The sequence below is a fragment of the Zoogloea sp. LCSB751 genome, from assembly GCF_002028455.1.
GTDB lineage: Bacteria > Pseudomonadota > Gammaproteobacteria > Burkholderiales > Rhodocyclaceae > Zoogloea.
In genome coordinates, this window is record NZ_MWUM01000008.1 from 1 (window position 1) to 113508 (window position 113508).

At 65.5% G+C, this 113508-nt stretch carries 102 protein-coding genes (1 of these 102 only partly in view); 51 read left to right on the forward strand and 51 right to left on the reverse strand.

The genetic code is table 11. The features are described from left to right. Positions 1 to 77 (reverse strand): transposase DNA-binding-containing protein (locus B4920_RS30950; protein WP_139379456.1); only part of this gene is annotated, 77 nt, incomplete at its 3' end. Positions 78 to 183: 106 nt separating this feature from the next. On the opposite strand from B4920_RS30950, the gene B4920_RS10955 reads away from it, so the two are divergent. Continuing rightward, a complete protein-coding gene (locus B4920_RS10955) occupies positions 184 to 531 on the forward strand; it encodes a T6SS immunity protein Tli4 family protein (protein ID WP_368664719.1) in 348 nt (115 codons plus the stop codon). Between the two features lie 124 nt (positions 532 to 655). On the opposite strand, the gene lipA is transcribed toward B4920_RS10955, so the two are convergent. The 4 genes from lipA to B4920_RS10975 are packed head-to-tail and all read right to left on the reverse strand — an operon-like array spanning position 656 to position 3641. Beyond that, entirely contained in the window at positions 656 to 1603 is a 948-nt protein-coding gene (lipA, locus tag B4920_RS10960; RefSeq protein ID WP_079434726.1) for a lipoyl synthase, read from the reverse strand. 5 nt (positions 1604 to 1608) lie between these two features. Continuing rightward, on the reverse strand, positions 1609 to 2238 hold the full coding sequence (gene lipB, locus B4920_RS10965; RefSeq protein ID WP_079434727.1) for a lipoyl(octanoyl) transferase LipB: 630 nt from the start codon (positions 2236 to 2238) through the stop codon (positions 1609 to 1611). Next, positions 2235 to 2504 carry a YbeD family protein gene (locus B4920_RS10970; RefSeq protein ID WP_079434728.1) on the reverse strand — a complete coding sequence of 90 codons (270 nt, stop codon included), beginning with the start codon at positions 2502 to 2504 and terminating at the stop codon, positions 2235 to 2237. The genes lipB and B4920_RS10970 overlap by 4 nt, the downstream gene beginning before the upstream one ends. Positions 2505 to 2516: 12 nt before the next feature. Beyond that, on the reverse strand, positions 2517 to 3641 hold the full coding sequence (locus B4920_RS10975) for a D-alanyl-D-alanine carboxypeptidase family protein (protein ID WP_079434729.1): 1125 nt from the start codon (positions 3639 to 3641) through the stop codon (positions 2517 to 2519). Positions 3642 to 3769: 128 nt separating this feature from the next. On the opposite strand from B4920_RS10975, the gene B4920_RS10980 reads away from it, so the two are divergent. From B4920_RS10980 to B4920_RS11000, 5 genes are all read left to right on the forward strand, one after another. Then, positions 3770 to 4087 (forward strand): hypothetical protein, encoded by a 318-nt coding sequence (locus B4920_RS10980; RefSeq protein ID WP_079434730.1) that lies wholly within the window; start codon positions 3770 to 3772, stop codon positions 4085 to 4087. A 120-nt stretch (positions 4088 to 4207) separates the two neighbouring features. Next, positions 4208 to 5434 carry a TolC family protein gene (locus B4920_RS10985; protein WP_079434731.1) on the forward strand — a complete coding sequence of 409 codons (1227 nt, stop codon included), beginning with the start codon at positions 4208 to 4210 and terminating at the stop codon, positions 5432 to 5434. A 14-nt stretch (positions 5435 to 5448) separates the two neighbouring features. Beyond that, the gene (locus B4920_RS10990) at positions 5449 to 6651 is read left to right on the forward strand and encodes an efflux RND transporter periplasmic adaptor subunit (protein ID WP_079434732.1); all 1203 of its coding nucleotides are present in this window, start codon (positions 5449 to 5451) and stop codon (positions 6649 to 6651) included. A gap of 9 nt (positions 6652 to 6660) precedes the next feature. Beyond that, positions 6661 to 9762 (forward strand): efflux RND transporter permease subunit, encoded by a 3102-nt coding sequence (locus tag B4920_RS10995; protein ID WP_079434733.1) that lies wholly within the window; start codon positions 6661 to 6663, stop codon positions 9760 to 9762. Positions 9763 to 9819: 57 nt separating this feature from the next. After that, the gene (locus B4920_RS11000) at positions 9820 to 10158 is read left to right on the forward strand and encodes a P-II family nitrogen regulator (RefSeq protein WP_079434734.1); all 339 of its coding nucleotides are present in this window, start codon (positions 9820 to 9822) and stop codon (positions 10156 to 10158) included. 12 nt (positions 10159 to 10170) lie between these two features. Here the strand turns inward: B4920_RS11000 and B4920_RS11005 are convergent, their stop codons facing one another. Both B4920_RS11005 and B4920_RS11010 read right to left on the reverse strand, forming a co-directional pair. Continuing rightward, entirely contained in the window at positions 10171 to 12198 is a 2028-nt protein-coding gene (locus B4920_RS11005; protein WP_079434735.1) for a TonB-dependent siderophore receptor, read from the reverse strand. 198 nt (positions 12199 to 12396) lie between these two features. Continuing rightward, positions 12397 to 13905: a DegQ family serine endoprotease gene (locus B4920_RS11010; RefSeq protein WP_079434736.1), complete on the reverse strand. Its 1509-nt coding sequence runs from the start codon at positions 13903 to 13905 to the stop codon at positions 12397 to 12399. A 200-nt stretch (positions 13906 to 14105) separates the two neighbouring features. Here B4920_RS11010 and B4920_RS11015 point away from each other — a divergent pair, with 200 nt between their 5' ends. After that, a complete protein-coding gene (locus B4920_RS11015) occupies positions 14106 to 15023 on the forward strand; it encodes a hydrogen peroxide-inducible genes activator (protein WP_079434737.1) in 918 nt (305 codons plus the stop codon). Here B4920_RS11015 and B4920_RS11020 read toward each other — a convergent pair. Continuing rightward, the gene (locus B4920_RS11020; RefSeq protein ID WP_254050907.1) at positions 15013 to 15630 is read right to left on the reverse strand and encodes a 5-formyltetrahydrofolate cyclo-ligase; all 618 of its coding nucleotides are present in this window, start codon (positions 15628 to 15630) and stop codon (positions 15013 to 15015) included. The two genes, B4920_RS11015 and B4920_RS11020, sit on opposite strands and share 11 nt — an antisense overlap. A gap of 41 nt (positions 15631 to 15671) precedes the next feature. Here B4920_RS11020 and B4920_RS11025 point away from each other — a divergent pair, with 41 nt between their 5' ends. The 4 genes from B4920_RS11025 to B4920_RS11040 all read left to right on the forward strand — a co-directional run bounded on the left by B4920_RS11025 (position 15672) and on the right by B4920_RS11040 (position 21999). Then, positions 15672 to 17636: a lytic transglycosylase domain-containing protein gene (locus tag B4920_RS11025; RefSeq protein ID WP_079434739.1), complete on the forward strand. Its 1965-nt coding sequence runs from the start codon at positions 15672 to 15674 to the stop codon at positions 17634 to 17636. A 70-nt stretch (positions 17637 to 17706) separates the two neighbouring features. Further along, positions 17707 to 18660, forward strand: coding sequence for a complex I NDUFA9 subunit family protein (locus B4920_RS11030; RefSeq protein WP_079434740.1), 954 nt, complete (start codon positions 17707 to 17709; stop codon positions 18658 to 18660). Further along, on the forward strand, positions 18657 to 19931 hold the full coding sequence (locus tag B4920_RS11035) for a multifunctional CCA addition/repair protein (protein WP_079434741.1): 1275 nt from the start codon (positions 18657 to 18659) through the stop codon (positions 19929 to 19931). The genes B4920_RS11030 and B4920_RS11035 overlap by 4 nt, the downstream gene beginning before the upstream one ends. A gap of 76 nt (positions 19932 to 20007) precedes the next feature. Further along, positions 20008 to 21999 carry a transglycosylase domain-containing protein gene (locus B4920_RS11040; RefSeq protein ID WP_161493286.1) on the forward strand — a complete coding sequence of 664 codons (1992 nt, stop codon included), beginning with the start codon at positions 20008 to 20010 and terminating at the stop codon, positions 21997 to 21999. Here B4920_RS11040 and B4920_RS11045 read toward each other — a convergent pair. After that, on the reverse strand, positions 21979 to 22176 hold the full coding sequence (locus tag B4920_RS11045; protein WP_079434743.1) for a DUF2905 domain-containing protein: 198 nt from the start codon (positions 22174 to 22176) through the stop codon (positions 21979 to 21981). The genes B4920_RS11040 and B4920_RS11045 overlap by 21 nt on opposite strands. Before the next feature lie 190 nt (positions 22177 to 22366). Here B4920_RS11045 and B4920_RS11050 point away from each other — a divergent pair, with 190 nt between their 5' ends. Both B4920_RS11050 and B4920_RS11055 read left to right on the forward strand, forming a co-directional pair. After that, positions 22367 to 23170 carry an alpha/beta hydrolase gene (locus tag B4920_RS11050; RefSeq protein ID WP_079434744.1) on the forward strand — a complete coding sequence of 268 codons (804 nt, stop codon included), beginning with the start codon at positions 22367 to 22369 and terminating at the stop codon, positions 23168 to 23170. A 207-nt stretch (positions 23171 to 23377) separates the two neighbouring features. Next, positions 23378 to 23596, forward strand: coding sequence for a hypothetical protein (locus tag B4920_RS11055; RefSeq protein WP_079434745.1), 219 nt, complete (start codon positions 23378 to 23380; stop codon positions 23594 to 23596). A 60-nt stretch (positions 23597 to 23656) separates the two neighbouring features. Here B4920_RS11055 and B4920_RS11060 read toward each other — a convergent pair whose 3' ends face one another. Then, positions 23657 to 24817, reverse strand: coding sequence for a class I SAM-dependent methyltransferase (locus B4920_RS11060; protein WP_079434746.1), 1161 nt, complete (start codon positions 24815 to 24817; stop codon positions 23657 to 23659). Positions 24818 to 24931: 114 nt separating this feature from the next. Here B4920_RS11060 and B4920_RS11065 point away from each other — a divergent pair, with 114 nt between their 5' ends. The 3 genes from B4920_RS11065 (at position 24932) to B4920_RS11075 (ending at position 27638) form a co-directional block, all read left to right on the forward strand. Next, on the forward strand, positions 24932 to 25681 hold the full coding sequence (locus tag B4920_RS11065; protein WP_079434747.1) for a pteridine reductase: 750 nt from the start codon (positions 24932 to 24934) through the stop codon (positions 25679 to 25681). A gap of 68 nt (positions 25682 to 25749) precedes the next feature. Continuing rightward, positions 25750 to 26685, forward strand: coding sequence for a tRNA 2-thiocytidine(32) synthetase TtcA (gene ttcA, locus B4920_RS11070; RefSeq protein ID WP_079434748.1), 936 nt, complete (start codon positions 25750 to 25752; stop codon positions 26683 to 26685). Between the two features lie 89 nt (positions 26686 to 26774). Then, positions 26775 to 27638, forward strand: a complete 864-nt coding sequence (locus B4920_RS11075) for an FHA domain-containing protein (RefSeq protein WP_139379494.1) — start codon at positions 26775 to 26777, stop codon at positions 27636 to 27638. Positions 27639 to 27718: 80 nt separating this feature from the next. Here the strand turns inward: B4920_RS11075 and B4920_RS11080 are convergent, their stop codons facing one another. The 17 genes from B4920_RS11080 to B4920_RS30740 all read right to left on the reverse strand — a co-directional run bounded on the left by B4920_RS11080 (position 27719) and on the right by B4920_RS30740 (position 39475). Further along, positions 27719 to 28021, reverse strand: a complete 303-nt coding sequence (locus B4920_RS11080) for a PsiF family protein (RefSeq protein WP_079434750.1) — start codon at positions 28019 to 28021, stop codon at positions 27719 to 27721. A gap of 126 nt (positions 28022 to 28147) precedes the next feature. Further along, a complete protein-coding gene (gene hprK, locus B4920_RS11085) occupies positions 28148 to 29083 on the reverse strand; it encodes an HPr(Ser) kinase/phosphatase (RefSeq protein WP_079434751.1) in 936 nt (311 codons plus the stop codon). Continuing rightward, entirely contained in the window at positions 29064 to 29537 is a 474-nt protein-coding gene (gene ptsN, locus B4920_RS11090; protein WP_079434752.1) for a PTS IIA-like nitrogen regulatory protein PtsN, read from the reverse strand. Before ptsN ends, hprK begins: the two co-directional genes overlap by 20 nt. 159 nt (positions 29538 to 29696) lie before the next feature. Further along, on the reverse strand, positions 29697 to 30020 hold the full coding sequence (gene raiA, locus B4920_RS11095; RefSeq protein WP_079434753.1) for a ribosome-associated translation inhibitor RaiA: 324 nt from the start codon (positions 30018 to 30020) through the stop codon (positions 29697 to 29699). Positions 30021 to 30036: 16 nt separating this feature from the next. After that, a complete protein-coding gene (locus tag B4920_RS11100) occupies positions 30037 to 31497 on the reverse strand; it encodes an RNA polymerase factor sigma-54 (protein ID WP_079434754.1) in 1461 nt (486 codons plus the stop codon). A gap of 15 nt (positions 31498 to 31512) precedes the next feature. Next, positions 31513 to 32235 (reverse strand): LPS export ABC transporter ATP-binding protein, encoded by a 723-nt coding sequence (gene lptB, locus B4920_RS11105; RefSeq protein WP_079434755.1) that lies wholly within the window; start codon positions 32233 to 32235, stop codon positions 31513 to 31515. Further along, positions 32222 to 32671 carry a recombination regulator RecX gene (gene recX / locus B4920_RS11110; RefSeq protein WP_079434756.1) on the reverse strand — a complete coding sequence of 150 codons (450 nt, stop codon included), beginning with the start codon at positions 32669 to 32671 and terminating at the stop codon, positions 32222 to 32224. The genes lptB and recX overlap by 14 nt, the downstream gene beginning before the upstream one ends. 24 nt (positions 32672 to 32695) lie before the next feature. Beyond that, complete coding sequence (recA, locus tag B4920_RS11115; protein ID WP_079434757.1) at positions 32696 to 33727, reverse strand: recombinase RecA; 1032 nt, start codon at positions 33725 to 33727, stop codon at positions 32696 to 32698. 215 nt (positions 33728 to 33942) lie between these two features. Continuing rightward, positions 33943 to 34428: a nicotinamide-nucleotide amidase gene (pncC, locus tag B4920_RS11120; RefSeq protein WP_079434758.1), complete on the reverse strand. Its 486-nt coding sequence runs from the start codon at positions 34426 to 34428 to the stop codon at positions 33943 to 33945. Further along, entirely contained in the window at positions 34428 to 34907 is a 480-nt protein-coding gene (locus B4920_RS11125; RefSeq protein WP_079434759.1) for a phosphatidylglycerophosphatase A, read from the reverse strand. Before B4920_RS11125 ends, pncC begins: the two co-directional genes overlap by 1 nt. Then, positions 34904 to 35872, reverse strand: coding sequence for a thiamine-phosphate kinase (gene thiL / locus B4920_RS11130; protein ID WP_079434760.1), 969 nt, complete (start codon positions 35870 to 35872; stop codon positions 34904 to 34906). Before thiL ends, B4920_RS11125 begins: the two co-directional genes overlap by 4 nt. Positions 35873 to 35903: 31 nt before the next feature. Then, complete coding sequence (nusB, locus tag B4920_RS11135) at positions 35904 to 36383, reverse strand: transcription antitermination factor NusB (protein ID WP_079434761.1); 480 nt, start codon at positions 36381 to 36383, stop codon at positions 35904 to 35906. Further along, entirely contained in the window at positions 36380 to 36850 is a 471-nt protein-coding gene (ribH, locus tag B4920_RS11140) for a 6,7-dimethyl-8-ribityllumazine synthase (protein ID WP_079434762.1), read from the reverse strand. Before ribH ends, nusB begins: the two co-directional genes overlap by 4 nt. 37 nt (positions 36851 to 36887) lie before the next feature. Further along, a complete protein-coding gene (ribBA, locus tag B4920_RS11145; protein ID WP_079434763.1) occupies positions 36888 to 37988 on the reverse strand; it encodes a bifunctional 3,4-dihydroxy-2-butanone-4-phosphate synthase/GTP cyclohydrolase II in 1101 nt (366 codons plus the stop codon). Next, on the reverse strand, positions 37985 to 38596 hold the full coding sequence (locus B4920_RS11150; RefSeq protein WP_079434764.1) for a riboflavin synthase: 612 nt from the start codon (positions 38594 to 38596) through the stop codon (positions 37985 to 37987). Before B4920_RS11150 ends, ribBA begins: the two co-directional genes overlap by 4 nt. 219 nt (positions 38597 to 38815) lie before the next feature. Further along, positions 38816 to 39250, reverse strand: coding sequence for a cyclic nucleotide-binding/CBS domain-containing protein (locus B4920_RS11155; RefSeq protein ID WP_079434765.1), 435 nt, complete (start codon positions 39248 to 39250; stop codon positions 38816 to 38818). Between the two features lie 90 nt (positions 39251 to 39340). After that, on the reverse strand, positions 39341 to 39475 hold the full coding sequence (locus B4920_RS30740; protein WP_256376086.1) for a hypothetical protein: 135 nt from the start codon (positions 39473 to 39475) through the stop codon (positions 39341 to 39343). A gap of 196 nt (positions 39476 to 39671) precedes the next feature. On the opposite strand from B4920_RS30740, the gene B4920_RS11160 reads away from it, so the two are divergent. Next, positions 39672 to 43964, forward strand: coding sequence for a PAS domain S-box protein (locus B4920_RS11160; protein ID WP_161493287.1), 4293 nt, complete (start codon positions 39672 to 39674; stop codon positions 43962 to 43964). A 45-nt stretch (positions 43965 to 44009) separates the two neighbouring features. On the opposite strand, the gene B4920_RS11165 is transcribed toward B4920_RS11160, so the two are convergent. Beyond that, on the reverse strand, positions 44010 to 45158 hold the full coding sequence (locus B4920_RS11165) for an alkene reductase (protein WP_079434906.1): 1149 nt from the start codon (positions 45156 to 45158) through the stop codon (positions 44010 to 44012). 101 nt (positions 45159 to 45259) lie between these two features. Between B4920_RS11165 and B4920_RS11170 the strand changes: the two genes are divergently transcribed. Next, positions 45260 to 46165, forward strand: a complete 906-nt coding sequence (locus B4920_RS11170) for a LysR substrate-binding domain-containing protein (protein ID WP_079434767.1) — start codon at positions 45260 to 45262, stop codon at positions 46163 to 46165. 39 nt (positions 46166 to 46204) lie between these two features. On the opposite strand, the gene B4920_RS11175 is transcribed toward B4920_RS11170, so the two are convergent. From B4920_RS11175 to B4920_RS11185, 3 genes are all read right to left on the reverse strand, one after another. After that, a complete protein-coding gene (locus B4920_RS11175; RefSeq protein WP_079434768.1) occupies positions 46205 to 47782 on the reverse strand; it encodes a methyl-accepting chemotaxis protein in 1578 nt (525 codons plus the stop codon). Between the two features lie 142 nt (positions 47783 to 47924). Then, a complete protein-coding gene (locus tag B4920_RS11180) occupies positions 47925 to 48620 on the reverse strand; it encodes a hypothetical protein (RefSeq protein WP_079434769.1) in 696 nt (231 codons plus the stop codon). Between the two features lie 267 nt (positions 48621 to 48887). Beyond that, entirely contained in the window at positions 48888 to 49802 is a 915-nt protein-coding gene (locus B4920_RS11185) for a LysR family transcriptional regulator (protein WP_079434770.1), read from the reverse strand. Between the two features lie 107 nt (positions 49803 to 49909). Between B4920_RS11185 and B4920_RS11190 the strand changes: the two genes are divergently transcribed. Further along, positions 49910 to 50584, forward strand: a complete 675-nt coding sequence (locus tag B4920_RS11190; RefSeq protein ID WP_079434771.1) for a carbonic anhydrase family protein — start codon at positions 49910 to 49912, stop codon at positions 50582 to 50584. 174 nt (positions 50585 to 50758) lie between these two features. On the opposite strand, the gene B4920_RS11195 is transcribed toward B4920_RS11190, so the two are convergent. From B4920_RS11195 to B4920_RS11205, 4 genes are all read right to left on the reverse strand, one after another. Beyond that, positions 50759 to 51124 (reverse strand): GNAT family N-acetyltransferase, encoded by a 366-nt coding sequence (locus B4920_RS11195; RefSeq protein WP_079434772.1) that lies wholly within the window; start codon positions 51122 to 51124, stop codon positions 50759 to 50761. Between the two features lie 21 nt (positions 51125 to 51145). Continuing rightward, positions 51146 to 51310: a hypothetical protein gene (locus B4920_RS29490; protein ID WP_161493288.1), complete on the reverse strand. Its 165-nt coding sequence runs from the start codon at positions 51308 to 51310 to the stop codon at positions 51146 to 51148. Positions 51311 to 51340: 30 nt separating this feature from the next. After that, the gene (locus B4920_RS11200) at positions 51341 to 53413 is read right to left on the reverse strand and encodes a TonB-dependent receptor (protein ID WP_079434773.1); all 2073 of its coding nucleotides are present in this window, start codon (positions 53411 to 53413) and stop codon (positions 51341 to 51343) included. 158 nt (positions 53414 to 53571) lie between these two features. Further along, positions 53572 to 54747: a sigma-54-dependent Fis family transcriptional regulator gene (locus B4920_RS11205; RefSeq protein ID WP_139379495.1), complete on the reverse strand. Its 1176-nt coding sequence runs from the start codon at positions 54745 to 54747 to the stop codon at positions 53572 to 53574. 337 nt (positions 54748 to 55084) lie between these two features. Here B4920_RS11205 and B4920_RS11210 point away from each other — a divergent pair, with 337 nt between their 5' ends. The 6 genes from B4920_RS11210 (at position 55085) to B4920_RS11235 (ending at position 62514) form a co-directional block, all read left to right on the forward strand. Continuing rightward, the gene (locus B4920_RS11210) at positions 55085 to 57529 is read left to right on the forward strand and encodes a TonB-dependent siderophore receptor (RefSeq protein WP_079434775.1); all 2445 of its coding nucleotides are present in this window, start codon (positions 55085 to 55087) and stop codon (positions 57527 to 57529) included. Between the two features lie 12 nt (positions 57530 to 57541). Beyond that, positions 57542 to 58645, forward strand: coding sequence for an ABC transporter substrate-binding protein (locus B4920_RS11215; RefSeq protein ID WP_079434776.1), 1104 nt, complete (start codon positions 57542 to 57544; stop codon positions 58643 to 58645). Continuing rightward, positions 58642 to 59928, forward strand: coding sequence for an MFS transporter (locus tag B4920_RS11220; RefSeq protein WP_079434777.1), 1287 nt, complete (start codon positions 58642 to 58644; stop codon positions 59926 to 59928). The genes B4920_RS11215 and B4920_RS11220 overlap by 4 nt, the downstream gene beginning before the upstream one ends. Before the next feature lie 35 nt (positions 59929 to 59963). Next, on the forward strand, positions 59964 to 60647 hold the full coding sequence (locus tag B4920_RS11225) for a class II aldolase/adducin family protein (RefSeq protein ID WP_079434778.1): 684 nt from the start codon (positions 59964 to 59966) through the stop codon (positions 60645 to 60647). Between the two features lie 69 nt (positions 60648 to 60716). Beyond that, the gene (locus tag B4920_RS11230; protein WP_079434779.1) at positions 60717 to 61886 is read left to right on the forward strand and encodes an LLM class flavin-dependent oxidoreductase; all 1170 of its coding nucleotides are present in this window, start codon (positions 60717 to 60719) and stop codon (positions 61884 to 61886) included. A 37-nt stretch (positions 61887 to 61923) separates the two neighbouring features. After that, positions 61924 to 62514 carry a malonic semialdehyde reductase gene (locus B4920_RS11235; RefSeq protein WP_079434780.1) on the forward strand — a complete coding sequence of 197 codons (591 nt, stop codon included), beginning with the start codon at positions 61924 to 61926 and terminating at the stop codon, positions 62512 to 62514. On the opposite strand, the gene B4920_RS11240 is transcribed toward B4920_RS11235, so the two are convergent. Continuing rightward, positions 62515 to 63312: a TIGR01458 family HAD-type hydrolase gene (locus B4920_RS11240; RefSeq protein ID WP_079434781.1), complete on the reverse strand. Its 798-nt coding sequence runs from the start codon at positions 63310 to 63312 to the stop codon at positions 62515 to 62517. A gap of 185 nt (positions 63313 to 63497) precedes the next feature. On the opposite strand from B4920_RS11240, the gene B4920_RS11245 reads away from it, so the two are divergent. Together B4920_RS11245 and B4920_RS11250 are read left to right on the forward strand one after the other, a co-directional pair. Continuing rightward, complete coding sequence (locus tag B4920_RS11245; RefSeq protein WP_079434782.1) at positions 63498 to 64127, forward strand: TetR/AcrR family transcriptional regulator; 630 nt, start codon at positions 63498 to 63500, stop codon at positions 64125 to 64127. Next, on the forward strand, positions 64124 to 65242 hold the full coding sequence (locus B4920_RS11250) for a methyltransferase (protein WP_079434783.1): 1119 nt from the start codon (positions 64124 to 64126) through the stop codon (positions 65240 to 65242). Before B4920_RS11245 ends, B4920_RS11250 begins: the two co-directional genes overlap by 4 nt. Positions 65243 to 65249: 7 nt before the next feature. Here the strand turns inward: B4920_RS11250 and B4920_RS11255 are convergent, their stop codons facing one another. Then, positions 65250 to 68684, reverse strand: a complete 3435-nt coding sequence (locus B4920_RS11255; RefSeq protein WP_079434784.1) for a bacteriohemerythrin — start codon at positions 68682 to 68684, stop codon at positions 65250 to 65252. A gap of 203 nt (positions 68685 to 68887) precedes the next feature. Between B4920_RS11255 and B4920_RS11260 the strand changes: the two genes are divergently transcribed. Beyond that, complete coding sequence (locus B4920_RS11260) at positions 68888 to 69664, forward strand: hypothetical protein (protein ID WP_079434785.1); 777 nt, start codon at positions 68888 to 68890, stop codon at positions 69662 to 69664. A gap of 87 nt (positions 69665 to 69751) precedes the next feature. Here the strand turns inward: B4920_RS11260 and gatB are convergent, their stop codons facing one another. From gatB to gatC, 4 genes are all read right to left on the reverse strand, one after another. Further along, complete coding sequence (gene gatB / locus B4920_RS11265) at positions 69752 to 71224, reverse strand: Asp-tRNA(Asn)/Glu-tRNA(Gln) amidotransferase subunit GatB (protein ID WP_079434786.1); 1473 nt, start codon at positions 71222 to 71224, stop codon at positions 69752 to 69754. Between the two features lie 23 nt (positions 71225 to 71247). After that, the gene (locus B4920_RS11270) at positions 71248 to 71766 is read right to left on the reverse strand and encodes a hypothetical protein (protein WP_079434787.1); all 519 of its coding nucleotides are present in this window, start codon (positions 71764 to 71766) and stop codon (positions 71248 to 71250) included. An 8-nt stretch (positions 71767 to 71774) separates the two neighbouring features. Next, positions 71775 to 73229: an Asp-tRNA(Asn)/Glu-tRNA(Gln) amidotransferase subunit GatA gene (gene gatA / locus B4920_RS11275; RefSeq protein ID WP_079434788.1), complete on the reverse strand. Its 1455-nt coding sequence runs from the start codon at positions 73227 to 73229 to the stop codon at positions 71775 to 71777. Positions 73230 to 73301: 72 nt separating this feature from the next. Then, positions 73302 to 73589: an Asp-tRNA(Asn)/Glu-tRNA(Gln) amidotransferase subunit GatC gene (gatC, locus tag B4920_RS11280; protein ID WP_079434789.1), complete on the reverse strand. Its 288-nt coding sequence runs from the start codon at positions 73587 to 73589 to the stop codon at positions 73302 to 73304. 105 nt (positions 73590 to 73694) lie between these two features. Between gatC and B4920_RS11285 the strand changes: the two genes are divergently transcribed. The 6 genes from B4920_RS11285 (at position 73695) to B4920_RS30840 (ending at position 80422) form a co-directional block, all read left to right on the forward strand. Continuing rightward, positions 73695 to 74738 (forward strand): rod shape-determining protein, encoded by a 1044-nt coding sequence (locus B4920_RS11285; protein ID WP_079434790.1) that lies wholly within the window; start codon positions 73695 to 73697, stop codon positions 74736 to 74738. A gap of 111 nt (positions 74739 to 74849) precedes the next feature. Next, the gene (gene mreC, locus B4920_RS11290) at positions 74850 to 75755 is read left to right on the forward strand and encodes a rod shape-determining protein MreC (RefSeq protein WP_368664718.1); all 906 of its coding nucleotides are present in this window, start codon (positions 74850 to 74852) and stop codon (positions 75753 to 75755) included. 3 nt (positions 75756 to 75758) lie between these two features. Then, positions 75759 to 76280, forward strand: a complete 522-nt coding sequence (mreD, locus tag B4920_RS11295) for a rod shape-determining protein MreD (RefSeq protein WP_079434792.1) — start codon at positions 75759 to 75761, stop codon at positions 76278 to 76280. 13 nt (positions 76281 to 76293) lie between these two features. Further along, positions 76294 to 78198 (forward strand): penicillin-binding protein 2, encoded by a 1905-nt coding sequence (gene mrdA / locus B4920_RS11300; RefSeq protein WP_079434793.1) that lies wholly within the window; start codon positions 76294 to 76296, stop codon positions 78196 to 78198. Then, the gene (gene rodA / locus B4920_RS11305; RefSeq protein ID WP_079434907.1) at positions 78191 to 79333 is read left to right on the forward strand and encodes a rod shape-determining protein RodA; all 1143 of its coding nucleotides are present in this window, start codon (positions 78191 to 78193) and stop codon (positions 79331 to 79333) included. The genes mrdA and rodA overlap by 8 nt, the downstream gene beginning before the upstream one ends. Before the next feature lie 42 nt (positions 79334 to 79375). After that, entirely contained in the window at positions 79376 to 80422 is a 1047-nt protein-coding gene (locus tag B4920_RS30840; RefSeq protein WP_079434794.1) for a septal ring lytic transglycosylase RlpA family protein, read from the forward strand. Positions 80423 to 80861: 439 nt separating this feature from the next. On the opposite strand, the gene B4920_RS11315 is transcribed toward B4920_RS30840, so the two are convergent. From B4920_RS11315 to B4920_RS11325, 3 genes are all read right to left on the reverse strand, one after another. Then, entirely contained in the window at positions 80862 to 81278 is a 417-nt protein-coding gene (locus tag B4920_RS11315) for a hypothetical protein (protein ID WP_079434795.1), read from the reverse strand. 50 nt (positions 81279 to 81328) lie between these two features. After that, positions 81329 to 84721, reverse strand: a complete 3393-nt coding sequence (locus B4920_RS11320) for a FecR domain-containing protein (RefSeq protein WP_079434796.1) — start codon at positions 84719 to 84721, stop codon at positions 81329 to 81331. 165 nt (positions 84722 to 84886) lie between these two features. Then, positions 84887 to 86881: a CHASE2 domain-containing protein gene (locus B4920_RS11325; protein WP_079434797.1), complete on the reverse strand. Its 1995-nt coding sequence runs from the start codon at positions 86879 to 86881 to the stop codon at positions 84887 to 84889. Between the two features lie 43 nt (positions 86882 to 86924). On the opposite strand from B4920_RS11325, the gene B4920_RS11330 reads away from it, so the two are divergent. From B4920_RS11330 to B4920_RS11340, 3 genes are all read left to right on the forward strand, one after another. Next, positions 86925 to 87572 (forward strand): Crp/Fnr family transcriptional regulator, encoded by a 648-nt coding sequence (locus B4920_RS11330; protein ID WP_161493289.1) that lies wholly within the window; start codon positions 86925 to 86927, stop codon positions 87570 to 87572. A gap of 102 nt (positions 87573 to 87674) precedes the next feature. After that, positions 87675 to 87890 (forward strand): hypothetical protein, encoded by a 216-nt coding sequence (locus tag B4920_RS11335; protein WP_079434908.1) that lies wholly within the window; start codon positions 87675 to 87677, stop codon positions 87888 to 87890. A gap of 7 nt (positions 87891 to 87897) precedes the next feature. After that, positions 87898 to 88098: a hypothetical protein gene (locus B4920_RS11340; protein ID WP_079434799.1), complete on the forward strand. Its 201-nt coding sequence runs from the start codon at positions 87898 to 87900 to the stop codon at positions 88096 to 88098. A 91-nt stretch (positions 88099 to 88189) separates the two neighbouring features. Here the strand turns inward: B4920_RS11340 and B4920_RS11345 are convergent, their stop codons facing one another. Genes B4920_RS11345 through mnmG form a run of 4 tightly spaced genes read right to left on the reverse strand, consistent with a single transcriptional unit; the run spans position 88190 to position 92371 of the window. Beyond that, entirely contained in the window at positions 88190 to 89059 is an 870-nt protein-coding gene (locus tag B4920_RS11345; protein ID WP_079434800.1) for a ParB/RepB/Spo0J family partition protein, read from the reverse strand. 8 nt (positions 89060 to 89067) lie between these two features. Then, on the reverse strand, positions 89068 to 89838 hold the full coding sequence (locus B4920_RS11350) for a ParA family protein (RefSeq protein WP_079434801.1): 771 nt from the start codon (positions 89836 to 89838) through the stop codon (positions 89068 to 89070). Between the two features lie 2 nt (positions 89839 to 89840). Continuing rightward, positions 89841 to 90473 (reverse strand): 16S rRNA (guanine(527)-N(7))-methyltransferase RsmG, encoded by a 633-nt coding sequence (rsmG, locus tag B4920_RS11355; RefSeq protein WP_079434802.1) that lies wholly within the window; start codon positions 90471 to 90473, stop codon positions 89841 to 89843. Then, on the reverse strand, positions 90470 to 92371 hold the full coding sequence (gene mnmG, locus B4920_RS11360) for a tRNA uridine-5-carboxymethylaminomethyl(34) synthesis enzyme MnmG (protein ID WP_079434909.1): 1902 nt from the start codon (positions 92369 to 92371) through the stop codon (positions 90470 to 90472). Before mnmG ends, rsmG begins: the two co-directional genes overlap by 4 nt. A gap of 363 nt (positions 92372 to 92734) precedes the next feature. On the opposite strand from mnmG, the gene B4920_RS11365 reads away from it, so the two are divergent. From B4920_RS11365 to B4920_RS11420, 12 genes are all read left to right on the forward strand, one after another. Continuing rightward, positions 92735 to 93100 carry a response regulator gene (locus tag B4920_RS11365; RefSeq protein ID WP_079434803.1) on the forward strand — a complete coding sequence of 122 codons (366 nt, stop codon included), beginning with the start codon at positions 92735 to 92737 and terminating at the stop codon, positions 93098 to 93100. 41 nt (positions 93101 to 93141) lie between these two features. Further along, positions 93142 to 94392, forward strand: a complete 1251-nt coding sequence (locus tag B4920_RS11370; protein WP_079434804.1) for a methyl-accepting chemotaxis protein — start codon at positions 93142 to 93144, stop codon at positions 94390 to 94392. 15 nt (positions 94393 to 94407) lie between these two features. Continuing rightward, complete coding sequence (locus tag B4920_RS11375) at positions 94408 to 94701, forward strand: lipid asymmetry maintenance protein MlaB (RefSeq protein WP_079434805.1); 294 nt, start codon at positions 94408 to 94410, stop codon at positions 94699 to 94701. 14 nt (positions 94702 to 94715) lie between these two features. Next, positions 94716 to 96905 carry a chemotaxis protein CheA gene (locus B4920_RS11380; protein WP_079434806.1) on the forward strand — a complete coding sequence of 730 codons (2190 nt, stop codon included), beginning with the start codon at positions 94716 to 94718 and terminating at the stop codon, positions 96903 to 96905. 27 nt (positions 96906 to 96932) lie between these two features. After that, positions 96933 to 99668, forward strand: a complete 2736-nt coding sequence (locus B4920_RS11385) for a methyl-accepting chemotaxis protein (RefSeq protein WP_079434807.1) — start codon at positions 96933 to 96935, stop codon at positions 99666 to 99668. 20 nt (positions 99669 to 99688) lie between these two features. Continuing rightward, the gene (locus B4920_RS11390) at positions 99689 to 100270 is read left to right on the forward strand and encodes a chemotaxis protein CheW (protein WP_079434808.1); all 582 of its coding nucleotides are present in this window, start codon (positions 99689 to 99691) and stop codon (positions 100268 to 100270) included. A 19-nt stretch (positions 100271 to 100289) separates the two neighbouring features. After that, complete coding sequence (locus tag B4920_RS11395) at positions 100290 to 100880, forward strand: chemotaxis protein CheD (protein WP_079434809.1); 591 nt, start codon at positions 100290 to 100292, stop codon at positions 100878 to 100880. Between the two features lie 41 nt (positions 100881 to 100921). Further along, positions 100922 to 101728: a protein-glutamate O-methyltransferase CheR gene (locus tag B4920_RS11400; RefSeq protein WP_079434810.1), complete on the forward strand. Its 807-nt coding sequence runs from the start codon at positions 100922 to 100924 to the stop codon at positions 101726 to 101728. Next, positions 101725 to 102228, forward strand: a complete 504-nt coding sequence (locus B4920_RS11405) for a chemotaxis protein CheD (protein WP_079434811.1) — start codon at positions 101725 to 101727, stop codon at positions 102226 to 102228. The genes B4920_RS11400 and B4920_RS11405 overlap by 4 nt, the downstream gene beginning before the upstream one ends. Beyond that, the gene (locus B4920_RS11410; protein WP_079434812.1) at positions 102225 to 103313 is read left to right on the forward strand and encodes a chemotaxis response regulator protein-glutamate methylesterase; all 1089 of its coding nucleotides are present in this window, start codon (positions 102225 to 102227) and stop codon (positions 103311 to 103313) included. The genes B4920_RS11405 and B4920_RS11410 overlap by 4 nt, the downstream gene beginning before the upstream one ends. Positions 103314 to 103458: 145 nt before the next feature. Further along, positions 103459 to 107376 carry a PAS domain S-box protein gene (locus B4920_RS11415; RefSeq protein WP_139379496.1) on the forward strand — a complete coding sequence of 1306 codons (3918 nt, stop codon included), beginning with the start codon at positions 103459 to 103461 and terminating at the stop codon, positions 107374 to 107376. Continuing rightward, the gene (locus tag B4920_RS11420; protein WP_079434814.1) at positions 107373 to 108827 is read left to right on the forward strand and encodes a bacteriohemerythrin; all 1455 of its coding nucleotides are present in this window, start codon (positions 107373 to 107375) and stop codon (positions 108825 to 108827) included. The genes B4920_RS11415 and B4920_RS11420 overlap by 4 nt, the downstream gene beginning before the upstream one ends. 50 nt (positions 108828 to 108877) lie before the next feature. Here B4920_RS11420 and htpX read toward each other — a convergent pair whose 3' ends face one another. From htpX to def, 3 genes are all read right to left on the reverse strand, one after another. Then, positions 108878 to 109729, reverse strand: coding sequence for a zinc metalloprotease HtpX (gene htpX, locus B4920_RS11425; RefSeq protein ID WP_079434815.1), 852 nt, complete (start codon positions 109727 to 109729; stop codon positions 108878 to 108880). 174 nt (positions 109730 to 109903) lie between these two features. Next, positions 109904 to 110824: a methionyl-tRNA formyltransferase gene (gene fmt / locus B4920_RS11430; RefSeq protein ID WP_079434816.1), complete on the reverse strand. Its 921-nt coding sequence runs from the start codon at positions 110822 to 110824 to the stop codon at positions 109904 to 109906. Continuing rightward, positions 110824 to 111327, reverse strand: coding sequence for a peptide deformylase (def, locus tag B4920_RS11435; protein WP_079434817.1), 504 nt, complete (start codon positions 111325 to 111327; stop codon positions 110824 to 110826). Before def ends, fmt begins: the two co-directional genes overlap by 1 nt. A gap of 143 nt (positions 111328 to 111470) precedes the next feature. On the opposite strand from def, the gene B4920_RS11440 reads away from it, so the two are divergent. Together B4920_RS11440 and dprA are read left to right on the forward strand one after the other, a co-directional pair. After that, entirely contained in the window at positions 111471 to 112568 is a 1098-nt protein-coding gene (locus B4920_RS11440) for a LysM peptidoglycan-binding domain-containing protein (RefSeq protein WP_079434818.1), read from the forward strand. Positions 112569 to 112581: 13 nt separating this feature from the next. Next, positions 112582 to 113508: the 5' portion of a DNA-processing protein DprA gene (dprA, locus tag B4920_RS11445; RefSeq protein ID WP_079434819.1), read on the forward strand. The gene runs 162 nt beyond the window's last position; 927 of the gene's 1089 nt are visible here — the first part of the coding sequence; the start codon lies at positions 112582 to 112584; the stop codon falls past the right edge of the window.

Below are 113508 nucleotides of genomic sequence, written 5' to 3' on the forward strand. Positions count from 1 at the left end.
GCCAGCAGAACCGCTCGCTTGTTCAACCGCCGATCGCCCAGCTGTATCGTCCCGAACTCGTCTCTCGCCCAACTCATTAGCCAGCCTCGTCAATTATTTGGCATGAAGCATACAGGCTGGAGAGTTGTGTGTAAGGGGATGCGTCTAGGGAGCGCAAAAGTCCCTGAAATCTTCATGTCCTTGATGGGGCAAATCAAGACTCTGCGCCGTGGAGTTCATGATGTCGGGCCGATAAAGGGAGAGGAGTCCCTGAACATGCTGCCGACGGATGCGGGGTATAAGGTTCATAAGTTCCGGTGGGAATCCCGTTATGAATTGAATGATCCTTTCAAACCCGTCATCGTCGTGCAGTTAAGTACCGGACGGGGGAAAGACAAGGATGTGCGCCCGACGATCTCCGAGCAGGAGGCTGTCGAATTGTTCGACGCCGTGGTGAACTCCATCCGCCTGCGCCCCACCGACCGGGCTGTGCACGGTGCAGGTCTGATCGCGCCGGCGCCTGGTGCCGTGTCGGGAGACCGGTTGGAGTGATTCAGCGCCGGCGGAGGGAACACCGCAGCAGCCAAATGAAGAAGCCCGAAATGAAACAAGGGCCGGCTGCGCTATGCAGGCCGGCCCTTGCCGTATGAGTGCTACAAACCCGTAAGCGGCTTGGTTACACCACGCCGGCTCCATGCGCCTGCTGATCCGCCCAGTAACTCGACCGGACCATCGGGCCGCAGGCGGCGTTCTTGAAGCCCATCTTCAGCGCTTCGGTCTCGAACATCTTGAAGGTGTCGGGATGGACGTAGCGCAGCACGGGCAGGTGGCCGCCGGAGGGCTGGAGGTATTGGCCGATGGTGAGCATGTCCACGTTGTGGGCGCGCATGTCGCGCATCACTTCGAGGATTTCCTCGTCGGTTTCGCCGAGGCCGACCATCAGGCCGGATTTGGTGTTGACCTCCGGGTGGCGGGCCTTGAACTGCTTGAGCAATTCCAGGGAGTAGGCGTAGTCGGCACCCGGGCGGGCCTGCTTGTAGAGGCGCGGCACGGTTTCCAGGTTGTGGTTCATGACGTCCGGCGTGGACTGGTCGAAGATGTCCAGGGCCACGTCCATGCGGCCGCGGAAGTCGGGCACCAGCACTTCGATGGTGGTCTTGGGGCTGGCTTCGCGGGTGGCGCGGATGCATTCGACGAAGTGCTGGGCTCCGCCGTCGCGCAGGTCGTCCCGGTCTACGCTGGTGATCACCACGTAGTTGAGGCGCATTGCGGCGATGGTCTTGGCCAGGTTGGCCGGCTCGTTGGCGTCCAGCGGCTCGGGGCGGCCGTGGCCGACGTCGCAGAAAGGGCAGCGGCGGGTGCAGATGTCACCCATGATCATGAAGGTGGCCGTGCCCTTGCCGAAGCATTCGTGGATGTTGGGGCAGGAGGCTTCTTCGCAGACGGTGTGCAGCTTGTGCTCGCGCAGGGTGTCCTTGATCTCGTTGAAGCGTTCGGCTTCGACGCCTGCGCCGAGCTTGATGCGGATCCAGTCGGGCTTCTTGAGGCGTTCGGCGGGAACGATCTTGATGGGGATACGGGCGGTTTTTTCGGCGCCGCGTTGCTTGCGGCTCTCGGAATCCATTGAATCTAATCCTTTGGTAAGGCGGTGGGCGGTACTTCGGGAAAATGCCGCTGGAGGTGGCCGAGAAGCCGTTCGGCGACTTCGTCGGGGCCTTCAGTCACGCCGAAGTCCTTGAGTTGTATTGTCTTGAGCCCACTATAGCCGCAAGGGTTGATCCACGTAAACGGGGTTAAATCCATGTCGACGTTAAGGGAAAGGCCGTGATAACTGCAGCCGTTGCGCACGCGCAGGCCGAGGGCGGCGACCTTCTCGCCGGCGATATACACGCCGGGGGCGCCGTCCTTGCGTTCGGCGACGAGGCCGTAGTCGGCGATGCAGTCGATGATGGCCTGTTCGAGCAGGTTCACCATTTCGCGCACCTTGAGGTGGCGGCGGTGCAGGTCGAGCAGCAGGTAGGCGACCACCTGGCCGGGGCCGTGGTAGGTGATCTGGCCGCCGCGGTCGATCTTGACCAGCGGGATTTCGGTGGCGTGCAGCAGGTGTTCGGGCTTGCCGGCCTGGCCGAGGGTATACACCGGTGGGTGCTGGACCAGCCACAACTCGTCCGGGGTGGTCTCGTTGCGGCTGGCGGTGAATTCCTGCATGGCCCGCCAGGTGGGCTCGTAGGGCACCAGGCCCAGGTGGCGGACGATCACAGCACGACCTTGACCAGCGGGTGGGCGGTCAGCGCCCGGTAGAGATCGTCGAGCTGGGCCTGGGAGGTGGCGTTGACGGTACAGGTGATGGACAGGTAGTTGCCCTTGGCCGACGGGCGCATCTCCATCGAGGCGCCGTCGAAATCCGGTGCGTGCACCGTTACCACTTCCAGCACCGCCTGGGCGAAGCCGTCCACCCGTGCGCCCATGATCTTGATCGGGAATTCGCAGGGGAATTCGAGCAGGGTGGTGCGTTCTTCAGTCATCCGGTTTCTCGCTTACAAATTCTTGAACCACAGGCGGAGGGCGTCCCACAGGCGGCCGAACCAGCCGGCCTCCGGTACCTCGCTGAGGGCGACCAGCGGGTATTCGCCGATGGTCTTGCCATCCACCGACAGCTGCACGCTGGCGATCTTCTGGCCCTTGGTGAGCGGAGCGATCAGGTCCGGCGGGGTGACGATATCGGTCTTCAGCTTCTGCGCATCACCCTTGGGGAGGGACAGTACCAGATCGCTCAGCACGCCGACCTTGACGGTGTTCTCGGCGCCCTTCCAGACGCGGAACTCGCTGACGGCCTGGTTGGCGGAATAGACCTTGGCGGAGTCGAAGGCCAGATAGCCCCAGTTGAGCAGCTTCTGGGATTCCTGGGCACGCACGCTGTCGCTGGTGGCGCCGACCACCACCGAGATCAGGCGACGGTCGTTGCGCTTGGCGGAGGAGATCAGGCAGTAGCCGGCGCTTTCGGTGTGGCCGGTCTTGACGCCGTCGACGGTGGGGTCGAGGTAGAGCAGGCGGTTGCGGTTGGGCTGGCGGATCTTGTTGTAGGTGTATTCCTTGATGGAATAGATCGGGTAGAAGTCCGGGAAGTCGCGGATGATCGCGGTGGCCAGGGCGGCCAGGTCGCGCACCGAGGCCAGGTGGGTCGGGGCGGGCAGGCCGGTGGAGTTCTCGAAGTGGGTGTTCTTCAGGCCGAGGCGGGTGGCTTCCTTGTTCATCAGCTGCACGAAGTTCTCTTCGGAGCCGGCGATGGCTTCGGCCAGCGCGATGCAGGCGTCGTTTCCGGACTGGATGATCATGCCGTGGATCAGCTCCTTGACGGTGACCGGCATGTTGGGCTCGATGAACATCTTGGAGCCGCTGATCTTCCAGGCCTTTTCGGAGACGGGCACGACCTGGTCGAGGGTGATGGTCTTGTTCTTGATCGCCGCGAAGGTGAGGTAGGCGGTCATCAGCTTGGTCAGCGATGCCGGCTCGATGCGCTCGTCGGGTTTCTCGGCGGTAAGTACCTGACCGGAGCCTACGTCGAGGAGCAGCCAGGCCCGTGCGGCGACAGTCGGCGGCACCATCTGGGCGAAGGCGAGGGTGGGAATCAGCAGCAGGATGAGGATGAAACGACGCAACATGGTGGGGGTGGGAGAAGCAAAAGCGCAATTATAGACACCCCGTCCGATGCCCGACGCCGGAGTTTGTAATGGTTTTTTTTGCACTGCAGCGGGAACTCCAGTAGTGTGACCCTGTCTGGATTCATGCAATGCATCTCATTCGTCGCGGTCTCTCCCTCGTGCTGGCCTGTCTCGTGCTCATCTGGGCAGGGGCAGCCTTTGCCGACGATTGCATCGATGCGGCGGAGGACCTGGCCGATTGCATGCAGAGCGCAGAGCAGTTCCAGGTGCAGGCCGATCCCGAGGTCCTCGATTTGCACGGCGCCGATCCGCAGGATTGCCCTGCGCTCTCCAATGGTGTCCCGCTCCCCAATCTTCATCTGATGGAAGTCCGCCCGGAAGCCGTTCCGCCGGTGTGGCACTCCGTCCTGCCGCAGCCCGCGGCACCGCCTCCCAGGCACTCCTGAACGGCCAGCCCGCAAGGGCCGGCTGCGCCTTCACGTCTTGTTCCCGACGGGCCTTGTGTCGCCTGTCCGTTTTCGCATAACAAAACGAGAGCAGCGCCCCTTGGGTGCTGAAGAATTCGCATGTTCAGGAAGTCTTTTCTGGCGGCCGCCCTTTTGCTGGTTGCCGCCCATGCCGTCGCCGACGGTGCCTCTACCTATTCCCTGCAAGCCCTGCGCGACGCCGCGCGGGCCGCGCATCCTTCCCTCGCCGCGGCCCGGGCGTCCGTCGAGGCCGGACGGGCGCAGGTGATCAGTGCCGGGGCTTATCCCAACCCGGAGGTAGAGTTTCTCGCCGGCCGTACCCGCGCCAGGGTGCCCGGTGCCACGACCGGGACGGTGCAGAGCCTCGAAGTTACCCAGCGCGTCGACAACCCCTGGCAGCGGGAAGCCCGCATCGATGCCGCCGGTTTTGCGCTGAGCGCCCGCGAGGCCGAGCGCCGCAGTTTCGAGAATGATCTGCTGGCCCGTCTCGACCAACGTTTCTACGAACTCCTGCGTCGCGAGGCGGAATTGCGCGCGGCCAGGGAGGACCTGGGCCTCGCCGAGCAGATCCGCTCCCGCGTGGCGGTGCGCGTGCAGACCGGCGAGGCGCCGCGCTATGAACTGATCAAGGCGGACACCGAACTGCTCAATGCGCAGAAGTCGGCCGAAGGTGCCGCGCTGAGGGTGTCCCAGGCGCGGGCGGGCCTGCGGGCGCTGGTCAGTCCGGCATTGCCGGCCGAGTTCGCGGTGGAGGGCTCGCTGGCGACCAGCCCGGTGGTGCCGCCGCTCGACAGCCTGCGGGCCGAGGTGCTGGCCCGCAACCCGGAACTGGCGCGCAGCCAGGCCGAGGTCAAGCGCGCCGAGCGCCAGCTCGAACTGGAGCGTCTGCGCAGGCATCCGGAGCTGGCCGTCAAGGTGACGGAAGAGCGAGACAGCGAGCTTCGCGACAGCCGCCTGGGCGTGATCCTCAGCGTGCCGCTGTGGGATCGCCGTCAGGGCCCGGTGGCCGAGGCGGGTGCTTTGCTGACCCGCAGCCGCAGCGAGCAGGCCGGCCAGGAGCTGGCCCTGACCCAGGCGCTGGAAGGCGCCTATCGCCAGTACGAGATTGCCCGTACCCAGGTGAATGCCCTCGAGAACGGGATCATCCGCGAGGCCGAGGCCGCGCTGAAGGTGGCCGAGGCCGCCTACCGCTTCGGCGAACGCGGCATCCTCGACTACCTGGATGCCCAGCGGGTCTTCCGTGCCGCCCGCAATGAACTTATCGCCGCCCGCTACGAACTGCAGCTGGCTGTCATCGAAATCGAGCGCCTGCGCGCTGCCCAATGAACCGGATTGTCCCCATGAAGCTTCGACCGATTACCCTGGCCATGCTGATGGCTACCCTCGTCCTGTCCGCCTGCAGCAAGGATGCGGCGCAAACCACCGACAAACCGGCGGCTGATGCCAATGGCACGGCGGCCCTCGCGGAAGGCAGTGGGACCGAAATCAAGGTGGCGACGCCCGACGCCGCCCTCGTCAAGGTGCCGGCTGGTTTCGGTGCCGAGCTGAAGGTGACGCCGGCGGGGCAGAGCCCCATCGCCGATACCCTGCGGGTGGCCGGCAAGGTGGATTTCGACTCTCAGCGCGTGACCCGCATCGGCGCAACGGTGACCGGCCGCGTCATCGACATTCAGGCCCAGCTGGGTCAGCAGGTGAAGGTCGGCGACACGCTGGCGACGATCAACAGTACCGAGCTGAGCGCCGCCCAGCTGACCTATCTGAAAGCCCGTGCCCAGGCCGACCTGCAGGCGCGTAGCGTGGAGCGGGCGCGCCAGCTGTTCGCCGCCGACGTGATCGGCAAGGCCGAGCTGCAGCGTCGCGAGAGCGAACTGGCGATCGCCTCCGCCGAGCAGCGCGGCGCTGCCGACCAGCTGCGCGTGCTCGGCATGTCGTCCGCCGCCATCAACAAGCTGGGCAGTTCGGGCAGCATCAACTCGGTAACCTCGGTGGCGTCGACGATGGCCGGCGTGGTGGTCGAGCGGCCGGTGGCCCAGGGCCAGGTGGTGCAGCCCGCCGACGCACTCTTCGTGGTGGCCGACCTGTCCCGCGTGTGGGTGACCGCCGAGGTGCCGGAGCAGCAGGCCGCGCTGGTCAAGGCCGGCCAGGCGGTGGACATCGAGGTGCCGGCCCTCGGCACGCGGCTGACCGGCAAGCTGATCTACGTGGCCGACACGGTCAATCCGGAAACCCGCACGATCGCCGTGCGCAGCGTGGTGGATAACGCCTCCCGCCAGCTCAAGCCGGCGATGCTGGCGACGATGCTGATCCAGGCTGCGCCGGTGGAGCGGGTAGTGGTGCCGGCCCAGGCGGTGGTGCGTGACGGTGACGCGGATAATGTCTTCGTCGAGGTCGGGCCGCAGCAGTTCCGCCTGACCCCGGTGCGCCTCGGCCCCGACATGGACGGCCGCCGCGCAGTGCTGTCGGGCCTCAAGGCCGAGCAGCGGATTCTCGTGTCGGGGGCTTTCCACCTGAACAACGAGCGTAAGCGCAAAGAGCTGGAGTAAGGACGGACCATGATCGAATCCCTTGTCCGTGCTGCGCTCCGCCAGCGTCTGGTGGTGGTGGTGGTGGCCGTGGTGCTGCTCGCCTTCGGCCTCAACGCGGCGCGCAAATTATCGGTGGATGCCTTCCCCGACGTGACCAATGTGCAGGTGCAGATCGCCACCGAAGCCAAGGGGCGTTCCCCCGAGGAAGTGGAGCGTTTCGTCACCGTGCCGCTGGAGATCGCCATGACCGGCCTGCCCGGTCTGGAAGAAATGCGCTCTCTCAACAAACCCGGCCTGTCGCTGATCACCCTGGTGTTCACCGACGCGACCGATGTGTATTTCGCCCGCCAGCTGGTGATGGAGCGCCTGCTTGAAGTGGGCAGCCGGATGCCGGAGGGCGTGGTGCCGGTGCTCGGCCCGGTGTCCACCGGCCTCGGCGAGGTGTACCAGTACACCCTCGATCATCCGGACGATGGCAACCGTGAGCTGACCGAGAAGGAGCTGACCGAGAGGCGCATCGCCCAGGACTGGGTCGTGCGTCCGCTGCTGCGCTCGATTCCGGGCGTGGCCGAGATCAACTCCCAGGGCGGCTATGCGCGCCAGTACCAGGTGCTGGTCAATCCCGACCGCCTGCGCCATTACCAGATCACCGTGCGCGACGTGTACGAAGCGGTGGCCCGCAACAATGCCAACTCTGGTGGCGGCGTGCTGCCCCAGTACGCCGAGCAGTACCTGATCCGCGGCGTCGGCTTGGTGAAGAGCTTGTCCGACATCGGCGCCATCGTGCTGAAGGAGGTCGGCGGCACGCCGGTGTATGTGCGCGACGTGGCGGAAGTGACCTTCGGCCACGAGGTGCGCCAGGGCGCGGTGGTGAAGAACGGCGTCACCGAGTCGGTGGGCGGCGTGGTGATGATGCTGCGTGGTGGTAACGCCAAGGAGGTGGTCAGCCGCATCAAGGCGCGCGTGGCCGAGATCAACGAGAAGGGCATGCTGCCCGACGGCCTGCAGATCGTGCCCTACTACGATCGTTCCGAGCTGGTGGATGCGGCGCTCTACACCGTCATCAAGGTGTTGCTGGAGGGCATTGCGCTGGTGGTGGTGGTGCTGTTCCTGTTCCTCGGCGACGTGCGTTCGAGCCTGATCGTGGTGGCGACGCTGGTGCTGACGCCGCTGCTCACCTTCCTGGCGATGAACCATTACGGCATCTCGGCCAACCTGATGTCCCTCGGCGGCCTGGCGATTGCCATCGGCCTGATGGTGGATGGTTCGGTGGTGGTGGTGGAAAACGCCTTCGCGCGCCTCGGCCACGCGACCGACAGGGGCGAAAGCAAGGTGCGCATCATCTTCGACGCGGTGCGCGAGGTGTCCACGCCGGTGATCTTCGGGGTCAGCATCATCATCCTGGTGTTCCTGCCGCTGATGACCCTGCAGGGTATGGAGGGCAAGATGTTCGCGCCGCTGGCCTATACCATCGCGATTGCGCTGGCAGTGTCCCTGTTCCTGTCCCTGACCCTCACACCGGTGCTGTCGTCCTACCTGCTGAAGGGCGGTGCCGAGCACGACACCTGGCTGATCGCCAAGATCAAGGCGCCCTATCTGAAAATGCTCCACTGGGCGGTGGCCAACAGCCGCAAGACCGTCACCGGCGGGGTGGTCCTGCTGGTGGTCACGCTAGGCATGTTCCCTTTCCTCGGTACCGCTTTCATCCCCGAGATGAAGGAGGGGTCGGTGGTGCCGGGCATCAACCGGGTGCCGAACATCTCGCTGGATGAGTCCATCAAGATGGAGATGGAGGGCATGCGTCTGGTGATGCAGGTGCCGGGCGTCAAGTCGGCCATCTCCGGCGTCGGCCGCGGTGAATCGCCGGCGGACCCGCAGGGCCAGAACGAGTCGACCCCGATCGTCAGCCTCAAGCCCCGCGATGAGTGGCCGGCCGGGTGGACCCAGGACGACATCGCCGCGGCAATGCGCGAAAAGCTGAAGGCCCTGCCCGGCGTGCAGGTGGTGATGGCCCAGCCGATCTCCGACCGGGTGGACGAGATGGTCACCGGCGTGCGTTCCGACGTGGCGATCAAGGTCTTCGGCGACGACCTGGACGAGCTGAAGCAGAAGGCCGAGGAGATCGCCCGCGTGGCCGGCGGCATCACCGGTTCCGAGGACATCCGTGTCGAGCGGGTCACCGGCCAGCAGTATCTGTCCATCGAGATCGACCGCCAGGCCATCGCCCGCCATGGCCTCAACGTGTCGGACGTGAACGACACCATCGAGGCGGCCATCGGTGGCAAGCAGGCGACCGAGGTGTATGAGGGCGAGCGGCGCTTTGCGTCGGTGGTGCGCCTACCGGAGAGCTTCCGCGACAACGTCGAGAAGATCGGCGACATCCTGCTCAGCACGCCGGGCGGCGCCCAGGTGGCGCTGGAGAACCTGGCGACGATCCGTGTCGCCGACGGTCCGGCGCAGATCTCCCGCGAGCTCGCCAAGCGCCGCATTGTGGTTGGTGTGAACGTGAAGGACCGGGATCTGGGTGGCTTCGTCGCCGAGCTGCAGAAGGCGGTGGATGCCAAGGTCAAGCTTAAGGAAGGCTATTACCTGGAGTGGGGCGGCCAGTTCCAGAACCTGGAGCGGGCCATGGGCCACCTGACGATCATCATTCCGGTGACCGTCGGGGCGATCTTTTTCCTGCTGTTCCTGCTGTTCGGCTCCCTCAAGCTGGCTAGCCTGATCATTCTGGTGCTGCCCTTTGCCAGCGTCGGCGGGGTGATCGGCCTCCTGGTGACCGGTGAATACCTGTCGGTGCCGGCCTCGGTGGGCTTCATCGCCCTGTGGGGGATCGCGGTGCTCAACGGGGTGGTGCTGGTGAGCTACATCCGTAGCCTGCGCACCGAGGGCGTGCCGCTGGCCGAGGCGGTGGTGAAGGGGGCGACGCTGCGTTTCCGGCCGGTGATGATGACCGCGACGGTGGCCCTGCTGGCGCTGGTGCCCTTCCTGTTCGCTACTGGCCCGGGCTCGGAGGTGCAGCGTCCGCTGGCCATCGTGGTGATTGGTGGCCTGATCACCTCGACGCTGCTGACCCTGGTGGTGCTGCCGACCCTCTACAAGTGGTTCGACGACACGCCCTACGAAGCCTGATCACGATTTGAAAGGGCCGCCCTGGGCGGCGGCCCGCTGCAGAACGAAGGAGACATCATGAAGGAAATACGAGCCGTCATCCGCCCGCAAAAGCTGCCGCGTCTGCGCGAAGCGTTGCGGGCCATGCCGCAATTCCCGGGAATGACCATCAGCAAGGCGGTGGGTTGCGGGGCCACCGTGCGTCACGTGCCGCACAGCATCAAGGACGAACTGACGGATTTCAGCGATAAGGTGAGGGTCGAGATCATCGCGCCGGATGAACTGGTGGATGCCCTCGTCGATCAGATCGTGCAGGTTGCCAGTACGGGCCAGACCGGCGACGGGCTGGTGTGGGTGGTGGACGTGGGCCGCGCCGTGTTCATCCGCAAAACGGTCGACGGTGCTCCGCAGCCCTGAGGCACCGGGCGTTCAAAGATCGACGGCGACGGACAGCCATACCATGCTGGACGTGGGGTTTACCGGCCGGTCGGGATGCAGGAACTGTTCCGACCGGTCGCTTATCTCCTGGTGGGAAGAGCCCAGGTTGACGCCGTTCAATGCCACTTCCACCAGCCGGCCATCCATGCGGAAACTGCGTGCCACGCGCAGGTCGAGGGTGGTGTAGGGTCGCGAGACGTAGTCATAGCCCGGTACGTAGCCATAGCCGCCCGCCAGCGGGCCCATGCGCAGCAGGCTGGCCGTGCTTTTCCAGCCATTGCCGTAGTCCTGTAGCCAGGTCAGGGTGGCGGAATAGGGTGATGTACGTTCGGCGGTGGCCCGGTCCTTCACCCGCCGGTCGATCAGCGTGTGGCTGAACAGCACTTCACCGCCGGTCCAGGGTTTGGTTCGCAGCTGGTATTCGATACCGCGTAGTTCCACCGGGAAGTCCACGTTAACGAACTGGGAACTCGGCAGCGGCAGGGGCAGCGGCCCCGTCGGCGACGGCACCGTCTGGCGGACCACGAAATCGCTGATGCGCTCGTTGAAGATGCGTACGTCGAGCGTCGCGTCGAGGGATGGGAAGCGGCCCAGGTAGCCGATCTCGAGGGTATCCACGCGCGGCGTGCGCAGGTTCGGGTTCGATACATAGGGCCACGACAGCAACACGCCGGACTTGGGATCGTAGGCGCGCACGTCGCCGTACAGATCGAACAGGTTGCGCTGCTGCCAGGCGCGGGCGTAGCCGGCCCGGAAGGTGTCGCGGGGACTGGCCTGCCAATTGACGAAGGCCCGCGGGATGAACTGTGCTGCCAGGCTACCGTTCTTTTCGAGGAGCCCCCCCAGGTTGAGCTGCCAGTCCGGTGTGAGATGCCAGTCCAGATTGGAGAAGGCCCGGTACAGATCGAACACCGGTGGCTTCTGCCCGCCGAACAGGAAGGAGGCCTCGGTTTCGTCCCGGCGTGCCTCCACGCCCCACACCATGCGGGCCTGGGGCGACAGGGCGAAGCGGTGCTGGATCTCTCCGTTGGTGCGATCGCTGCTGCGATTGCGGTTGAGGGGAACGGCTGGGTAGAGCGGTGGGGCCGAGGCGAACCATGCATCGGTACTGGCTTCGTGGTTGCGATAGAAGCTGACCAGCCACTCTTCGTCGGCGTTGAGCGTGCGGCGCCAGGTGAAGTGGGCCGTGGCGCTCTCCGTGTCGGTGGGGCGCAGGGCGTTGTTGCCGAACAGTGTGTCGGGGTAGCCGAGCGCGCGGGTGGCGTGGGTGTAGCCGGCACGCAGGGTGATTTCATCCTGTGCGTTGATGCGGTAGTCGCTGCGCAGGCTGATTACCTGGCTGCGGCGGGAATCGTTCAGTCCGCTGAAGCCGTTGTCGAGGAGCTGTGCCGCCGACAGGCGTACGCCGAGGCCGTCACCGCCGCCCGTCCAGCTGGCTTGCGCATCGGCAATGCCCTGGGTACCCGCATTGATCTGGCCCGAGGCGCCGTGGTCCTGGTGGCTATGGCGCGTGATGATGTTGATCACGCCCAGGAAGGCATTGGCGCCGTAGGCATTGGAGTTGGTGCCGCGGACGACCTCGATGCGTTCGATTTCCTGCACGGTGAGGGGCAGGGCCGACCAGTCGACGCCACCGAAGGAGCTCGGCGCGTATACGGAGCGGCCGTCGATGAGGACCTGGATTTCAGTCGGGTAGTCGCTGCCCAGGCCGTGATAGGTGACCCATTGGGAGTGGCCACGCTCCTGGCCGACCTGCATGCCGGGGACGAGGCGCAGGATGCGCGCCACGTCCCGGTAGCCGGTCGCGCGGATGAATTCGCGGTCGAGGATGGTCACCGCGCCGGGCGCTTCGTTGAGTACCTGGGGCAGACGGGATGCCGACAGGACCGTAGGGAGCTCTTCGAAAAAAGGAGATTCTGCGCTGCTGTCCCGGTGTGGTTCCTGGGCATGGAGCGCGGGGGCACAGAGTACACCGGCAAGCGCGGCAGGCAGGGCCCGCCGAATTGTCAGCAAGGACATCGAGCGATTTTTATTTTGGTGGAAACGGGGGCTTCCCTCAGATCAAGCTGACCCCCAATCTCCCGATTATATCGGCCTCGTCCCTGCTTCGATGCGAATCATTGCGCAGCGATCGAATGAATTAGCTCATTGTGAGCACTGGGTACGTGCACTGCGCCCGGCCCGGGTACCCGGGTGCCGCGGGCCGGATGGCGCAGTTCAGGACAGGCGCACCGCCACGAAGATCCGGCTGTTGCCGCGCTGGACCAGCAGTGCGAAGCGGTTGCCGGCGGCGTCGAGAAGCTTGCGGAACTGCTCGACACTGGTGATCGGCTGGTTGTTGATGCCGAGGATCACGTCGCCGGCCTGCAGCCCGGCCTTGGCCGCCGGGCCATTGGCACCTTCGACCAGCACACCGCCGGGCACGCCGAGACGAGAGGCTTCCTGGCCGGTCAGCGCACGGCCGGTGAGCCCCAGCTTGCTGCTGGAGCCTTCGGCCTTGCGGTCGGGCGTGGCTGCGAGGTTGCGTTCGGCGACCTGCTCTCCAAGGGTGACATTCACTTCACGGGCCTTGCGGTCGCGCCAGATCGACAGGCGCACCACCGAGCCCGGTTTCTGTTCACCGATGATGCGCGGCAGGTCGGCGGAGCTGTCCACCTTCTGGCCATTGACGCTCAATACCACGTCGCCCGGCTGCAGGCCGGCCTTCTCGGCCGGCGAGCCGGTTTCGACGTTGGCGACCAGCGCGCCGGCCGGCTTGTCGAGGCCGAAGTTCTGGGCCAGATCGGCGTCGAGGCCCTGGATGGCCACGCCGAGGCGGCCGCGGGACACCTTGCCGTACTTCTGCAACTGGTCCTTGACCTTCAGCGCCACGTCGATCGGAATCGCGAAGGAGATTCCCATGAAGCCGCCTGAGCGGGAGTAGATCTGCGAGTTGATGCCGATCACCTCGCCGGCCAGGTTGAACAGTGGGCCGCCCGAGTTGCCAGGATTGATCGCCACATCGGTCTGGATGAAAGGCACGTAGTTTTCGTCCGGCAGGCGGCGTGCCTTGGCGCTGATGATGCCGGCGGTCACGGTGTTTTCGAAGCCGAAGGGCGAGCCCATCGCGATGACCCACTCGCCGACCTTGCTGTGCTCGGCGTCGCCGGTCTTCACGAAGGGCAGGCCGCTGGCATCGATCTTCAGCAGCGCCACGTCGGTGCGTTTGTCGGAGCCGACCACCTTGGCCTTGAAGTCGCGCTTGTCGGTGAGTTTGACGGTGACTTCGGTGGCGCCATCCACCACGTGGGCGTTGGTCAGCACATAGCCGTCGGCGCTGACGATGAAGCCGGAGCCGACGCCCTGCTGGATCTGCTCGGGTGCCCGGCCGCCGCGTCCGCCACCATTGCCCGGCATGCCGGGGACCGGTACGCCGAAGCGGCGCAGGAAGTCATAGAAGGGGTCATCGGCGAAGGGGTCGTCGCCGGAGGTAGCGCCGCCGCCACGGGCCACTTTCTGGGTGACGCTGATATTGACGACTGCCGGCCCGACCTGTTCGACCAGTCCCGAGAAGTCTGGCAGGCCATAACGGTTGGCGCTGACCGCGGAAGGCGTGGCCGGCGCAACCGCCGGTGGCGTGCTGACTGCATGGGAAGGGGAAATCGCGCCGCCCTCCTGCAGGCAGCCCGTCAGGGCCAGGACGATGGCGGAAAAGACGAGACTGGAACGAACCACGGCAGTTTTCATGCGTAACTCCTGTAATTTTTATCCGGACCTATGGACGTCGGGGCGCGACGTCGTGTTCCCTGCGACAACAAACGCTTACAAAAGTGGGGTTGATTGGGCAGACTGCAAGAGGGGGTGCCTGCGTCGGAACGGATACGCGGGGGCTGCTTTTTGGCCAGGGCGTTGTATAGTTAATCTCTATCGCATTGCGGGTATGCCCTATGACGTTAACCGATCTCCGTTATCTCGTTGCGCTGGCCCGCGAGCGTCATTTCGGGCATGCCGCCGAACGCTGCAATGTCAGCCAGCCGACCCTGTCGGTGGCCATCAAGAAGCTCGAGGATGAGCTGGCCGTCACGCTCTTCGAGCGTAGTGCGGCTGACGTGAAGATCACCGACATCGGTGCCCGCATCGTCGCCCAGGCCGAGAAGGTGCTGCTCGAGGCCGGCCAGATCAAGGAGCTCGCCACCGCCGGCCGCGACCCGCTGTCCGGTCCGCTTAAGGTCGGCGTGATCTACACCATCGGGCCCTATCTGCTGCCCCATCTGATTCCGCGTGTGCATGCGGCGGCGCCGTCGATGCCGCTGCTGATCCAGGAGAACTACACGGCCCGCCTGGCGGAGTCCCTCAAGCGCGGTGACCTGGACGTGATCGTCGTGGCCCTCCCGTTCGAGGAACCCGGCATCGTCACCCAGGCGGTCTATGACGAACCCTTCCGGGTGCTGATGCCGGCCGGCCATGCCTGGGAGAAGGAAGAGGCCATTGCCGCGTCCAGCCTGGCCGAGGCGCCGCTGCTGCTGCTGGGCGCCGGCAACTGCTTCCGTGACCAGGTGCTGGAGGTGTGCCCGATGTGCCGTAGCGGCGAAGGTCTGCAGCGCACGCTGGAAGGCAGTTCTCTGGAGACCATCCGCCATATGGTGGCCACCGGTGCCGGCATCACGGTGTTGCCGAGCAGCGCCGCCGATCCGCTGCCGGACGGCAATGCCCTGCTCAACGTGCGTCCCTTTGTGGCGCCGGAGCCCTTCCGTCGGGTTGCCCTAGCCTGGCGGGTCACCTACCCGCGTAGCGGCGCCATCGATGTGATCCGCTCGGCGATCCTCGCCAGCCCCTTGCCGGGCGTGCGGCCGGTCAGCCGCTGACGGCCGGTGCTGCACCGGCCTCGGTGACGATCCAGTCCATCGGCTGGTCGTGGGGCTGGGGAAAGGTACTGTCCACCCGTGCCAGTTCGAAGGCGATGCCGACGCACAGGGGGGCCGGCTGCAGGGCCGCCAGGGTGCGGTCGAAGTAGCCGCCGCCGTAGCCGAGCCGGTATCCCGCCGCATCGAAGGCGTTGAGAGGAACCAGGATCAGCTCCGGCTGCAGGATTTCAGTGCCGGAGGGTACCGGGATGCCGTGGTGATCCGTTTCCATGGGGACTTCCGGATGCCAGTGCAGGAAGATCATCGGTGCACAGGGAGTCCGGACCACCGGCAACGCGATTTGCCGGTTTGCGTCGGCAGCCAGCCAGCGGTGCGCCCATGGCACCAGGTCCACCTCGCCGCGCCATGGCCAGCAAAAGGCGACCGTCGTTGGCGCGAGCTGGTCAAGCAAGGCGTCCAGGTGATCCTCAATGCGTGCCGTGAGGCGCGCGCGGTCGGTCGCCGGCAGTGCTTCCCGCGCGGCGATGCGGGTTTTTCTTAAATTTTGTCGCGCTGCGGCAATTGCCGTGTCCGAATCCGCGCCGGGGCGGGGGAGGGTGTGATTCACTGTGCTATTCTCCGACGGCATCGATGCAGGACGTAAAAGTAATGAAGAATAGCGTGTGGGCCGTGCTGGCGGCAGTGTTGTGGATGGCCTTGCCGGCAGGTGGCGATCCCGGCGACGAGCGAATCCTGCTGGCCAGGGATGCCGCGCGCAGCGGCGACCGCAATCGTCTGGTCCAGCTTGCGCCTCCCACGGGGCACGTCCTCGATCCCTATCCCGAATACTGGGCGTTATCCAATCAGCTGGCTCGTTCCGTTGAGCCGGATGCACCGCGTATCCAGGATTTCCTGCAGCGCCATGCCGGCAGCTGGGTGGCCGAGAAACTGCGCGGCGAATGGCTGCGCAACCTCGGCAAGCGAGGCGATTGGGCCCAGTTGGCGGCTGAGTTCCCGAACATGGAGCAGCCGGAGCAGGACCTGAAGTGCTACCAGTTCCAGGCCCGCCTGCAGAATGGCGACCGGGCGGCGCTGGACGAGGCCCGTCCGCTGTGGTTCTCGTTGGTGGATACGCCCGAGAGCTGCGTCCCGGTGCTGCAGACACTGGTCCGCGAGGCCCTGGTCGGCCCGGACGAGATGTGGTTCCGCATCCGCCGCCTGATGGAGGCCAAGCGTCTTGCCGGCGCTCGCGCGGTGGCGAGCTGGCTGCCGGTTGATCAGCAACCCGGTCCGTCGGACCTGGAAAGGGCCAGTACCAATCCGGCCACCTATTTCGACCGTCAGCCGATCAATTTTTCGGCGTCCCGTCAGGGGCGCGAACTGGCGCTGATTGCGCTCGCCCGTATCGCCCGTGACGATCCGCAAGCTGCTTACGTGCGCTCTGCGCGCATCGACGAACGCCTGTCGGGCGCCGAACGCAGTTACGCCATTGGCCAGATCGCCTGGCAGGCGGCGGTGCGTCTGCTGCCGGAGGCCCACGTCTGGTACAAGGCGGCCGGGGATACCCCGATGTCCGACGAGCAGGCCGCCTGGCGGGTACGTGCGGCTTTGCGGGCGGGGGACTGGCGCGCGGTGCGCAGTGCCGTCGAATCCATGCCGCCGGGGCTACGCGAGCAGCCGGACTGGAGTTACTGGCTCGGCCGGGCCCAGCAGGCCCTCGGCAACCGGGAGGCCGCCCGCAAGGAATTCGCGCGCATCGCCGGCCATCCGACCTTCTACAGCATCCTGGCCGGCGAAGAACTCGGCCAGACCTTCACGCTGCCCGCCAAGGCCCGCGCCACCAGCGTCGACGAGGCCGAGCTGGCGCGCCAGACGCCGGGCCTGCAGCGGGCCATCGCGCTGTTCCGCCTGGACCTGCGCACCGAAGGCACCCGTGAGTGGAACTGGACCCTGCGCAACAAGGACGACCGCTTCCTGCTCGCCGCGGCCCAGCTGGCCCAGCAGCTCGGCATCTACGACCGGGCCATCAACGCCGCGGACCGGACCCGCAACGAGCACGACTACAGCCTGCGCTACCTGGCGCCTTTTCGCGACCGCATCGAGCCCAACGCGAAGAGCCGCGACCTGGACACCGGCTGGGTCTATGGCCTGATGCGCCAGGAGAGCCGCTTCGTCACCGCCGCCCGCTCCGGCGTCGGTGCCCAGGGGCTGATGCAGATCATGCCGGCCACCGGCCAGTGGGTCGCCGGCAAGCTCGGCATGAAGGGCTTCAACGTCGGCTGGCTGCAGGACCCGGATACCAATGTGATGCTCGGCACCACCTACATGCGCATGGTGCTGGCCGGTCTCGACAACCATCCGGTGCTGGCGTCCGCCGCCTACAACGCCGGTCCGGGCCGCGCGAAGAAGTGGAAGGACAGCAAGCCCCTCGAAGGCGCGGTGTATGCCGAAACCATCCCCTTCAACGAGACCCGCGATTACGTGAAGAAGGTGATGGCCAACAGCGTCATCTATTCCGCCCTGCTCGAAGGGCGGGCTCCGTCCCTAAAGGGCCGCCTGGGCACCATTCCAGCCAGCGATGGCCGCGGTGGCAGCGATCTGGGCAGCGCCGCACCGGGGGCCGGGCTGGAATGAACGGCGCCGCGGGAATTCTTCCGCGGCGGCGCGATCTGTAGAACACCTGCTTCGATCGGGAATCGCCATCATGTCCATCCGCACAGTCCTTCTCATCGGCGGTAGCGGCTTCGTCGGTACCGCCATCGCCGCCCGTCTGGCCGCTGCCGGCAAGACTCTGCTGGTTCCCACGCGCCGCCGCGAGCGGGCGCGTCACCTCCTGCCCCTGCCGACCGTCGAACTGGTCGAGGCCGACGTTACGGACCCCGCGTCGCTGGCCGTGCTGATGACCGGTGTGGATGCAGTGGTGAACCTGGTCGGGGTGCTGCATTCCCGTTCCGGCAGTCCCTACGGTCCCGACTTCGCCCGCGCCCACGTGGCGCTTCCCGAACACATCGTGACGGCTGCTCGGGAGGCCCGCGTGCAGCGCATCGTGCACATCAGCGCCTTGGGGGCTGCGGCGGACGGGCCGTCCGGATACCTCCGCTCGAAGGCCGCCGGTGAGGCCGCAATCCGCGCTGCTGCGCCCGAGGTGGGCTGGACCATCCTGCGGCCGTCGGTGATCTTCGGACCCGGTGACCGTTTTCTGAATCTCTTTGCTGGCCTGCTCAAGCGTTTCCCGGTGCTGCCCCTCGGCGGGGCGAAGGCGCGTTTCCAGCCGGTGTACGTGGGCGACGTGGCGGCGGTGGTGGCCGAGGCCCTCGAACGCCCGGATGCCGTCGGCCAGACTTTCGACATGGCCGGCCCGTGGCAGTACAGCCTGAAGGCCCTCGTCGAGTACGTCGGCACCCTGACGGGGCATCCGCGTCCGGTGATCCCGTTGCCGGAGGGGCTGGCGCTGCTCCAGGCGGCGCTGCTCGAATGCCTGCCCGGCCCGCTGATGAGCCGCGACAACGTGCGCTCGATGCGCGTGCCGAATGTCGTCAACGGCCCGGCCCAGCCATGGGGCCGCCGTCCGACGGCCCTCGAGACGATTGCCCCGTGTTACCTGGGCTCCATCAACAAGCGCGGGCGTTACGACGCCTTCCAGCTCCATCGCCCATGAAAATCTACTGTGTCGGCGGCGCCATCCGCGACGAACTGCTCGGCCTGCCGGTCAAGGACCGGGACTGGGTGGTGGTCGGCGCCACCCCCGAAGCCCTGCTGGCCCAGGGCTATACGCCGGTCGGCAAGGATTTCCCGGTCTTCCTCCATCCCCGCAGCCACGAGGAGTACGCGCTGGCGCGAACCGAGCGCAAGACTGCGCCCGGCTACGCCGGCTTCGTCTTCCATACCGCGGCGGACGTCACGCTGGAGGAAGACCTGGCCCGGCGGGATCTGACCATCAACGCCATTGCGCGCGGCGCCGACGGCGTGCTGGTGGATCCCCACGGCGGTTGCCGCGATCTGCAGGCCCGGGTGTTTCGCCATGTCAGCCCGGCTTTTGCCGAGGATCCAGTCCGCATCCTGCGGCTGGCGCGGTTTGCGGCCCGGTTTGCCGATTTCACGGTGGCGCCGGAAACCCTCGCGCTGATGCGTGGCATGGTGGCTGCCGGTGAGGTGGATGCGCTGGTGCCGGAACGGGTCTGGCAGGAGATTGCCCGCGGCCTGATGGAGGCGCAGCCGTCGCGGATGATTGAAGTGCTGCGCGACTGCGGCGCGCTGGCGCGCCTGTTGCCCGAGGTGGACCGGTTGTTCGGTGTGCCGCAACCGCCGGAATATCATCCGGAAGTGGACACCGGTGTGCACCTGCTGCTGGTGCTCGACCGGGCTGCTGCCGACGGTCTGGCCCTGCCGGGGCGCCTGGCCTGCCTGGTTCACGATCTGGGGAAGGGCGTCACGCCGGCCGAGACCCTGCCCCATCATTACGGCCACGAGGCAGCCAGCGAGAGCCTGGCGCGGGATGTCTGCCTGCGCCTCAAGTGCCCCGTCGACTGCCGCGATCTGGCGCTGATGATGGCCCGTGAGCACGGCGTCGTGCACCAGGGCCTGGCGCTGCGTGCCGAGACGCTGGTCAAGCTCATCGAGCGCTGCGACGGCCTGCGCCGGCCTGAACGTTTCGCCGCCCTGCTCGATGCCTGCGCCTGCGACTACCGGGGGCGGACCACCTACGAAGCGCGCCCCTACCCCCAGCGGGAGCGCCTGCTTGCGGCGTTGGCAGCGGTGCGCGGCGTCGATGCGGGGGCTATCGCCCGCCGTCTGGCGGACAAGACGCGCATTCCGGCTGAAGTCCACGCGGCCCGGGTGGCGGCCGTCCGTGATCTGGTGCGCCGGGAGAAGGACGCTGGCGAGGCTGAGGGCGAGGGCCGGACCGCCTGCCAGGAAGAGACTCGTTAGCCATTCCACGCACGCCGCTGCGCTGCCGACCTACAATGCGCGCACTTCCATGCGCTTGCCCATCGATTTGCCTGTCGTGTCCCTCCTGGTCCGGCGAATAGCCCTGCTGGCCGCCGGCCTGACCCTGGCCGTTGCGGCCGCGGCCGTGCAGCCGATTCCGGCCTTTCCGGAGGTCAAGGCGGGCGCCGTGCCCTCGGTGGGCGTCCTGCTCGCCCGTGACGGCACGCCGCTGGCCGAGCGGCGTCTCAACCCCCATGTGCGCCGGCTTGAGTGGGTGGGGCTGCACAGCTTGTCGCCGGCCCTCAAGGAGGCTTTGCTGGCGGCCGAGGACAAGCGTTTCTTCGAGCATTCCGGCGTTGACTGGAAGGCCTTCGCCGGCTCCCTGTGGCACAACCTGTGGTACGACCGCAAGCGCGGTGCCTCGACCCTGTCGATGCAGCTGGCCGGTCTGCTCGATCCGGAACTGGCCCTTGGCCGCGACGGTCTGCCGCGGCGCAGCCTGGGCCAGAAGTGGGATCAGGCGCTGGCCGCTCAGGCGCTGGAGGCCCGCTGGACGAAGGAACAGATCCTCGAGGCCTATCTCAACCTGGCGCCTTTCCGCGGCGACCTGCAGGGGGTTCATGCGACGGCACGGGCGCTGTTCGGCAAATCGCCGACCGAACTGGGGCGCCCCGAAGCGTTGATCCTGTCGGTCCTGCTGCGTGGGCCCAATGCCAAGTCCGAGGTGGTGGCCCGCCGGGCCTGCGTATTGGCCGAGCGCCTCAATGCGCCGTCGGCCTGTGCGGCGGTCCAGCGTCTGACCGCCAACAACCTCGATCGCCAGCACACCGGGCCGCGCTGGGAACTGGCGTCCCAGGCGGGCCGGCTGCTTCTTCAGCATCCCGGCGAACGTCTGGCGAGCACGCTGGATGTGGAGGCCCAGCGGGGCGTGACGTCGGTGGTGCACCGCCTGGGTACGCTGGAGGCCGCGGCGGTCGTGCTCGACAATCCCACCGGTGAGGTGCTGGCCTACGTCGGGGCGCCCGACTACGCGGCCCCGGACCACGCGCTCACGCTGCGCAATCCGGGCAGCCTGCTGGTTCCGTTTGCCTACGGGCTGGCGCTGGAGCGCCGGCTGATCACCGCGGCCAGCTTGCTGGAAGATTCCTTGGCCAACCACGTTCCGACCCTGCCTGACGAGCGCATGTGGGTCAGTGTGCGGCGGGCGCTGGCCGAGGGGATGAGCGATCCGGCGCTGGCCGTGGGCCGGCTGGTGGCGGACGGCTTGCCGGAGCGTCTGCGCCAGGCAGAGGTGGAGATGCGTGGTGGCAGCGCCGAACTTGCGCTGCTGCCACTGGCGGCTCTCTACCGCAGCCTGGCCGTCGGCGGGCAATGGCAGGCCCCGCGCTTCGTGGCGGCCTCGGAGCGCCCGTCACGCCGTGTGCTGCGCCCGGAGGCCAGCTTCATCGTTGCCGACATGCTGGGCCTGCCCGACGTCGACGGCAATCCGCAGCCCTTTGCCTTCAGGCAGTACGCCACGGACAGTCGAGAGACGCTGACGGTGGGTTTCTCCGAGCGGTTCACGATCGCCCTGTGGGTGGCCGGGCTGCGTAACGCACCGCAAGCCGCCAGCCAGGCCTGGCACGACATCCTGCGCGGACTGCAGCGGGGACAGACGCTGTCGCGCCCGATGCCGCCACCGGGGGTGGTGTCGAGCCTGGTGGTGTTCGAGCCACCGGTCGAGAGCCCGCGGCGGGAATGGTTCATCCGTGGCACCGAAGTGGAACGGGTAGCGGTGCCGCGGGTGCTGCCGCGTATCGTCCAACCTCTCAATGGCGTCTTGGTGGATGCCATGGCGCTGGTCAGCGACGACGGTTTCAAGGTGTATTTCGAAGCGACTCACCTGCCCGCAGGTGCCTGGTGGCGGCTCAACGGTGAAACCTTCGGACGCGGCGAAAGGCTCGCCTGGCGGCCGGTGGCCGGCCGGCATGTGCTGGAACTGATGTCGGCGGACGGTCAGGTTCTCGACAGCGTCATCTTTGCCGTCCGGGCGCCCCTCGAACCGCCGCTACAGCGCCCGGATCAATAGCCAGGCTGCCAGGGACATCAGCAGGGTGCTGGTGAATGGAATGTGGATGTGCCGCCCGAAGACATCGAAATGCAGGTCGCCAGGCAGGTGCCCGATGCGCCAGCGCCGCAGCGGCAGGCCGGAGCCAAGCCCGGACACCACCGCCACCACCACGATGGCCAGCAACCATTTGAGCATCGTCCGTCGCCTCCATTCTTCCAAAGCCCCGATTTAACCGTAGTTTTCTGCGTAGCAGCATGTTTTCTGCTTTCGCCGCGCCCGCGTGTGCTGTAAGTTCTGGACCCACAACAATACATATTCATGTCCACCCCATGACGCCGATCCCCTGCCTGCCATTTTCAGTCGTCTTCCTTCAGAGGGCGTGTGCATGAACCGCTCCCGTTTTGGCGACCTGGAAGTCCTCTGCCGCGCGCCGGCTGGTGGGGCCCATGAAACGCCCTTGCTGTTCGTCCATGGCGCCTACACCGCCGCCTGGTGTTGGGACGAGTTCTTTCTGTCATGGTTTGCCGAGCAGGGCTACGCGGCGTATGCCATGTCCCTGTCCGGTCATGGCAAGAGCCGCGGGCGGGCTTATCTGGACAGCTTCTCCATTGCCGACTACGTGGCCGACGTGGCTGAGGTGGCGGCCGCCCTACCGTCGCCGCCCGTGTTGATCGGGCATTCGATGGGCGGCATGGTGGTGCAGAAATTCCTGGAAAACCACTCTGCACCCGGGGTCGTCCTGATGTCTTCGGTGCCGCCCCAGGGACTGCTCGGCTCGGCTTTCGGACTGGCTTTCGCGCGGCCGCATCTGCTCGGCGATCTCAACCGCCTGATGGGGGGCGGTCAGCCGCAGATGGAGACGCTGCGTGACGCGCTGTTCCACGAGGCCATCGAGCTGGATCGCCTGCAGCGTTATTACCACCTGTGCCAGCCGGAATCCCATCGGGCGATCTGGGACATGTCCCTGTTCGACCTGCCCTTCCTGTCACGCATGCAGATCCCGCCGATGCTGGTGCTCGGCGGCGAGTACGACGTGCTGATTCCGCCGGAACAGGTGCGCATGACGGCCGCCTGCTACGGGGTCAAGGCGCAGATCCTGCCAGGCCTCGGGCACGGCCTGATGATGGAGTCGGACTGGCGCCTGGCAGCCGAGCCGATCGTGCGCTGGATGAAGGAGAAGGGCCTGTAAATGCCCGAAGGGCCGTGTCTGGCCCGTGCCGTGAAGTTCGTCATGGCAGCGCGCCCCGCCATCGACCATGCTGGAAACGTGAACGAGAGGGTGCGGAGACGGCTGCAACGGATCCCGTGCCGATTTTCCTTCAACCTTTGGAGGCCGCAGCCGTTAGAAGCATCAGCGGGCCTGATTTTTTCCCCTGTACCCGCAACGGAGGCCGATATGGTGATCAGCATGGATATGGAAAGCGGAGCACGGATCTACGGCGAGCCGATCGAAGAGGTCGGCATGGCGTATGGCGACGAGGTGCTGAATGCCAACCCCTTGCCTCCCGAACTGGCGCTGGGACTGCAGGAGGTGGCGAGTGTCGGGCGCGGGCAGCACGCGGTGCCCACTGACGTGGATGCCTTCCTGGCGGCGGTCTATCGCTATCAAGAGTAGGAAGGTTGCCCGTTCCGGTCAGGCCTGCCGGCTCGTTGAGCCAGCAGGCCTTTTTGCTTTTTAGAGCGCGTGGAGGCGGTCGCCGCGGATGAAGCCGAGCAGCGGCTGGGTGAGCTCCTTGCCCAGCGCGATGACCTTGAACAGTTCGCCCATTTCATGGGGGCCGGTGAGGCGCTGTACCGCCTTGGAGGCGCGGATGTAGTCGACGCCGTCTTCCGGTGCCCGGCGGGCCAGGCATTCCAGCACGCCGCAGTTGAACAGCAGCGTGGCCTGGTTGGTGTAGCCGAGCACGTCCAGGCCGGCCTCGAAGCCGGCCTCGGCTACCGCGGTGAAGTCCACGAAGGCGGTGATATCGTTCAGCCCCGGCCACAGGAAAGGGTCACCGTGGGCGTGGTGGCGGAAGTAGCACAGCAGCGTGCCGGTAGCGCGGCTGTCGAGGTAGTACTCGGCCCGCGGATAGCCATAGTCCACCAGCAGCATGGCGCCGCGCTCCAGGCGCGCCGCCCATTCGGTGATCCAGGCCCGCCCGGCGAGGTTGATCTCGCTGACGTATTCGCCTTCGTCGGGCAGCGGCACGTCGAGAGCAGCTGCCGCCTCGGCGACCTTGCCCGTGGCCGGTTGGTCGGCCCAGACGAAAGTGCCGTCCGCGCCGAGGGCCACGCCCCGCTCGAAGATGCCGTCCGGCCGCCAGGCGACGAGATGCACAGGCATCACGTCGAGTACCTCGTTGGCGACCAGTGCGCCGGAGAAACGCTCCGGCAGCCCGTCCAGCCAGCGCACCCGGGAGGCCAGGTGGGGCACCTTGGCGGCGAGGGTGTCGAACTGGCGTTCGCGCAGTTCGCCGGACACCTCGAGGATGCCATAGCTCTCCGGCAACGCGCCGCGGTGCTCCAGTTCGAGCAGCAGGTCCGCAGCCAGCAGCCCGGTGCCAGCGCCGGCCTCGATGATGTGGGGTGCCGACAGGTCCATGATCTGCTGGACTTGGGCGGCCAGCGCCTGGCCGAATAGCGGGGTCAGCTCCGGCGCGGTGATGAAGTCGCCACCCGGTCCGAACTTGTGGGCGCCGCCACTGTAGTAGCCAAGGCCCGGGGCGTACAGCGCTTCGGCCATATAGGTGGCGAAGGAGATCCAGCCACCCTGGGCCTCGATCAGGCTGCGCAGGCGGGAAACGAGGCGTTCGCTCTGGGCGAGTGCGTCGGGCGAAGGCTGGGGCAGGTTCATGGCGGCGGCGAGTAGGGGAAAATCCGCATTTTACCCGTTCGTTGCAGTGCACCGTCGAGGGGGCGGGCGCCGTATGATTACGCCCTTCGCTTGAATTCGCTCCCCTTGGTAGTCATGATTGAAGATCCAATCGCCCCGGTCGTGCTGGTGACGGGCGGTGCCCGCCGTGTCGGTGCCGAGCTTGTGCGTTGTCTGCATGCGGCCGGTGCCCAGGTGGCCGTGCATTATCGTCATTCCCGTGATGAGGCCGAGGCCTTGGTTGCCGCACTGGAGCGGTTGCGTCCGGGCTCGGCGCTGGCACTGCAGGCGGACCTGCTGGACTGTGCGGCCCTGCCGCGGCTGGTCGAGGCCGTGGTGGCGCATTTCGGGCGGCTCGATGGGCTGGTCAACAATGCCTCGAGTTTCTTCCCGACGGCCCTTGGCGACATCGACGAGGCAGCCTGGGGCGACTTGATCGGTTCCAACCTGAAGGCGCCGCTGTTCCTCGCCCAGGCGGCAGCCCCTCACTTGACGGCAAGCGGCGGAGCAATCGTCAACATCGTCGACATCCATGCCGAACGGCCGTTGAAAGGCTACCCTTTGTACTGCGCGGCAAAGGCCGGCCTGCTGGGCCTGACCCGCGCGCTGGCGCTGGAGCTGGCGCCGCGGGTGCGGGTGAACGGTGTCGCTCCGGGGGCGATCGAATGGCCCGATGACGGCCAGTTTCCGCCGCAGGAGCGGGAGCGCATCGTCGCCCATACGTTGCTGAGGCGGGTCGGTTCGCCGTCCGACATCGCCCGTACGGTGCGCTTCCTGCTGTTCGATGCACCGTACGTAACCGGCCAGATATTGCCGGTGGACGGCGGGCGAAGCGCCTATTTATAAGCTATTTAACACTTGTCCCGATCAGCATTAAATGCGATCGGACTATAATTCGCGGAAATTGAATTGACATGGAACAAGTAGTGCCAGCTCTTGCCAACCAGGCAGAAGAACAGCCTGAAACGGAAAGCCGCCATTCCAACACTTTCCTTCGCCTGAAGAAATTCCTGATGCGCAAGGTGGGCGAGGCCATTGGCGACTATCGCATGATCGAGGACGGTGACGTGGTGATGGTCTGTCTGTCCGGCGGAAAGGACTCGTTCACGCTGCTGAGCCTGCTGATGGAATTGCGGGAGAGGGCACCAATCGATTTCCGCATCGTTGCGATGAACCTCGACCAGAAGCAGCCGGGTTTTCCCGATCACGTGTTGCCCGCGTATTTCGAATCGGTCGGCGTGGAATACCGGATCGTTACTGAAGACACTTACAAAATTGTCAAGGACAAGATTCCTGAAGGCAAGACGACCTGCTCACTGTGCTCGCGCCTGCGACGAGGCATCATCTACCGCACGGCGAAGGAGCTCGGTGCAACCAAGATTGCCCTCGGCCACCATCGCGACGACATGATCGAGACCCTGTTTCTGAACATGTTCTTCGGCGGGAAGATGAAAGCCATGCCGCCCAAGCTGGTCAGCGATGATGGGCAGAACGTGGTCATCCGGCCGTTGGCCTACTGTTCGGAGAAGGATATCGAGCGGTTTGCCCGTGGCATGGAATACCCGATCATCCCGTGCAACCTGTGCGGCAGCCAGGAAAACGCCCAGCGCAAGCAGATCAAGGCCATGCTGCGTGACTGGGACGAGCGTTTCCCGGGGCGTATTGTGTCCATTGGCACCGCCATGAAGAACGTCGTGCCGTCGCACCTGGCTGACGCCGAGCTGTTCGATTTCCGCAACGTGTCGCGGGATACGCGGGTTGAACAGGGCGACATCGTTTTTGACAATCCGGAGCTGCCGGTCAATCCGGAAGACAAGGCAGCCATCCCGATCGGAATCTGGAAGAGCTGATTTCATGAGATCCTGCTTTGCCCCCGCCGGAAGCCACCTGGTCCGGATCCACCTTTTTCCGCCTGGCGCGGATCGCGGAGTCGTCCAGTATGTCTGATCGCGCCAAGGCGCCCTGCCTCCTCTTCGCCGAAATTGCCGGCGGTATTCTCCTTGCCGAAAAACTGGGTGAGGCCGAGGCGGCCTACGCGGTCGAACGCAGTCTGAACCGCATGTCGCGCTGTGCCGAGGCCTACCAGGCCATCGGTTTCGCGGTCCGGCGGGAGTCGCTGGTGGCCCATTTTCCCGATGCGGATTCAGCCTTGCTGGCGGCCCGGGAAATGCGCGAGCGGGTTCGGGCCCTGCCCCCAATGAGCGGCATCAAGCTGGTGCTGAAAGCGGGTGTGGTACTGGAGACGGAGGCCGAGGGGCTGGGGCTGGACGCTGAAAAGCTCGCCGTGCTGTTGGTCGAAAGTCACGGTCCCGACAGCATCGCGGTGTCGGAGAACCTGGGGCGCGTCTTGACGCCCTCCCTGCGTCGCATGTTGGGGCAGTCGGAGGATGGGGCGGGCGAAATGCCCATTCCGGTTCTCGAGCTGGGGGAAGCGCCTCCACCCACGCCGGCGGAACTCCGTCATGAGGCGCTACAGGCTCACAAGCACATGCGGATCAGCTATCGTGGGCGCAGCTGGGTACTGGATGGGACTCGCCCGGCCCTGTTGTTCGGGCGCGATACCGGTAACGACATCGTGATCACCGACCCGCGGGTGTCGCGCCAGCATGCCCGCCTCGAGCTGCGCAACGGTTTGTTCTATCTGGCCGATTCGAGCACCAACGGTACTTTCCTGCTAGAGGAGGGCAGTCCGGAGCACTGCGTCAAGCGCGAGGAGTTCATCCTCGGGGAGAAGGGACACATCGGCTGCGGATTTTCCGTTAACGACAACATGTCCGACGTGGTGGCATTCGCCCTGGGCTGATCGGTCGAGTTCTCCGACCCGAACGACAAAGGGCCGCGATGCGGCCCTTTGCACGTGGGTGAAACCGGTCCGGCGACCGCTCAGCCCTTGAGGCAACTGCTCATGAACTTCTTGCGCTCGTCGCCCTTCAGCGCCTTGTCACCCGCTTCCTTGTTACAGGACTTCATTTTGTCCTGCTGGGTAGTCTTGCCGTCCTTGGGGGCAGCGGCGGGCTTGGCAGACAGACAGTCCTTCATGAAGGCCTTGCGTTCATCGCCTTTCTTGTCGGCGGCGGAGGCATTGCATTCCTTCATCTTGTTTTGCTGGGTTGTCGCGGCAAAGGCGGCGGGTGCCAGGCTGGCGGCAAACAGGGAAACAGCGACGCTCAGGATAATTTTTTTCATCAGGCCACTCCTCGTATGGACGGTTTGTCGGTGCTGCTCATGCATCATAAACGCACTGCGGGACGAACTGTTGACGGCGGAAAGGCGCGCCGATGGGGCGTTTGCGACGAGATGTATCCGCACTTGTCAGAAGCCGCTTTCTTCCATCGCACGGCGTTGGCGGTCGACGAATTCCTGGGTCGAATCGATGCCGCGCAGTAGCAGGATCGTCGACCGCACGGCAGCTTCGAGCAGCACGGCCAGGTTACGACCGGCCGCCACTGGCAGTACGACACGGCGCACCGGTACGCCGAGGATGGGCTGTTGCTCGCCGTCAAGGGTCAGGCGCAGGGGATCCTCCTGGCCTGGCTGACGGCGCTGCAGGTGGACCACCAGCTTGAGCTTCATCTTCCGCCGGCAGGCCGTCTCGCCGAAGATCGTGCGGATGTTGAGGATACCGAGGCCGCGCACCTCGATGACATCCTGCAGCAGCTCGGGGCAACGCCCTTCCAGCACGGTGGGGGCGATGCGCGAGAATTCGACGATGTCGTCGGCGACCAGGCCGTGGCCCCGGGAGATCAGCTCCAGCGCCAGCTCGGACTTGCCGGCGCCTGAATCCCCGGTGATGAACACGCCGAGTCCCAGTACGTCCATCAGCACGCCATGCAGCGCGACCCTTTCGGCCAACTGGCGCGACAGGTAATTGCGCAGCAGGTCGATGACGTTGGCCGATGGCAGCGGGCTGGCGAAAAGGGCGATGTCCTCGTTGGCGCAGAGGGTGCGGATGATGCTGGGGATGTCCTCGTCGTCGGCCACGACGAGAGCCGGCGGGGCGTAGGAGAGGATCTCCCGCACGTGGTGGATGACTTTTTCGCGGGTCTGGCGACGGGCCCAGGCCATCTCGGAGGCGCCGAGGATCTGCAGCCGGTCGGGGTGGATCAGGTTGAGGTGGCCGACCATGTCGGCGGGCCAGATGCGGTCTTCGGAGACCGAAATGCGGGTCGCCAGGCTGCCGCAGATATGGCGTAGCCGCAGGCGTTCCAGGTTGTCGTCAAATAGACGGCTAACCGTTGTCTGACGCATGGCTGCCCCATTGGGCGAAAAGGGTATGGGCGGCCTGCGCATCGGGCGCGTTCATCAGTTGTTCGCGGAAATTGCGGTCGCTGAACATCTGGGCCAGTTCGGACAGCAGTTGCAGGTGATGTTCGTTGGCCTGTTCAGGGACCAGCAGCACGAACAGCATCGAGACAGGGCGTCCGTCAGGCGCGTCGAAGGGAACGGGGTCGGCAAGGCGGATGAACGCGCCCAGTGCCTCCTTGAGGCCCTTTATGCGGCCGTGGGGAATGGCGATGCCCTGGCCGAGGCCGGTGGAGCCGAGCTTCTCGCGGGCAAACAGGCTGTCGAAGACGGTGCTGCGGCCGATGCCGTGGTTGTTCTCGAACAGCAGGCCGGCTTGCTCGAAAGCGCGCTTCTTGCTGCTCGCCTCGAGTCCGACGACCACATTGGTCGGCGGTAAAAGTTTGGCGATGAGGTTCATGCGAGGACTCTCCCGTGTGCGGAGCGGGCCGACACAGGTTGCCGGTGGAAGGCGATTCAGGAAGATCCGGGGGCGGAGGCCGCCGGGGCCGTTGTGTCAATTGGGGCGCATTATAGCCACAACGGTCCCGGGGAAAAGGGTATTACTCGACGCCGGGAATCAGGACTCGGCGAGGTGCTGCTTGAGGGAGTCGTGACCGTGGTCGGCAGTCTTGTCCTTGTACTTCAGGACCTGACGGTCGAGCTTGTCGATCAGGCCATCGATGGCTGCGTACATGTCGGCATCTTCGTTCTCGACGTAGATGTCCTTGCCGCGCACGTGCACGGTGACTTCGGCCTTCTGACGCAGCTTTTCCACCGAGAGGATCACGCCGACGCTGGTGACGTTGTCGAAGTGACGGATCACGCGGTCGAGCTTGGTCGTGACGTACTCGCGGATGGCCGGCGTAACTTCGACGTGATGCCCCGTGATGTTGAGGTTCATGGTTGCTACCTTTCTGTCAGATGGTTTTGCGCAGACTGACCGGCGGAATATCGAGGGACTCGCGGTACTTTGCAATCGTCCGGCGAGCCACCACGATACCCTGCTGGCCCAACAACTCGGCAATCTTCGCGTCGGACAAGGGCTTCTTCTTGTCTTCCGCCCCCACGAGCTGGCGAATCAGCGCCCGAATCGCCGTCGAGGAGGCAGCTCCACCGCTGTCGGTGGCGACGTGACTGCCGAAAAAATACTTGAATTCGAAAATGCCCCGCGGCGTGGCCATGTACTTTTGGGTGGTCACCCGCGAAACGGTGGATTCGTGTAGATCCAGCTGTTCGGCAATCTCCCGCAGGGTAAGCGGACGCATTGCCACATCGCCATAATCGAAGAACTGGCGCTGGCGGTCAACGATCGCTTGCGAAACGCGCTGGATGGTGTCGAAACGCTGCTGCACGTTCTTGATCAGCCAGCGGGCTTCCTGCAGGTGGCTCGACAGGGAGCCGCTGGCGCCGCGGTTGTCGCGCAGGATCTGGGCATACAGCTGGTTAATGCGCAGGCGCGGCATCGCGTCGGGGTTGAGGCTGACGACCCAGTTGCTGCGGAGCTTGCGGACCACCACGTCGGGCACCACGTAGCGGGTGTCGGCCTGGGAAAACTGGGCGCCGGGGCGCGGGTTGAGGCCCAGGATCAGCGCGTGGGCCTCGCGCAGGGTGTCGTCGCTGCAGCGCAGTGCGCGCTTGATCTTCAGGAAGTCGCGGGAGGCCAGCAGTTCGAGATGCTCGCTGACGATGGCGATGGCCAGGTCACGGACTTCGCTGGGGGGCAAGGGGTGCAGCTGCAGGGCCAGGCATTGACCCACGTCCTGGGCGCCTATGCCGGCCGGGTCCAGGCTCTGGATCTGGCGCAGCGCGATCTTGAGGTCGTCCAGCTCGATCTCCAGCTCGGGCGGCAGCAGCGGCAGCAGGTCCGCCAGGTCCTGGCTGAGGTAGCCGTCATCGTCGAGGGCTTCGATCAGGAAGCGCACCAGGGCCCGGTCCCGGTCGGACAGGGGGGTGAGGGCGACCTGGGCGTCCAGGTGGTCGCGCAGGGAGGGGACGGCCGCCTGGAACTCCTGGAAATCGGTCTCGTCATCGTCGTCCCGCTGCCCGCCGCTGCCGGCCGCGGCCCATTCGCCGGCTTCGCCGCCACCGTCGAAATCATGGTCCGGCTCGCGCTCGCGTTCGGACTCCCGGGATTGCTCCTGCTCGCGCTCGTGGGCGGCCTCGCTGCCGGCCGGCGCCAGGGGGCCGGGGGCCTCGACGCGGCTCGAGCCGAGGTCGCCCTCGGGCTCTTCCCGTTCGAGCATGGGGTTTTCCAGGAGAATCTTTTCGATTTCCTGGTTGAGTTCGAGGGTCGACAACTGCAGCAGCTTGATGGACTGCTGCAGCTGGGGGGTCAGCGCGAGATGCTGGGAGAGTTTGAGCTGGAGACTGGGCTTCATGAGTCGTATCGGGCCTCAGAGCCTGAAGTGCTCGCCGAGGTACACCTGGCGGACCTGTTCGTTGTGAACGATCTCGTCCGGGCGGCCACTGGCCAGCACTTCGCCGGCGTTGATGATGAAGGCACGGTCGCAGATGCCGAGGGTTTCACGGACGTTGTGGTCGGTGATCAACACACCGATCCCCTTGTCCTTCAGGAAGCGGATGATTTTCTGGATATCGATGACGGCGATCGGGTCGACGCCAGCGAAGGGTTCGTCCAGCAGGATCAGGCGCGGGTCGGTGGCCAGGGCGCGGGCGATCTCGCAGCGCCGGCGTTCGCCACCGGACAGGGAGATGGCGGTGCTGTCGCGCAGGTGTTCGATGCCCAGCTCGTTCAGTAGCTCGTCGAGGCGGGTGGCGATCTGCGCCTTGGAGAGGCTCTGCAGCTCGAGCACGGCCTGGATGTTTTCCGCCACCGTCAGCTTGCGGAAGACGCTCATCTCCTGCGGCAGGTAGGACAGGCCCAGGCGGGCGCGCTGGTGGATCGGGCGATGGGTCAGCACCTCGTCGTCGAGGGTGATCTCGCCACCGTCAGCGGCCACCAGACCGACGATCATGTAGAAACAGGTGGTCTTGCCGGCGCCGTTGGGGCCGAGCAGGCCGACCACCTCGCCGCTGCCAACGTCGAAGGAGACGTCATGAACGACCGTGCGGGCCTTGTACTTCTTGCGCAGGTTGCTGACTTTAAGCAGGCTCATCGCCGGGGTGTTCTTTCAGGACTCTACGAATGATTTCGGTGGAAAAGCCGCGACCTTGAAGGAATCTCGCCTGCCGTGCCCATTCTCGCGCGTCTGTGGGGGGCGTGGCGAACTTTCGGCGATGGATGTCACGGGCACGCTCGAGCTCGGTGTCGGTGGTGTTCTCTTCGATGGCTTCGCCGATCAGCTCGGCGGGTACGCCGCGGCGGGCCAGTTCCAGCTTCAGGCGGGCTGCACCGAAGCGGCTGGCCTTGGCGCGTACGTAGGCGTCGGCGAAGCGGGCGTCGGACAGCAGACCGAGGTCGATGAGACGGTCGAGCTCGGCGCCGACCTCCTCCGGGCTGCCGAGCGTGCCGAGCTTGCGCGCCAGCTCCGCGCGGGAGTGTTCCCGCTGGGCCAGGCAGCGCAGGGCACGCTCATGCAGGGTCATCGCCATCGGCCTGTGGTCCTCGTCCGGGGGTCAAGCCGCCGCTGTTGCCGTCGGCGGCACCACCGCCATTTCGGGCAGGCCGACCGCTACGCGGATCTTGTTTTCGATCTCGCGGGCGATGTGCGGGTTGGTCTTCAGGAACTCGCGGGCGTTGTCCTTGCCCTGGCCGATCTTTTCGCCGTTGTAGGCGTACCAGGCGCCGGACTTGTCGACGAACTTGTGCTGGACGCCCAGGTCGATGATCTCGCCCTCGCGGGAGGTGCCTTCGCCGTACAGGATGTCGAACAGGGTTTCGCGGAACGGCGGGGCGACCTTGTTCTTGACGACCTTGACCTTGGTCTCGGAGCCGATCACCTCGTCGTTCTTCTTGATGGTGCCGATGCGGCGGATGTCCATCCGCACTGATGCGTAGAACTTGAGCGCATTGCCGCCGGTGGTGGTTTCAGGGCTGCCGAACATCACGCCGATCTTCATGCGGATCTGGTTGATGAAGATCACCAGCGTGTTGGTGCGCTTGATGTTGGCGGTCAGCTTGCGCAGCGCCTGGGACATCAGGCGGGCCTGCAGGCCGGGCAGCTGATCACCCATCTCGCCTTCGATTTCGGCCTTGGGGGTCAGGGCCGCGACAGAGTCGATGACAACCACGTCCACGCCGCCGGAACGCACCAGCATGTCGGCGATCTCGAGGGCCTGTTCGCCGGTGTCGGGCTGGGAGATCAGCAGGTCGCCGATGTTCACGCCGAGCTTCTGGGCGTAGGTGACGTCCAGTGCGTGCTCGGCGTCGATGAAGGCCGCTGTGCCGCCGAGCTTCTGCATCTCGGCAACGACCTGGAGGGTCAGCGTGGTCTTGCCGGAGGATTCCGGACCATAGATCTCGACAACCCGGCCACGCGGCAGACCTCCGATGCCGAGGGCGATGTCGAGGCCCAGGGAGCCGGTGGACACGGTCTGGATGTCGCTTTCGACTTCGCCATCACCGAGGCGCATGATCGATCCCTTGCCGAACTGCTTTTCGATCTGCGAAAGGGCAGCGGCGAGGGCCTTGGCCTTGTTGTCATCCATTTGTCTTGATCCTTGTGATAAGGGTTTTGGAGATTATGGCACAGAGTTTGCGTAGGAGTGGACGCAGGTGCCGCAGCAAATTTTCGCCACGAGGCATGTGACGGTGCTGGTATTTTATACAGTTGCTGGCGGGCGTCCAGCGAAATTGCTGAGCATTATTGCAATCCGCATGCCGGGTGACTTTTTGGGGGCCGCGCGCGCCGGCGCCGGGATCTTCAGCGGTAGCGGCGGAGCAGTTCTTCGAGGGCGAAGACGACGGCCTGGCGACGCACTGCTTCACGGTCGCCGTCGAAGCGGCAGGTGGCGGTCTGGGCTGTCTCGCCGCTGCGGATCCAGCCGAAGCAGACGGTGCCGACGGGTTTTTCCGGTGAGCCGCCAGTGGGGCCGGCGATGCCCGAGATCGACAGGGCCAGGTCGGCCTCGGCGCGTTCCAGCGTGCCGCTGGCCATCGCCGCGGTTGTCTGTTCGCTGACTGCGCCGTAACGCGCCAGCGTCATCGGCGAGACGCCGAGCAGCGCGCACTTGGCGTCGTTGGAGTAGGTGATGAAGCCGCAGTCGAACCAGGCCGAACTGCCGGCTGTGGCGGTGACCACTTCGGCGACCCAGCCGCCGGTGCACGATTCCGCGCTGGCCAGCCGCCAGCCCTTGTCCTGCAGATGCTCGCCGACGAGGCGGGACAGGGTTTCCAGTTGAGCGTCCATCAGCCGATGATCCTCATCAGGATGGCCAGCACCAGCAGCGAATAGCCGGCGGCCAGCAGGTCGTCGAGCATCACGCCGAAGCCGCCGCGGGTGCGTTCGTCCACCCAGCGGATCGGCGGTGGCTTGACGATGTCGAAAAAGCGGAAGGTCACGAAGGCGGCGGCCTGCCAGGCCAGCGTGGCGGGGGTCAGCCACAGCACCAGCCAGATCGCGACGATCTCGTCCCACACGATGCTGCCGTGGTCGGCCACGCCGAGGGCGCGGCCGGTGCGTTCGCAGGCCAGCACGCCGAACAGGAAGCAGGCCACCAGCAGCGCGGCAAACATCCCGTCTGACAGCGGTGCCGACACGAAGGGGAACAGCGCCCAGCCGGCCAGCGTGCCGAAGGTGCCGGGGGCTTTCGGTGCCAGGCCGGAGCCGAAGCCAAGGGCCACGAAATGGGCCGGATCGGAAACCAGGAAGCGCGGCGTGGGTTTCATGCGTCGCGGCCGAAGTGGTCGTAGCCGCGTGCCGTGGCAGGTCGCAGTTGGCCGTCGCGGGTGCGTAGCGAGAGTTGTTCGGTCTGCGCCGTGATGTGGCCGATGCGGTGCAGCGGCAACGGCAGGTTTTGCGAAATGGCCTCGATGTCGCCGCGGCGGTCAGCCGGGGCGGTGAACAGCAGTTCGTAGTCGTCACCGCCAGCGGTGCAGGCGGCGAAGGCTCGCGCTGCGTCGCCGCAGGCGGCGGTCAGCGTGGCGATGGGCAGCGCGGCTTCGTCGATTTCCGCGCCGACACCGGATAGTTCGAGGATGTGGCTCAGGTCGCCGAACAGACCGTCGGAGACGTCCAGCATCGCGTTGGCAAGCCCGCGCAGCGCCAGGCCGAGGGCGACCCGCGGCTGCGGCCGTTGCAGGGCCGCCAGGCAGTCGTCGCGATTGGCTGCGGCCAGCTGGATCTCGCCGCGCAGATCGGCCAGACCGAGGGCCGCTCGCCCAGGAGCGCCGGATACCCACAGGTCGTCGCCGGGGCGGGCGCCGGAACGGGTGACTGCGGTGCCGGTGGGGACTTCACCGAAGATTGTCGGGCACAGGTTGAGGGGGCCACGGGTGGTGTCGCCGCCGATTGCGTCGATGCCGAAGGCCTCGCAGCACGCGAAGAAGCCGCGGGCGAAGGCCTCTATCCAGGCTTCGTCCGCGTGAGGCAGGCTGGCAGCGAGGACCACCCAGCGCGGTTCGGCGCCCATCGCGGCGATATCGGAGACATTCACCGCGAGGGTCTTCCAGCCGAGGTCTTCCGGATCGGTGTTGGCGAAGAAATGCGTGCCGGCCACCAGCATGTCGGTGGAGATGGCCAGCTGCATGCCGGCCCGCGGCCGGATCAGCGCCGCGTCGTCGCCCACCGCCAGGTCGGTGTGGCGGGCGGGACGCGTGAAGTGCCGGCGGATCAGGGCGAATTCGGAAGGCATCGCGCAGGGACGGTCCGGCGGCGGCGCCGGATCAGCTCGACGAATTGCCGCTACGGGCGCCGCGACGCTGCTGGGCGTTGGCTTCCACCTCGTCGGCGCGCACACGGGCCGCGAGCTTGTCGAGCACGCCGTTGACGAACTTGTGGCCGTCGGTGCCGCCATAGCCCTTGGCCAGCTCGATGGCCTCGTTGATGATGACCCGGTACGGCGTTTCCGGGCGATGCACCAGCTCGAAGGTGGCCATCAGCAGGATGCCGCGTTCGATCGGCGACAGCTCGTTGAGGGGACGCTCGATGTAGGGGGCGAAGGCCACCTGCAGATCGGGCGCGTTGCCGATGGTGCCGCGCAAGAGGCCCAGGAAGAGGTCGCGGTCGCACTTGTCGAAGCCGCCTACCTCGCCCATCTGGCTTTCGATGGCGGTCAGCGAGGACTGGCTCAGCAGCCACTGGTAGATGCCCTGCAGCGCAAATTCGCGGGCACGGCGGCGGGGGGACTTGTTCGGCGTGCTCATGCCAGGGCCTTCAACAGACGAGCCATCTCGACGGCAGCCTGGGCGCAGTCGGCGCCCTTCACCTGCATGCGGGCCAGCGCCTGGTCGTCGTCCTCGGTGGTGAGGATGCCGTTGGCGATGGGCACGCCGGTGTCCAGGGTGACGCGGGTGAGGCCGGCGCCCTGCTCGTTGGAAACCAGCTCGAAGTGGTAGGTCTCGCCGCGGATCACCGCGCCGAGGGCCACCAGCGCGTCGTAGCGGCCGCTCTTGGCCATGACCTGCAGCGTCAGCGGGGCCTCGAGGGCGCCGGGCACGGTGGCGATGGTGATCGCGTCGGGGGCGACGCCGAGGCGCAGCAACTCGGCGGTGCAGGAAGACAGCAGGCCTTCGCAGACGTCGATGTTGAAGCGGCACATGACGATGCCGACGCGGAGGCCCTGGCCGTCGAGGCTGGGGGCGATTTCGGGGATGTTGTCGTAACGGGGCATGGGGTTACCTGAAAGGAGGATTCGTGGGCCGGTGGGCTCAGGCTTCGGGCGCGACGTGGCCGACGACGGTCAGGCCGAAACCGGCCATGCTGGGGATCTTGCGCGGGCTGGCCAGCACCTTCATCTTGCCGACCTTGAGTTCGCGCAGGATCTGGGCGCCGATGCCGAACAGGCGCGGGTCCCACTTCTGGGCCGGCTTGGCGGCGGCTGGGTCGCCGGACAGCTGGGCGAGCAGATCCTGGCCGCTCTGCGGGCGGTACAGCAGCACGATCACGCCGTTGCCGTGTTCGGTGATGCGTTTGAGGGCGGCGTCCACCGGGAAGCTGTGGCGGCCGCTGGTGGTGTCGAGGAAGTCCAGCACCGACACCGGCTCATGGACGCGGACGAGGGTTTCAACGTCGGCGCAGATGTCGCCGTACACCATCGCCAGATGGACATCGCCGGAGGTCTTGTCCTCGAAGGCGCACAGGCGGAACGGACCGTGGGCGGTATTGACGGTCTTCTCGCTGACTTTCTCGATCAGCTTCTCGGTGCGTGCTCGGTATTCGATGAGGTCGCGGATCGCGCCGATCTTCAGGCCGTGCTCCTGGGCGAACTCGATGAGTTCGGGCAGGCGGGCCATGGTGCCGTCGTCGTTCATGATCTCGCAGATCACCGACGCCGGTTCCAGCCCGGCGATGGCGGCCAGATCGCAGCCGGCTTCGGTGTGGCCGGCGCGGATCAGCACGCCGCCCGGCTTGGCCATGATCGGGAAGATGTGGCCCGGCTGCACGATGTCGGTGGACTTGGCGTGGCGGGCCACGGCGGCCTGCACGGTGCGCGCCCGGTCGGCGGCGGAGATGCCGGTGGTGACGCCCTCGGCCGCTTCGATCGACACCGTGAACGCGGTGCTGAACTGGCTGCGGTTGTCCCGCGCCATGTGGTTGATGCCCAGCTGGCGGCAGCGCGCTTCGGTCAGCGTCAGGCAGATCAGGCCGCGGGCATGCTTGGCCATGAAGTTGATGGCTTCCGGCGTGATGTACTCGGCGGCGATGACGATGTCGCCTTCGTTCTCGCGGTCTTCCTCGTCCACGAGGATGACCATCTTGCCGGCCTTGATGTCGGCGATGATGTCCTGAATGGGAGCCAGTGCGCTCATGCGGAGGCTCCTTCGTCGCTGTTGCGCCAGGCCTGCATGCGCTCCACGTAGCGGGCGATGAGGTCGATCTCCAGGTTCACGGTGCTGCCGGCGGCGAGGCGCTTGAGGGTGGTGACCTGTACGGTGTGCGGGATCAGGTTGATCGAGAAGTCGCGGCCTTCGACGCGGTTGACCGTCAGGCTGACGCCGTCGATGGTGACCGAGCCCTTCTTGGCGATGTAGCCGGCGAGGGCGGCCGGGGCGCGGATGATCAGTTCATGGCTTTCGCCGATCGGCGCGAACTTGACCACTTCGCCGATGCCGTCCACGTGACCGGTGACCAGGTGGCCGCCCAGGCGGTCGGCCAGGCGCAGGGCCTTCTCGAGATTCACCTCGCCGGGTTCGGCGAGGCCGACCGTACAGTTGAGGGTTTCGCGGGACACGTCGAAGTGGACGGTCTTGCCTTCGCGGGCAATCACCGTGAGGCACACGCCGTTGTTGGCGATGCTGTCGCCGAGCTGGACGTCGTCCAGGTCGAGGGTGCCGACGTCCACGGCGAGGCGTACGCCGTCTTCAAGGGGCGACACGCTCAGGATGCGGCCGGTGGCGGCAACGATTCCGGAGAACATGGGTTTGGGGCTTCGAGAGGGGAAAACGCGATTCTAGGCGATTTCCGCGCGGGGCTGGCGCTTTGTGCGGACGGGGTAAAGCCCGGCTGACGTCCGCTGGGGCGAATTCATTCGCCCTCGGACTCCGTTCAGCTCGCTGAAGGCTAATGAATCGCTCCAGCGAGAGCGAACCCCCAGCGCGGGAACCGGTCCCTGCTGGGGGCAGTGAAGCCGGGGGAATTAAAGAATCTCGGCGATGTGGTCGCGTTCCTTCAGTTCCTCCTCGAACTGGCAGATCTCGCGGCCCAGTGCATTGCGTGCCGACACCATACCGATCGGACGGCCGTTTTCAACCACCGGCACATGGCGGAAGCCGCCTTCGAACATCATGTGCAGGGCGTGATCGAGGGGCTTGTCGGGCGTTGCGGTCTGCAGCTTGACCGACATCACCTCGGAGAGGAGCGTCTTGTCCGGGTCGAGGCCCTTGGCGACGACCCGGTTGAGCACGTCGCGCTCGGTGAACAGTCCGCTCAGCAGGCCTTTGTCGTCCACCACCAGGATCGCCCCGACCTTGGCGTTGGCCATGGCGATTGCCGCGGCACGGACGCTGGTTTCGGCGATGGCGCATGTGACGGACTGGCCGTCGATGACGTCACGCAGGGTTCTATTCGGCATCGTTGTCTCCTTTATAGGTGTGTATTGAAGATGCAGACAAAGTGAACAAAAAAGCGGGGCGCCCGGGCGTCCCGCCGGTAATCTGGAGCGTCAGGTGCTTGCCGGAGGCTGGGCTGGCCTGCTGATGTCGGGCTTGGTGTGTTTGCCGGTGTTGGCGCCACAGGCCTGTGCTGCAGAGATGCATCCCAGGGCCAGAGCGAGGAAGAGGACGACGGAGCGGGTCATGGGGCTGCGCCTCCGGGAGGGATTTGATGATTAATCATGGAACGTCCGGGGCGCTTTCGCAAGTTGCGAAAAAGTACCGCCTTACCTGTGTTGGGCAGCGTGGCAAGGGGGCGCGCTTAGGCATACCATCGTGCGGTGGCGGATGGCGCTTGGCTGTCCGGACTCCGATGCGTACATGACGGGCAGCGCAACACCAATGACAAGCAGTCCCGATCCAAGCTTCCCGGGGGAAGCGGAAGCCTTCCATACCCTGCTCGAACTGGCCTCCAGGGAAACCGGGGTGGACCTCGACCGCTACAAGGAAGGCACCTTGTACCGTCATGTCCTGCGGCGTTGCCGGCTGCTGGGTCTGGCCACGCTCGCCGACTACCTGGCCCATGCGCGAACGCATCCGGACGAACTGGCCTGCCTGCAGCATGGCTGCATGGTGTCCGTGTCGTCCTTCTTCCGCGATGCCGAGGTGTTCGACGAACTGGCGCGCAGTCTGCGGGCGATGGTTGCCGGACTGCCGGCCGGTGTGCCGCTGCGGGCGTGGGTACCGGCCTGCGCTACCGGCGAGGAGGCCTACTCCATCGCGATGCTGCTGGCCGAAATCGTCGATGAGCAGGCGGTGCCCCGCCAGGTGCGGATCTTCGCCACCGACATCGACCAGGATGCCCTCGAGCTTGCCCGTGCCGGCCGTTACGGCGCTGCCGAACTGGAAGGCCTGGGAGACGAGCGGTTGACCCGCTGGTTCGTTGCGGACGGAGACGCCTGGCGGGTCGGCAAGGCCCTGCGGGAATTGTGCGTGTTCTCGCTGCACGATCTCACCGGGCACCCGCCCTTCATCCGCATGGACCTGATCAGCTGCCGCAACATCCTGATCTATTTCAAGCCCGAGCAGCAGGCCGAGCTGATCCGCAACTTTCACTTCGCCCTCAATCCGGGCGGGTTCCTCTTTCTCGGCAAGGCCGAGTCCATCGGTTACGCGCAGGCCTTGTTCGAACCCGTCGATGCCGCGGGAAAGCTGTACCGGCGTAGCGTCGCCGCCGGCGCGGCGCACGCGCCCAGCTTCCGCCACGGGGCGCCCGAGCGGGTCGCCCGGGTGGCCCCGCGGATGCACGCCCGCCCGCAACGCGAGGCTTTGGCCGAACAGGCCCGTGATCTGGTGGTGGACGCCTACGGCCCACCGGGCGTGCTGGTGGATGCCAATTTCGAGCCCCTGCATTTTTTCGGTGCGTCGCGGCGCTACTTTGCGCTGCCGGTGGCCAGCGCCGACTTCTCGGTGTTTGCGCTGGTCCTGCCGGAGTTGCGTGGCGAGCTCAAGGCCCTCGGACTGCGCATGCGCCAGGATGCGGCCGAGGTGCTGCGGGGTATCGGCGCCCAGGTGCGCATCGGTGAGGAGACCCTGCGTGTCCGTCCGGTACTGCGGCGGGTTGCCGGGCCGGACGGCGTGCCATCGGGGGCCATGCTGATCAGCTTCGAGGAAACCCCGGTCAAGCCGGTGCCGCCGGCGGATGCCGGAAGCGGCGGGCTGGCGTCCGCCGAGGCGGCGGATGAGATTGCCCGTCTGCGTCAGGAGCTGGCCGATACCAGGGAGCACCTGCAGGCGGTCATCGAGGAGCTGGAGGCGTCCAACGAAGAACTGCAGTCCCTCAACGAGGAGATCCAGGCCTCGAGTGAAGAATTGCAGGCGTCCAACGAGGAGCTGCAGGCCTCCAACGAGGAACTCACGACGCTCAACGAAGCGCTGCGACTGAAATCCCTCGAGTACGTCCAGCTCAACACCACTCTCGCCAACATCCAGGACTCCATCCGCTCCAGCCTGGTGGTGGTCGACCGGGATGGCCGGGTGACCCGGTTCAATGCGTTGGCCGGGCGCGTCTTCGGCCTGTTGCCCGGTGACATCGGCCAGTTCCTGTACGGCGTGCCCTGTTACCTCGACCTGCCGCTGTTGCGGGAATGGGTGAGCGGCGTGGTGGCCGGCCAGGGGTCGCGGGTCGAGCACGTGCAGCAGCACGATCTGCATTACCTGGTGCAGGTGGATCCTTACCTCGACGAAGTCGGCGGCAATGCCGGCGCGGTGCTGACCTTCACCGACATTTCCGAGCTGCGCCGCGCCGAGGATGCCCAGGCCCTCAGCGAGGCCCGCTTCCGCCAGGTCTGGGATTCCAGCGTCGAGGGCTTGCTGGTGGTCAAGCCCGACGGGGAAATGCTGCTCGTCAACCCGGCTTTTGCGCAGATGTTCGGCTACACGGAAGACGAACTGATCGGCAAGCCGGTCGAGATCCTGGTGCCGGAGTCCCAGCGGGACGGCCACGGATTCCGGCGCGAGCGCTATCACCACAGTCCTGCGCAGGCGCAGGCGCTGATGTCGCGCCGCAACCTGTGCGGCTGCCGCAAGGACGGCAGCGAGTTCGCCATCGAACTGAGCCTTGGCAGCCTCAATATCGACGGCGTGGACCACGTGCTGGCCACCGTGTCCGATGTCACCGAGCGCAGCCTGGCGGAAGAGCTCCTCAAGGCCAGCGAACGACGCCTGCGCCTGGCCCTCGATGCGGCGCGGGCCGGTTTCTGGGAAGTCTTCCTCGAGAGCAACAACCACTACTGGTCCGATGAGCTGTGGGGCCTCTACGGGCTCGAGCCCGATTCCGTCACCCCGTCCCACGAGGCCTGGCTGGATACCGTTCATCCGGCCGACCGCGCCCCGGCCGACGCCGTGATTGCAGAAGCGCGCGCCCGCGAAGAGCGTTTCGAGATCGAATGGCAGGTCAAACTGCCCGACGGCCAGCCCCCCCGCTGGCTGCTGTCGATCGCCCAGCCGGTGCGCGGCGCCGACGGCCGGGTGCGCAGCTACATCGGAATCGTCATCGACGTGAGTGCCCGCCGTCTCGCCGAAGCGCGGCGCCGCGAGAGCGACGCGATGCTGGCTACCATCCTCGACAACGTGGGCGCCTACATTTACATCAAGGACACCGACTACCGGTACACCTACGCGAACGGTGCGGTATGCCGGCTGTTCGGCGTCGAGCGAGAGCAGATCTGCGGCAGTAACGACGATGCCTATTTCGACGCAACGACCGCCCGTACCCTGCTTGCCAACGACCGCCGGGTGATCGAGGGCGGCGAGCGCATCGAGATCGAGGAAACCAATGTGGACGCCCGCAACGGCGAGACCCACAGCTACATCTCGGTCAAGCTGCCGCTGCGCCGGGATAACGGCTGCATCTATGCCCTGTGCGGTATTTCCACCGACATCACCGAACGCAAGCGCGCCGAACAGGAGTTGCTACGCCACCGCCAGAATCTGGAGAGCCTGGTGGATGCGCGCACGCGGGAACTGCTGCAGGCCAAAGACGCCGCCGAATCGGCCAACCGGGCCAAGAGCGCCTTCCTCGCCAACATGAGCCACGAGATCCGCACGCCCCTCAACGCGGTGCTCGGCATGGCGCGGATCATGCAGCGCGACGGCGTCAGTCCGACCCAGGCCGAGCAGCTCGGCAAGATCGACGGCGCCGCCCAGCACCTGCTCGGTGTCATCAACGACATCCTCGACCTCTCCAAGATCGAGGCCGAGAAGTTCATCCTCGAGGAAGGCGAATTTGCGCTGGACGGGGTGGTGGACAACGTGGCGGCAATGATCCACGACCGCCTGACTGCCAAGGGCTTGCACCTGCAGGTGCAGGTGGAAAGCCTGCCCCATCTGCTGCGCGGCGATGGCACACGCTTTACGCAGGCCCTGCTCAACCTGGCCAGCAACGCCGTCAAATTCACCGAGGCCGGCACCATCCTCCTCGGCCTGCGGGTGGAACAACGCCAGGGTGATGCGCTGCAGGTGCGGGCCGAGGTGTGCGACCACGGCATCGGCATCCCGGCAGAGGTTCTCCCCAAGCTGTTTCGCCCCTTCGAGCAGGGCGATGCCTCCACGACGCGCCGTTTCGGCGGTACCGGGCTCGGCCTGGCGATCACCCGCCGGCTGGCCGAGCTGATGGGCGGCGATGCAGGGGTGAGCAGCGCCGTCGGTCAGGGCAGCACCTTCTGGTTCACCGCCTGGCTGGGCGTCGGGCGTTCCGTTCAACAAGCGCTGCCCGATGACGGTGCCGGCGAGTGCGCCGAGAGCGTGCTGCGCAAGGAGTACCGCGGTGCGCAAATCCTGCTGGTGGAGGACGAGCCGGTGAATCAGGAAGTCGCCAAGCTGTTCCTCTTCGACGCAGGACTGGACGTGGCCGTCGCCGGCAACGGCGCGGTGGCGGTGGACATGGCGGCTGGCTCCCCCTTCGACCTGATCTTGATGGACATGCAGATGCCCGAGATGGATGGCCTGGAGGCCACCCGTCGGATCCGCGCACTGCCCGCCTATCGGCAGGTGCCCATCATCGCCATGACCGCCAACGCCTTTGCCGAGGACCGTGCCCAGTGCATGGCCGCCGGCATGGACGACTTCCTGTCCAAGCCGGTGGACCCCGACCGCCTGTTCTCGACCATCCTGCGCTGGCTGCGGCGGCGCTAGAGGTTAGAGGCGCTCCACAACAGGATCTACTCCTGCCGGGTGCGCTCAGTCGAAGCTTTCCAGCGCTACCTTGCCGAGGGCGGAGCCGTGCTCTTTGGTGATGGCGGTGTGGAACGGATACGTGGTGTAGCCGTGGGCGTCGCCGCCGAAGAAGGTGGTGGCGTCCGGCGTGGTGAGGGGCCAGCCGTGCTGCAGGCGGGCCGGCAGGTCCGGGTTGGCGATGAAGGGCCGGCCGAAGGCCACCAGGTCGGCGTGGCCCTTGGTCAGCACCGCATTGGCGCGGGCCAGCGTATAGCCGCCGGCAACGATGATCGGGCGCGGGAAGGCCGCGCGCAGGTCGGCATGGAAGGCTTCCGCCGCCGGGTTGGGCTCGGGCTCTTCGGGCTCGTTGGTGTGCAGGTAGGCCACCTCCCGTTCGTTGAGAAAGGCCGCCGCGGCGAGGGCGGTCGGCAGGCTGTCCGGGCAGTCCATGCCGCGGATCTGGTTGCGCGGCGACAGGCGCACGCCGGTGCGTTCGGCGCCGATCGCCCCGATCACCGCGTCCACCACCTCGCGCAGGAAGCGCAGGCGGTTGTCCCGGCTGCCGCCGTAGTCGTCGTCGCGGCGGTTGGAGGTGGTGCGCAGGAACTGGTCGATCAGGTAGCTGTTGGCGGCGTGGATCTCGACGCCGTCGAAGCCCGCCTCGATGGCGTTCAGCGCCGCCTGGCGGAAGGAGGCGACGATGGGCGCGATCTCCGACCGTTCGAGGGCGCGGGGCACCGGGCAATCCACCATGCCGCCCTTGCCGTCGGGCCCGGCCAGCCAGATCTGGCCCGGGAAGGCGACCGCCGACGGCGCCACCGGCGTCGCGCCGCCGCGCAGGTTCGGGTGGGACATGCGGCCGCAGTGCCAGATCTGCAGGAAGATGCGCCCGCCGGCTGCATGCACCGCGTCGGTGACGAGGCGCCAGCCGGCAATCTGCCCGGCGCTGTGCACGCCCGGCGTCAGGGAGTAACCCTTGGCGTCCGCCGAAATATCGGTGGCCTCGGCGACGATCAGCCCGGCCGAGGCGCGCTGGGCGTAATACTCGGCATTCATCGCGGTCGGCACGTTGCCCGGCTGGCCGGCGCGGGCGCGGGTCAGCGGTGGCATCACGATGCGGTTGGGCAGCGTCAGCGTGCCGAGGGAGAAGGGTTGGAAGAGGGGTGCGTTCATGATGAAGGCCTGAAGGAAGTGGAGACGGAGCCAGTCTAGGCAAGGGGTGGCCATTTGATAATTGGGCTAGGATTTGATGCATTCTCAAACGAGGTTTGAAAATGATTCACCTGGCCGACGTCCAGCTCTTCATCCGCGTCAGCGAACTCGGCAACATCAGCGCCGCCGGGCGGGCCCTCGGCCTCAGTGCCGCCGCCGCCAGCGCCGCCATCAAGCGCTTGGAGCAGCGCGTGGACAGCCAGCTCTTCGAACGCTCGACCCGCTCGCTACGGCTCACCCAGGCCGGCGAGAACTTCCTCGCCTACTGCAGCCAGTCCCAGCAACTGCTCGAAGAAGGCCTCGCGGCGTTGCGCGAAGGGCGCGAGCAGCTCAGCGGGGATATCCACCTGGGCGCCCCGTCCGACCTGGGGCGCGGCCGCCTCGACGCGCTGCTCGAAACCTTCCGCCTGCGCCACCCGCAGGTCCGGCTGGTCATGCACCTGTCCGACAGCCTCACCGACCTCTACCGCCACCCGGTGGACCTGGTACTGCGTTACGGCCTGTCGGCCGACTCCAGCCTCATCGGCCGCAAGCTTGCCGACAACTGCCGTGTGCTGGTCGCTGCGCCGGACTACCTGGCCCGCCACGGCACGCCGGCCACCTTCGAGGAGCTGGCCGGCTGCAACTGCATCTGTTTCTACCGCAACGGCGAACTGTTCGACCGGTGGAGCCTGTTCCACCAGGGCCAGCAAAAGGAGATCGCGGTGCGCGGCGACCGCGCCGCCGACGATGGTGCGCTGGTGCGCCAATGGGCGGTGCAGGGCCACGGCATCGCCTACAAATCGCGCCTGGATGTGGAAGACGACCTTGCCGCTGGCCGCCTGGTGGAGCTCTTCCCCGACGCCCGCGGCGAAGCTTCGCCGCTCTACGTGGCCTACCCGAGCCGGCGCTACCAGCCGGCGCGCATCACGGTACTGCTGGGCTATCTGGAGGAAGCGTTTCGCGGAGGGCGTCCGGCGGCACCGTAGGCGCAGGCGCGAATCTTGGTCCCGAACCGCGCCCGGCCCTCACACCCGGAAGCGCGCCACCTCGGTCTGCAGATCCTGGGCCAGCCGTTCCAGTTGCGATGCGGCCGACGAGACGTCCGACGCCGATGAGCGGCTGGCGTCGGTCATCTGCGCAATGCGCTCCACGTTCCTGGCGATCTCCGCGCCGGCGATGCGCTGCTCCCGCAGCGCCGTCGAAATGTCGGTAATTGCCCCCAGCACGCCTGCCGAGCCGTCGCTGATCTGCTGCATCGAGCTTCCCGCCGCCTCGATCTGACGCACGCTGTCGGTGACGAACTCATTCCCCTTCAGCATCACTGCCGATGCCGCCTCGGTGCTGTGCTGCACGGAAGCCACCTTGGTGGTGATGTCCTGGGCCGAGCTGGTCGTCCGCTCCGCCAGCTTGCGCACCTCGTCCGCGACGACGGCGAAGCCGCGCCCCTGCTCCCCGGCACGGGCCGCCTCGATGGCCGCGTTGAGCGCCAGCAGGTTGGTCTGGTCCGCCACGTCCTTGATCACCTGCACGATGCTGCTGATGTCCTGTGCCTGCTGGCCGAGGGTCTGCATCTGGGTGGTGGCGTCGTTCACCACCTGGGCAACCCGCTGAATCTCGGCGACGGCCTTCTGGACGTCCTGGCCCCCCTGGCGCGACAGTGTCCCCGACTGCTGGGCCTTCTCCTCTGCCTGGGTGGCGTTGTCGGCTACCTGGTCGATGCTCACCGAAAACTCCTCCACCGAAGCAGCCACCGACGAGGTCGCATCGCTCTGCTGATTGGATGTCTGCAAAACCCCGTTGGCTGCCGCGCTCAGCTGGGCCGATGCACTGGAAAGCTGGTGCGAACGGTCCCGCGTGCGCTGGACGATGGACTGCAACTCGGCGACGAAGGCATTCACGCCTGCCGCCACCTCGTCCAGCTCATCCCGGCCCCGGTTGGGCAGGCGCTGGGTCAGGTCGCCCTGGCTGAGTGGTGCCAGCTGCCGCAAGATCGCCTGCAGGCTGGACTGCAGCGACAGGGACACGCCGATGATCACGGAGGCGGTGAGCACGATGCCCACCGCCAGCAGGCCGATGACGATCCAGAACACCTCGGACGACACCGCTTGCGCCTCTTCCACACCCTTTGCCGATTCCTCCCGCCGCTTGGCGATGAAACCGTCCAGCTCCGCCTGGAAGGGTTTGAACTGCTGGCTGTAGACCTGCAGCAACGCCTCGTTGGCGTCTTTCGGATCGTCTGCCGCCGTGGCGAGCAGCTTGAGCGAAGCGTCCCGATACTGTTCCCAGCGCGTCAGAATCCCGACCAGCGCATCGCGGACCTCGGCCCGGCGGATTGCCGCGACCGCATGCTGGCCGTTCTGCTCAATGCTCTGCGAGGCGGTGGCGAAGATCTCCTTGGTCGTCGGCAGACGCGGATCGAGCATGACGGTTATCGCCGCGCTGGCCTTCACTTCCAGCAGGTCGGCCACGTAGCTCTCGCGCCGATGGGCCGTGTCTTCGACGGACCGGATGGCATTGAGCCCCCAGATGGTGGCGGCCGCAATGATGAGCAGTCCCGTTACCGTGATGCCGCCAAGGGCCCTGAGTTTGGTACGTATGTTCATGGAGAGCCTCCCTGAGATAAGGAGAAGAGGAGTGAGCCGTCGAGAATGTTAAGTGAGTATGAACTCAATGCGGGGCGAGTGGCCGGAAGCTGCCACGCTTTATCCTTAGCAAACGTGCAGCGTGCCAACCGACGGCGTGGGTTCAGAACAATCGAGCGGGCGTGTAGCGGATGCCGAAGGAGAGCCAATGGCTTTTGCCGGGCCCGGCCAACTGCTGTCCGGCGGTGGCATCGAGCTGGAAGAGATCGGGGATCACGGAATGGCGGACGCCCAGCTGCCCATAAGTCATGCCGTTGCTGTCGCCGTAGGTCTCCGCAATGCCGAGCAGTCCGGCGCGCAAGCTGAATTCCCCGCCAATCCCCCACGATGTGCTGTTGCGTCCTGACGCCCTGTCCTTCAGCCAGCCCAGATTGGCGTGGACGATGAGCCGGTCGTCATGCAGGGAAATGGAAACCGGGACATAGGCGTAGGTATTGCCCAGCAGGTTCGGGCCAGGATTGATCTCCGGATGGCGGATGGTGCCCGCCGCCAGGCCCCAGCCCCAGTCATTGCTCTCCAGCGGGCGGAACAAGGTCTTGGCCTGGAAGACATAATCCCGCGTCGCCGCTTCCCCGTCGTATCGGGCCCGTCCGCCGCCAAAGGTGAATTCCAGATTCCCGGTCGGGTTGCAGGCCGGCAGCGCCCACACTTCCCGGCTGTCCGGATACATGCGCATCCAGCTCTCGAACTGGCAACTCCAGCCGGTCGTCAAGCGCGCGTCATCGGTTACAAACGGACGGGCGGCGAAAACCCAGGAGGGAAAGATCAGGGCCGCACAGGCCAGGGCACCGGATTTCATCCCGCTAATTTATCGGGTGGACATGCCGCCCATATTTCACACCCCGCGCCTCCGCAGCAATCATGTGGCAGGCCCACAGGTCGTTCTCCTGATGGGGCCGGCGCCTGCCGGCGGAAGACCTCCCACGCATCCCCGCAGGCCATCGCCAGCAGCGCATGCAACTGCTGCTGGCGCGCCGACAACCGGTCGAACAAGGCCAGGCGCCCCACGTCGTCGGCCAGCCGATACCAGGCATTGCCGGGTGCCGGAAAATGGAGTTCTTGCCGCCTACGAGCCCGACTCGCGCCGCTCACTCCATTCCAGCGCTGTTTGTTCGAGATGTTCGAGAAACACCGCCGCAACCGGAGAGAGCCTTTTGCCGCGTGGATAAAGCGTGAACCACCGGGACTGGAGTGGAAAACCGGCCACATCCAGAATGGTCAGTTGATCGTCCGCGGGCCGCGCCGGAAGCGCATGGCGCGAGATCACTGCAATACCGAGGCCACCGGCAACCGCCTGCTTGATCGCCTCGTTGCTGCCCAACTCGAGCCTGACCTGCGGCACGAAGGCGGTGCGCGAGAAAAACGCGTCGCATGCCAAGCGTGTGCCCGAACCACGCTCCCGCAGGATGAAGCGCTCTGCCGAGAGGTCGGCCAGTTCCAGATGGCGCCCCTTCAGCCGGTGCCCATCGGAGGCAATCAGGACCAGCGGATTGGGCAGAAAGGCGTGCTGTTCGAGGTCGAGATTCTCGGGCGGCATCGACATGATGTAGAGATCGTCACGGTTCTCGCGCAGGCGCGCGACCACCCCGTCGCGATTCAGGATCTCGAGGGCAATCTCGATGTTCGGGTGTTCCGTACAAAAGTTGCCCAGCAGGCGCGGCACAAAGTACTCCGCGGTACTCACCAGCGCGACGCGCAAACGTCCCTGTTGCAGCCCCTTCATGGCATTGAGGGTCTGCTCGAAGGTGAGCCACTCGTCGAGCATCGCTCGTGCCGTCGCTGCCAGTGCCTCGCCGGCAGGGGTCAGGAACAGACGTTTGCCGATCTGCTCGTAAAGAGGCAGACCGGCGGCCTCGGCCAGCTCGCGCAATTGCATCGACACCGTTGGCTGGGTGACATGGCAGGCCTCGGCGGCCGCGGTGACACTGCCGCGCTCGGCCAGCGCCAGGAAGAGGCGCAACTGGCGAAAGGTGGCATTCATAGATATTTATCGATCAATATCATTGCAAATATCGATTATTACTTATTTTCTCCCGTCGGTAATATTGCGTCCCAGCCCAACCGCTGGAAAGCCAGATACGACTCACCATGAAAACGCACACCCTCGAAACCCAGGCCACCGTCACCCCGGCACTCGCCCTGCAACTCCTCAAGGAAGGCAACGCCCGCTTCGTCAACAACCTGCGCGCGAGCCGCGATCTGTTGCAGCAGGCCAACGAGACGCGCGATGGTCAATGGCCGTTCGCCACCATCGTCAGCTGCATTGACAGCCGTACATCGGCCGAGCTCATCTTCGACCAAGGCCTCGGGGATATCTTCTCGGTGCGTATCGCCGGCAATGTGATCAACACCGACATCCTCGGCAGCCTTGAGTTTGCCTGCAACGTAGCCGGGTCGAAACTCATCGTGGTGCTCGGACACTCCTCATGCGGCGCCATCAAGGGCGCCTGCGACCACGTGGAACTCGGGAACCTGACCGAACTGCTGTCGAAGATCCAGCCTGCCGTGTACCAGGAGAGCCAGACCCTGGAGCCGACAAAGCGCAATTCGAAGAACGCCGCGTTCGTCGAGAATGTTGCAAACCTGAACGTACGCCATTCGGTGCGCTCGATCATCAACCGCAGCTACATCCTCGAGCACATGATCGCCGCCGGCAAGATCGGCATCATTGGCGCCAAACACGACCTGGCCACTGGCGCAGTCACATTCTTCGACGACACCTGGTTGAATGATGAGGCATCCATTCAAGCGATGGTCGGGTAGGGGCATCTTTACGCTTGATCGGAATCAGACCCTTGCCGCCGCCTGCACCACCATTTCCGTGTAATCGCAGGGCGTCGGGGGGCTTGGCTCCGCCGACCACCATCGAGCCGCTGGCGATCTGCGCCGGCCGGCCGTTGAACATGCCTGGATGACGGTGACGCCCGGCGCAAGGGCCTAGCCCGCATCGGTATCCAGGCGGATAAGGGTTTCGGATTCTGCGGGATTCGATGGCAGGGCCTGGGTTTCATCGGTGGCAACGAAGCCTTGCTGGCGATAGAAGGCCCATGCCCTCGAGTTGGAGTCGGCGACCCAGGCGAAGATGCTCCGGGCGCCCTGGCTGGTCAGCCACTGGACGGCGGTATCCAGCAGCATGCGTGCAGCACCGGAACCACGGACCGACGGTGCGACCCAGAAGGCGCAGACAAAGGCCCGCTTGTGTTCCGGGCCTTCGAAGAAGGCGCCAATGGTCCCGATGGGTTCTGCGTCGGAAAACGCGAGGAACGAGGTCGAGACCTTCGAGGCGCTGTGGCCCTGCGCGATCTTCTCGAATACGTCATGGGGCTATGCGAGTACGTCTTCCAGGCGGGCACCAAAGGCATGGGGTGCATCGGTCAGGGAGGCGATGCGGAGGTGGCGGATGCGTTCGGCGTCGGTATCGGCCGTGCGGCGGACAGTCAGTGATGGCGTCATGGTGGTCGGGCACGGGTTGCGGCGATCCCGGATCATCCGTTTTGCATGCTTGCGCGTCGACCGGGTTCAGAAGCCGATGCGCAGCGACAGCCGGTAGCTGCGCGGTTCGGCGGGGTGGGTGTGGATGTCGCTGACCGGCGCGGCCTCGCCGCTCAGTTGCGAGGCGTAGTAGTAGTCGATGTCGCTGACCTTGCGGTTGAGGGCATTGAGCACGTCGAGGGACAGCCGGGTGCGCCGGTCGAGGCGGTAACTGGCGCGCAGGTTGATGAGGGTCGAGCCCTTGGAGCGCACCGAGTCGTCCTCGATCAGCGGGCGCGGCCCGAAGTAGCGCAGGCGCACGCCGCCGGACCAGGGGCCGCCGTTGTCGTAGCTGGCGCCCAGCGAGGCGACCTTCTGGACTGCGCCGGGCACGTAGGGGCCGGGCACGCTGTCGTCCACCCGCGTGTAGCGGGCGCGGGACAGGGCAAGGTCGGCATCGACGATGATCGCGGCGGTCGGTGTCCAGTAGCTGGCCCATTCGATGCCGGTGCGCTTGCTCGGGAAGCTCGGCTCGGTGGTGCCGGCGTCACCGGCAAAAACCAGCTCGGAGGCGATGTCGAGTTGCCACAGGGCAAGGGAAGTCTGCAGGCCGGGCAGGATGGCGCTCCTCATGCCCAGTTCGTAGCCCTTGGTGCGCACCAGTGGGGTGGAGCTGTCCACCGGCGTGCCATAGCCGGGGTCGCGGAAATCCGGGTTGGTCCGCGCGGTCACACCGCGGGCATCGTTGCTGTGGAAGCCGTAGCCGAGGTTGGCGTAGTACTCGGTCTTGTGCCACGGGCCGAAGACGAGGGACAGCTTGGGGCTGCCGATGCGGGCGCCCACATTGCCGGAGTTGGCCAGGGTGTTGGACGTGACGTCGAAGTTGTAGAAGTCCTGGCGCCAGCCGACGATGCTGCGGAACGTGTCCAGCCACTGGATCTGGCTTTCCGCGTAGAGGGCGAGGCTGCCTTCCTTGACGCGGCTCTCGGCGACGGTGCCCCAGCGCTGGCGGGCGGTGGTGGTGTACAGGCCGACGCGGCCGATGTCGTCGAGGCGGGATTGCAAACCCAGCGTGAAGTCGGCGCCCTTGGCCAGCCCGTTGCCGTACCAGGTCTGAGCCAGGTTGAAGCCGTACACCTGACGGCGGTCGGCCTGCTCGAACTGGTCGCCGGGCCCCGGATTGCAGCCGAGGGTGCAGAAGGTGAAGTTCGACCACAGGTTGAGGCTGTAATCCATCGCATACACGTTGCCGCGCAGCCAGCCGTCGGCATCCTGGCGCGACCACTCGCCGGACAGGCTGTAGCGGTGGGTGCGCCCGCCGTCGCTGGGATCGAGGTTGCCGTAGCGGGAGATCAGGCCGCTGTCGATGGCGCGCTGCGGCACCTGGTCGGTGGACGCCCACTTGGCGGTATAGGCCATGGCGGCCACCGACCAGCCGTTGCTGCGGCTGCCTTGGGAATAGCGCAGCAGGCCGTTGAGTTTGTCCAGGTTCTCGGGCATCGCCCAGGGGCCGTCGTTGCCGGCCCATTCCAGGGCATAGAGCAGATTGCCGCTGGCCAGCGCCGGGGAGCCGGCGAGGAGGGCGCGGCGGTAGCCATGGGACCCCACCGAGAGGTCGATGAAGTCTTCCTTCAACACGCGGGCGTAGTCGATGGCCGCCGAGCCGGCAGAGCCGAAGTCGCCCACGTCGGCGGCGTAGGGGCCCTTGCGGTAGCGCAGCGTGTCGACCAGCTCGGGAATCAGGAACTGGAGGTCGGCGTAGCCCTGGCCGTGGGTCGGCATGTTGACCGGCATGCCCATCAGGCTGGTGGCGAAGTCGGTGCCGTGGTCCAGGTTGAAGCCGCGCAGGTAGTACTGGTTGGCCTTGCCGTCGCCGCTGTGCTGGGAAACGATGAGCCCAGGCACGGTCTCGAGCACCTCGGCGGGGCGCAGCAGCGGGCGATTGCCCAATTGCCGGGCGGTTACGCTGCCTTCGGAGGCGGCTGTGGCGACGCCGACCAGGTCGTCGGCGCGGGCGCTGACTTCGACAACGTCGAGGGTCTGGATGCCCCCAGCCCCGGCGGCGACGGGGGCGAGGCAGGCGATGCTGAGCAGCAGTTTTGGGGTGTGGAGTCCGGTCATCGGCTTTCGGGGCTACGCTGTATGATGAATTTTATAAAATTCATACAAAAATCGTGCCAAAGCCCCGACCGCTGGGCCTGCAAGGGTATGAGGCGGAGTGGGGGTGGGAACGCCGGTTAGAGCGCTGACGCTAGAGGGAGCAGGTGGAAGCGGACTTGCTAGGAGGTCGGTGCAGTGTTGAGCAGGCCGATGTTCTTTAGGTGGGTCCGCAGCACGCTCCTCGATATACCGAGGATGCGTGCCGCTTGTGCCTGGTTGCGGCCCGCGTTTTCGTAGGCGATCCGGACTGTGGTTTCTATGACCGAATCCAGCAGTTGCGGTATGGGCGCACTCATCTGGTCGCGTAGGAAGTGTTCGAGCGCGGACAGGCGGATCACGTTGTCTGCAGGCTCCAAGGTGGGGACGTCAAAGGGGGCATCCCGGTCCAATTCCGGCAGATCGATGTCTTTGGCGCGGATGAACTCCCCAGTGAAGGTCAGCAGGGTGGAGTGGATCGTGTTTTCCAGTTCGCGGATATTGCCGGGCCAGCTATAGCGGCTCAGCTTGCTCAGTGCGTCCTGGGCAAGGCGTATTGGCGGCAGGCCAAGGCTGCGCACGTACTTGCACATGAAGTGGCGTGCGAGTGGAACGATGTCTCCGGAACGTTCTCGTAGCGGCGAGAGGGGGATCCGCACGACTTTGAGGCGAAAGTACAAATCCTCCCTGAAGCGTCCAGCCTTCACAGCCTGTTCCAGATCCCTGTTGGTCGCTGCGATGATGCGAACGTCCACGGGGATGGTCTTGCGCCCACCGACCCGGATCACTTCGCCCTCCTGCAGGGCTCTCAGTAGCTTGACCTGCAAGGACAGAGGAAGGTCGCCGACCTCGTCGAGGAAAAGGGTGCCGCCGTTGGCCGTTTCAAACCAGCCCGTCTTGGTGTGGGTGGCTCCGCTGAACGCCCCTTTTTCGTGACCGAATAATTCACTTTCGAACAGATTTTCAGGAAACGCGCCGCAGTTGATGGCGGCAAAAGGCTTGTTGGCACGATTGCTGAGGCCGTGGATTTGCCTGGCTACCAGTTCCTTACCCGTTCCCGTATCACCGATGACCAGCACGGATGCATCGCTTGGCGCGATGCGGCGGATCAACTCCAGCAGGGCAAGGGAGCGGGGGTCGGCATAAACGATAGCGCTGGCTTTGTCCTGGGCTGTCGTGCCGCTGTCGCCGGACTCCGGCTGGGCTGTGCGCTGGGAGGGCGACAAGGGGGCGTTGGTCGCGCTGTTGTGCATTCCAATGAAAACGCCGTTGCGGCAATCCAATTGAAATACGGGCTGGGTGCTGATTGAGGTGGCCATACGGAGTGAGCCGCGGGGAGCAGCCAAATAGGACGGTTTCCATATTAAGGCTTGTGACTACACCCATTATTTCAAATAGTTCATTAGGTTATGAGCGAATTTCGATGTGGTCAAAATTCGACAGCCTGCTGTCGAAATCTATTGCCTCCTTCCGTCGAGAATTACGCACCAAAGACAGGTTGAAGGTTCTAAGTCTTTGTTTTTTTGTAAAAGGTGTTCTTGGCACGGGGTCTGCAATGACGGTAGCCCATAAGGCCTGTCAGGTCCAGGTGATTCCGACGGTTCGACGACGACGGCCGGATTCCCCCGCGATACAACCCCACTCAAGAGCGCAGAAATGAAAAAACGACATTCAAAGGACTTCTCCAGACTGGCGATCACAGTTGCCGTGGCTGGCGTATGCGGCCCTGTTCAGTTTGTCTGGGCAGCCGATCCACCCGAGGCCGACCAGGTCAGTCTGGAGCCCGTTGTCGTGCTGGGTACGGCCCGGCGGGATCTCAAGGCGCTCGAGAGTTCTGCGCCGGTGGATGTGATCGGCCGTGAGAAGCTGCTGAGCACGGGGGCCGTTCGCCTCGACCAAGCTTTGCAGGCCCTGTCCCCTTCCTTTAATTTCCCCCAGGGGGGCTATGTCAATAATGGGGTGAAGGCCGCTACCCTGCGTGGCTTGTCCCCGGACCAGGTGCTTATCCTGGTGGACGGCAAGCGGCGTCATGCCAGCGCTGGCGTCAATACCTCTGGTTTCGGGCGTGGCGCTCAGCCTGCTGACCTGAGCACGATTCCCATCAGCGCCATCGATCACATCGAGATCCTGCGGGACGGTGCATCGGCTCAGTACGGTTCCGATGCTCTCGCCGGCGTCATCAACGTGGTGCTCCGCAAGGCTGCCAGTGGTGCAGGTATTGCCGCCCAGACCGGTGTGTATGGTGCCAACTCGGGGGAACTCAACAATGCGGTGAATGGTTGGTTTGGCACCTCGCTCGGCGACGATGGGTTTCTGACCGTCAGCTTCGACACCTACCGGGAGCGACACCCTGAAAGCGGTGTGACTGACCCCCGCCAGTGGTACTTCAATGGTGATCCCCGTGAAGCCACGGCCCGTAAGGACAAGGTCAAATGGGCCTACCTGCCGGATCGGGACAGCTACAACCTGCTGGTTAATGGCGAAACGGGCATTGGCGGCAGCGCACGGGCCTACGCGGTGCTCAGCTATTCCAACAGTGACAACGATGCGCCGGAAAACTTCATCCCGCCCAACGACCGGGGAAATGTACGTGCGCTCTATCCGGACGGTTTCCAGCCCCACGGCCTTTTCACCAAGGACGATTTCTCGCTCAGTACCGGCATCAAGTTCGGCGACGACCAACTTGGTCATTTCGATCTGAGCACCTATTACGGTACCAATACACAGAAGCTGCGTACCAGCCCATCGGTGAACGCTACCTTGGGGCTGGCGAGCCCCCGTGCGTTTGATATCTCGACCCGCGTCAATGAATTGAGGGCCTACTCTCTCGACTACACCCGCGAGTTGCCCGTCGCGGGTCTGGCGAAGCCTCTCAATTTGGCTGCGGGGGTTTCCCACCGCCGCGAGCGCTTCCACACAAAGGCGGGGGAATACGGTTCATGGGCCAATGGTGGTGTGCTTATCCTCGATGGCCCCAGCGCCGGTCAGGTGCCGTCCATCGGGTCGCGGGGCAATACCGGCCTCTATCCTCAGGACGTGGTGGACTACCAGCGTAGCGTGACGGGCGCCTACTTGAACCTGGAGGCTCAGGTCACCGAGAAACTGCAACTGGGGGCTGTCGGGCGCGTCGACGAATACTCCGACTCGGGGACGACGGTAAACGGCAAGGGTTCTGTTCGCTACGACTTCACGCCCAAGGTGGCGGTGCGCACTTCCTACAGCACCGGCTACCGGGCGCCGGCTCTTGGTCAGTCAGGCTATGCGGTCACCGGTATTCAGGCTGGCACGGGCCTTAATTTCGTTGAAACCCGTGGGCTGCCGGTAGATAACCCGGCAGCCCGGGCGCTCGGTGCCACCGATCTGCGTCCTGAGAAATCCCGCGACCTGTCCGTCGGCGTTGTCTTGCGCCCCATCGAGAATGCCTCGATCACTGTGGATGCCTATCAGATCGACATCCGCGACCGCATCACCCTGTCCGACAACCTGGGTGGTCCGACGGTCACGAGCCTGCTGACGGCCGCCGGCTATCCTCAGGTTACTGTGGCGAACTTCTTTGCCAATGGCCTGGATACGCGAACGACTGGCGTGGACGTGACGGGCCGGTATCGCTTCGAGCTACGCAATGGCGCCAAGGTGGATCTCAACGCGGCCTTTAGCGAGGCTCATACCTCGGTGACCCGCGTCAAGGCCAATCCGGCCCCGCTGGCGGCCAGCGGCTTGACCCTCTTCGGCCGGCAGGCGATTGGCTATATCGAGGATGCTGCTCCCCGCAACAAGTGGGTGTTCGGCCAGACCTACCGTCAAGGTAAGTGGCGTGTGACTGCCACCGAAACCCGATACGGGACTTATGTAGACCGGGATGCAAGCAACCCGGTCTACGACCAGACCTATTCCGCCCAGTGGATCGCCGATCTGGAGGTGGGCTATGCGCCTGCGCCCGGCTGGCAGCTGGCCGCCGGTGCCCTGAACCTCTTCAATTCTTACCCGGACAAGCAGATCCCACAGCGTCGGACCCTGGGGCAGACCGAGTACTCGCCGTTGTCTCCGGCCGGCTACGACGGGGCTTTCTACTACGTCCGCGTCGCCTATCAGTTCCAGTAAGGGAAATCCATTGTGACTGCATCCCACGCAACAGGCCGCCGCCTGCGTCTCTGGTACACCCGCTGCCCGGTGCCCACTGGCCTGGGCATCGCCATCCACTTAGGCCTTCTCGACCAGGCGTTCTTGGGCGATCCGGAAGCCGAGTTGGTGCTCTTGCAGAGCGCGGCTGATCCAGGCGTCCTACAGGCGCATTTCACCCATGCGGAGCCCAACGTGTTTCGCCAAGGGGGTAACTATCCGGCCATCTGGGCCCGTTCCAACGGTGCCGATACCCGCGTCATTGGCCTGTCCTACGTGCGCGGGCCGCAAACCGTCCTGGCCCTGCCGGAGAGCGGTATTCGCAGTGCTGCCGATCTGAAGGGCAAGCGCCTGCTGCTGCAGCGGCGGCCGCACGAGCCTATCGACTTCGTGTATGCCACGGCCCTGCGAACCTACGAGCGGGCCCTGGCGTCAGCGGGCTTGAGCCTGGACGATGTCACCCTGGTAGTGCAAGAGCAGTCGCGTGGCTTCATCGCTGACAGTCGCAGTCCCCTTGCCAGCCAGGCGGGTTGCGCCGGTACTGTTGCGCCCGCGGGGCGCTATACGGATCTGCTGTTCCCGCTGATTCGTGGGGAGGTGGATGCGATCGCGTCGGGCACCATCGGATCGCCGACGATCCAGCTGGAGTTTCTGTTTGGTCTTCGGCGGGTGTTCGATCTCTTCGATCTGCAGGACGAACTGCTGCGGGCCAACAACAGCACGCCGCTGGTGCTTGCGGTGAATGGCGATCTGGTCGAGCGGCGTCCTGATCTGGTGGAGCGCCTGCTGGTTGCCGTGCTGGAGGCTGAGGACTGGGCTGCGTCGAATCCGCTCGAGGCCTTGCGTTTGGTGGCGCGGGAACAGACGACCGCCGAGCGATTTGCCGGTGAGGCTTTTGCCTCTGACTTGCAGCGGACTCTTGCATTGGACTTCGATCCCCTCAAGGTCGCGGCTCTTCATGCCCAGCACGACTACCTGGACCAACTGGGGTTTCTGCCGCGGCGCTTCGATGTGGATGCTTGGCTGGCCCCCGAGCCCTTGGCCCGTGCCCGTCGCACCCTTCGCGAGAGGACGTTCGCCGCCAGGAGCCTGCCATGAGCGGTACGCACAGTGCCGCGCCCGACAGCACGGCCTTGAGCCGGCACCAATGGTCCACTCTGGGCATCTTCGGTTTGCTGGCTTTTGCTTGCGCGGTGGACCGCTTTATCCTCGGTGCGGTACTGACACCGCTGAAAGCTGATCTGGCCCTTACGGACCAGCATGTGGCCCGGGCCGGTATGGCCTTCACGCTGGCTTATCTGCTGATCGTGCCGATCCTGGGTTTCTTGGGCGACCATGTGAAGCGCAAACCCCTAATTCTCGGCGGCCTCGTGCTATGGAGCATCGCTTCCATCGGTGGGGGCTTCGCCACCGGCATCGTTTCATTGCTGGTTTGGCGGGCTGCCGTCGGTGGTGGCGAGGGGGCCTATCAGAGTGTGGCGCCGAGCTGGCTGGCGGATGTCTTTGCGCCCAACCAGCGGGGGCGGATCTTCGCGGTCTACTCGGGTGTCAGCATCCTCGGCTACACGGTCAGTTACGTGGTCGGCGGCTGGCTCGCGGCTCAATACGGCTGGCGTGTGGCCTTCTATATCTCGGGCCTGCCAGGTCTGCTGCTGGCGGTGGCCGTACTGCTGCTGAAGGAGCCATCCCGAGGTCAGTCGGAGGGACGGACTGAACCGCCGCCCCGACCCACTCTGCGCGAGGCCGCGGCTCTGCTGCGCGAACCGCTGTTTCTGATTTTCGTGCTCGGCAACACCATTCAACTGTATGCCCTGGGTGGTGTCAGCTTCTGGGGACCGGCGCTGTTGCACCGGGTCTATGGGCTTAGCAATCAGGAGGGTACGGCTTTCTTCGGGCTGGCCTTTGGCCTGGCCGGGGTTGCCGGCACGCTGACCGGTGGTTTTGTCGCCGGTGCTCTGCGCCGTCGTTTTGCCGGGGCCTACGCCGCGTGGTCGGCGTTGGTGGCCGCCGCTTGCGTAGCCACGGTCATCCCCGCGTTGTTGGCTGGTGATGCCAGAACGGCTGAAATCTGGTTCTTCGTGGAAATCTTCTTCTCCACCGCCGGGCTAGGAGTGTCGACGCCGTTGTTGCTCGAACTGGTGCCCCTGCAATTGCGGGCTACCGCCCAGTCGCTGGTGATCTCCATCTCCATGGTAGGCAGCACGCTGCTCCAGACCGAGGTCATGGGCTATCTGTCCGACCGTCATGGTTTAGCCACTGCAATGTTCCTGGTGCCGGCCTTCTTTACCTTTTCAGTCGGTCTGTGGCTGGTATTGGCCGTGCGTCAGCGCCGGCTGGCTGCGTTCGCTCAGCTCCCCGCCGGATCCCCCGTGCCTCGTTGAACTCTTTCATTCCCCCTTCCATTCTGGAGAAAACCATGACATCCCCCGAGACCCGCTCCACCTTCAGGGCGCTCGTCGAAACGGAACTGATTGAGGCCACCCGCATCTTCCGGGAGTCGGGCAGTTATCCCGTGTTGATCGGCAATGGCGGTTGGCGGCTGCCTGGCGAGCCGGACCGCTTCGCCATTGGCAGTCTCAACGGTCCCTTGGTCGAGAAGGCCCAGGAGGTGGTGATCCTCGATCTCAATGGGAAGGTTGTCGAGGGTCGGATCAACCCCGGCCTGTTCGAGGTCGTGCCCATCTACAGCGCTGTCTTCAAAGCTCGCCCCGATGTGCAGGCCATCGTGCACACCCATACCCCCTACCTGGCAGCCTTCTCAGTGGCTGGTCGTGCGCTGCCCAACCACCATCTCTCCCTGCCGCGCTTCGGTGTGCGTACGGAGGTGCCGCTGGCCGGCTGGAGCACCCGCTATGACGGCACCACGATTGCCGCGGCGCTGGCCGACGCACCCGATGCCCCGGCAGTGCTGCATGCCAACCACGGTGTCTTCGTGTTCGGCAAGTCGATTGCGGAGGCCGCCCGGGTGAATGTGTTCCTTGAAGAGGGCGCCCGCATCCTGTTCCTCGCCGAGCAGCTGGGTGGCAGCAAGCCGTTGCCGGCAGGTGCCTTCGAGTCCATCCAGGCTGGTATTCGCAACGCCATCGACGCCCTCGCCTGAGTCCCTGCCTTCCGTTTGATTTCATTCATTGCCCGGCCGCTGGTCGGGCTGCTCCTTGAAGGATTCCCCATGAAAGTTCTGTGGTACATCAGTCCGGTGGACGGGCGCTATCCCTGGCTTGATGCGGGCCGCTACCCGGTGGACCACCATCGACTGCGCCGCTTGGCCGATCTGCTTGACCGTGCCGGCTATTTTGGCGCCCTCGTCGGTACCTACGCCCACGATGTGTTCACGACCGTGACCTCGCTTTTCCCTTTCACGGAGAAGTTGCGCTTCCTCATTCCGGTCTATCCAGGCGTTACACCACCGGCCTTGCTCGCCCAGCAGGCACTGACATTCGACGACTACTCGGGTGGGCGGTTGCTGTTCAACCTGGTGAATGGCACCGATAACACTCTGGCACAGTACGGTGTTCATGCGCCCCACGATGAGCGCTATGAATTGAGTGCTGAATACTGGCAGCTCTTCAAGAAGCTCTATGCAGGTGAAACCGTCCGGCATAAGGGCAAGTATTTCAATCTGGCGAGTCTGGGCGACCGGGAGTTTCAGCCCACCCAGTTGCCCTTGGGGCCGGTGCAAGCACCCAATCTCCCCCTGTGGGGGGCCGGTGCATCGCCGGCGGGCCTTAAACACGCGGCGCAAGTGGTGGATACCTATCTCGCCTTTCTCCAGCGCCCGGAGAAGCTGCGTGAGCAGTTCACCGCGGCAAAGGCTGCCGCCGCCGCGGAGGGCCGCCGCTTCACTCTTGGCGTGCTGACTAGCGTTATCGTGCGCAATACCGAGGAGGAAGCGCTGGCCCACTTCCAGTGGCTGTTGCGGCAGAGCGACCCGGTACAGCTGGCAAAGCAGATCCATGTGAGTCTGGAAAACCGGGTCGGTGTGCCCGGTGGGCTTGAGCGGCTGTCCAGCGATAACCCGCAGACCCAGGCCCGTATCGAGGCTCTGCGCAGCGGCCGCCTGCCGACGCTGGACGAGCTGCGGGTCCATACCAACACCTATGCCGGTCTGGCACCATGGAACCAGTTCGACCTCCTCGACAAGGGGCCGGGCACCTATATTGTCGGCAACCCGCGTCAGGTGGCCGAACGGCTGTTCGAGCTGCGGGATGATTTTGGGGTCGATGCCTTCATTCTATCGGGCTGGCCCTTGATCGAAGAGGCTCAGTGGGTGAAGGATTTGCTGCTGCCCTTGTTGCCGCTGGAACACCCAGCGCCCGTTCTCGCTCGTCCTCGCGCGTAAGTGCCGGATACCGCAGTTACCAGCAGGAGAAACAGACATGGGTATCCGTCTCGACGACGAGGCTCTCAACCAACTCTTCCGTGATGCACGGACCTTCAACGGGTTCCGTCCCGACCCCGTCCCGGATGAGACTGTTCGGCAGTTATATGAGCTCGTGAAATGGGGGCCGACCGCTTTCAACGCGCAGCCTGCACGTTACGTCTTCGTGCGTTCGGATCAGGCGAAGGCGAAGCTTGTCGAGACTCTTTATGGCAGCAACCGTGAGAAGACGCTATCGGCACCCTTGAACGTGATCGTTGCCTACGATTTGCGGTTCTTTGAGCATCTGCCCCGGCTGAGTGCTTCGTCGAACGCCAGGGCCCTATTCGAGGGGGCACCGCATATCGTGGAGCCGACGGCGCTGCGCAACGGCTCGCTGCAGGGCGCTTACCTGATCCTGGCTGCACGGGCGCTGGGGCTCGGAGTCGGTGTGATCAGTGGTTTTGACGCGGATAAACTGGACCGTGCATTCTTCCCTGATGGCCGTTACAAGGCCAATTTCATCGCTAATCTGGGCCACGGTGATCCGGCATCGGTCCGGGAGCGGGCCGAGCGCTTTGCCTTCGACGAGGTTGCGCAGATTCTCTGATCAGCGCTGCGCGGGGCCCCTCTGCCCCCAGCCGCCGAGCAGTCGTGCCACCGCAGCGGCGAAGTCGTCCACGATGGCGGCCGGACGATGGGCGGGATGGTGTTCGTCGCCCGGGCGGAACTTGCCGGTGCGTACCAGGATGCCGGGAATGCCGACGGCCTGGGCGCCGCCGATGTCGTCGGCCAGGTCGTCGCCGATCAGCACCGCATCGGCGGGGGCGATGCCCAGCTCGTCGAGCGCGCCGCGGAAGAAGGGCTCGGCGGGCTTGCCGATCACTTCGGCCTGGCGGCCGCTGCTGTATTCCAGTCCGGCGACGAAGGCGCCCATGTCGAGGGTGAGGCCGTCCCGGGCCATGAAGTAGCGGTTGCGGGCCATCACGATGAAGGGCAGGCCCTGCATCAGCAGGCGGAAGACGGTGTTCAGCGCGTCGTATTCGAAGTGCGGGCCGGCGTCGCCGATCACCACCGCGTCGGGTTCGGCATGGCTGGGGCCGATCTCGCTGGCGATGTCGGGATGGACCAGATAGTAGGGATGCAGGCCGCGCTGCTCCACCAGCCGGCGGGTGGCCAGCACTGCGGTCTGGATCTCGTCGGCGGCGATGTCGAAGCCCATCGCCTGCAGGCTGGCGACGATGCGAGCCCGCGGGCTGCGTGTGGTGTTGGTGAGGAAGCGCAGCGGCAGGCCTCTGGTGCGCAGGGCCTGGAGGGCCTGTACTGCGCCGGGCACGGGCTGGTCGTCGATGTGCAGTACGCCCGCCAGGTCGATCAGCACGGCGCGCGGGGTGGTGGGCAGGGGCATGGCGGTTCCTGGCAGGGCGGAAGGTCTTGCAGTCAGGCTAGCACTGCGCGTAAAGGCCCGCCAAGCCGTGCCAGGTGCTGTAGGAGGGCGATCAATCAAGTCCCCGATCTTGATTGACGAAAGCCGGCCGGGGTTGCTGGGGGGCGGTGATAACCTGAATGGCATCTGAGTTACGGATGCCTGTCATGAGTGAAGTTGCTGCTGTCTCCGATGGGGGGCCGGTTCGCGCCCGCCTGTTGCACGCGGCCCTCGACTGCTTTCTGGCCGACGATTACCACCGGGTTACGACGCGGATGATCGCTGAGCGGGCGGGGGCCAACGTGTCGATGATCCGCTATTACTTCGGCAGTAAGGAGGGGCTCTACGAGGAGATGATCCGCGACACCATGGCGCCCTTGCTCGACGCGCTGGATGGCCCTTTGCTGGCGTCGGTGGGCGGGCTGGCGGATTACCTCGGGCTGTATTACCGGACGATGACCGGGCGGCCCGAGTTTCCCAAGCTGATCCTCAAGGTGCTGGCCCTCAACCAGGGGCCGGGCCGGCGTTTCATCCAGCAGTTGCTGGAGCGCGGGCGCACCGGTGGGGCACGCAGCCTGTCCCGCCTGAAGGCGGATGGCAAGATCGAGGCCGGGGTGGATCCGGACATCATGCGCCTGGCCTTCGTCAGCCTGGCGATGACGCCGATGCTGTTGAAGGACATTTTCGAGGAGCAGATGGGGCGACCGATGGAGGCCGCGTTTCTCGAGCGGCTGGCGGATTTCAATGGTCGCCTGTTTGAGGTGGCGCTGGCGCCTTCCGGGGAGTCGCAGGCATGAGCGCAAGTTTGCAAAGGCACGGCGCCGGTGTGCGCGTGTTCGGGAAGGCGATGGCTTTCGGCGTGTGGCTGACCGGTTTGCCGGCTCGTCTGGTCCCACCGCCCGTCCGGCTGATCCAGATGGGCTCGGCGTTCTGGCAGTCACGGGCCTTGTATGTGGCAGCACGGCTCGACATGGCCGGCGTGCTGGGGGAGGGGATGCTGGAGGCGTCGCAGATCGCCCGGCAGGTGGGGGCGGACGCCGATGCGATCGGGCGTCTGCTGCGCATGTTGGTGTCGGCCGGCGTGTTTGACGTGGATGCGGAAGGACGCTTCCGCAACAACCGCGTCTCGGCTTGCCTGAGGGGAGATCACCCGCAGAGTGTGCGGGCGATGGTGCTGATGCACAACGCGGCGCCCATGTGCCGGCCGTGGTTCGAACAGTTGGAGGGTGGGGTGCGGGAGGGCACGGCGCCCTTCCGGCGGGTCCATGGCGAGGACTTGTTCGCGTATCTGGACCGGGATCCGGCCTTCGACCGTCTGTTCTCGGAGGCGATGGATTGTGTGGAGGCCTTGAGCGGCGACGCGTTCGCCACCGATTTCGATTGGCGGCGCTTCGGGCGGATCATCGATGTCGGCGGTTCCCGCGGTGCCAAGTCGCTGGCGATCCTGCGGCGTCATCCGGGCTTGAGTGCGCTGGTGGTGGATAGAGCGCAGGTGATTGCCGAGGCGCAGCGCCATTGGGCGGCGCATCCGGTGCCCGACTGCGACCGGCTGAGCTTTGCGGAGGGGGATCTGTTTGGCACCCTGCCTGTGGCAGAGGGCGAGACGGACATCTATTTCCTGTCGGCGCTGCTGCATTGCTTCGACGACGCGGCCTGCGTGACCGGCCTGCGCTACCTGGGCCGGGTCTGTGGCAAAGCCCGGATCGCCGTGCTGGAAATGGTGCTGCCCGAGTCCGGGGTCGATGCTGCCGGTTCGGCGTTCGACCTGCAGATGTTCATGGCCGGAGGCGGCCGTGAGCGGCGTCTGTCCGACTGGCGGCGGGTGGTCGGACAGAGTGGCCTGGTGCTCGAGGAAGTGGTCGGCTTGCGTTCTTTTGCGAAGATCCTGGTCTTGCGCAGCGCGTCTGCCTGAGCGGCGTTCAGCGCCGCGAGTTGCCGAGGTTGCGCAGCAAGGTGACGAAGAGCAGCTCGGGATCGACGGGTTTCGGGATGAAGTCGTTCATGCCGGCTTCCAGGCAGCGTGCGCGGTCTTCGGCGAAGGCGTTGGCGGTCATCGCGACGATGGGCGTCCGGCTGTGTTGCGGTAGCTGGCGGATCTGGCGGGTGGCATCCAGGCCGTCCAGGTGCGGCATCTGCATGTCCATCAGGATCAGGTCGTAGGGCGAGGCGCTGGCCTGGGCGACGGCTTCGAGGCCGTCGTTGGCGACATCGACCGTCAGGTCCACTTCTTCCAGGAACAGGCGGGCGACTTCCTGGTTGGTGGGTTCGTCCTCCACCAGCAGTACGCGGCGTTGTCCGTAGCGCTGCCTGAGGATGTCGCCGATGTCCTTGTCTGCAGGCACAAGCGTCTCTGCGGGGGCCTGCCGGTCATGCCGCAGGCGGGCGGTGAACCAGAAGGTGCTGCCCTGGCCGGGCGTGCTCTTGGCGCCGGCTTCGCCGCCCATCAGGTCGGCCAGTTTGCGGGTGATGGCGAGGCCCAGGCCGGTGCCGCCGTACTGACGGGTGGTGGAGTTGTCGGCCTGCTCGAAGGCCGAGAACAGGCGGGCCAGCGTGTCGGGGGCAATGCCGATCCCGGTGTCCTGGACTTCGAAGCGGACCCGCGCGCAGTCCGGGCCGTCCGCGTCGACGCGGCAGGACAGGCGGATGCTGCCCGTGTCCGTGAATTTCACGGCATTGGCAAGGTAGTTGAGCAAGGCCTGCTGTAGCCGGGTTGCGTCGCCACGCAGCGGCGGCGCCGGATTGGGGGAGAGGTTGATGCTTAGCTGGAGGTGCTTGGTGTGGGCCCGTTCCTGGACCATCGCGGCGGCGCTGTGCAGCAAGCTGTGCAGATCGATGGGGTCATCGGCGAGCTCCAGCTTGTCGGCTTCGATCTTTGACAGATCTAGCACTGCGTTGATGATTTCCAGCAGGTGCCGGCTGGCGTCCTCGATCTTTGTCAGGCGTTCTTCCTGCCTCATGTCCACGCCGTCCCGGCGCAGCAGGTGCACCATGCCGTTGATGGCATTGAGCGGCGTGCGTATCTCGTGGGACATGTTGGCGATGAAGGAGCTCTTGGCCCGGTTGGCAGCGACGGCGGCTTCCCGCTGGGCACGGGTGCGCTGGGCCCGGATGCCGAAGCCGAGGTTGGCGACCAGCTCTTCGAGCAGGGCGACTTCGTCGCTGGCGAAGGCGTTCGATTCCGCCGCGTAAATGGTCAGTGCGCCGAACACCGTGCTGTCGTAGCGGAGCGGCAGGGCGATCGACGAGCGGTAACCCCGTTGGGTGGCGGCCGTGCGCCAGGGGTTGAGGCTGGGGTTGCTCTCCACGTCCTGGTTGATCTGCGTCTGGCCGGACCTGATGGCGGTGCCGGTCGGGCCGCGGCCGATGTCGATGCTGCTGTCCCAGCTGATCCGGACGTTGTCCAGGTAGCCTTCTTCGTAGCCGGAGCGGGCGACGGGCCGGACCGATTTCTGTGGGTCGTTGTCCGCATAGCCGATCCATGCCATCACGTAGCCGCCGGACTCGACCATCAGGCGGCAGATGTGTTCCAGGAGCGGGTATTCCTCGTCGTCGCGCACCAGCGCCAGATTGCATTCGCTGAGCAGGCGCAGGGCACGGTTCAGGCGGTCTTGCTCTTCGCTGGCCTTCTTGCGGGCGGAAATGTCGGTATGGATGCCGATCATGCGCAGGGGCCGGCCGGCGGCATCCCATTGCACGATCTTGCCGATGGATTCGAGCCAGATCCAGTCGCCCGCATGAGTGCGACGACGGTATTCCATGCATTCCGGGCCGCCGCTCTGCAGGCAGGCGGCGAATCTGGCCTGCAGCGCGGGAGTGTCCTGCGGGTGGATGCTGGCCAGCCAGTTGGCGAGACTGGTTTCGAATTCTTCGGTGGGATAGCCGATGAGTGCGGCGTAGTTGTCACTGACGCTGACCCGGCCGCTGCGCAGGTCCAGGTCGAACCAGCCCTGGTTGGAGGCGCTGAGGGCCAGGCGCAGGCGTTCCTCGCTCTCGCGCAGGGCTTTTTCCGCCTCGGTGCGGGCGGTGATGTCCTTGAAGATGGTGGCGAACTGGCCGGACGCGGGGGAGAACACCGAGATGGTGAACACCTTGTTCATCGGTTCGAAGTGGGACTCGAAGCGTAGCGGCTTGCCGCCCGAGGCGACCTTGGCATAGGCGTCGAGGAAGGGTACCTGGCCGTAGACATCGCTGGCCAGCCGGCCGACGACGTCCTTCTGCGTCAGGCCGAGGATGGCTTCGAAAGCCGGGTTCACGTCCAGGATGAGGTAGTCCCGTGGCTGGCCGTCGGCGCCGAGCACGAGCTGGTGCAGCGCCACGCCTTCCGCCATGGTCGTGTAGAGGGAATGGAATTTCCGCTCACTCTCGCGCAGACCGTCGATGGCGTTCCGGAGATCGGTGATGTCTTCGTATACGCCGAGTACGCCGATGATTTCCCCGGCGTGTCCGGTGAGTGGCACCTTGGACGAGCGCAGGTAGATCTGGCGGCCGTCCGGCGTGGTCTGAGGTTCCTCGTAGCCGAGCTTGGGCTGGCCGGAGGCGATGACAGCCCGGTCGTCGGCCCGGTAGATGTCGGCTTCCGGAGCCCAGGTGAGCGCGTAGTCGTCCTGACCGATCAGTTCTGCCGGCGCCGCCTTGCCGGCATCCTGCGCGAAGAGCGGGTTGCAGCCGAGGTAGCGCAGATCGCAGTCTTTCCAGAAAACACGCAGCGGCACGGTGTCGATGATGGTCTGCAGCAGGGCGCGGGATTTCTCGAGCGCGTCGCGGGCTTCGCTGAGGGCGGCCCTGGCCTGGCGGTGTTCGGTCAGCTCGCGCAGCAGGCGCAGCGTATTGCTGGACAGGGTGGCGTAGATCGACAGGATGATGTCGATCAGCGTCCGGGTCGCACCGCTCATCCGCTGCGCGGCCTGAGCCTTGGCGGCCTCAATGGGCAGGCCGGCCTGAATGGCCTGAACGACGTAGGCCATGCTGCGGTCGGTTTCGAGGATATGGGAGGCCAGCCAGCGGGTCAGAAAACCGAGCGCCTCCTCAGCGACTTCCATCGGCGGGCGGGTGCGCAGGCTGCTGCGGGTCTGCTGGACGTAGTGGACGAAGGCGGCGTGATTGTCCCGGTGGGCGATCTCGTGGGGATCACCACCCATGAACGCGTGCCAGATCTGTTCTTCGGTCTCGAAGTGATAGACGGTGTACGCGGCCAATTCGTCGAACAGTGTGTCGAGGCTCAACTCGCAGGTATCGAGGGCGAGTTGTCCGGCCAGCCGGTTGAGCAAGAGTACCAGCTTGCGGTGCTGCTCATCGATGGTAGGCAGGCCCGTGCTGAAGTTGTCGTCCCACGGGAAGATGTCGATGGTATTCATGGCAGGGCTGCGACGGCGGCGTGCCCGGAATTATTACCCGAATTGGGACAGCGTGACGGTCAATTCGCATGGGGAGCGGACCTTTTACGCAGCTTGATCGCTGACATGGGCCCCGGCAGCCTCCATCCCTTCGCCAATCCATGGCATTGCAGACTGACCGGAAGGCCCGGTACAGTCGCCTGCCCGTCGTCTTGTGGTGAACCATGAACAAACTGATTGCAGAGCTGCAGCGGCTTTTTTTCTATCCCGGCCAGTCGCCGGACGAGGCGTCTTTGTTGAGCGGTGCGGCGCAGGTCTTCGATCCGCAGGGGCCGGACGGCCAGTTGCGGGCGATGGTGCTGGGGGTGAACGGCGCGGAAACCTGGGACTACGTGGCGGCACTATGGCAGGAGGTGCAGGACGACCTGCAGTTGCCGGCGCCGGTCATGGCGGTGTCGGGTGCCGATGGCTTCCAGCTGTGGTTCTCGCTGGCCGAGCCGGTGCCCTTGGCGAAGGCGCACTCGTTCCTGACCGGACTGCGCCGGCGCTATCTGGCGGAGGTTCCCGACACGCGGCTGACGGTATGTCCGGCGGCGGCTGTGAACCTGGTGCCGGCCATCAACGGGGCCAGTGGGAAGTGGTCGGCTTTCATCGATCCATCCATGGGGCGGGTGCTGGCCCACGAGCCGTGGCTGGACATTGCACCGAATCCCGAACGCCAGGCCGATCTGCTGAGCAACTTCCTGCGCATCGAGCGGACGGCCTTCGAACGGGCAGTGGTGCAACTGGCGCCCCCGCCGGTGGTGACGGCGCAGCCGGTGGTGGAGGCAGTGCAGCCCGGGCTACCGGTGCTGCCGACACTGGGCAGCACCGAAAGGCTGGGGGTGGAGGGGCATTTCAGCGATCCGCAGAGCTTTTTGCTGGCGGTGATGAATGATCCGAACGCCAGTGCTGCCCACCGCATCGACGCGGCGAAGGCCTTGCTGCCGTACTGGAAGTAGGGGCAAATTCATTGGCCCTCCGCGCGTGGAGGAACCACCGCGGGCGAATGAATTCGCCCGCACAGGAGCGGCCTCGGGACTGAAGGTTTAGCCGAGCTTCTTCTTGAGCAGCTCGTTGACCTGGGCCGGGTTGGCCTTGCCCTTGGAGGCCTTCATGCACTGGCCGACCAGCGCGTTGAAGGCCTTTTCCTTGCCGGCGCGGAATTCCTCGACGGACTTCTGGTTGGCGGCCAGCACTTCGTCGATGATCGCCTCGATGGCGCCGCTGTCGGTGACCTGCTTGAGGCCCTGGGCTTCGATGACGGTATCGGCGGCGTTTGCGTCATCGCCGCCTTCCTTGTTCCACAGCGCTTCGAAGACCTTCTTGGCGATGGCGTTGGAGATGGTGTTGTCGGCGATGCGCTGTACCAGGCCGGCCAGTTGCAGGGCGCTCACCGGGCTGGCCGTGATGTCCAGCTCGGCCTTGTTGAGGCGTGCGGCGAGGTCACCCATCACCCAGTTGGCGCAGGTCTTGGCATTGGCCGTGCCGGCCGCAGCAACGGTGTCGAGGTAGAACTGGGCGACTTCGCGGCTGGCGGTGAGGGTGGTGGCGTCGTAGGCGGACAGGCCGTATTCGCCCTGGAAGCGGGCCGACAGAGCTTCCGGCAGTTCGGGCAGCTCGCCCCTCACGCGTTCGATCCAGGCGCTGTCGATCACCAGCGGCAACAGGTCGGGGTCGGGGAAGTAGCGGTAGTCGTGGGCGTCTTCCTTGCTGCGCATGGCGCGGGTTTCGCCGGTGTCAGCGTCGAACAGCACGGTGGCCTGCTGGACCTTGCCGCCGTCCTCGATCAGTTCGATCTGCCACTGGATCTCGTAATCGATGGCCTGTTGCAGGAAGCGGAAGCTGTTGAGGTTCTTGATCTCGCGGCGGGTGCCGAATTCGGCCTGGCCGCGGGGGCGCACGGAGACGTTGGCGTCGCAGCGGAAGGAGCCTTCCTGCATGTTGCCGTCGCAGATGTCGATCCAGCGCACCAGCGCGTGCAGGGCCTTGGCGTAGGCGACGGCTTCGGCCGACGAACGCATGTCGGGCTCTGAGACGATTTCGAGCAGCGGCGTGCCAGCGCGGTTGAGGTCGATGCCGGTCATGCCGTGGAAGTCTTCATGCAGGCTCTTGCCGGCGTCTTCTTCCAGGTGGGCGCGGGTCAGGTTGACGACCTTCTCGTAGGCGCCGCCCTTGCCGTCCGGTACCTGCAGGGTGATCTGGCCGCCCTGAACCACCGGCAGCTCGTACTGGCTGATCTGGTAGCCCTTGGGGAGGTCGGGGTAGAAGTAGTTCTTGCGGGCGAAGATGCTCTTCGGCGCGACGGTGGCGCCGATGGCGAGGCCGAAGCGGATGGCCCGCTCGACGGCGCCCTTGTTGAGCACCGGCAGCACGCCGGGCAGGGCGATGTCCACCGCGCAGGCCTGGGCGTTGGGCTCCGCGCCGAAGGCGGTGCTGGCGCCGGAGAAGATCTTGGACTGCGTGTTGAGCTGGGTATGGATTTCCAGCCCGATGACGACTTCCCAGTCGGTTCTGCTCATGATTGCTCTCTAGATTTGGTCGTTCAGTCGCACTTGCCGGTGTTCTTGTCGATCAGCAGCGGCCATACGTAATCGTGGGCGCTGGAAGGGGAACACATGGTGTGGCAGCCGGCGAAGGCTACGGTGATCTGCTCGCCCTGTTCCCACAGCCGCACACGGCATTCGCGGGCGCCTTCCAGTTCGATGGAGGGCAGGGCCTGGGTTTGATGGAGGTTGGCCAGGTCATAGCGGCAGACGCCGCGCTTGGGCATCGTCAGCTCGACGCTGAGGGCCCGCACCTTGGAGTTGAGCACGTCCACAGTGGCCTTGCCGGAGTTGCCGGTCTCGTCGCGGAAGCGGCATTCGGTAGCTACCGTGAAGGTGCGCAGCGGCATCGGTTTGAGGCGGCCGGACGGTGCCGCCGGGGCTTCGGACGGGCGCTGTTCGCCGGGCGCCTGTGGTGCCGTCGACGGCCGCGGTGCAACCGCCGAACAGCCGGCCAGCAGCACCACGGCCAGGCCGGCGGCGATGCGGGAGGTGATAGGACGCGGCACGGCGCTCATCGGAGACCTCAAACGCCGGCCGGCACCCGGGTGTGCCAGTCGGTGTGCTGCTGGTACTGGTGGGCTGCGTTCAGCAGGCGGGCCTCGCCGAAGTAGTTGCCGATCAGCTGCAGGCCTACCGGCAGGCCGCCGGCACCGAAACCGGCCGGGTGCGACAGGCCGGGCAGGCCGGCGAGGTTCACCGCGATGGTGTAGATGTCGGACAGGTACATCTGGACCGGGTCGTCGCTCTTCTCGCCGATGCCGAAGGCCACCGTCGGGCTCACCGGGCCGGCGATCACGTCGCACTGCTGGAAGGCGGCGGCGAAGTCGTTGGCGATCAGGCGGCGCAGCTTCTGGGCCTTGATGTAGTAGGCGTCGTAGTAGCCGTGGGACAGCACGTAGGTGCCGACCAGGATGCGTCGCTTGACCTCGCCGCCGAAGCCTTCGGCGCGGCTCTTGCAGTACATGTCGTTGAGGTCGCCGTAGTCGGCGGCGCGGTGGCCGTAGCGTACGCCGTCGAAGCGGGACAGGTTGGAGCTGGCCTCGGCCGGGGCGATCACGTAGTAGGCGGGGATTGCCAGGCGGGCGTTGGGCAGGTTCACCTCGACGGTGGTGGCGCCGAGCTTGCGGTATTCGGCGATGGCGGCGTCGACGGCGGCACGCACGTCATCGGACATGCCTTCGGCGAAGAATTCCTTCGGCAGGCCGATGCGCAGGCCGGCGAGGGGCTTGGCGAGGTCGCGGCCGAAGTCTTCGGCGCCCTGTTCGAGGCTGGTGGAGTCGCGCGGGTCATGGCCGGCCATGGCGGACAGCAGCAGCGCACAGTCTTCGGCGCTGTAGCCGAAGGCGCCGCCCTGATCCAGCGAGGAGGCGTAGGCGATCATGCCGTAGCGGGACACCCGGCCGTAGGTCGGTTTGATGCCGGTGATGCCGCACAGCGAGGCCGGCTGGCGGATCGAGCCGCCGGTGTCGGTGCCGGTGGCGATCGGCACCATGCGCGCAGCCACCGCCGCGGCGGAGCCGCCGGACGAGCCGCCGGGCACCTTGTCGGTGTTCCACGGGTTGCGGGTCGGGCCGAAGTGGGAGTTCTCGTTGGAGGAGCCCATCGCGAACTCGTCCATGTTGGTCTTGCCGACCATCACCGCGCCGGCCTGCTTGAGCAGGCTGACCACGTGGGCATCGTAAGGGCTGACGAAGTTGGACAGCATCTTCGAGCCGCAGGTGGTGAGCACGCCTTCGGTGCAGAAGACGTCTTTGTGGGCCAGCGGGATGCCGGTCAGCGGGCCGGCGGTGCCGGCGGCCAGGCGTTCGTCGGCAGCCTTGGCGGCGGCCAGCGCGCCGTCACGGTCGACGGTGACGAAGGCGTTGATCCGGGCGTTGCCGGCTTCGATGCGGGCCAGGCTTTCGGTGGCCAGTTCGACGGCGGAAACCTTCTTGTCGCGGAGGGCCGCGGCGATGTCCTTGAGGCTGGATTCGATCATGGTGCGGTGGGCTGCGGTTTGAGCGGTGCTGGGGCGCCGGCCGGGCCGGCGGCGATCAGAGTCCGGTGGGCCTTATTCGATGACCTTCGGGACCAGGTACAGGCCGGCTTCGGTCTGCGGGGCGACGGCCTGGTAAGCGGCGCGGCGGTCGCTTTCGCTGACCGCGTCGTCGCGCAGGCGCTGGGCCAGTTCCTGGGGGTGGCTCATCGGCTCGACCCCGTCGGTATCGACGGCTTGCATCTCCTCGATGAGGCCGAAAATCCCGTTCAGTTTGGCCTGCGTGGCCTCGGCGTCGCCGGCGGCGAGTTCGAGTCGGGCGAGCTTTGCGATGTGGCGGACTTCGTCGAGGGAGAGTGACATGGCAATTTACAAAGTTGCTTAAACGACAAAGGTTTGTAGGTTATCATAAGCGATTCTGTTGCCCCAATTCCCAACTCCCCCAACGGTTTCCGGGATTCTCCACCGATGTTTGGTTCTCTGCGCTCCTACTTCTCGAATGACCTCGCCATTGACCTTGGCACCGCGAACACGCTGATCTACGTCCGGGGAAAGGGCATCGTTCTCGATGAGCCGTCCGTGGTCGCGATCCGTACCGAAGGCGGGCCGAACGCCAAGAAAACCATCCTCGCCGTGGGGATGTCGGCCAAGCAGATGCTGGGCAAGACGCCGGGCAACATCACTGCCATCCGGCCGATGAAGGACGGCGTGATCGCCGACTTCACCGTTACCGAGCAGATGCTCAAGCAGTTCATCAAGAAGGTCCATGACACCCGCCTGTTCTCCCCCAGCCCGCGCATCATCATCTGCGTGCCCTGCGGGTCCACTCAGGTGGAGCGCCGGGCGATCCGCGAATCCGCCCTCGGTGCCGGCGCCAGCAACGTGTACCTGATCGAGGAGCCGATGGCCGCAGCGATCGGTGCCGGCATGCCGGTGGCCGATGCGACCGGCTCGATGGTCGTCGATATCGGCGGCGGCACCACCGAGGTGGGTGTGATCTCCCTCGGCGGCATGGTCTATGCGGGTTCGATCCGCGTCGGCGGTGACAAGTTCGACGAGTCCATCGTCAATTACATCCGCCGCAACTACGGCATGCTGATCGGCGAGACCACCGCCGAAGCGATCAAGAAAGGCATCGGCTCGGCCTTCCCGGGTTCCGAGGTGCAGGAGATGGAAGTCAAGGGCCGCAACCTGGCCGAGGGTATTCCGCGCGCCTTCACGATTTCCTCCAACGAGATCCTCGAAGCCCTCACCGAGCCCCTCAATCAGATCGTTTCCGCGGTCAAGATCGCCCTTGAGCAGACGCCGCCCGAACTGGGCGCCGACATCGCCGAGCGTGGCATGGTGCTGACTGGCGGCGGCGCGTTGCTGCGCGACCTGGACCGTCTGCTGATGGAAGAAACCGGCCTGCCGGTGATCGTTGCCGACGATCCGCTCACCTGCGTGGTCCGCGGCTCGGGCATGGCCCTCGAAAAGATGGACCAGCTCGGTTCCATCTTTACCAGCGAGTAAGCGTCGGCGACGACCAGGGCGCCCGCGGTGAACGTTTCGTTCCTCCGCGTGCGCCGCCGACCCGGGCCAGTCCCGGGCGTGGTCGTTGCGTGATCGCCGAGCGAACTGTCGATGGTCGGCCATTCGCCCCCTCCTTTCTTCAAACGCGGGCCTGCGCCGCTGGCCAAGCTCGTGTTTTTCGTGCTCGTCTCGTTGGGCTTGCTGGTCAGCGACCTCAATCTGCGTTACCTGGATGCCTTCCGCCAGGGCCTGTCGGTGCTGGCCTACCCGATGCAGATGGCGGCCGCCACGCCGGCGGACTTCGTGCGCAATGCGTCGGACTACTTCGCGTCCTTGGTCCGCCTGCAGATCGAGAACAAGGAACTCAAGCGCCAGCAGTTGCAGGGCGCCGAGCGTCTGTTGCGCCTCGACCAAATTGAGCAGGAGAACCGCCACCTGCGTGAGTTGCTGGAGGTGCGGGAGCGCCAGAAGGTCAATTCGGTGGTGGCCGAGATCATGTACACCGCCAAGGATCCGTTCTCGCGCAAGGTGATTCTCGACAAGGGCACCCAGGCCGGCATCGAGGCCGGCCAGGCGGTGGTGGACAACGTCGGCGTGGTCGGCCAGATCACCCGGGTCTTTCCGATGCAGTCCGAGCTGACCCTGTTGACCGACAAAGACCAGGCAATCCCGGTGATGGTCGTCCGCAACGGCCTGCGGGCGGTGCTTTTCGGTGCCGGCAACGGCCTGATGGAGCTGCGCTACCTGGCCGCCAACGCTGATGTGCAGCCCGGCGACAAGGTGGTGACCTCGGGCCTCGACGGCGTTTTCCAGCAGGGGCTGCCGGTGGCAACGGTGGCGCGGGTCGAGCGCGATCAGGCCCAGGCCTTCGCCCGCATTCCGTGCCTGCCGGCGGCCGGCGTCGAGCAGTTCAGCCACGTGCTGGTGCTCGGCCAGCGGGCCAACGTGCTGCCCCGTCCACCCGAGGTGGAGGTCATCAACAAGGGCAAGGGGCGCAAGTCCCGCGCGAGGGAGTAGGCGATGCAACCGACCAACCGTTCGAGCCGAATCCTGCTGCCGGTGAAGATGTGGTTCGTCTATACGACGCTTTTCTTCGCGTTGTTCCTCAACTACATTCCCACAGGTCATCTGCCGGCGGTGCCGGACTTCGTTGCGCTGGTGCTGGCCTTCTGGTGCGTGCGCGAGCCGCTCAAGATCGGCATCGGAGCCGGTTTCGTCTTTGGTCTGCTGACCGACATCGGTGTCGGTGCGGCGCTGGGGCAGCATGCTTTCGCCTACGTATTGCTGGCCTATGCATCCAATGAGCTGGCCCGCCGGGTGCTGTGGTTCACGCCGGTGGAGCAGGCCTTGCACGTGCTGCCGCTGCTGTTCCTGACGCAGGTGGTGATGGTCGTCGTGCGCCTGCTGGCGGGGGCCGAGTTCCCGGGCTGGTGGATGTTCTTCGGCAGCTTCGTCGGTGCCCTGTTGTGGATCCCGCTGCATTACGTGCTGCTGCTGCCCCAGTATCAGCCGGTCGAGCGGGACGAGAACCGGCCGATCTAGTGCCTATCGTTCCATGACCGGTATCCGTACCCCCGAGCAAGAGCTCGCCCGCTTTCGTAACCGTCTGGCAGTGGCGGGCGTGGTGGCGGTGGTGTGTTTCGCCTTGCTGGCGGCACGCTTCTTCTACTTGCAGGTGGTCCGCTACGACTATTACTCCACGCGTGCGGAGGACAACCGGATCTCCCTGGTGCCGGTGGTGCCGAACCGCGGGCTGATCATGGATCGCAACGGTACGGTGCTGGCCCGCAACTATTCGGCTTATACGCTGGAGATCACACCGTCCAAGGTTGCGGATCTGGATGCGACCATCGAGGCGCTCTCCAAGCTGGTGGATATCCAGCCGAAGGACCGCCGCCGCCTCAAGAAGTTGATGGACGAGAGCAAGAGCTTCGAGTCCCTGCCGATCCGCAACCGTCTGTCGGACGAGGAAGTGGCACGCTTCATCGCCCAGCGTTACCGCTTCCCCGGCGTCGAGCTGAAGGCCCGTCTGTTCCGTGATTACCCGATGGGTAATCTGGGTGCTCACCTGGTCGGCTACATCGGCCGCATCAACGACCGCGACCTGGAGCGCATCGAGGAGAACGAGGATTCGGCCAACTACCGTGGTACCGATCACATCGGTAAAGCCGGCCTCGAAAAGAGCTACGAAAGGGAACTGCACGGGACTACAGGCTTCGAGGAGGTTGAGGTGGATTCCGGCGGCCGGGCGGTGCGGGCCTTGCGCCGGACCAACGCGACACCGGGCAACAACCTGATCCTGACCATCGATCTCAAGCTGCAGGAGGTGGTGGAGAAGGCCTTCGGCAACCGGCGTGGCGCCCTGGTGGCGATCGAGCCGGGTTCGGGTGGCATCCTGGCGCTGGTGTCGGTGCCGACCTTCGATCCCAACTTGTTCGTAGACGGCATCGGCGCCCAGGACTGGGATGAACTGAACAACTCGCCGGATCATCCGCTGGTCAACCGGGCGCTCAACGGCGCTTATCCGCCCGGTTCGACCTTCAAGCCCTTCCTCGCCCTGGCGGCCCTGATGAGCGGCAAGCGCACGCCGGGGCAGGCGATTGCCGATCCGGGTTTCTACGATTTCGGTGGACACCATTTCCGCGACGACAAGCCGGGTGGTCACGGCATGGTGGACATGTACCGTTCCATCGTGCAGTCCTGCGACACCTACTACTACCGCCTGGCCAACGACATGGGCATCGACCTGATTGCCTCGCTGATGGGGCAGTTCGGTTTCGGTAGCCGGACCGGTATCGACATCGAAGGCGAGAGCAGCGGTGTGCTGCCGTCGCCGGAATGGAAGCGCAAGCGTTTCAAGCGGCCGGAGCAGCAGAAGTGGTTTGGCGGCGAGACCATTTCCATCGGTATCGGTCAGGGCTACAACGCCTACACGCCGCTGCAGCTGGCCCACGCCACCGCTACGCTGGCGGCTGGCGGTGTGATGTACAAGCCGCATCTGGTGAAGTACATCGAGAGCGCCAAGGATGGCTCCCGCCAGGTCATCGAGCCGCAGCCTGTCAAGACCATCCCGATCAAGCCGGAGCACCTGGAGACGATCCGCCGGGCCATGGTGGGCGTGAACAAGGAGGGGACCGGCGCACGGGCTTTTGCCGGCGCGCCCTACCTGTCGGCCGGCAAGACCGGCACGGCTCAGGTGTTCTCACTGAAGGGTGGCAAGTATTCGGCGAAGATCAATGAACGTCTGCGCGATCACGCGCTGTTCATTGCCTTCGCGCCGGCCGACAAGCCGACCATCGCCCTTGCGGTGCTGGTGGAGAACGGCGGTTTCGGGGCCCAGTCGGCAGCCCCGATTGCCCGGGCGGTGATGGATTACTACCTGCTCGGCAAGCTGCCAGCCGGCATGGCGGCCGAAGACCCGGGCGCCGAAGCACCGACAGGAGACGGTGGCGGTGACTGATTTCCGTTTCAGTCTGCGCAAATGGCTGATGGGCCTTCTTTCGCCTCTCGACGGGCCACTGGCCCTGATCGTGCTGGCGATCCTGGGGTTCTCGACGGTGGTCATGGTCAGTGCGTCACCGGAGCGCCTGGATACCCTCGCGATGAACATTGGGGTGGCTTTCGTCGTGATGTGGACGGCCGCCCGCATCCCCCCGCAGCGCATGATGAGCGTGGCCTTGCCCTTGTATGTGCTGGGTGTCTTGCTGCTGATCGGAGTGGCTTTGTTCGGCGATGTCTCGAAGGGCGCCCGCCGCTGGCTCAACATCGGGGTCGCACGCATCCAGCCATCCGAGTTGATGAAGATCGCTATGCCGCTGATGCTGGCGTGGTATTTCCAGAGCCGGGAAGGCATGCTGCGGGTGAGGGATTTCTTCGTGGCTGCTGCATTGCTGCTGGTGCCGGTAGGCCTGATTGCCAAACAGCCTGATTTGGGAACGGCGATCCTGGTGGCGGCGGCGGGTTTCTACGTGCTGTTCTTCGCCGGTCTGACCTGGCGGCTGATTCTGCCGGTGGCGCTGGTGGGGATTGTCGGCATTGGAGCAATCGTGGCAATGGGGGACACCATCTGCCAGCCGGATGTGGTGTGGCCGGGGCTGCGCGATTACCAGAAGCACCGGGTGTGCACTTTGCTGGATCCGACCTCCGATCCGCTCGGCAAGGGTTTTCACATCATCCAGTCCACAATCGCCATTGGCTCGGGCGGCGTGATGGGCAAGGGGTGGGGCAGGGGCACTCAGACGCATCTCGATTTTCTGCCCGAGCGTCATACGGACTTCATCTTCGCGGTGCTCACCGAAGAATTTGGACTTGCCGGCGCCCTGCTTCTTGCGGTACTGTATATCCTATTGATTTTTCGCGGCCTTTTTATAGCCGCTGGTGCCCCGACCCTGTTCTCGCGCCTGCTTGCCGGCGCACTTACGCTTATATTCTTCACTTATGCGTTTGTGAACATGGGCATGGTGAGCGGAATTCTCCCCGTTGTCGGGGTTCCGCTGCCCTTCGTCAGTTACGGCGGCACTGCACTCGTTACCCTTTGTCTAGGCGTTGGAATGCTCATGAGCATACAGCGCCACCGGCGTCGGGTAGGCACCTGAACCCGCGCGCGCTGAAGCGCGCGCCCGAACAGGAAGAGCGTCATGCCCCCTGTAGCGATGTTTCGTCGCGCCAGCTTCGTGCTGGCGCCCTTCTGTAGCGCCCTCCTGCTGGCCGGTTGTGCCGGCATTCCTAAACAAGACCCCGTGGCAGAAGCTCCGGTGGTCGGGCAACTGCACGTTCAGGCGCCGCCAACGGGCCTCAAACCGGTTCAGACGGTTCCTGTCGTGAGTGCTCGCCTGCGTTATGCCGCGAGCGAAGATGTATCGGCCCTGTCGGAGGAAAAAGGGGGGCTGGTGGCGCCGGTGTTTGAGAAGGGCGACTATGCGCTGGCCCGGGGGCCCGTCCTGGGCAATAACGCCAGTGCGTTCCGTGAGACGGGGTTGGCGAGCTGGTATGGCAAGGCCCTGCAGGGACGTCGTACCTCCAGTGGCGACCCTTACGATATGTATGCGCTGACCGGCGCCCACCCGAGCTTGCCGATTCCCAGTTATGTGCGGGTGACCAACCTCGCCAACGGGCGTTCGGCGATTGTCCGCATCAACGATCGAGGCCCGGTGCATCCCGGGCGGATCATCGACCTCTCGTACGCAGCGGCGTACAAGCTCGGTTTCACCGACCAGGGGCATGCGAACGTCGAAATTGCCCTGGTTTTGCCGGAAGACGTGGCGATGGTCCAGCTGCGTCGGCCGGTGCCGCCGCTGGCACGCCGAAAGGCGACTGCGCCTGTGCAGCAGCTGGCCCGTCAGCCGGCGCCGGCATCTCCGCCGCGGGTGGCCATCGAACCCGCGGTGGCAGCGGTATCGCCGCAAGCTGCCCCGGTTCATCCGGGAGCCCCGCGTGCGGAGCGCGGGAGCGAAGGCGTGTTCCTGCAACTGGGGGCGTTTGCCACACCGGTCAATGCGGAGAACTTCAAGGGTTTCGTCGAGCACGAGCTCAAATGGCTCAAGGAGTCCGTGTCGGTGCTGGCCTCCGAGGGCAAGTACCGGCTCCAGTTGGGGCCTTTCGCTTCTGCTCTGGAGGCGCGGGAGATTGCCGACCGGATTGCCACCACTTTGAAGCTGAAGCCGGTTGTCAAGGCACGCGACTAGCTACCAGTCGGGGATGGCGGAGTCGGGAGTGGCACCCTTCACAGGTGAAAGGTGACTTTGCCTGCTTCGCGGTCGGGCCGTTGTGCCTAAGCTTGCGGGGTTCGGGTCGAGAGTCGGGTGATGCCCCTTTTTTCTGATGGCCCGTGTTTTCCGGAAGTCTGGATCCATGGCCATATCCCATACTCACTTTTCATCGTCCGCTGGAAGCCACTCGCCGTTGCCCATCGACCTGGGGTGGCCTGTAGCCCCAGGCCAGGAACTCGATCTGGAGGAGATGCCCGATGAAATCGATCTGCTTGCCGTGCTGTGGTCACAGATTCGCTGCTATCGTCTGCAGTACCATCCGGTCACGCACCCTGGGCATTGAATTTTCCGGCAGTCCCAAATGAAATGAGCCGCGATTCGCGGCTCATTTCATTTGGGACTGCCAGTGCGTTTCTCAGTACGGAGGCGTGCAGCCGGCGGGGTACCAGATCCGCATGGGAACGCCACCGAACCAGACAATGTATGAGCCCTGGCAGGGGGTTCCGTCCTTGGCCTTGGGGCCATCCGTGTTGCCCTTGGCGTCGCCGCTGTCACATTCAGGCAGTGTAGTCTTTTTTGCCTTGGCGGCGTTCGCCGCTTTGCTCATGACACAGGCCTGGGTGGGCTTGCCCTTGGCATCCAGAGGAACGACTTCGCCGTTCTTGCCGAAGACCACGGCACCGGTGATGTCGGCGGGGGCGAGCACACCCTTGGTGAATTGTCCCAGGTTGCCGGCGGCAAACGCCGGTGTCTGGATGAGCGCACTGGCCATCAGGCCGGCGACGAGCAGGGAGGCGCGCTGCACGGTGCGGGAAGTCGGGAACAGACTCATGCTTGTGGATCTCCACATCGGTTATTGGGGGTGATCGCTCCCATCCGTCCTCAGAAGCGCAGGCTGCCCTGCAGCAGCGCGGTGCGCTGTGGGTAGAACAGCGGAATCTTCGGGTCGCCGTTCAAGTCTGTATTCTGAAAGCGGAATTGACGATCAAATATATTGTAAATGCCCAATGAGACGGTCAGGCGATTACTTGCCACGGGGATCGAGAAACGCAGGTTGGTCACCGAGAACTTCGAGCTGGCCGCGGTTTCGCCAGCGGTGCTGGAGAGGCGCGCGGCATGCTGGTCGACAGTCCAGTGCTCAATGAGGGTGTCGGTGGGGCCAGTCTTGATCCACAGGCGAGCCGGCAGCAGATCGGTGCGGACCTTGTACGGATTGAAGCTGTCGCGCAGGGCGGTGTCCTCTCGGGCTTTGATTTCTTCGTGACGCCATTCGAGACTGAACGCGACGCGCTGGCCGAAAGGCAGCGTGATGTGGGCGCGATGGAGTTGTTCTTTCCAGGGTTCCAGATCAAGAGTGCTGCTGAGGCCTGGCATCGGTACATCCATGTGGCGGGCTGAAACCTCAACTCCAGTATTGATGCCACCGCCGAAACTCTGTTCGATGCCGAACGCCGCACGCCGCCAACGGGTGCCGTTAGTGTCGTCGAACGCTTGGTTGAAGCCGGCGAACTGCGTGGGCGCGAGGCTTTCCCGATCGTATTTTGAGCCCGAGACGCCCTGTATGAACGCGGCGCGCACGTTGGTGCCGCTCGCAAGCCGGGCGACGATGCCCAGCTTGCCGTTGAGGCGTTCGCTCTGCGTGTTGTCGAGTTCGCTCAGACGGATATACTCGGCACCGCCGTGTAGTGTGACGGTCGGGTGGAGACGCCACTGGCCATAGCTGAATACGGTGTCGCGGTCGCCCCTGAGCTTCGTTGTCGGCAGTGTGTAAGTGCCCAGCACCATGCTGGGGTCCGCACTGGAGGCAAAGGACAGGTTGATGTTTTGGGTGCCGGACAGGCGGAAGGCGCTGGCACCCACGGCGATACTGCCGCGCTCCCGTTGCAGGGAATACAGGGCCGACATCCCCTTGCTGCGCTGTCCCAACGTCGCATCAAAGTTATTGTCCAGGCCCTCGCTCTGGAAGAGTTCCAGCGCGCTTTCGCGGATGCGCTGAGTGTTGACCTCGGCAATGAATTCTTCGCCGTTGCCGAAGGCGTGGCGCAGGCCGATACGCTGCAGGTCGTTGATGATGCGATGGTCCGTGCCGATCGGACCGTCGAACAGGGATTTGTCGATATCGCCGCTGTTGCGCTCGGTATGGCGGATTTCACCCAGCAGCATGGTGTCGGGTGTCAGCGCAAGCTGCGCATTGATCCGGCCACCACTGAGATGGGTGTCGGCCATGCGTTCGTTGAGGCCGCGGCCCCGGTAGTCGAAGGCGCCGAGGGAGATCTGTCCGCGCTCCCAGGAATGGGACGCCACCACGCTGCCTGACTGCGTGTCTCGGCTGCCGCCCGCCAGGGTGGCGGCGAAGCGATCAGGCTTGCGGTCGAAGAAGGCGGTGGCTTCCTCCGGTGATGCCGCACGAGGCCCGTCGAGGATGGGGAGCGGTGGCATCACGAACTGGGGGGGCAACGGCCACTGGCCGATGGGCTGGCGCAGTTGCGCCTGCAGCAGTTCTCCCAGGCGCGCCGTCTCGAAACGCGGCGTCTCCGCATAGGCGTCGGCCAGCAGACGGTGAGCCGCCGCGCTTTGGACGTCGTCCTCGATCGCGTTCATGGCCGTGGCCTGGGCGGCGGCGGCGAAGCCCACCTGTTGATAGGCTGCACCGAGATTGGCCGTGCGGGCAGCCCGGTCCTGGTCGAGCAGTTCGCTGGAGCGCAGCACGTTGCGGTTGTCATTGCGGAGCAGGGCCTCCTCGCCATTGCGGATGGCGGCCAGTGGCTCACGCTCGAGAAGCTTCAGGAATGCGTCGAAATACCAGGGGGTCGGCGAGGCCGGGTCGAGGCGGCGGGCCAGATCGAACTGGGCGCCGGCCACCTTGTTGCGGGCTTCTTCCAGATAGGCCCGGCCCAGGTAGCTGCGGAGCTCGGCATTGCTGGGGTCGAGAAGGGCGGCGATTTCGACCTCGCGACGCCCACCTTCGGTGTCGCCCAGACGCATGAGCGCCAGTCCGAGCCCGAAATGCGTCAGCGGATCACTATCGTCGGCTTCGAGTGCCGTGACGAAGTCGGTGCGGGCCGCCTCGGTCTCGCCGTGCAGCAGGCGGGCGAAGGCGGCCAGAGCACGGGCACGCCGGGTGTCGGGGTCCAGGGCCAGAACGCGGCGGGCGGCTTCGCCGCCGGCTGCGCCGTGGCCAAGGCTCAGCTCGAGCTCGGCGCGGCGTGCCCATGCAACCGCGTCGTTGGGGGCCAGCAGGGTGGCACGTTCGGCTACGTTCAAGGCTTCCGGCAGGTGGCGGGTGGCCTGCAGGGTGTAGCTCAGGGCCAGATGGGCGGCAACGGATGCCTCGTCGAGGTCCATGGCCCGTTGGGCGGCGGCTTCCGCCAGCGTATTTTCGTTACGTGCCACGTGTACGATGGACTCGATGGCCGCCAGCGACGGGTGGCGCTCCCCTGCGCGGGAGGTGAGCAGGGCCGTGGCTTCGTCGACCCGCCCCAGGCCTAGCAGAATGCCCGCCTTGAGCGCTGCAACGGCGGGGTCGGATACCGGTGCCGACCCGAGGGTGTCGAGGGCTGCCAGGAAATGCCCGCGGTCGGCCTCGCGTTGAGCCGTCTCAAGCGTTCGTCGTAGCGCTTCGGGCTGGCGGGCAAGTTCGTTGGCTCCGAGGCGTGCAACCTGGGGGTAGTGAATGGCCCAGGCGACGGCATCCAGCGGGCGAACGGAGATAGTGCCGGGGGCGCTGCCTGCGTGCGCCTCGATGGCCTCGCCGGGCCCCAGGACTCTTTCGCCGGCGGCATTGCCCGTGCGGACACGGCCTTCTGCCACCACGACCTGGGCCTCCTGCTCATGGCTGGCGACGGTGAATTCGGTGCCATCCACCAGCGCATTGACGAACGGTGTGATAACGCCGAAGCGCTTGCTGAAGCGGCTGATGACATGAACGATGCCCTGGCTGAGGCTCAGTTCGCCGTTATCGGCGGCCGGCGGCAGTGTCAGAGTGGTGTTCTGATCGAGGCGGACCAGAACGTTCTGGCTCAGCACCACCGCTGCACGACCGGGGCCACGCACGGCAAGCTGGTCGCCGGGGCACAGGGTCTGGCGTGGTGTTGCGGTTTGCCAGTTGCCGCCTGCGCTGCTGCGGACTTCGACCCGTCCTTCGAGGGCTGTCAGCGTGCCGGCCTTCTGTTCGCAGGCGTCCGCCTCCAGCGCCATGATGGCGAGAGCGACCGCCAGGCCGAGCTGGCGGGGGCGTAGTGAAAAATTGCGCTGAGCGGGGAAACTTGGCTCCATTACAACTGTACCGGATCGAATTTGTGGGGTCTTCGGCAAGACCGTGCAGATGCAATATTAACTGCAAATCTCTGCTGGATGCGTATCGGTTCGATGTTTAAGTCATTGTCTTATTGAGAAAAAATGCTAAGTGTATCGTTCTGTTACGCAACTTTCGGCGTAGGCTTACTTGCTGGTCATGACAATGTGCCCGTCCCTGTCGGGTAGCGCTGAGCCGGCCAGGTGGTCATGACAGCGCTGCAGATAAAAGCGGGCGGGGCCGTCGTTCGGCAGGTGTTCCAGCACATGCTGCAGGTGAGCGACTGCGGCTTCTGGCGCATCGCTGATGTAGGCCGTGCGGGCGGTCTCGAAGGCTTCTGTCAGCCCCGCCGCGAGCGGGGTGGGCAGGATTTCGTGGAGCTCGAGCGGCGCGCGCTTGCCGACCAGGGCGAAGGCTCCGAGGGCGCGTGCATAGCCGTGTTTGGTGCTGTCACGGCCGTGGGATACGACGGCCGCTGACGCCAGGATGTGCGTTCCGAGGGGCTTGTTGCCGCCCTGGATACGGCTCGATGTATTGACGATGTCGCCGACCACCCGCAGTTCCCGGTGTTGGTCGCTGCCGACCTCGCCCAGAAAGACCGGTCCGTAGTGGAGGCCGAAGCGCGTCTTCAGGGCGCCTGGCGTGTTTCCCTCGTTCATGCAGCGGTGCAGGGCCAGGGCGGCGGCGCGGGCCCTGCTGCAGGCGTCTGCGGCGGAGTCGTCGGCGAGCCACAGGCACATGGCGGAATCGCCGACGATGTCCATGACATGACCGCCATGAGCCTCCACGAGGGGGATGAAGATCGCGAAGTAACGGTTGAGCGTGTCGCGGGTGGCTTCCGGGCTGAGGCCTTCGGACAGGCTGGTATAGGACTCGATATCGCTGCACAGACATACGCCGTGGGCCGTGCGGCCGCCGTCATGGCCCTGCAGCAACGCTGCGAGCTTGGCGTTGCCTTGGCTGCTGAGACCCCGGTCGAGGGCCCTGATGAGCTGGCGTTCCCGTTGCCGGGCGGCGCGCATGTGCAGCGTGAGGCCGCCGGCCATGGCAATCAGTGGTGCAATGGCGGCGGGCAGGATGACGGGCAACCAGAGATGGGCCCAGGTGAAGCAGGCATAGGCGACGGCGAGCCAGCCGAGGGCCAGGCCCACCGTGATTGCCAGGGCCTGCCGGGTACTGGCCAAGCGCCACGGCAGCGCGAGCAGCAAGCCCCAGGCCAGCACGCCGGCGGCCATGCCGGCCGGGGGCGGACGCTCCAAGCTGGAATCCTCGAGCAGGTTGCCGAGTGCGGTGGCGCACAGCTCGACACCGCTGATGTCGAGGCCGTCGGGCGTGCTGTAGGGCGTCCGGAACATATCGGCCTGGCGCGACTGGTTGAACTCGGAAAAGCCGATCAGCACCGCCTTGCCGCGGAAGGCCGCGTCTCCGGCGGCCGGGTCGGCCGCCAGTTCGAGGGCCGTGGAGTAGGGGATGGTGCGGATGCTGCCGATGGGGCCGTAGAGGTTGAGGATGCGGCGTTGCCCGTCGTGCTGCCCTTCGTTGCCATGGCCCATGCGCCGGGCCATCAGAAGGGGGAGCGAAGGCCGGTCGCCGACGCTGGGGACGGCGCTCCAGAATTCGATGACGCCGTCCGGGGTTTTCGGCATGATGAAGGGGCCGCTGGCCCAGGCCGCATCGCGCAGCAGGGGCTGGGCCTGGGTCAGACGATCCACGCTGGCCAGGACTTCGCCGCGGGGGCCGGTGACGGACTCGCGGGTGATGCCCTCGATGAGCGTCACGTTGCCTGCCCTGCGCAGGGCGTCGGCCAACGCCCGGTCGTCGGCGGGTTCGCGTTCCCTTTCGAACAGCACATCGAAACCGATGGCTTTCGCGCCCCTCTCGGCCAGGCCATTCACGAGACGTGCATGCAGGCCCCGGGGCCAGCGTTCGGGACGGGGAGACTGGCCGAGGTCCCGGGCCGAGCGGGAATCGAGGGTTATAATCGTGACCGATTCGGGTGCCGGGCGAGGACCACGGAGCGCATAGAGCAAATTGAGGCCTGCGCCGTTCTCCAATTCCTGGGCTGGCGAGAAGAAAACCACCGCCAGCACCAGCAATGTGGTCAGCAGGAGTCCAGCGAGGGGTTTGTCTGGGAACGGCATGGGGCGGAGGTCAGAACTGTTCGGTCATGGGGGAAAGTCGGTGATGTATCTTGAGCGGGTGGATCTGTTTGCAGGCCTGAATGACACGCAGGTCAAGACACTGAAGGAGCGTTCGCGCATACGCAGCTTTGCGGCCAACACCATCGTGGTCAACGAGGGTGATGAGGGCAGCAGTCTGTTCGTCGTGCAAAGCGGGTCGCTCAAGGCTTTTCTCACCGATAACAGCGGGCGGGAGGTCACGCTGTCCCTCCTCGATCCGGGGGATTACTTCGGTGAGCTGGCCCTGCTGGACGATTCGCCCCGCTCCGCCTCGGTGATTGCGGTGACCCGGAGCGAAGTGTTGCAGATTCCACGTACTGCTTTCCTGGGGTTGATCGAGTCCGACCCGACCTGCATGCAGACCGTGGTGCGCAACCTCGTGGCGCGGATCCGCCTGCTTACCGACAACGTGCGGGCGCTGGCGCTCGTCGATGTGTTCGGACGGATCTCCCGGCTCTTCGAAACGATGGCCGTCGAGCGGGACGGCATCACGCTGATCGATCGCCGCCTGACTCAGCAGGATCTCGCCAACATGGTAGGCGCCTCGCGGGAAATGGTGAATCGCATCCTCCGCGATCTGGTGGCTGGTGGTTACATCGAGATCGAGCAGCAACGCATCATCCTGTGCAAGAAACTGCCGCAGAGCTGGTGACGCGGCAGGGGGTGAGCGCAGTCTGGTGGGATAAAACCCTTTTGGCAATGAGGAAATTTATCACGCCTGGACTACACTGAAAGCATGGAGGGGAGGCATATCATGAGCTTTATCGATTCGCCCATCAGCCGTTGCGAAGCGGTCCGCGAGATGGTCCTGACCGACCAGACTCAGCGTCAGTGTGCTCTGGAGCATGGTTGTCCGCCCGGCCGGGAGTGCCCGCTGGACGGTTGTTTCGCCGAGATTTCCGGGGTGACCGAAGCTGTCACGCTCGGTGAGTTGGCCGCCGCCGAGACGGCCTGTCACCGCAAGGCCTGACCGTATCGTGGCCAATCGTACGCTCGGCACGCGCCAGAAGCTGGTGTTCCGCAATCCGGATGGAGTGCGGCAGGGCGTGCCGCGCAATCCGCTGGTCGTACCGGCCCTGCAGCGCAAGGCCGGGCCCCACGAGAAATCGCCAGGGGCCAAGCGCCAGGAAGCCAAGCGCTCCCTGCTCAAACAATTGCTGGGCCAGCACAAGCCGTAGGGGCGAATTCATTCGCCCCCGGACTTGATTCAAGCGGCAACGGGCGAATGAATTCGCCCCTACGAGGGGGTTGCCCCATCGGGCACTTTGCCTACTTCAGGTTCAGCTTCTCGAGCAGTCCGTCGAGTTGATCCAGGCTGCCGAACTGGATTGTTACGGCGCCGATCCCTTTCTTGTTGGCCTTGATCTTCACCGTCGCACCGATCCGGTCGGCGATGTCTTCCTGCAGGCGCAGGATGTCCCGGTCGGGCAGCGGGGGCGGCAGCTTGCTCTTGGGGTTGAGGGCCTGGTGCACCAGACGCTCGACGTCGCGTACCGACAGGCCTTTGGCGGCGATCAGGTTGGCCAGGCCGATCTGGGTGGCGCCGTCGAGGGGCAGCAAGGCGCGGGCGTGGCCCATGTCGATGTCGCCGGCCATCAGCAGTTCCTGCACCGGCGGGGCCAGTTGCAGCAGGCGCAGCAGGTTGGAGGCGGCCGGGCGGGAGCGCCCGACGGCGTCGGCAGCCTGCTGGTGGGTCATGCCGAACTCGTCGATGAGGCGCTGGATGCCAGCTGCTTCTTCGAGGGGGTTGAGGTCTTCCCGCTGGATGTTCTCGATGAGGGACATCGCCAGCGCGGCTTCGTCGGGAATCTCCCGCACCAGGCAGGGCACCGCCGACAGGCCGGCGATCTGCGCGGCGCGCCAGCGCCGTTCGCCGGCGATGATCTCGTAGCGCTTGGCATCGAAGGCGCCACCGATCTGGCGCACCAGGATGGGTTGCATGACCCCCTGGGATTTGATGGAGGCGGCCAGTTCCTCCAGGGAGCCCGGATCCATGCGCGTGCGCGGCTGGTATTTGCCCGGCTGCAGTTCGGAGGCGGGCAGGATCTGCAGTTCGCCCTCGGCCTTTTCCGGCTCGGCATTGCCGCCGAGTAGCGCGTCGAGACCGCGGCCGAGGCCTTTGAGTTTCGGAGATGCCATGGTGTCGGTTAGAGAGTTTTGACCCGCTGGATCAGTTCTTTGGCGAAGGCCAGGTAGGCCTGGGCGCCCTTGGCGCTGCGGTCGAACACCACGCCGGGCACGCCGTGGCTGGGGGCCTCGGCGAGGCGCACGTTACGCGGCACGACCGCCTTGAAGACCTTGTCGCCGAAGTGCGATTCGAGTTGGGCGGAAACCTGCTGCTGCAGCGTTACGCGGGGGTCGAACATGACCCGCAGCAGGCCGATGATGCCCAGCTCGCGGTTCAGGTTGGCGTGCACCTTCTTGATCGAGTTGACCAGGTCGGAGAGCCCTTCCAGCGCGTAATACTCGCACTGCATCGGGATGATGACGCCGTGGGCTGCGCACAGGCCGTTGAGGGTCAGCAGCGACAGGGAGGGCGGGCAGTCCACGAGGATGAAGTCGTATTCCTGGGCATGCAGCGCGAGGGCGTCGCGCATGCGGTTCTCGCGCCGCTCCAGGCCGACCAGCTCGACTTCGGCGCCGGCCAGGTCGCGGTTGGCGGGAATCACGTCGTACTTGCCGGCCTCCGAGCGCACGCGTGCCTCGGCGACGGTGCACAGGCCGACCAGCAGGTGATAGACCGACTTGCCGAGGGTGCGCTTGTCGATGCCGCTGCCCATCGTCGCGTTGCCCTGGGGGTCCAGGTCGATCAGCAGCACGCGCTGCTTGGCGGCGGCCAGGCCGGCGGCCAGGTTGACGCAGGTGGTCGTCTTGCCGACCCCACCCTTTTGATTGGCGATGCAGAAAATGCGGGCCATGCTCAGGTCCGTTTCACAATGATGAGATGGCGTTCGGCGTCGAGGCCGGGCACCTGGAGTTCCACGCTGCGTTCCATGGCGAAGCCGGAGGGAATGCGGGCGATTTCGTCTTCAGGGTACACGCCCTTCATGGCCAGGATGCGTGTTTGCGGTCCGGCCAGGTGGGCGGTGAGGTTCACGAAGTCGGCCAGGTCGGCGAAGGCGCGCGAAATGATGCCGTCGGGGGCGTCCGGCGCATAGGCCGGTTGCCAGCTTTCGATGCGGGCGTGATGGGCTCGGAAGTTGGCGAGCTTGAGCTCGATCCGCGCCTGGTTCTGGAAGGTGCTCTTCTTCTGGACGGTCTCGACGGAGTCCACCTGCAGGTCGGGCCGACAGATGGCTAGCACGACACCGGGCAGGCCGCCGCCGGAGCCGACGTCCACCAGCCGCGAGATGCCGGCCAGTTGCGGCAGTACCGACAAAGAGTCGAGCAGATGGTGGGTGATGACTTGGGCCTCGTCGCGGATCGCGGTGAGGTTGTAGACCTTGTTCCACTTGATCAGCAGCTGGCCGAAAGCGCGCAGCTTTTCCGGCGCCTCGGCGGGCAGATCCAGGCCGAGGGTGGCGATCCCCTGTTCGAGGGTGCGTAGACTCATACCGACTCCTTCCGCCCGCGGGCCAGTTCGCCGCGCTTCAGCCATACCAGCAGCAGGCTGATGGCCGCCGGTGTGATCCCCTGGATGCGGCTGGCCTGGCCGATGGTTTCCGGCTTGTGCTGGTTGAGGCGGCCCTGGACTTCCTTCGACAGGCCGCGCACGGTGGCATAGTCGAGATCCGGCGGCAGGCGGGTGGCCTCGGCATCGGCCTGGCGCGCCACTTCGTCGAGCTGGCGGTCGATGTAGCCTTGGTACTTGGCGGCGATTTCCAGTTGTTCGACGACCTGCGGGTCGGTTTCCGCTGCTTCCGGCGCGCCGGGCAGGGTCATCAGCGCCGCGTAGCTGACGCCGGGGCGGCGCAGCAGATCGAAGAAGGAATACTCGCGTTCGATCGACTTGCCGAGCACGGCTTCGGCGGCTTCCGCGGACACCTTGGCGGGTGTCGCCCAGGTGGCACGCAGACGTGCCGTCTCGCGCTCGATGGCTTCGCGCTTGGTGCAGAAGGCCGCCCAGCGTTCGTCGTCCACCAGGCCTAGCTTGCGGCCGGTCTCGGTGAGGCGCAGGTCGGCGTTGTCCTCGCGTAGGGACAGGCGGTATTCGGCTCGGGACGTGAACATCCGGTAGGGTTCGGAGACGCCGCGGGTGATCAGGTCGTCCACCAGCACGCCCAGGTAGGCTTCGTCGCGGCGTGGGCACCAGGCTTCCTGGCCCTTCACCTGCAGCGCGGCGTTGATGCCGGCCAAGAGGCCCTGGGCGGCGGCTTCTTCATAGCCGGTGGTGCCGTTGATCTGGCCGGCGAAGAACAGCCCGCCGATGGACTTGGTTTCCAGGCTGGACTTGAGGTTGCGCGGGTCGAAGTAATCGTACTCGATGGCGTAGCCGGGGCGCAGGATATGGCAGTTCTCGAGGCCCTTGATGGAGCGCACGATGTCCAGCTGCACGTCGAAGGGCAGGCTGGTGGAGATCCCGTTGGGGTAGATCTCGTGGGTGTCGAGGCCTTCCGGCTCGAGGAAGACGTGGTGGCTGTCCTTGTCCGCGAAGCGGTGGATCTTGTCCTCGATGCTCGGACAGTAGCGCGGGCCGACCCCTTCGATCACGCCGGAGTACATCGGCGAGCGGTCGAGGTTGGCGCGGATGATGTCGTGGGTGCGGCTGTTGGTGCTGGTGATCCAGCACGGCAGCTGGCGCGGGTGCTGGCTGGCCTTGCCGAGAAAGCTGAATACCGGCACCGGATCGTCGCCGGGCTGCTCTTCCATCACCGAGAAATCAATGCTGCGTGCGTCGAGGCGCGGCGGGGTGCCTGTTTTGAGGCGGCCCTGGGGCAGCTTGAGTTCCTTCAGACGCTGGCCGAGGCTGATCGCTGGCGGGTCGCCCGCGCGGCCGGCCGAATAGTTTTGCAGGCCCACGTGGATCAGGCCATTGAGGAAGGTGCCGGCGGTCAGCACGACGGTCGGGGCCTCGAAGCGCAGGCCGATCTGCGTGACCACCCCGGTGACCCGGTCGCCGATGACGGTAATGTCATCCACCGCCTGCTGGAACAGCCACAGGTTGGGCTGGTTTTCCAGGCGCTTGCGGATCGCTGCCTTGTACAGCACCCGGTCGGCCTGGGCGCGGGTGGCGCGCACGGCCGGGCCCTTGCTGGCGTTGAGGATGCGGAACTGGATGCCGCCTTCGTCGGTGGCCGCTGCCATGGCGCCACCGAGGGCGTCCACTTCCTTGACCAGATGGCCCTTGCCGATCCCGCCGATGGACGGGTTGCAGCTCATCTGGCCGAGGGTCTCGATGTTGTGGGTGAGCAGCAGCGTGGCGCACCCGGCCCGCGCAGCCGCCAGCGCGGCTTCGGTGCCGGCATGGCCGCCACCGACAACGATGACGTCGAAACGGGTGGGATGAAGCATGGGGAAAACCAGGAACGGTGAATCGGGGGAGCCGAATGATACGACCTTGCGCTGCAAAAATACAGTCTCAGTCTCCCGGGGACGGCTGAAAAACAACGGATTTACAACGGTTTACGGGAGGTTTCGGGGCTCTTGAAAAGCGCTTTCCTGGTGTCTCCAAAGAGGTATTGCCAGCCGCGTGGCGTTCTGATTTATGGATGGGCGATATTCGCTCCAGAATCCTAAAGTTTGCCCCCCATCATCCGTAGAACCATGCAATATACGGTTGTCAGGAAGCGTTGCCCGCTTTGGGTTTGCGCTTTCGTGCCCTACGAATCTTGCTGCCCCGATGTCCTGGATTTGCAGATCCGGGAGGAGAAAAAATTGAAAACAATCATGTTGGTCGATGATTCGGCCACCGTCCTGCTGTCCATTTCCGGAATTCTCTCCAAGGCTGGTTTCCAGGTCGTCACCGCCAACAGTGCAGAAGACGGCCAAAGGAAGCTGGCCGCAGGCACCAAGCCCGATCTGCTGATCACCGATCTCAACATGCCGGGCATGAACGGTATCGAGTTCATCAAGGTCGTGCGCCAGAGGCCGGAACTGCGCTTCATGCCGATCCTGTTCCTGACGACCGAGTCCCAGCAGAGCAAGCGCGCCGAGGCCAAGGCCGCCGGCGCCTCGGGCTGGATCGTCAAGCCGGCGACGGCCGACACGCTGCTCAACACGATCAAGCTCGTTCTGCGCTAAGCACCATGTCGGCCATCGGCGATAAATCCCGGCGACGGCGTGTGCTGTTGTCCCTGCTGACTGCGGTGGGGGTGTTCGTCGTTGTGTATTTCGGCAACGACACCTATCACCGGATCCTCCTCGACGAACTCGGGCTCAGCCAGTCCCTGGTGGACGCCATCGGCGCGATTGCCGCCGTGCTGCTCAGTTTCGAAGCGCTCAGCATGCTGTCGGTCATGCGTTACCGGGATGCCCTGTATGGAGCCGAGCATGCGCTCGGCAAGGCCCAGGACGAACTGGATCACAAGGTCGGGGTCGCCACCGAAGTGAGCCGCTCGCTCGAGCAGGTGCCGCACCTCAACAGCATCCTGGTGGGGCAACTGAATGCCGTGACGGATCAGACCGAAACGGCCGCCTTGGGCATGGTCGAGCGCCTGCAGGCGGTGGACGCCGTGGTGCAGGACCTCGATCAGGTGGTGCAGGCCTTCTCGCAGGAGTCCAGCCAGATCGTCGAGGAGGCCAACACCCGGGCGGCCGGCAACCAGCAGACCCTTGCCGCGTTGCAGGATTACATCCACCGCCGCCTCGAAAATGTCGGCGCAGAGCAGGAGCATGTGATGTCGGCACTGGAGGAGGCCAAGTCCCTCGCCCAGTTCGTCAATCTGGTCCGCGATATTTCCGGCCAGACCAATCTGCTGGCGCTCAATGCGGCCATCGAGGCGGCCCGGGCCGGTGAGGCCGGGCGCGGCTTCGCGGTGGTCGCCGACGAGGTACGCAAGCTGGCCGGTCAGACCGATCAGGCCGTGCTGAAGATCAGCGAAGGCATCGAGCGGGTGGTGCACACCATTCAGTCCAAGTTCAGCGCCCAGCTGGATCAGAGCATTTCGAATGCCGAAGAGAGCGCGCTGCGCACGGTGGCCGACCAGTTCCACGAGGTCAGCGACAGCTATGCCCAGCTGCTCGACCACGAGAACCGGATTCTCGGTGTGTTCCGCGAGTCGAGCCACCGGCTGGCCGAAATGTTCATGGAGACCATGGCCAGCGTGCAGTTCCAGGACGTTACCCGCCAGCAGATCGGCCACGTGATCGAGGCCCTGGAGCGGCTCGATGAACACGTGTTGAAACTGTCCGCCTGCCTGGCCGGTCAGGCGGCAGTCAGCGACATTCCCGCCATGACCGAGCAGATCGACCGGCTGTTCGAAAGCTATGTGATGGAGCGGGAGCGCGAAGAGCATGCGCGTCGCAGCGGCGTCGCCCTCTCCAGTCGGCCGTCGGCCTCTGCCGGCGATGGTCCGGCCGTCGAACTGTTTTAATCATTGGAGGGCAGCATGGGTGTCATTCGTCGGGCCTTCGCCGAGGATTTCACGATCTACCGGGTCGCGGAGCTGAAAACCGGCCTGCTCGACCTGCTCGGTGAGGCGGAGCGCATCGAGCTGGATCTGTCGGGTGTCGAGCGCATGGATTCGGCCGGTTGCCAGCTGCTGATGCTGGTCAAGCGGGAGGCCAGCGCCGCCGGCAAGACGCTGGCGATCGTCGCCCACAGTCCGGCGGTGCAGTCCCTCATCGAGTTCTACAACCTCGCTGCCTGGTTCGGCGATCCGCTGGTCGTCCCCGCGGCCTAACTTCAGCGCTCACCATGGACGAACTCAAGCAAGTCTTCCTGCAGGAAAGCGGAGAGCAGCTCGACGCCCTCGAGTCCCTGCTGCTCGAGCTGGAAGCGCATCCCGACGACGAAACCACCCTCAACGGTATATTCCGCGCCGCCCACACCATCAAGGGCGCGGCCGGGATGGTCGAAGCCGCTGCCGTCGAGTCCTTTGCCCACGTGGTCGAGAATGTCCTCGACCGCCTGCGCAACCACGAGATTGCCGTCACGACCGAGCTGGCTGCATTGATGCTGGCCTGCACCGATCACCTGCGGGTGCTGATCGCCAGCGAGGCCGGCACGGCGCAGCTGGGGGCCGCCGACATCGAGGCCCAGACGACCAGCCTGCTGGCCCGCCTGCGGGCTTTCGGGCCGGGTGGGCAGGTGCAGGCCCAGTCCCATGCGGCGAAAGCCGAGGAGCCCGGCGTGCAGCGCATTCCCTCCCCACAGACCGGCCACAACTGCTGGCATATCTCGGTGCGTTTCGGTCCCGACGTGCTGCGCCAGGGCATGGACCCGGAGAACTTCCTGCGTTTCCTCGAGACGGTCGGCAACATCCGTCACGTGGAAACCCTCGCCGACCGGATGCCGCCGGTGGCCGAGATGGATCCCGAGTTGTGCTACCTGGGCTTCGAGATCGCACTGGAGTCGGCGGCCGACAAGCAGACCATCGAGGACGTCTTCGCCTTCGTGCGCGATGAATGCCAGCTGTCCATCCTGCCGCCGCATGCCAAGGTCGACGATTACGTCGAGCTGATCGAGAGCCTGCCGGAAGACACCCTGCGCCTCGGCGAGATCCTGGTGCGTATCGGCGCCCTGACCGCCGACGAACTGAACGAGGGGTTGCGTGCCCAGGCTACGCCCGCGGAAGGCGAGGCGCCGACGAACGAGGCTCACGACAAGCCGATCGGCGAGATTCTGGTGGCCCAGCAGGTGGTGCAGCCCGAGGTGGTCGCCGCGGCAGTCGCCAAGCAGACCCAGGTCAGCGAGAAAAAGGCCCAGGATGCCAAGCTGATCCGCGTGCCAGCCGACAAGCTCGACCACCTCATCAACTTGGTTGGCGAACTGGTGATCGCCGGTGCGGCGACCAGCCTGCTGGCCCACAAGCGCAGCGACGGCGAACTGATCGAGTCCTCGTCCCTGCTGACCCGGCTGGTCGAAGAAATCCGCGATGCATCGTTGCAGTTGCGTACCGTGCAGATCGGCGAAACCTTCAACCGTTTCCACCGCCTGGTCCGTGATGCCTGCAAGGATCTGGGCAAGGATGTGGAGCTGGTGATTTCCGGCGGCGAGACCGAGCTCGACAAGTCCATCGTCGAGAAGATCGGCGATCCGCTGATGCATCTGGTGCGCAACTCCCTCGACCACGGCATCGAGGCGCCAGCGGTACGCGAGGCGGCGGGCAAGAGTCCGCGTGGCACCTTGCTGCTCAATGCCTATCACGATGCCGGCAACATCGTCATCGAGGTGGCCGACGACGGTGCCGGCCTCAACCGCGACAAGATCCTTGCCAAGGCTATCGAGCGTGGCCTGGTGGAACCGGATGCGCACCTGTCCGACCGGGAAATCTATGACCTGATCTTCGCGCCTGGCCTGTCCACTGCCGAGCAGGTCACCAACCTGTCCGGCCGGGGCGTCGGCATGGATGTGGTGCGCCGCAACCTGCAGGCCTTGCGCGGTACCATCAACGTGAGCAGCCAGGCCGGCCAGGGAACGCGCCTGACCCTGCGGCTGCCGCTGACCCTCGCGATCATCGACGGTTTTCTGGTGGTGTCGGCCAACCGCTCCTACGTGATTCCCCTCGACGCGGTGGTGGAATGCATCGAACGGCCCGAGTCCGAACACGATCGCAACTATTTCAACCTGCGCGGCCAGGTGCTGCCGTCGGTCTGCCTGCGGGAGAGCTTCGAGCTGCCCGGCGAGCGCCCGGCACGGGAGAGCGTGGTAGTGGTCCAGTACGCCGGCCAGCGCGCCGGCATCGTGGTGGATCGCCTGGCCGGAGAGCTGCAGGCAGTGATCAAGCCCCTCGGGGCGATCTTCCGCCACCTGCAGGGAATCGGCGGGTCGACCATCCTGGGCAGCGGCGAAGTGGCCCTGATCCTTGACATATCCGCCCTCATCAAGATTTCGGGGCAGGCCGAGCAACGCCTGCTGGCCCGCCCCGAGCAACGTAGCGCCTGACCTTGCTGTCTTACCCGGAGATTCATCATGTTCAATAACCTAAAAATAGGTGTTCGTCTGGGGATCGGCTTCGTCGTCGTCCTGCTTATGCTGGTGGCGATTTCGATCGTGTCGATCACGCGTATCAACGAACTCAATGACGGGATCGACGATCTGGCGGAGGGTCGTTTGCCCAAGATCCTGCTGGCCGACGAATTGAAGTACAACCTGCAACTCATTGGTCGCTCCGTCCGGAACATGATCCTCACGACGGACAAGAGTCTTGAAAAGCAGAACCTCGAGGCCATCGCCAAATTGCGTCAACGCAACGGCGAGATCCTCGAACAGATAACGCCGCTGGTTAACAGTGAAAAAGGCAAGGCATTGTTGGCCAAGGTGGCGGAGACGCGTGCCCGCTACAACCCGATAACGGACCGAACACTGCAGTTTGCGGACACTTCGTCGCCCCAGTACAACCAGGAAAAGGCTGTTCATATGTTGTTCGGCGAGTATAAGGACGCCGCTGAAGCTTACATCGGCGCCTTGTCTGATTTCGGTGGCTTCCAGGTCGAGGCTGCCAAGAAGTCTGGCCAGCACGCAGTGGATTTGGCTCAGTCGTCACGGACACTGGTGATCACGCTTGCGTTGATTGCGGTCGTGCTGGCAGCAGGTATTGCGCTGTGGCTGACCCGGAGTATTACCCGCCCGGTTGGCCAAGTGGTGGATGCCGCTAAGAAGATGGCGACTGGCGATTTCAACTTCACGTTGAAGAGCGATGCGAAGGATGAGGTCGGCCAGGTTGTTCAGGCGGTCGGGGCCATTCAGCAGTCGGTTCAGGCCATGGCTGCGGACGCCTCGATGCTGTCCAAGGCTGCCGTGGAAGGCCGTCTGGCCACCCGTGCCGATGCCCAGAAGCACCAGGGTGATTTCCGCAAGATCGTCGAAGGGGTCAACAACACCCTCGACGCGGTGATCGGTCCGCTGAACGTGGCCGCCAACTACGTGGACCGCATCTCCAAGGGCGACATCCCGGCGAAGATCAGCGACAACTACAACGGCGACTTCAACACCATCAAGAACAACCTCAATACCTGCGTGGATGCGGTGAACAAGCTGGTGGCCGATGCGGGTGTGCTGTCCAAGGCTGCGGTGGAAGGCCGTCTGGCCACCCGTGCGGATGCGAGCCAGCACCAGGGTGATTTCCGCAAGATCGTGGAAGGCGTCAACAACACCCTCGACGCGGTGATCGGGCCGCTGAACGTGGCCGCCAACTACGTGGACCGCATCTCCAAGGGCGACATCCCGGCGAAGATCACCGACAACTACAACGGCGACTTCAACACCATCAAGAACAACCTCAACACCTGCATAGAAGCGGTGAACAAGCTGGTGGCCGATGCGGGTGTGCTGTCCAAGGCCGCGGTGGAAGGCCGGCTGGCCACCCGTGCGGATGCGAGCCAGCACCAGGGTGACTTCCGCAAGATCGTGGAAGGGGTCAACAACACCCTCGATTCGGTGATTGGCCCGTTGAACGTGGCGGCCAACTACGTGGACCGCATTTCCAAGGGTGACATCCCGGCGAGGATCACCGACAGCTACAACGGTGACTTCAACACCATCAAGAACAACCTGAATACCTGCATCGATGCGGTCAACAAGCTGGTGTCCGACGCCAACATGCTGTCGGCGGCGGCGATTGCCGGACGCCTGGAAACCCGTGCCGACGGCAGTCAGCATCAGGGCGATTTCCGCAAGATCGTCGAGGGCGTGGATGGCACGCTGGATGCCATCGTCGGGCCGATCAACGAAGTGCGTCGCATCATGACCGCAATCGAGCAGGGCGACCTGACCCAGAACATCGCCAACGACTACCAGGGCGATTTCAAGGCGCTGAAGGAGGCGGTGAACAATACCGTTGGCAAGCTCTCCGACACCATCACCCAGGTGCGCACCGCCGCGGATGCGCTGACCAATGCGTCCGGCCAGGTCTCGGCGACCGCACAAAGCCTGTCCCAGTCTTCGTCCGAGCAGGCGGCCAGCGTGGAAGAGTCGTCCGCGTCGGTGGAGGAGATGTCGGCGTCCATCAAGCAGAATGCCGAGAACGCCAAGGTCACCGACAACCTGGCGTCGAAGACCGCAGTGGAGGCCACTGAGGGCGGCGACGCGGTGAAGAACACCGTCGACGCGATGAAGAAGATCGCCCAGAAGATCGGCATCATCGACGACATCGCCTATCAGACCAACCTGCTGGCCCTCAACGCGGCCATCGAGGCGGCCCGAGCCGGCGAGCACGGCAAGGGTTTCGCGGTGGTGGCGGCCGAAGTGCGCAAGCTGGCCGAACGTTCGCAGGTCGCGGCCCAGGAAATCGGCGGTCTGGCCGGCGACTCTGTGGGCCTGGCCGAGCGTGCCGGCCACCTCCTCGACGAGATCGTGCCGTCGATCCGCAAGACCTCCGACCTGGTACAGGAGATTGCCTCCGCATCCCAGGAACAGTCGTCCGGCGTGGCTCAGATCAACAACGCGATGAACCAGCTCAACCAGGCGACGCAGCAGAACGCGTCGGCCTCCGAAGAGCTGGCCGCCACCGCGGAAGAACTGGGCGGCCAGGCCGAGCAACTGCAGCAGCTGATGCAGTTCTTCACCATCGATGAGCGCAGCCTGGGCCGTGGTCCGGCTGCTGTTTCGGCACCTTTGGCGCTGGGCCGCTCTCAGGCGGGCAAGGCCCGGGCGCCGGCCAAGGTGGCGGGCTTCGCGTTCAATGAAGGCGACTTCGAGAAGTTCTGAGCGGCGAAAGGAGCCACAGCATGACCACGCTGCCCACGCCGGTGGGGGCGACTGCCGTTGCCGGGGCCAAGGCCCCGGCGGTGGTCGAGACCAGCCCGGCCCAGTATCTGACCTTTCTGCTCGGTGGCGAGATGTTTGCCGTCGGGATACTGAACATCAAGGAGATCATCGAGTACGGTACCGTCACCGAGATTCCGATGGTGCCGCCTTTCATCCGCGGGGTCATCAACCTGCGCGGTGCGGTGGTGCCGGTGATCGACCTGGCCAGCCGCTTCGGCGGCAAGCGCTCCGAGGTGTCGCGCCGCACCTGCATCGTCATCATTGAACTCACCGAGAACGACGAGCGCCAGGATGTCGGGGTGGTGGTCGATGCGGTGTCCGAGGTGCTGGAGATCCCGGCCTCGGAGATCGAGCCGCCGCCGTCCTTCGGGGCCAAAATCCGCGCCGACTTCATCAAGGGGATGGGCAAGGTGAACGGCAAGTTCGTGATCATCCTCGAGGTCGAGAAAGTGCTCTCCGTCGATGAGATTGCCACCCTGGCCCGCGTCGCCTCCGACGGCGGCGGTGCCGATCTGACGGGCGGGGGCGCGCCGTCGGCCTGAACGGGACGGGGTGAGGACGATGGATTACGCCAGCCTGCCGGCGCGGGAGATCGAGCGCCTGGCCCGCAACGTGGCGCCCGGCGCCTGGGCCGTGGAGCGGGAGCGGCCGCTGGCCACCCTGCTGGGCTCCTGCGTGGCGGTCTGTCTGTTCGATCCGCAGACGCGCATCGGCGGTCTCAACCACTTCATGCTGCCCAACATGCAGCGCAGTAGCCACGGTGAAGTGGATGCGCTGCTGGCGGGCGACTACGCGATGGAAGCCCTGCTCAACGCGCTGCTCAGCCAGGGGGCCCGCAAGGCCCGCCTGCAGGCCAAGGCCTTTGGTGGTGGTACCATCATCGAAACCACGGGGCAGTCCCTTGCCATCGGCCAGCGCAACGCGCATTTCGCCCGGGACTGGCTGAAGCGGGAAGGCATTCCGCTGCTGGCGTCGGATTTTCTCGGCCCGTGGTCGCGCAAGCTGCTGTTCCTGCCCGGCAACGGTGATGCCTGGTGCAAGCGCATCGTCACGTCCCACGCCACTGCCGAGGTGATCGCGCGGGAAGAGCAGGCGTATGCCGCCACGCTGAACAAGCCGTCCGAACCGGACAACAACGTCGAACTGTTTTGAGGATCGCCATGGAACGGGTTCGTCCCCCCGCAGGGAGCCCGATGGGTTCCGCCATCACCAACGAGGAATTCGCGCTGTTCCAGCGCCTGATCTACAAGATCGCCGGTATCAGCCTGTCCGATGCCAAGAAGGTGTTGCTGGTCGGTCGTCTGTCCAAGCGCCTGAAGCATTACGACTTCGACACTTTCTCCCAGTATTACCGCCTGCTCAGTTCCGGTCAGCATGCGGAGGAATTGCAGCTCATGGTGGATCTGCTGACCACCAACGAGACCTATTTCTTCCGCGAGCCGGGACATTTCACCTTCCTGAAGAACGAGGTGATCCGGGCCCGCCGTCCCGCCGGGGCATTCCGCGTGTGGAGTGCGGCCTGCTCGACCGGCGAGGAGGTGTACACCCTCGCCATGCTGCTGGCCGATTCGCTGCCGCAGACCCCGTGGGAGGTGGTGGGATCGGACATCAGCACCCAGGTGCTGGCCAAGGCGGCCGCAGCACATTACCCACTCGACCGTAACGAGGGCATTCCGCCCGAGTTCCTGACGAAGTATTGCCTGAAGGGCGTGCGCAGTCAGAGCGGTACTTTTCTGATCACGCCCGAGCTGAAGCGCCGGACGCGCTTCCTGCAGGTCAACCTGACCCTGCCGGTGCCGGCGGAGGTTGGCGAGTTCGATGTGATCTTCCTGCGTAACGTGATGATTTATTTCGACATGGACACCAAGCGTAAAGTCGTTGCCAACCTGTTGCCGCGCCTCAAGTCGGGGGGCTATCTGTTCATCGGCCATTCCGAGACGCTCAACGGCATCCAGCAGGGGCTGGAGCTGGTGAAGGCGACGATCTATCGCAAGCCATGATCGAGTGCGGTGACGATATCCGGGAGGTTTTCCTGCAGCCCGGTGGATTCTTCTTCGGCGGTGGCCGCACGCGTATCTCGACGCTGCTCGGTTCCTGCGTGTCCATCACCTTGTGGCATCCGCTGCGCCTGATCGGTGGTATGTGCCATTACATGCTGCCGAGCCGTGGGCGGACAGTCGGCAAGGTGCTGGATGGGCGCTACGCAGACGAGGCGCTGGCCCTCTTCGACCGGGAGATCGAAAAGGCGGGTAGCCGGCCGGCGGATTACCAGGTGAAGGTTTTCGGGGGGGGCAACATGCTCAACCGCGACCTGGCCCGCCCGGCGGTCATGGACATCGCCAGCCGCAATGTCGATGCGGCCGATGCGCTGCTGGTTAGGCATGGCTATCGCCCGAGCGTCACCCACTGCGGGGGGACGGGGCATCGCAAGCTGATCTTCGACCTGTGGACCGGTTATGTCTGGCTGGCCCATCGTCCGATCGACGAGGTGAGTCCATGAGATCCCGCCCGATCCGCGTGATGATCGTCGACGACTCGGCGATCGTGCGCCAGGTCGCCAGTGAGGCGATCAATGCCCAGCCGGACATGACCGTGCTGGCCACGGCCGTCGACCCGCTGTTTGCCATCGACAAGATGCGCAAGGAATGGCCCGACGTGGTGGTCCTCGATATCGAGATGCCGCGCATGGATGGCCTGACCTTCCTGCGCAAGCTGATGGCCGAGCGGCCGACCCCGGTGGTGATCTGCTCGACACTGGTGGAAAGCGGGGCCAAGGCCAGTTTCGAGGCGTTGTCGGCCGGGGCTGTCGGCCTGGTGACCAAGCCCAAGTTCGGTCTCAAACAGTTCCTGCAGGACGAGAGCGACAGCCTGGTGGCGGCCGTCCGTGCGGCGGCGAGTGCCCGCCTGCGCCCGGCCAAGGCGGCGCGCGCGCCGGAGGTGGTGCCGCGCCCGAAGCTGACCCTCGATGACTTGCCGCGCGGCCCCCGTCTGGCCCGGAACGGTGAGCGCAGCCGGATCGTCGCTATCGGCACGTCCACCGGTGGAACGCTGGCCCTGGAGGCGGTGCTGACTGCGCTGCCCGAGGACGTGCCGGGGATGGTGGTGGTGCAGCACATGCCGGCCGGTTTCACCGAAATGTTCGCCCGTCGCCTCAACGGCTTGTGCCGCATCCAGGTGCGTGAGGCGTGCCATGGCGACCGGGTCGAACCCGGCCTGGCGCTGATCGCGCCAGGGGGGCGCCACATGCAGGTGGCACGGGATGCCAACGGCTATTTCGTCGGTGTGGTGGACGGCCCGTTGATCAACCGCCACAAGCCGTCGGTGGACGTGCTGTTCCGCTCGGTCGCCCGGGTGGCCGGCGGCAACGCGCTGGGGATCATCATGACCGGCATGGGCGATGATGGAGCCCTGGGTTTGAAGGAAATGCGCGAGGCCGGTGCTGCGACGATCGCCGAGTCCGAGGAGACCTGTGTCGTCTTCGGAATGCCGAGGGAAGCCATCCTGCGTGGTGCAGCCGGCAGTGTGCTGCCCTTGCACGACATCTCTGGTGGCCTGCTCGCCTGGAGCCACGGGAGGGAGGGCTGAGGTGCGAGCGGGTGAGTCCCCGCAACAAGCTGCTCCAGTCGTTATATATTGATGCCCCTGTCCTGACTCGTTCGTCCGGCGATCTTCAGTCCTTTCGATGGGTATCCGGGCATTCATAACCGCGATCGCAAAGGGTTCCGTTCCCATGTCCCTGCCGCTGGAGACTTCGCGCTCCCAAGCTGCCCCCCTGAAGTCATCGGTGGATGGGGTGCGTCCGGGCCCGTTGCTCGAAGCCCTCGTGCGTACCCTGCCGGACCTCGTCTGGCTGAAGGACCCCGAAGGCGTCTACCTGGCCTGCAATTCACGCTTCGAGCTGTTTTTCGGTGCCAGCGAGGCCGATATCGTGGGACGCACGGACCGTGATTTCGTGCCGCCCGCACTGGCCGAGGTCTTCCGTCAGAACGATCTCGCGGCCATTGCGGCGCGGGGGCCGCAACGTAACGAGGAGACCGTCACCTTCGCCGCGGATGGTCACCAGGAGGTCCTCGAAACCATCAAGACCCCCATGTACGATCAGAACGGGCAACTGATCGGCGTGCTCGGGGTCGCCCGCGACATCACCGCGGGCAAGCGTGTCGAAGCCGGTCTGCGGCGCGCCAATCGGGCGCTATTGACCGTCAGCGAATGCAACCAGGCGGTCGCCCGGGCCGGCGATGAGCGCGTCCTGCTGCAGGATGTCTGCCGTCTGATGGTGGACTTCGGCGGCTACCGGATGGCCTGGGTCGGCTATCCCGAATACGATGCCCGCCGGCGGGTGAAACCAGTGGCCCAGTTCGGCTGTATCGACGGCTATTTCGATGCGGTGGACGTGTCGTGGAGCGACGGCGCGGACGGTGTCGGGCCCACCGGTACGGCCGTCCGTGAAAAGCGCCCGCAGGTGTGCCGCGACATCCTCACCGATCCGCGTTTCGAACGCTGGCGCGAGGCTGCCAGTCGGAATGGCTACGCGTCCTCCTGCGCACTGCCCCTGCTGGATGCCGACGGCCATTGTTTCGGTGCGCTGAGCGTCTATTCCAGCGAGGCGGATGCCTTCGATGACGAGGAGATGCGTCTGCTGTCGGATCTGGGCGGCGACCTGGCCTTCGGCATCCGGGCGCTACGGGATCGGGCCGCCCGGGAAGAGGCCCAGCGCCGCCAGGTGGCGGCGGAAAGCCAGCTGCGCCATCTGGTCGAGGCCAGCCCGACCATTCTTTACGCGATGCGGCGGGAGGCCGGGCACTGGGTGCCGGCGATGGTCGGCGACAACATCCAGCGCATCTTCGGTTACACGCCGGATGAAGTGCTGAAACGCGGCTGGTGGCTGGCCGGATTGCATCCGGACGATCGCCAGGCGGCGAAAACCGCCTGGCGCGGTCTGCGGCTTGGCGGGCAACTGGGCCTCGAGTACCGGTTCGCCCATCGGGATGGGCGCTATTTCTGGGTGCGTGACGAGCTGCGCATGGCGGGTGGCGATGCGGAGGACGGGGCGGAGATCGTCGGCTCCTGGACCGACGTCACGGCCCGCAAGCAGGGCGAGATCTACCTGGCGACCCAGCGTCACGTGCTGGAGATGGTTGCCTCCGGGGCGGCGCTGAAGAACACCCTGGAAACGCTGGCGCTCGGTGTCGAGGCCCAGTTACCCGATGTGCGGGTGTCGATCCTGCTGCTCGACGCGGATGGTATCCACCTGCGGCATGGGGCTGCCCCCGGCCTGCCCGATGGTTACAACCGTGCCGTGGACGGCGTGCCCATCGGCGAGGCCGTGGGCTCCTGCGGCACCGCGGCGTGGCGGCGCAGCCCGGTGATCGTCAAGGACATCGCCACGGATCCCTTGTGGCAGGACTATCGGGCGCTGGCCGCCGAACATGGGCTGGTGGCTTGCTGGTCGACGCCGATCTTCAGTCGGGAGGGGGTGGTGCTTGGGACCTTTGCGCTGTACCCGGGTAGTGCCTCGGCACCGGCGGAGATCCATCTTCAGCAGGTGGCGATGGCCACCGACCTGGCGGCGATCGCCATCGCGCGCCACCGGGAGGAGTCGGCGCTGAGAGAAAGCGAGGCGCGCTTCCGCCAGTTGTTCGAAGTGGCGCCGCTGCCCCTCAGCCTCGTCAATGGCGAGGGGCGGATCGTGGATATCAACCGCCGCTTCGTCGAGAGCTTCGGCTACACCCGCCAGGAAATACCCGATGCGGATAGCTGGTGGCAACTGGCTTATCCCGATCCGGACTACCGGGCCTGGGGCCGCAACGCCTGGCAGGATGCAGTCAACCAGGCCCGGGCCTCCGGTCGTCCTGTCGAGCCCCGGGAATACCGCATCACCTGCAAGTCCGGTGAGTTGCGGACCTTGCTGGTGTCGGGGTCGGATGTGGGCGATTTTTTCATGACGACCTTTTTCGACATCACCGAACTGCGCGAGCTGGATGCCCAGCTGGCCGTCTATCACCATCACCTCGAAGACCTGGTCGCCGAGCGCACCGGGCAACTGGCCGAGGCCCGCCGGCGCGCCGAGTCCGCCAGTCAGGCGAAGAGCGCGTTCCTGGCCAACATGAGCCACGAGATCCGCACGCCGATGAACGCGATCCTCGGCCTGGCCCGCCTGCTCGAACGCAGCGCCCTCGATGCATCCCAGTTGGACCGGCTGCACAAGATCCGCCATGCGGGGGCGCACCTGCTGTCGATCATCAACGACATCCTCGACATTTCCAAGATCGAGGCCGGCAAGCTGCTGCTGGAGTCGATCGATTTTTCGCCGGAGGCGCTCTTCAACCAGGCGCATTCCCTGATTCACGAGCGGCTGGCCGCCAAGCACCTGACTTTCCATTCCGACACGGAAGGATTGCCGCCGGTGCTGCGCGGCGATGTGACGCGCCTGCGCCAGGCCTTGCTCAACTACCTCGGTAACGCGGTCAAGTTCACCGAGCGCGGCGGGGTCAGCCTCAGGGCCAGAATCCTGGAGGCGCGGGAGCAGGACGTGCTGGTCCGTTTCGAGGTGAGCGACAGCGGGATCGGCATCACGGCTGAACAGTTGCCGCGCCTGTTCCAGTCTTTCGAGCAGGCGGACGCCTCCACCACCCGCAAGTACGGCGGCACCGGCCTTGGTCTGGCCCTGACCCGCCACCTGGCCGCGCTGATGGGGGGGGAGGCCGGGGCGGAAAGCCGTCGGGGGCAGGGGAGTACCTTCTGGTTCACCGCGCGCCTGCAGACCCGGCCGGGCGTGAACCTGCCCGTAAGCTGCGCCGATACGCAGGCCGACATGTCGTTCGAGGATGTGCCGGCCTTGCAGGGGCGGCGGGTCCTGCTGGTCGAGGACAATCAGCTCAACCAGGAAGTGGCAGTCGACATGCTGGACGATCTGGGCCTGGTCGTGGATTGCGCCGAGAACGGTCAGGAGGCCGTGGATTGCGTGAGGAGCGGGGCTTACGATCTGGTGCTGATGGACATGCAGATGCCGGTGATGGATGGCCTGGAAGCAACCCGGAGCATTCGCACCCTGTCCGGACAGGGCACCCTGCCTATCGTTGCGATGACCGCCAATGCCTTTGAGGAAGACCAGGATGCGTGCCGAGCGGCAGGCATGAACGATTTTCTGGCCAAACCGGTGGAGCCGGAGGACCTGCGTCGCGTGCTGCTCAAGTGGCTGGTGCCGGGGGGGCAGGTGCCGCCGTCCGAGGCGGCGGCCGCGCCCGGCGATGACGCCGCGCCTGACGCGTGGACCGCCCGTCTGCAGGGCATTGCCGGGCTCGACACGGCGAGGGGGCTGCGCCTGGTGCGTGGCAAGTGGGCCACTTACGGGCGTCTGCTCGGCCTCTTTGCCAGCAATCAGGGGGACGTGGGCGATCGTCTCAATGCCTGCCTGGCAGCCGGCGATCTGGCTGGGATCGAACATCTGGCCCATACCCTGAAAGGCGCTGCGGGTAACGTGGGGGCGGCCGACGTCTTTGCGCTGGCCGACGGAATCTGCCGGATCGTGCGCAGTGGCAACGTGGACGCACTGGCGGATCAGTTGGCGATGCTGGGACAGGTGCTGCCGTCGCTGGTCGGGGCAATCCGTGCCGCCCTGGAGGGCGTGGCGCAGGAGCGGCCATGAGCACGCCACCGAAGATCGCCCCTTTCCAGTGGGCGGATTACTTCGAGACCGGCTTTGCCGAGGTGGACGGCCAGCACCACAAGCTGGTGGACCTGATCAATGCGCTGGTCCAGCGGGCGGCCAGCGGTGCGCTCATCCAGCCGGTGGAACTGAGCCATGTGCTCGACGGCCTGGCGCGCTACGCCGCCCATCATTTCGCCACTGAAGAGGCGTTGATGGCGCAGGCGGGCCTCGACCCGCGCCATCAGCGCAGCCATCGCCAAAGCCATGCGGATTTTGTCGCCCGCGTGGAAGAGATGCGCCACTCGGACGACCCGGGGCGGGTGGTTTCGCTGCTTTACCGTTTCGTGACCAGCTGGCTGACCTTCCATATCCTCGACACCGATCAGAGCATGGCCCGCCAGTTGCGTGCGCTGGCCGCCGGGGCGTCGCCGGAAGAGGCTTTCGCACGCGAGGCGGAGCATCACGGGGATCCCGGCAACACTGCACTGATCGCGGCCGTGCGCAATCTTCTCGGCCTGGTGGCCGAGCGCAACGAGGCACTGGCGCGCAGCAACACCAGCCTGGAGGCGCGTGTTGCCGAACGTACCGGAGAGTTGCATCAGGCCAACCGGGCCCTGCGCCATACGCTCGATACCTTGCAGGCCACCCGCAGCCAGCTTCAGGAGGCCGACAAGCTGGCGGCAGTTGGCCAGCTCGCGGCCGGGGTCGCCCACGAGATCAACAATCCCCTCGGTTACATCGCTTCCAATCTCGGAGCGCTGCGGGAATACGCGGAGCGCCTGCTGGCGCTGGTGGATACCGCGGACCGGCTGACCGCGGGCGGGCCGGCGATGGATGCCTGGCAGGCGGCTCGGGCCAGCGCCGATCTCGAATTCATTCGCGAGGATCTGCCGGGGCTGGTGTCCGAGTCGATGCGCGGTCTCGGGCGGGTCAGTGATATCGTCCATGCCTTGCGGGAGTTTGCCAGCGAGGAGCCGGCGGAATGTACCGAGCTGCGTCTTGATGTCCTCCTCGACGGGGCAATCGAGACCTTTGCCGGCGAGCGGGCGGCCGGGCAGCAACTGCTGCGGGACTATGCCGGACTGCCGGCGTTACCGGTCAATCCGACGCTGCTCGGTGAAGCCTTCAGGGCCATCATCGACAATGGATTGCGGGCCCTCTGTGGCGCGCCGGGGACCGTGGTGGTACGCGCCCAGGAAGATGACGGCGAGCTGTGCGTGGAGATCGAGGACAGCGGCTGCGGCATGGACGAAGCTGTGCGCGCACATATTTTCGAGCCCTTTTTCACCACCCGGCCTGTCGGCGAGGGGCGCGGTCTGGGGCTCTCGTCGGCGTACCGTATCGTTAGCCGGCACGGGGGGCGGATCGAGGTGGACAGTCGGCCGGGCAAGGGGAGCCGTTTCCGGATCGTGCTGCCGTTGCAGTCCCGTCTGGCCGGCCATCAATGAAAGAACCCGGCCGTAGCCGGGTTCCCGTTCAGTTGCCGGGGCGTGCCGCGTTAGCGGCGGCCGGCCATCGCGCGCAGACGCGCCACTCGTTCCTCGGTGGCCGGATGCGTGCTGAACAGCCCGGCCAGGCCGCGGCCTGACAAGGGATTCATGATCATCATCTGCCCGGTTTCCGGGTGAGCCTCGGCAGTGGGCATCGGAATGCCGCGGGCAAAGGCGTCGATCTTCATCAGCGCGTCGGCCAGGGCGTGCGGGTCGCTGGCAATTTCGGCGCCGCCACGGTCGGCTTCGAACTCCCGGGCGCGGGAGATCGCCATCTGAATCACGCTGGCCGCCAGCGGGGCGAGCAGGGCCACCGCGATGGAGGCGATCGGGTTGGCCGGGCGGCCTTCCGCGTCGCGGCCGCTGAAGAACATCGCGAAGTTGGCCAGCGCCGAGATCGCCCCGGCCATCGTCGCCGAGATCGTCGAGATCAGGATGTCCCGGTGCTTCACGTGGGCCAGCTCGTGGGCCATCACGCCGCGCAGTTCGCGCTGGCTGAGCATCTGCAGGATGCCGGTGGTGGCCGCCACGGCGGCGTTTTCCGGGTTGCGGCCGGTGGCGAAGGCGTTCGGCTGGTCCTCGTGGATGATATAGACGCGCGGCATCGGCAGCTGGGCGCGGCCGGCCAGTTCGCGGACCATGTTGTAGAGGTAAGGGGAGCTGGTTTCGTCCACTTCCTGCGCGTTGTACATGCGCAGCACCATCTTGTCGGAGAACCAGTACGAGAACAGGTTCATCGCGCCGCCGAAGACCAGCGCGAGCACCATCCCCGACTTGCCGCCGATGAGGCCGCCGATCACGCCGAACAACGCGATGATCGCCGCCATCAGGATGGATGTCTTGAGCCAGTTGCCGAGCATTGGGTGTAACCGTCCTTTCGGGATTGAGTGGGAAACGCCTGTTAGATGGGGCAGGGCACCAAAAATTCAAGAATTTTTAAGTGCTTGCGTAAAAACCTGTAAGCGGGAACTGCATGCCGCATGAAAAAGGCCCGCGTCCAACGCGGGCCTTGCGGACGGCTGCGGAGGCGCTGGCTAGTCGAAGCGGCTGCCCACTGCGATGGCCGTGCCGCGCACGAAGTCAGCCGCTGCCAGGCGCTTGCCGCCGGGCTTCTGCAGCTCGGTTATGCACAGCGCACCCTCGCCGCAGGCGACGATCACACCGGCGCCTTCGGCCAGCAGCACTTCGCCAGGAGTGCCGCCGGCGTCGATGGCACGGGCGCGCCACAGCTTGATCGGCGTGCCCTGGTAATTGCCCAGCGCGCCGGGGAAGGGGTTGAAGGCGCGGATCGCCCGTTCGATCTCGGTGGCCGGGCGGGTCCAGTCCACGGTGGCTTCGGCCTTGCCGATCTTGGCGGCGTAGGTGACGCCGTCGGCGGGCTGCGGGGTGGCAGTGAGGCCGTCGGGCAGGGCCCGCAGGGCGTCGACGATCAGGTCGGCGCCGAGGCCGGCCAAGCGGTCGTGCAGGCTGCCGGTGGTGTCGTCGGACTCGATGGCCGTGCTGCGCTTGAGCAACATCGGGCCGGTGTCGAGGCCGGCATCCATCTGCATGATGGTGATGCCGGTTTCCGCATCGCCGGCCTCAATGGCCCGGTGGATCGGCGCGGCGCCGCGCCAGCGTGGCAGCAGCGAGGCATGGATGTTGAGGCAGCCGTAGCGCGGCAGATCGAGCACCGCCTGGGGCAGGATGATGCCGTAGGCGGCGACCACCAGCACGTCCACATTGGCTTCGGCCAGCGGCGCCTGCTGTTCCGGTGTGCGCAGCTTTTCAGGCTGGTGCACCGGGATGCCGGCGGCGACGGCGACCTGCTTGACCGGGCTGGGCTGCAATTGCATGCCACGGCCGGCGGGGCGGTCCGGCTGGGTGAGGACCAGGGGCACGTCGAAACCGGCGGCCAGGATGGCCTGCACTGCGGCGGCGGCGAATTCGGGGGTTCCGGCGAAGGCGACTTTCATCAGGCGGTGATCCGGGCTTTCTTGGCCAGCTTGCCCTTGATGCGGGTCTGCTTGAGCTGGGACAGGTATTCGACGAAGACCTTGCCTTCCAGGTGGTCCAGCTCGTGCTGGATGCACACCGCGAGGAGGCCGTCGGCTTCCATCTCGAAGCTCTCGCCCTTCTGGTTGAGGGCACGCACCTTGACCCGCTCGGCGCGGACGACCTTGTCGTATATGCCGGGCACGGACAGGCAGCCTTCCTCGCCGAGGTGCTCGCCGGAACGTTCGAGGATTTCCGGATTGATCAGCGCCAGCAGCTCGGACTTGTCTTCGGAGACGTCGATGACGACGACCCGTTTATGGACGTCCACCTGGGTGGCGGCCAGACCGATGCCGGGGGCCTCGTACATGGTTTCCGCCATGTCGGCGATCAGCCGGCGGATTTCGTCGTTCACTTCGCGTACCGGTGTGGCACGGGTGTGCAGGCGAGGATCGGGATAACGGAGAATGGGTAACAGGGCCATAAATATTGCCGGATGAAGACTTTACGTGCAGAATTTTGAGCCAAATCTACGATGCTCGCATCTTGCAAGGCGGGTATCGGCTCCGCAACACAGGCAACCCTTTGCCGGGTGAGGCCTGTCCGCCGAAAGCGAGTGCTCTTCCGATGATTCGCATTATATCCGCCCTCCTGATCGGCGTCGCCGCCCTGGTGCCTGCCGCTGCCGGTGCAGCCAATCCCATCCGTCTGGCCGACGACGCGCCGGACAGCCACGCGGTGGTGCCTGGCGATACCCTGTGGGGCATTTCCGGCAAGTTCCTCAAGGAGCCCTGGCGCTGGCCCGAGGTATGGCGCCTCAACCGGGAGCAGATCCGCAACCCGCACCTGATCTACCCGGGCCAGATCATCGTGCTCGACCGCAGCGGCCCGACCCTCAAGTTCGGCAAGCGCGTCGGTGGCCTCCCCGATCGTCCGCTCTACGAGAAGCGTTTCCCCCAGGTCTATTCCGAGCCCGGCAAGGCTGCGATCCAGAGCATTCCGCTGCGCGCGATCGCCCCCTTCCTGTCCGAACCACTGGTGGTGTCCGAGCAGGAGAACTCCACTGCCGGGATCCTGGTGGCTACGCAGGAGGGACGTGTGTTCACCGGCGCGGGCGATACCATCTTTGCGACGCGCGTCACGCCGGATGTCAAGACCTGGAATGTCTATCGCAAGGCGCAGCCGCTGAAGGACCCGGTGAGCGGCGAGATCCTCGGCTATGAAGCCGTGCATCTCGGTGTGGCCCAGGTGACCGCCGCGCCGGATGAAGACCCGTTGGCGGCGCCCGAAGGCAAGCCGGCGATCCCCGTGCCCACCAGCCTGACGGTGCTGAGCGCGAAGCAGGAAATCGGCAAGGGTGACCGGCTGTTGCCGGCGGGGCGTCCCGAACTGCCCAGCTACGTTCCGCATGCGCCGGACGACGACGTCCGTGGGCATGTGGTGTCGATCTACAACGGGGTGACCGAGACCGGCCGCTACAACGTGGTGTCCCTCAGTCTGGGCAAGCGGGACGGGATCGAGATCGGCCACGTGCTGGCGCTGCACCGGAACCGTGGCGAAACCGTCTACCGGGAAGATAATGTCGGCGCACCCCAGCGTTTCCGCCTGCCGGAGCAGCGCTATGGGCTGGTCTTCGTGTTTCGGGTCTTCGACCGCATCTCCTACGCGCTGGTGATGGACAGCAAGGGCGCGGTGGCGGTGGCCGACAGCGCGCGCAAGCCCTGAGCACCGGGTCATCTTGCCGGACGTCCATCCCCTCTCAGGCTGGCTGCGCCTGACCCTCACGCCGGGGCTGGGCCCGGCGGGCCAGCGCCAGCTGCTGGCCGCCTTCGGGCCGCCGGAAGCCATCTATTCCGCCACGCCGGGCGCACTGGCGGCGGTCGTCGGCGATGCCACGGCCAAAGTGCTCCTCGAACACGATGCCGCGAAGGCGGTGGACGCCGCGCTGGCGTGGCTGGACGTCACCGGCAATGCTGTCCTGACCCTCGGTGACGCGGCCTATCCGGCGGCACTGCTGGAAACCCCCGATCCACCCGTACTGCTCTACGTCAAGGGCGACGCCGGTCTGCTGAGTCGTCCGTCGATCGCCGTGGTAGGGGCCCGCAATGCGACGCCGCAGGGCGAGGCCAACGCCGAGGATTTTTCCGCCGCCCTGTCGTCTGCCGGCCTGACCATCGTCAGCGGCCTGGCCCTCGGTATCGATGCCGCGGCCCACCGGGGCGGCCTGGCCGGGGTGGGGGGCACGGTGGCGGTGATCGGCACCGGAGCCGACCGCATCTACCCGGCCCGCAATGCGGCACTGGCACGGCGGATCGCCGAGGCCGGGGCCATCGTCAGCGAGTTTCCCCTCGGCAGCGGTCCGCTGGCCCATCATTTTCCGCGCCGCAACAGGCTGATCGCCGGCCTGTCCCGCGGCGTGCTGGTGGTCGAGGCGGCCGTGAAGAGCGGCTCGCTGATCACCGCGCGGCTGGCCGGCGACTGCGGCAGGGAGGTCTTCGCGATTCCAGGCTCCATCCATTCGCCCCTGTCCCGCGGTTGCCATCGCCTGATCCGTGATGGCGCAAAACTCGTCGAATCTGCCAATGACATACTTGAGGAGCTGCGCCTGCCGACGCCGGAAGTCGCGCCGCAGCACGCGCCTGGCCCGGTCGAGGGGGGCGGAGAC

Excerpts from the sequence above, each read along its gene's own strand:
- B4920_RS10955 (WP_368664719.1), top strand. The coding sequence starts at position 184 with ATGGGGCAAATCAAGACTCTGCGCCGTGGAGTTCATGATGTCGGGCCG.
- lipA (WP_079434726.1), bottom strand. The coding sequence starts at position 1,603 with ATGGATTCCGAGAGCCGCAAGCAACGCGGCGCCGAAAAAACCGCCCGT.
- B4920_RS10970 (WP_079434728.1), bottom strand. The coding sequence starts at position 2,504 with ATGACTGAAGAACGCACCACCCTGCTCGAATTCCCCTGCGAATTCCCG.
- B4920_RS10975 (WP_079434729.1), bottom strand. The coding sequence starts at position 3,641 with ATGTTGCGTCGTTTCATCCTCATCCTGCTGCTGATTCCCACCCTCGCC.
- B4920_RS10980 (WP_079434730.1), top strand. The coding sequence starts at position 3,770 with ATGCATCTCATTCGTCGCGGTCTCTCCCTCGTGCTGGCCTGTCTCGTG.
- B4920_RS10985 (WP_079434731.1), top strand. The coding sequence starts at position 4,208 with ATGTTCAGGAAGTCTTTTCTGGCGGCCGCCCTTTTGCTGGTTGCCGCC.
- B4920_RS10990 (WP_079434732.1), top strand. The coding sequence starts at position 5,449 with ATGAAGCTTCGACCGATTACCCTGGCCATGCTGATGGCTACCCTCGTC.
- B4920_RS10995 (WP_079434733.1), top strand. The coding sequence starts at position 6,661 with ATGATCGAATCCCTTGTCCGTGCTGCGCTCCGCCAGCGTCTGGTGGTG.
- B4920_RS11000 (WP_079434734.1), top strand. The coding sequence starts at position 9,820 with ATGAAGGAAATACGAGCCGTCATCCGCCCGCAAAAGCTGCCGCGTCTG.
- B4920_RS11005 (WP_079434735.1), bottom strand. The coding sequence starts at position 12,198 with ATGTCCTTGCTGACAATTCGGCGGGCCCTGCCTGCCGCGCTTGCCGGT.
- B4920_RS11010 (WP_079434736.1), bottom strand. The coding sequence starts at position 13,905 with ATGAAAACTGCCGTGGTTCGTTCCAGTCTCGTCTTTTCCGCCATCGTC.
- B4920_RS11015 (WP_079434737.1), top strand. The coding sequence starts at position 14,106 with ATGACGTTAACCGATCTCCGTTATCTCGTTGCGCTGGCCCGCGAGCGT.
- B4920_RS11025 (WP_079434739.1), top strand. The coding sequence starts at position 15,672 with ATGAAGAATAGCGTGTGGGCCGTGCTGGCGGCAGTGTTGTGGATGGCC.
- B4920_RS11030 (WP_079434740.1), top strand. The coding sequence starts at position 17,707 with ATGTCCATCCGCACAGTCCTTCTCATCGGCGGTAGCGGCTTCGTCGGT.
- B4920_RS11035 (WP_079434741.1), top strand. The coding sequence starts at position 18,657 with ATGAAAATCTACTGTGTCGGCGGCGCCATCCGCGACGAACTGCTCGGC.
- B4920_RS11045 (WP_079434743.1), bottom strand. The coding sequence starts at position 22,176 with ATGCTCAAATGGTTGCTGGCCATCGTGGTGGTGGCGGTGGTGTCCGGG.
- B4920_RS11050 (WP_079434744.1), top strand. The coding sequence starts at position 22,367 with ATGAACCGCTCCCGTTTTGGCGACCTGGAAGTCCTCTGCCGCGCGCCG.
- B4920_RS11055 (WP_079434745.1), top strand. The coding sequence starts at position 23,378 with ATGGTGATCAGCATGGATATGGAAAGCGGAGCACGGATCTACGGCGAG.
- B4920_RS11060 (WP_079434746.1), bottom strand. The coding sequence starts at position 24,817 with ATGAACCTGCCCCAGCCTTCGCCCGACGCACTCGCCCAGAGCGAACGC.
- B4920_RS11065 (WP_079434747.1), top strand. The coding sequence starts at position 24,932 with ATGATTGAAGATCCAATCGCCCCGGTCGTGCTGGTGACGGGCGGTGCC.
- ttcA (WP_079434748.1), top strand. The coding sequence starts at position 25,750 with ATGGAACAAGTAGTGCCAGCTCTTGCCAACCAGGCAGAAGAACAGCCT.
- B4920_RS11075 (WP_139379494.1), top strand. The coding sequence starts at position 26,775 with ATGTCTGATCGCGCCAAGGCGCCCTGCCTCCTCTTCGCCGAAATTGCC.
- B4920_RS11080 (WP_079434750.1), bottom strand. The coding sequence starts at position 28,021 with ATGAAAAAAATTATCCTGAGCGTCGCTGTTTCCCTGTTTGCCGCCAGC.
- hprK (WP_079434751.1), bottom strand. The coding sequence starts at position 29,083 with ATGCGTCAGACAACGGTTAGCCGTCTATTTGACGACAACCTGGAACGC.
- ptsN (WP_079434752.1), bottom strand. The coding sequence starts at position 29,537 with ATGAACCTCATCGCCAAACTTTTACCGCCGACCAATGTGGTCGTCGGA.
- raiA (WP_079434753.1), bottom strand. The coding sequence starts at position 30,020 with ATGAACCTCAACATCACGGGGCATCACGTCGAAGTTACGCCGGCCATC.
- B4920_RS11100 (WP_079434754.1), bottom strand. The coding sequence starts at position 31,497 with ATGAAGCCCAGTCTCCAGCTCAAACTCTCCCAGCATCTCGCGCTGACC.
- lptB (WP_079434755.1), bottom strand. The coding sequence starts at position 32,235 with ATGAGCCTGCTTAAAGTCAGCAACCTGCGCAAGAAGTACAAGGCCCGC.
- recX (WP_079434756.1), bottom strand. The coding sequence starts at position 32,671 with ATGGCGATGACCCTGCATGAGCGTGCCCTGCGCTGCCTGGCCCAGCGG.
- recA (WP_079434757.1), bottom strand. The coding sequence starts at position 33,727 with ATGGATGACAACAAGGCCAAGGCCCTCGCCGCTGCCCTTTCGCAGATC.
- pncC (WP_079434758.1), bottom strand. The coding sequence starts at position 34,428 with ATGGACGCTCAACTGGAAACCCTGTCCCGCCTCGTCGGCGAGCATCTG.
- B4920_RS11125 (WP_079434759.1), bottom strand. The coding sequence starts at position 34,907 with ATGAAACCCACGCCGCGCTTCCTGGTTTCCGATCCGGCCCATTTCGTG.
- thiL (WP_079434760.1), bottom strand. The coding sequence starts at position 35,872 with ATGCCTTCCGAATTCGCCCTGATCCGCCGGCACTTCACGCGTCCCGCC.
- nusB (WP_079434761.1), bottom strand. The coding sequence starts at position 36,383 with ATGAGCACGCCGAACAAGTCCCCCCGCCGCCGTGCCCGCGAATTTGCG.
- ribH (WP_079434762.1), bottom strand. The coding sequence starts at position 36,850 with ATGCCCCGTTACGACAACATCCCCGAAATCGCCCCCAGCCTCGACGGC.
- ribBA (WP_079434763.1), bottom strand. The coding sequence starts at position 37,988 with ATGAGCGCACTGGCTCCCATTCAGGACATCATCGCCGACATCAAGGCC.
- B4920_RS11150 (WP_079434764.1), bottom strand. The coding sequence starts at position 38,596 with ATGTTCTCCGGAATCGTTGCCGCCACCGGCCGCATCCTGAGCGTGTCG.
- B4920_RS11155 (WP_079434765.1), bottom strand. The coding sequence starts at position 39,250 with ATGCCGAATAGAACCCTGCGTGACGTCATCGACGGCCAGTCCGTCACA.
- B4920_RS30740 (WP_256376086.1), bottom strand. The coding sequence starts at position 39,475 with ATGACCCGCTCCGTCGTCCTCTTCCTCGCTCTGGCCCTGGGATGCATC.
- B4920_RS11160 (WP_161493287.1), top strand. The coding sequence starts at position 39,672 with ATGACAAGCAGTCCCGATCCAAGCTTCCCGGGGGAAGCGGAAGCCTTC.
- B4920_RS11165 (WP_079434906.1), bottom strand. The coding sequence starts at position 45,158 with ATGAACGCACCCCTCTTCCAACCCTTCTCCCTCGGCACGCTGACGCTG.
- B4920_RS11170 (WP_079434767.1), top strand. The coding sequence starts at position 45,260 with ATGATTCACCTGGCCGACGTCCAGCTCTTCATCCGCGTCAGCGAACTC.
- B4920_RS11175 (WP_079434768.1), bottom strand. The coding sequence starts at position 47,782 with ATGAACATACGTACCAAACTCAGGGCCCTTGGCGGCATCACGGTAACG.
- B4920_RS11180 (WP_079434769.1), bottom strand. The coding sequence starts at position 48,620 with ATGAAATCCGGTGCCCTGGCCTGTGCGGCCCTGATCTTTCCCTCCTGG.
- B4920_RS11185 (WP_079434770.1), bottom strand. The coding sequence starts at position 49,802 with ATGAATGCCACCTTTCGCCAGTTGCGCCTCTTCCTGGCGCTGGCCGAG.
- B4920_RS11190 (WP_079434771.1), top strand. The coding sequence starts at position 49,910 with ATGAAAACGCACACCCTCGAAACCCAGGCCACCGTCACCCCGGCACTC.
- B4920_RS29490 (WP_161493288.1), bottom strand. The coding sequence starts at position 51,310 with ATGATCCGGGATCGCCGCAACCCGTGCCCGACCACCATGACGCCATCA.
- B4920_RS11200 (WP_079434773.1), bottom strand. The coding sequence starts at position 53,413 with ATGACCGGACTCCACACCCCAAAACTGCTGCTCAGCATCGCCTGCCTC.
- B4920_RS11205 (WP_139379495.1), bottom strand. The coding sequence starts at position 54,747 with ATGGCCACCTCAATCAGCACCCAGCCCGTATTTCAATTGGATTGCCGC.
- B4920_RS11210 (WP_079434775.1), top strand. The coding sequence starts at position 55,085 with ATGAAAAAACGACATTCAAAGGACTTCTCCAGACTGGCGATCACAGTT.
- B4920_RS11220 (WP_079434777.1), top strand. The coding sequence starts at position 58,642 with ATGAGCGGTACGCACAGTGCCGCGCCCGACAGCACGGCCTTGAGCCGG.
- B4920_RS11225 (WP_079434778.1), top strand. The coding sequence starts at position 59,964 with ATGACATCCCCCGAGACCCGCTCCACCTTCAGGGCGCTCGTCGAAACG.
- B4920_RS11230 (WP_079434779.1), top strand. The coding sequence starts at position 60,717 with ATGAAAGTTCTGTGGTACATCAGTCCGGTGGACGGGCGCTATCCCTGG.
- B4920_RS11235 (WP_079434780.1), top strand. The coding sequence starts at position 61,924 with ATGGGTATCCGTCTCGACGACGAGGCTCTCAACCAACTCTTCCGTGAT.
- B4920_RS11240 (WP_079434781.1), bottom strand. The coding sequence starts at position 63,312 with ATGCCCCTGCCCACCACCCCGCGCGCCGTGCTGATCGACCTGGCGGGC.
- B4920_RS11245 (WP_079434782.1), top strand. The coding sequence starts at position 63,498 with ATGAGTGAAGTTGCTGCTGTCTCCGATGGGGGGCCGGTTCGCGCCCGC.
- B4920_RS11250 (WP_079434783.1), top strand. The coding sequence starts at position 64,124 with ATGAGCGCAAGTTTGCAAAGGCACGGCGCCGGTGTGCGCGTGTTCGGG.
- B4920_RS11255 (WP_079434784.1), bottom strand. The coding sequence starts at position 68,684 with ATGAATACCATCGACATCTTCCCGTGGGACGACAACTTCAGCACGGGC.
- B4920_RS11260 (WP_079434785.1), top strand. The coding sequence starts at position 68,888 with ATGAACAAACTGATTGCAGAGCTGCAGCGGCTTTTTTTCTATCCCGGC.
- gatB (WP_079434786.1), bottom strand. The coding sequence starts at position 71,224 with ATGAGCAGAACCGACTGGGAAGTCGTCATCGGGCTGGAAATCCATACC.
- B4920_RS11270 (WP_079434787.1), bottom strand. The coding sequence starts at position 71,766 with ATGAGCGCCGTGCCGCGTCCTATCACCTCCCGCATCGCCGCCGGCCTG.
- gatA (WP_079434788.1), bottom strand. The coding sequence starts at position 73,229 with ATGATCGAATCCAGCCTCAAGGACATCGCCGCGGCCCTCCGCGACAAG.
- gatC (WP_079434789.1), bottom strand. The coding sequence starts at position 73,589 with ATGTCACTCTCCCTCGACGAAGTCCGCCACATCGCAAAGCTCGCCCGA.
- B4920_RS11285 (WP_079434790.1), top strand. The coding sequence starts at position 73,695 with ATGTTTGGTTCTCTGCGCTCCTACTTCTCGAATGACCTCGCCATTGAC.
- mreC (WP_368664718.1), top strand. The coding sequence starts at position 74,850 with ATGGTCGGCCATTCGCCCCCTCCTTTCTTCAAACGCGGGCCTGCGCCG.
- mreD (WP_079434792.1), top strand. The coding sequence starts at position 75,759 with ATGCAACCGACCAACCGTTCGAGCCGAATCCTGCTGCCGGTGAAGATG.
- mrdA (WP_079434793.1), top strand. The coding sequence starts at position 76,294 with ATGACCGGTATCCGTACCCCCGAGCAAGAGCTCGCCCGCTTTCGTAAC.
- B4920_RS30840 (WP_079434794.1), top strand. The coding sequence starts at position 79,376 with ATGCCCCCTGTAGCGATGTTTCGTCGCGCCAGCTTCGTGCTGGCGCCC.
- B4920_RS11315 (WP_079434795.1), bottom strand. The coding sequence starts at position 81,278 with ATGAGTCTGTTCCCGACTTCCCGCACCGTGCAGCGCGCCTCCCTGCTC.
- B4920_RS11320 (WP_079434796.1), bottom strand. The coding sequence starts at position 84,721 with ATGGAGCCAAGTTTCCCCGCTCAGCGCAATTTTTCACTACGCCCCCGC.
- B4920_RS11325 (WP_079434797.1), bottom strand. The coding sequence starts at position 86,881 with ATGCCGTTCCCAGACAAACCCCTCGCTGGACTCCTGCTGACCACATTG.
- B4920_RS11330 (WP_161493289.1), top strand. The coding sequence starts at position 86,925 with ATGTATCTTGAGCGGGTGGATCTGTTTGCAGGCCTGAATGACACGCAG.
- B4920_RS11335 (WP_079434908.1), top strand. The coding sequence starts at position 87,675 with ATGAGCTTTATCGATTCGCCCATCAGCCGTTGCGAAGCGGTCCGCGAG.
- B4920_RS11345 (WP_079434800.1), bottom strand. The coding sequence starts at position 89,059 with ATGGCATCTCCGAAACTCAAAGGCCTCGGCCGCGGTCTCGACGCGCTA.
- B4920_RS11350 (WP_079434801.1), bottom strand. The coding sequence starts at position 89,838 with ATGGCCCGCATTTTCTGCATCGCCAATCAAAAGGGTGGGGTCGGCAAG.
- rsmG (WP_079434802.1), bottom strand. The coding sequence starts at position 90,473 with ATGAGTCTACGCACCCTCGAACAGGGGATCGCCACCCTCGGCCTGGAT.
- mnmG (WP_079434909.1), bottom strand. The coding sequence starts at position 92,371 with ATGCTTCATCCCACCCGTTTCGACGTCATCGTTGTCGGTGGCGGCCAT.
- B4920_RS11375 (WP_079434805.1), top strand. The coding sequence starts at position 94,408 with ATGGGTGTCATTCGTCGGGCCTTCGCCGAGGATTTCACGATCTACCGG.
- B4920_RS11380 (WP_079434806.1), top strand. The coding sequence starts at position 94,716 with ATGGACGAACTCAAGCAAGTCTTCCTGCAGGAAAGCGGAGAGCAGCTC.
- B4920_RS11385 (WP_079434807.1), top strand. The coding sequence starts at position 96,933 with ATGTTCAATAACCTAAAAATAGGTGTTCGTCTGGGGATCGGCTTCGTC.
- B4920_RS11390 (WP_079434808.1), top strand. The coding sequence starts at position 99,689 with ATGACCACGCTGCCCACGCCGGTGGGGGCGACTGCCGTTGCCGGGGCC.
- B4920_RS11395 (WP_079434809.1), top strand. The coding sequence starts at position 100,290 with ATGGATTACGCCAGCCTGCCGGCGCGGGAGATCGAGCGCCTGGCCCGC.
- B4920_RS11400 (WP_079434810.1), top strand. The coding sequence starts at position 100,922 with ATGGGTTCCGCCATCACCAACGAGGAATTCGCGCTGTTCCAGCGCCTG.
- B4920_RS11405 (WP_079434811.1), top strand. The coding sequence starts at position 101,725 with ATGATCGAGTGCGGTGACGATATCCGGGAGGTTTTCCTGCAGCCCGGT.
- B4920_RS11410 (WP_079434812.1), top strand. The coding sequence starts at position 102,225 with ATGAGATCCCGCCCGATCCGCGTGATGATCGTCGACGACTCGGCGATC.
- B4920_RS11415 (WP_139379496.1), top strand. The coding sequence starts at position 103,459 with ATGTCCCTGCCGCTGGAGACTTCGCGCTCCCAAGCTGCCCCCCTGAAG.
- B4920_RS11420 (WP_079434814.1), top strand. The coding sequence starts at position 107,373 with ATGAGCACGCCACCGAAGATCGCCCCTTTCCAGTGGGCGGATTACTTC.
- htpX (WP_079434815.1), bottom strand. The coding sequence starts at position 109,729 with ATGCTCGGCAACTGGCTCAAGACATCCATCCTGATGGCGGCGATCATC.
- fmt (WP_079434816.1), bottom strand. The coding sequence starts at position 110,824 with ATGAAAGTCGCCTTCGCCGGAACCCCCGAATTCGCCGCCGCCGCAGTG.
- def (WP_079434817.1), bottom strand. The coding sequence starts at position 111,327 with ATGGCCCTGTTACCCATTCTCCGTTATCCCGATCCTCGCCTGCACACC.
- B4920_RS11440 (WP_079434818.1), top strand. The coding sequence starts at position 111,471 with ATGATTCGCATTATATCCGCCCTCCTGATCGGCGTCGCCGCCCTGGTG.